This window comes from Hymenobacter koreensis (assembly GCF_039541855.1).
Lineage (GTDB): Bacteria > Bacteroidota > Bacteroidia > Cytophagales > Hymenobacteraceae > Solirubrum > Solirubrum koreensis.
This window is the reverse complement of sequence record NZ_BAABHA010000006.1, coordinates 1-115,343: the sequence shown is the minus strand read 5'-3', so window position 1 is coordinate 115,343 and position 115,343 is coordinate 1. Positions and strand designations below refer to the sequence as shown.

General features: G+C 59.1%; 78 protein-coding genes and 2 tRNA genes (1 of these 80 running past the window's edge). 50 read left to right on the top strand and 30 right to left on the bottom strand.

Going from position 1 to position 115,343, the window contains the following annotated elements; genetic code table 11:
• Positions 1–97, top strand: the 3' end of a protein-coding gene (locus tag ABD903_RS11505) for a S66 peptidase family protein (protein ID WP_345224333.1). It extends 827 nt beyond the left edge of the window; the window shows 97 of its 924 coding nt (coding positions 828–924); the start codon falls outside the window, past its left edge; the stop codon is at positions 95–97.
• A 42-nt stretch (positions 98–139) separates the two neighbouring features.
• On the opposite strand, the gene ABD903_RS11500 is transcribed toward ABD903_RS11505, so the two are convergent.
• Both ABD903_RS11500 and ABD903_RS11495 read right to left on the bottom strand, forming a co-directional pair.
• A complete protein-coding gene (locus ABD903_RS11500) occupies positions 140–1,795 on the bottom strand; it encodes a T9SS type A sorting domain-containing protein (RefSeq protein ID WP_345224331.1) in 1,656 nt (551 codons plus the stop codon).
• Positions 1,796–1,860: 65 nt separating this feature from the next.
• Positions 1,861–3,369: a carboxylesterase family protein gene (locus ABD903_RS11495; protein ID WP_345224330.1), complete on the bottom strand. Its 1,509-nt coding sequence runs from the start codon at positions 3,367–3,369 to the stop codon at positions 1,861–1,863.
• Between the two features lie 184 nt (positions 3,370–3,553).
• On the opposite strand from ABD903_RS11495, the gene ABD903_RS11490 reads away from it, so the two are divergent.
• Positions 3,554–4,078, top strand: coding sequence for a GNAT family N-acetyltransferase (locus ABD903_RS11490; protein WP_345224328.1), 525 nt, complete (start codon positions 3,554–3,556; stop codon positions 4,076–4,078).
• 114 nt (positions 4,079–4,192) lie between these two features.
• On the opposite strand, the gene ABD903_RS11485 is transcribed toward ABD903_RS11490, so the two are convergent.
• From ABD903_RS11485 to ABD903_RS11475, 3 genes are all read right to left on the bottom strand, one after another.
• Positions 4,193–5,227 (bottom strand): M28 family peptidase, encoded by a 1,035-nt coding sequence (locus ABD903_RS11485; protein ID WP_345224327.1) that lies wholly within the window; start codon positions 5,225–5,227, stop codon positions 4,193–4,195.
• Between the two features lie 50 nt (positions 5,228–5,277).
• Positions 5,278–6,777 (bottom strand): cysteine--tRNA ligase, encoded by a 1,500-nt coding sequence (cysS, locus tag ABD903_RS11480; RefSeq protein WP_345224325.1) that lies wholly within the window; start codon positions 6,775–6,777, stop codon positions 5,278–5,280.
• An 82-nt stretch (positions 6,778–6,859) separates the two neighbouring features.
• Positions 6,860–7,783 carry an endonuclease/exonuclease/phosphatase family protein gene (locus ABD903_RS11475; RefSeq protein WP_345224323.1) on the bottom strand — a complete coding sequence of 308 codons (924 nt, stop codon included), beginning with the start codon at positions 7,781–7,783 and terminating at the stop codon, positions 6,860–6,862.
• A 310-nt stretch (positions 7,784–8,093) separates the two neighbouring features.
• Here ABD903_RS11475 and ABD903_RS11470 point away from each other — a divergent pair, with 310 nt between their 5' ends.
• From ABD903_RS11470 to ABD903_RS11415, 12 genes are all read left to right on the top strand, one after another.
• Positions 8,094–11,588 carry a DUF7948 domain-containing protein gene (locus ABD903_RS11470; protein ID WP_345224321.1) on the top strand — a complete coding sequence of 1,165 codons (3,495 nt, stop codon included), beginning with the start codon at positions 8,094–8,096 and terminating at the stop codon, positions 11,586–11,588.
• An 82-nt stretch (positions 11,589–11,670) separates the two neighbouring features.
• Positions 11,671–12,912 (top strand): DUF7948 domain-containing protein, encoded by a 1,242-nt coding sequence (locus ABD903_RS11465; RefSeq protein ID WP_345224319.1) that lies wholly within the window; start codon positions 11,671–11,673, stop codon positions 12,910–12,912.
• Positions 12,870–14,720 carry an Ig-like domain-containing protein gene (locus tag ABD903_RS11460; protein ID WP_345224317.1) on the top strand — a complete coding sequence of 617 codons (1,851 nt, stop codon included), beginning with the start codon at positions 12,870–12,872 and terminating at the stop codon, positions 14,718–14,720. Before ABD903_RS11465 ends, ABD903_RS11460 begins: the two co-directional genes overlap by 43 nt.
• A 207-nt stretch (positions 14,721–14,927) precedes the next feature.
• Positions 14,928–15,587 (top strand): T9SS type B sorting domain-containing protein, encoded by a 660-nt coding sequence (locus tag ABD903_RS11455; protein ID WP_345224315.1) that lies wholly within the window; start codon positions 14,928–14,930, stop codon positions 15,585–15,587.
• Positions 15,588–15,692: 105 nt separating this feature from the next.
• On the top strand, positions 15,693–16,166 hold the full coding sequence (locus tag ABD903_RS11450) for a ribosome maturation factor RimP (RefSeq protein ID WP_345224313.1): 474 nt from the start codon (positions 15,693–15,695) through the stop codon (positions 16,164–16,166).
• A gap of 126 nt (positions 16,167–16,292) precedes the next feature.
• Entirely contained in the window at positions 16,293–17,600 is a 1,308-nt protein-coding gene (gene nusA / locus ABD903_RS11445; RefSeq protein WP_345224312.1) for a transcription termination factor NusA, read from the top strand.
• A 146-nt stretch (positions 17,601–17,746) separates the two neighbouring features.
• The gene (infB, locus tag ABD903_RS11440) at positions 17,747–20,911 is read left to right on the top strand and encodes a translation initiation factor IF-2 (protein ID WP_345224310.1); all 3,165 of its coding nucleotides are present in this window, start codon (positions 17,747–17,749) and stop codon (positions 20,909–20,911) included.
• 151 nt (positions 20,912–21,062) lie between these two features.
• Positions 21,063–24,092: a 7TM diverse intracellular signaling domain-containing protein gene (locus tag ABD903_RS11435; RefSeq protein WP_345224309.1), complete on the top strand. Its 3,030-nt coding sequence runs from the start codon at positions 21,063–21,065 to the stop codon at positions 24,090–24,092.
• Positions 24,093–24,388: 296 nt separating this feature from the next.
• Positions 24,389–24,844, top strand: a complete 456-nt coding sequence (locus ABD903_RS11430) for a hypothetical protein (RefSeq protein ID WP_345224307.1) — start codon at positions 24,389–24,391, stop codon at positions 24,842–24,844.
• Positions 24,845–25,169: 325 nt separating this feature from the next.
• Positions 25,170–25,961, top strand: a complete 792-nt coding sequence (locus ABD903_RS11425) for a hypothetical protein (protein ID WP_345224306.1) — start codon at positions 25,170–25,172, stop codon at positions 25,959–25,961.
• A 43-nt stretch (positions 25,962–26,004) separates the two neighbouring features.
• Positions 26,005–26,643 carry a hypothetical protein gene (locus ABD903_RS11420; RefSeq protein WP_345224304.1) on the top strand — a complete coding sequence of 213 codons (639 nt, stop codon included), beginning with the start codon at positions 26,005–26,007 and terminating at the stop codon, positions 26,641–26,643.
• A gap of 78 nt (positions 26,644–26,721) precedes the next feature.
• Entirely contained in the window at positions 26,722–27,240 is a 519-nt protein-coding gene (locus tag ABD903_RS11415; RefSeq protein ID WP_345224302.1) for an OmpA family protein, read from the top strand.
• A gap of 430 nt (positions 27,241–27,670) precedes the next feature.
• Here the strand turns inward: ABD903_RS11415 and ABD903_RS11410 are convergent, their stop codons facing one another.
• The 3 genes from ABD903_RS11410 to mscL form a co-directional block, all read right to left on the bottom strand.
• Positions 27,671–28,117 carry a hypothetical protein gene (locus ABD903_RS11410; protein WP_345224301.1) on the bottom strand — a complete coding sequence of 149 codons (447 nt, stop codon included), beginning with the start codon at positions 28,115–28,117 and terminating at the stop codon, positions 27,671–27,673.
• Positions 28,118–28,217: 100 nt separating this feature from the next.
• Positions 28,218–29,210: a DUF3078 domain-containing protein gene (locus ABD903_RS11405; RefSeq protein ID WP_345224299.1), complete on the bottom strand. Its 993-nt coding sequence runs from the start codon at positions 29,208–29,210 to the stop codon at positions 28,218–28,220.
• 99 nt (positions 29,211–29,309) lie between these two features.
• Positions 29,310–29,738 carry a large conductance mechanosensitive channel protein MscL gene (mscL, locus tag ABD903_RS11400; protein WP_345224297.1) on the bottom strand — a complete coding sequence of 143 codons (429 nt, stop codon included), beginning with the start codon at positions 29,736–29,738 and terminating at the stop codon, positions 29,310–29,312.
• Positions 29,739–29,992: 254 nt separating this feature from the next.
• Between mscL and ABD903_RS11395 the strand changes: the two genes are divergently transcribed.
• From ABD903_RS11395 to ABD903_RS11365, 7 genes are all read left to right on the top strand, one after another.
• Positions 29,993–30,781: an enoyl-CoA hydratase/isomerase family protein gene (locus ABD903_RS11395; RefSeq protein WP_345224295.1), complete on the top strand. Its 789-nt coding sequence runs from the start codon at positions 29,993–29,995 to the stop codon at positions 30,779–30,781.
• Between the two features lie 41 nt (positions 30,782–30,822).
• On the top strand, positions 30,823–32,331 hold the full coding sequence (locus tag ABD903_RS11390; protein ID WP_345224294.1) for a lipopolysaccharide biosynthesis protein: 1,509 nt from the start codon (positions 30,823–30,825) through the stop codon (positions 32,329–32,331).
• A gap of 34 nt (positions 32,332–32,365) precedes the next feature.
• Positions 32,366–32,803 (top strand): dUTP diphosphatase, encoded by a 438-nt coding sequence (gene dut / locus ABD903_RS11385; protein ID WP_425555465.1) that lies wholly within the window; start codon positions 32,366–32,368, stop codon positions 32,801–32,803.
• Positions 32,804–32,947: 144 nt separating this feature from the next.
• Positions 32,948–33,958, top strand: a complete 1,011-nt coding sequence (locus ABD903_RS11380; protein WP_345224292.1) for a sugar phosphate nucleotidyltransferase — start codon at positions 32,948–32,950, stop codon at positions 33,956–33,958.
• Between the two features lie 109 nt (positions 33,959–34,067).
• Positions 34,068–35,900 (top strand): tetratricopeptide repeat protein, encoded by a 1,833-nt coding sequence (locus tag ABD903_RS11375; protein WP_345224290.1) that lies wholly within the window; start codon positions 34,068–34,070, stop codon positions 35,898–35,900.
• Positions 35,893–36,675: a lipoprotein insertase outer membrane protein LolB1 gene (gene lolB1, locus ABD903_RS11370; protein ID WP_345224289.1), complete on the top strand. Its 783-nt coding sequence runs from the start codon at positions 35,893–35,895 to the stop codon at positions 36,673–36,675. The genes ABD903_RS11375 and lolB1 overlap by 8 nt, the downstream gene beginning before the upstream one ends.
• Complete coding sequence (locus ABD903_RS11365) at positions 36,653–38,065, top strand: murein hydrolase activator EnvC family protein (RefSeq protein ID WP_345224287.1); 1,413 nt, start codon at positions 36,653–36,655, stop codon at positions 38,063–38,065. Before lolB1 ends, ABD903_RS11365 begins: the two co-directional genes overlap by 23 nt.
• Positions 38,066–38,295: 230 nt before the next feature.
• On the opposite strand, the gene ABD903_RS11360 is transcribed toward ABD903_RS11365, so the two are convergent.
• Positions 38,296–39,249 (bottom strand): GAF domain-containing DNA-binding protein, encoded by a 954-nt coding sequence (locus tag ABD903_RS11360; RefSeq protein WP_345224285.1) that lies wholly within the window; start codon positions 39,247–39,249, stop codon positions 38,296–38,298.
• Positions 39,250–39,561: 312 nt separating this feature from the next.
• On the opposite strand from ABD903_RS11360, the gene ABD903_RS11355 reads away from it, so the two are divergent.
• The 4 genes from ABD903_RS11355 to ABD903_RS11340 are packed head-to-tail and all read left to right on the top strand — an operon-like array spanning position 39,562 to position 43,724.
• Entirely contained in the window at positions 39,562–39,768 is a 207-nt protein-coding gene (locus tag ABD903_RS11355; RefSeq protein ID WP_345224283.1) for a Sec-independent protein translocase subunit TatA/TatB, read from the top strand.
• Positions 39,769–39,780: 12 nt separating this feature from the next.
• Entirely contained in the window at positions 39,781–40,164 is a 384-nt protein-coding gene (locus tag ABD903_RS11350) for a Sec-independent protein translocase subunit TatA/TatB (RefSeq protein WP_345224281.1), read from the top strand.
• Between the two features lie 16 nt (positions 40,165–40,180).
• Positions 40,181–41,626 carry an Asp-tRNA(Asn)/Glu-tRNA(Gln) amidotransferase subunit GatA gene (gene gatA / locus ABD903_RS11345; protein ID WP_345224279.1) on the top strand — a complete coding sequence of 482 codons (1,446 nt, stop codon included), beginning with the start codon at positions 40,181–40,183 and terminating at the stop codon, positions 41,624–41,626.
• 7 nt (positions 41,627–41,633) lie between these two features.
• The gene (locus ABD903_RS11340) at positions 41,634–43,724 is read left to right on the top strand and encodes a LysM peptidoglycan-binding domain-containing protein (RefSeq protein ID WP_345224278.1); all 2,091 of its coding nucleotides are present in this window, start codon (positions 41,634–41,636) and stop codon (positions 43,722–43,724) included.
• Between the two features lie 103 nt (positions 43,725–43,827).
• Here the strand turns inward: ABD903_RS11340 and ABD903_RS11335 are convergent, their stop codons facing one another.
• Positions 43,828–45,630, bottom strand: a complete 1,803-nt coding sequence (locus ABD903_RS11335; protein WP_345224276.1) for a hypothetical protein — start codon at positions 45,628–45,630, stop codon at positions 43,828–43,830.
• Positions 45,631–45,983: 353 nt separating this feature from the next.
• Here ABD903_RS11335 and ABD903_RS11330 point away from each other — a divergent pair, with 353 nt between their 5' ends.
• Positions 45,984–47,309 (top strand): T9SS type A sorting domain-containing protein, encoded by a 1,326-nt coding sequence (locus ABD903_RS11330; RefSeq protein ID WP_345224273.1) that lies wholly within the window; start codon positions 45,984–45,986, stop codon positions 47,307–47,309.
• 77 nt (positions 47,310–47,386) lie between these two features.
• Here the strand turns inward: ABD903_RS11330 and ABD903_RS11325 are convergent, their stop codons facing one another.
• From ABD903_RS11325 to ABD903_RS11310, 4 genes are all read right to left on the bottom strand, one after another.
• Entirely contained in the window at positions 47,387–47,857 is a 471-nt protein-coding gene (locus tag ABD903_RS11325) for a hypothetical protein (RefSeq protein ID WP_345224271.1), read from the bottom strand.
• A 195-nt stretch (positions 47,858–48,052) separates the two neighbouring features.
• Complete coding sequence (locus ABD903_RS11320; RefSeq protein ID WP_345224269.1) at positions 48,053–48,700, bottom strand: response regulator; 648 nt, start codon at positions 48,698–48,700, stop codon at positions 48,053–48,055.
• A 57-nt stretch (positions 48,701–48,757) separates the two neighbouring features.
• A complete protein-coding gene (locus ABD903_RS11315; RefSeq protein WP_345224268.1) occupies positions 48,758–50,689 on the bottom strand; it encodes a sensor histidine kinase in 1,932 nt (643 codons plus the stop codon).
• 100 nt (positions 50,690–50,789) lie between these two features.
• Entirely contained in the window at positions 50,790–51,971 is a 1,182-nt protein-coding gene (locus ABD903_RS11310) for an extracellular catalytic domain type 1 short-chain-length polyhydroxyalkanoate depolymerase (protein WP_345224266.1), read from the bottom strand.
• A 426-nt stretch (positions 51,972–52,397) separates the two neighbouring features.
• On the opposite strand from ABD903_RS11310, the gene ABD903_RS11305 reads away from it, so the two are divergent.
• The 6 genes from ABD903_RS11305 (at position 52,398) to ABD903_RS11280 (ending at position 65,358) form a co-directional block, all read left to right on the top strand.
• On the top strand, positions 52,398–54,668 hold the full coding sequence (locus ABD903_RS11305; protein WP_345224264.1) for an NADP-dependent malic enzyme: 2,271 nt from the start codon (positions 52,398–52,400) through the stop codon (positions 54,666–54,668).
• 191 nt (positions 54,669–54,859) lie between these two features.
• The gene (gene ruvA, locus ABD903_RS11300) at positions 54,860–55,465 is read left to right on the top strand and encodes a Holliday junction branch migration protein RuvA (RefSeq protein ID WP_345224262.1); all 606 of its coding nucleotides are present in this window, start codon (positions 54,860–54,862) and stop codon (positions 55,463–55,465) included.
• Positions 55,466–55,504: 39 nt separating this feature from the next.
• Complete coding sequence (gene sov, locus ABD903_RS11295) at positions 55,505–63,064, top strand: T9SS outer membrane translocon Sov/SprA (RefSeq protein ID WP_345224260.1); 7,560 nt, start codon at positions 55,505–55,507, stop codon at positions 63,062–63,064.
• Positions 63,065–63,225: 161 nt separating this feature from the next.
• Positions 63,226–63,606: a glycine cleavage system protein GcvH gene (gcvH, locus tag ABD903_RS11290; protein WP_345224258.1), complete on the top strand. Its 381-nt coding sequence runs from the start codon at positions 63,226–63,228 to the stop codon at positions 63,604–63,606.
• 131 nt (positions 63,607–63,737) lie between these two features.
• Complete coding sequence (locus ABD903_RS11285; protein WP_345224256.1) at positions 63,738–64,031, top strand: VanZ family protein; 294 nt, start codon at positions 63,738–63,740, stop codon at positions 64,029–64,031.
• Positions 64,032–64,044: 13 nt separating this feature from the next.
• The gene (locus ABD903_RS11280) at positions 64,045–65,358 is read left to right on the top strand and encodes a M28 family metallopeptidase (protein WP_345224255.1); all 1,314 of its coding nucleotides are present in this window, start codon (positions 64,045–64,047) and stop codon (positions 65,356–65,358) included.
• Between the two features lie 201 nt (positions 65,359–65,559).
• On the opposite strand, the gene ABD903_RS11275 is transcribed toward ABD903_RS11280, so the two are convergent.
• Both ABD903_RS11275 and ABD903_RS11270 read right to left on the bottom strand, forming a co-directional pair.
• Complete coding sequence (locus ABD903_RS11275) at positions 65,560–66,105, bottom strand: hypothetical protein (protein ID WP_345224254.1); 546 nt, start codon at positions 66,103–66,105, stop codon at positions 65,560–65,562.
• Positions 66,106–66,434: 329 nt separating this feature from the next.
• Positions 66,435–67,331, bottom strand: coding sequence for a YicC/YloC family endoribonuclease (locus tag ABD903_RS11270; protein ID WP_345224253.1), 897 nt, complete (start codon positions 67,329–67,331; stop codon positions 66,435–66,437).
• A 154-nt stretch (positions 67,332–67,485) separates the two neighbouring features.
• On the opposite strand from ABD903_RS11270, the gene ABD903_RS11265 reads away from it, so the two are divergent.
• The 4 genes from ABD903_RS11265 (at position 67,486) to ABD903_RS11250 (ending at position 74,668) form a co-directional block, all read left to right on the top strand.
• A complete protein-coding gene (locus tag ABD903_RS11265; RefSeq protein ID WP_345224252.1) occupies positions 67,486–70,281 on the top strand; it encodes a TonB-dependent receptor in 2,796 nt (931 codons plus the stop codon).
• Positions 70,282–70,403: 122 nt separating this feature from the next.
• Positions 70,404–72,050, top strand: coding sequence for a T9SS type A sorting domain-containing protein (locus tag ABD903_RS11260; protein WP_345224251.1), 1,647 nt, complete (start codon positions 70,404–70,406; stop codon positions 72,048–72,050).
• Between the two features lie 158 nt (positions 72,051–72,208).
• Entirely contained in the window at positions 72,209–73,408 is a 1,200-nt protein-coding gene (locus ABD903_RS11255) for a glycosyltransferase (RefSeq protein ID WP_345224249.1), read from the top strand.
• Between the two features lie 3 nt (positions 73,409–73,411).
• Positions 73,412–74,668, top strand: a complete 1,257-nt coding sequence (locus ABD903_RS11250; RefSeq protein ID WP_345224247.1) for a lipopolysaccharide biosynthesis protein — start codon at positions 73,412–73,414, stop codon at positions 74,666–74,668.
• A 77-nt stretch (positions 74,669–74,745) separates the two neighbouring features.
• Here ABD903_RS11250 and ABD903_RS11245 read toward each other — a convergent pair whose 3' ends face one another.
• Entirely contained in the window at positions 74,746–75,564 is an 819-nt protein-coding gene (locus ABD903_RS11245) for a class I SAM-dependent methyltransferase (protein ID WP_345224246.1), read from the bottom strand.
• A 1,487-nt stretch (positions 75,565–77,051) separates the two neighbouring features.
• Here ABD903_RS11245 and ABD903_RS11240 point away from each other — a divergent pair.
• A complete protein-coding gene (locus ABD903_RS11240) occupies positions 77,052–77,561 on the top strand; it encodes a T9SS type B sorting domain-containing protein (RefSeq protein ID WP_345224244.1) in 510 nt (169 codons plus the stop codon).
• Between the two features lie 62 nt (positions 77,562–77,623).
• The gene (locus ABD903_RS11235) at positions 77,624–79,369 is read left to right on the top strand and encodes a T9SS type A sorting domain-containing protein (protein ID WP_345224242.1); all 1,746 of its coding nucleotides are present in this window, start codon (positions 77,624–77,626) and stop codon (positions 79,367–79,369) included.
• 88 nt (positions 79,370–79,457) lie between these two features.
• Here the strand turns inward: ABD903_RS11235 and ABD903_RS11230 are convergent, their stop codons facing one another.
• Positions 79,458–80,450: an AAA family ATPase gene (locus ABD903_RS11230; RefSeq protein WP_345224240.1), complete on the bottom strand. Its 993-nt coding sequence runs from the start codon at positions 80,448–80,450 to the stop codon at positions 79,458–79,460.
• Positions 80,451–80,613: 163 nt separating this feature from the next.
• The gene (locus ABD903_RS11225) at positions 80,614–87,963 is read right to left on the bottom strand and encodes a beta strand repeat-containing protein (RefSeq protein ID WP_345224238.1); all 7,350 of its coding nucleotides are present in this window, start codon (positions 87,961–87,963) and stop codon (positions 80,614–80,616) included.
• A gap of 425 nt (positions 87,964–88,388) precedes the next feature.
• Between ABD903_RS11225 and xrtX the strand changes: the two genes are divergently transcribed.
• From xrtX to ABD903_RS11205, 4 genes are all read left to right on the top strand, one after another.
• The gene (xrtX, locus tag ABD903_RS11220; protein WP_425555460.1) at positions 88,389–88,922 is read left to right on the top strand and encodes an exosortase X; all 534 of its coding nucleotides are present in this window, start codon (positions 88,389–88,391) and stop codon (positions 88,920–88,922) included.
• Between the two features lie 3 nt (positions 88,923–88,925).
• Positions 88,926–89,444, top strand: coding sequence for an XrtX-associated membrane protein (locus ABD903_RS11215; protein ID WP_345224234.1), 519 nt, complete (start codon positions 88,926–88,928; stop codon positions 89,442–89,444).
• 294 nt (positions 89,445–89,738) lie between these two features.
• Positions 89,739–91,361 carry an SBBP repeat-containing protein gene (locus ABD903_RS11210; RefSeq protein WP_345224233.1) on the top strand — a complete coding sequence of 541 codons (1,623 nt, stop codon included), beginning with the start codon at positions 89,739–89,741 and terminating at the stop codon, positions 91,359–91,361.
• A 1,025-nt stretch (positions 91,362–92,386) separates the two neighbouring features.
• Positions 92,387–94,189 carry a hypothetical protein gene (locus tag ABD903_RS11205; protein WP_345224231.1) on the top strand — a complete coding sequence of 601 codons (1,803 nt, stop codon included), beginning with the start codon at positions 92,387–92,389 and terminating at the stop codon, positions 94,187–94,189.
• Positions 94,190–94,646: 457 nt separating this feature from the next.
• Here ABD903_RS11205 and ABD903_RS11200 read toward each other — a convergent pair.
• From ABD903_RS11200 to mutS, 3 genes are all read right to left on the bottom strand, one after another.
• Positions 94,647–94,730: transfer RNA gene (locus ABD903_RS11200), tRNA-Leu, on the bottom strand.
• 60 nt (positions 94,731–94,790) lie between these two features.
• Positions 94,791–94,863, bottom strand: a tRNA-Gly gene (locus tag ABD903_RS11195).
• 143 nt (positions 94,864–95,006) lie between these two features.
• On the bottom strand, positions 95,007–97,745 hold the full coding sequence (gene mutS, locus ABD903_RS11190; RefSeq protein ID WP_425555459.1) for a DNA mismatch repair protein MutS: 2,739 nt from the start codon (positions 97,743–97,745) through the stop codon (positions 95,007–95,009).
• Between the two features lie 192 nt (positions 97,746–97,937).
• Here mutS and ABD903_RS11185 point away from each other — a divergent pair, with 192 nt between their 5' ends.
• From ABD903_RS11185 to ABD903_RS11170, 4 genes are all read left to right on the top strand, one after another.
• Positions 97,938–98,483, top strand: a complete 546-nt coding sequence (locus ABD903_RS11185) for an RNA methyltransferase (protein WP_345224230.1) — start codon at positions 97,938–97,940, stop codon at positions 98,481–98,483.
• A gap of 131 nt (positions 98,484–98,614) precedes the next feature.
• Positions 98,615–101,272 carry a M36 family metallopeptidase gene (locus ABD903_RS11180; protein WP_345224228.1) on the top strand — a complete coding sequence of 886 codons (2,658 nt, stop codon included), beginning with the start codon at positions 98,615–98,617 and terminating at the stop codon, positions 101,270–101,272.
• 94 nt (positions 101,273–101,366) lie between these two features.
• On the top strand, positions 101,367–101,780 hold the full coding sequence (locus ABD903_RS11175; RefSeq protein ID WP_345224227.1) for a hypothetical protein: 414 nt from the start codon (positions 101,367–101,369) through the stop codon (positions 101,778–101,780).
• Positions 101,777–102,742 carry a J domain-containing protein gene (locus ABD903_RS11170; RefSeq protein ID WP_345224225.1) on the top strand — a complete coding sequence of 322 codons (966 nt, stop codon included), beginning with the start codon at positions 101,777–101,779 and terminating at the stop codon, positions 102,740–102,742. Before ABD903_RS11175 ends, ABD903_RS11170 begins: the two co-directional genes overlap by 4 nt.
• Before the next feature lie 59 nt (positions 102,743–102,801).
• Here ABD903_RS11170 and ABD903_RS11165 read toward each other — a convergent pair whose 3' ends face one another.
• Complete coding sequence (locus tag ABD903_RS11165) at positions 102,802–103,569, bottom strand: TerC family protein (RefSeq protein WP_345224223.1); 768 nt, start codon at positions 103,567–103,569, stop codon at positions 102,802–102,804.
• A gap of 87 nt (positions 103,570–103,656) precedes the next feature.
• Positions 103,657–104,154, bottom strand: coding sequence for a YajQ family cyclic di-GMP-binding protein (locus ABD903_RS11160; protein WP_345224221.1), 498 nt, complete (start codon positions 104,152–104,154; stop codon positions 103,657–103,659).
• A 148-nt stretch (positions 104,155–104,302) separates the two neighbouring features.
• Between ABD903_RS11160 and ABD903_RS11155 the strand changes: the two genes are divergently transcribed.
• Positions 104,303–104,743 (top strand): GNAT family N-acetyltransferase, encoded by a 441-nt coding sequence (locus ABD903_RS11155; protein WP_345224219.1) that lies wholly within the window; start codon positions 104,303–104,305, stop codon positions 104,741–104,743.
• A gap of 42 nt (positions 104,744–104,785) precedes the next feature.
• The gene (locus ABD903_RS11150; RefSeq protein WP_345224218.1) at positions 104,786–105,280 is read left to right on the top strand and encodes a PaaI family thioesterase; all 495 of its coding nucleotides are present in this window, start codon (positions 104,786–104,788) and stop codon (positions 105,278–105,280) included.
• A gap of 93 nt (positions 105,281–105,373) precedes the next feature.
• Here the strand turns inward: ABD903_RS11150 and ABD903_RS11145 are convergent, their stop codons facing one another.
• A complete protein-coding gene (locus tag ABD903_RS11145; RefSeq protein WP_345224216.1) occupies positions 105,374–106,384 on the bottom strand; it encodes an NYN domain-containing protein in 1,011 nt (336 codons plus the stop codon).
• 468 nt (positions 106,385–106,852) lie between these two features.
• Positions 106,853–107,608 carry a metal-dependent hydrolase gene (locus ABD903_RS11140; protein WP_345224214.1) on the bottom strand — a complete coding sequence of 252 codons (756 nt, stop codon included), beginning with the start codon at positions 107,606–107,608 and terminating at the stop codon, positions 106,853–106,855.
• Between the two features lie 224 nt (positions 107,609–107,832).
• Here ABD903_RS11140 and mfd point away from each other — a divergent pair, with 224 nt between their 5' ends.
• Positions 107,833–111,297, top strand: coding sequence for a transcription-repair coupling factor (gene mfd, locus ABD903_RS11135; RefSeq protein ID WP_345224212.1), 3,465 nt, complete (start codon positions 107,833–107,835; stop codon positions 111,295–111,297).
• Positions 111,298–111,491: 194 nt separating this feature from the next.
• Here mfd and ABD903_RS11130 read toward each other — a convergent pair whose 3' ends face one another.
• Positions 111,492–112,952 carry an RNA-binding domain-containing protein gene (locus tag ABD903_RS11130; protein WP_345224210.1) on the bottom strand — a complete coding sequence of 487 codons (1,461 nt, stop codon included), beginning with the start codon at positions 112,950–112,952 and terminating at the stop codon, positions 111,492–111,494.
• A gap of 98 nt (positions 112,953–113,050) precedes the next feature.
• On the opposite strand from ABD903_RS11130, the gene ABD903_RS11125 reads away from it, so the two are divergent.
• Positions 113,051–113,188, top strand: coding sequence for a hypothetical protein (locus tag ABD903_RS11125; RefSeq protein ID WP_345224208.1), 138 nt, complete (start codon positions 113,051–113,053; stop codon positions 113,186–113,188).
• A gap of 181 nt (positions 113,189–113,369) precedes the next feature.
• Here ABD903_RS11125 and ABD903_RS11120 read toward each other — a convergent pair whose 3' ends face one another.
• The 3 genes from ABD903_RS11120 to ABD903_RS11110 are packed head-to-tail and all read right to left on the bottom strand — an operon-like array spanning position 113,370 to position 115,234.
• Positions 113,370–114,167, bottom strand: coding sequence for a hypothetical protein (locus tag ABD903_RS11120; RefSeq protein WP_345224206.1), 798 nt, complete (start codon positions 114,165–114,167; stop codon positions 113,370–113,372).
• Positions 114,157–114,309 carry a hypothetical protein gene (locus ABD903_RS11115; RefSeq protein ID WP_345224205.1) on the bottom strand — a complete coding sequence of 51 codons (153 nt, stop codon included), beginning with the start codon at positions 114,307–114,309 and terminating at the stop codon, positions 114,157–114,159. The genes ABD903_RS11120 and ABD903_RS11115 overlap by 11 nt, the downstream gene beginning before the upstream one ends.
• 4 nt (positions 114,310–114,313) lie before the next feature.
• A complete protein-coding gene (locus ABD903_RS11110; protein ID WP_345224203.1) occupies positions 114,314–115,234 on the bottom strand; it encodes a DGQHR domain-containing protein in 921 nt (306 codons plus the stop codon).
• Positions 115,235–115,343 lie beyond the last annotated feature (109 nt).

The following is a 115,343-nucleotide window of genomic DNA, read 5'->3' as shown; positions in this document are numbered from 1 at the left end:
GAACATGGCCCTGATTTGCGGCCGGCGCGCCCGGTTAACGGTGGACGAAGGCGAGGCGCGGTTGGAGTATATAATGCCAACGGCGGCCGGGCTGTAATGCTCGGCCGCCGTTGGTTCGGTTTGTCTTTCTGCAATCGGTTTACTCGATAACCAACCGGCCGGTAGCTACGGATTTAGTTGTTTGCAGGCGCAGGGTGTAAACGCCGCGCTTGAGGCTGTTGGTGGGTAGTACTGCTTCGGTACGGCCAGCCGGCATTGGCAAGGTTAGCACCTGGCGGCCGAGGGCATCGTGCACCTGCAATTCCGCAGATGCATCAGCCAAGCCCGACCAGCGCAGCTGAACGTTGGTTCCGCGGGCCGGATTGGGGTAAAGCTGCAGCGGCTCGGTAGCACGCAAGGATTTGGCCGCCGTAATGGCGCTGATCGAAGCTTTGGCCACAAACTGCTCTTCTGAAGTGCTGTTTTGGGGCAGTGCCAGCGGGCCCAGGGCAGCGTCGCCCTGTACAATGCCGGTTACATACACGTTATCGGTACGGTCGACGGCCAGTCCTAATGCGGCTTCCACGCCGGTTGCCGACCCGGTAGCAATAGCCCAGCGAGGCGCACCCTGAGCAGTAAACGACAGCAACGCCAGATCGGTATTGGCACTACCGGACGAGGCAACCGAAAGGCCTCCAATGCTCAGGCTGCCCGTTACGCCCCCCGACACATACACATTACCCGCGGCGTCGGTAGTTACCCCGAGCAGCCCGCTTTCCGAGGCTGCACCAGAAACGTAGTTCCAACTTACGCTGCCCTGCGGCATGTACTTCGTAACGAACCAATATACATCGGAGCCAGTAGCCGGCTCGGTGGAGCCTACCAAGTAGGTATTGCCGGCGGCATCGGTAGATAAGGCCCAGGCGTGCTCCCGACCTGGTGAACCCGCAATTGGCTGACGGAGGGCCCACTGCGGTATGCCGGCAGCATCGTATTTGGCCACGAATGCGTCTTCGTCGCTGGGGTTGCCCGGCAGGATAATGGGACCGAATGTGGCTGTGCCTTCAAAGTCGGCCGCTATGTAGGCATTGCCGGCGGCGTCAAGGTCTACGTGGCCTTCGTCGTTTGAGCTGCCTTCTATTTGGCGGGCCCACAAAGCGGTACCCTGCGCATCGTACTTCACCAAAAAACTGCTGCCAGTAGGGCCACTGGTGAGGGTAGTACCACCAAAAACGGCTGTTCCCTCAAAATGCCCAAAGGCTACCAGCTCGCCGGCCGAAGAACTGGCAACACCGCTGCAAATATCACCGGTCTCACGTACCCACAGCACGTTGCCCTGCGGGTCGTATTTCACCAGGAAACCACCGCCGCCCGTGAGCGTGGTAGTTCCGATGACGAGCGTACCATCGTAATAATAGCCTCCCACATAGCTGTTACCGCTAGCATCTACTTCCAGCGTGTACACCACCGTTTCCAAAGAGCTGCCATTTAAGTGGCGCACCCAGGCTACAGTGCCGGTGGGAGTATACTTGGCTACAAAGCTGTCGTAGTCGCCGGGAGATGCAAGGCTGGTGCCACCCAGTGTAACCGTGCCGTGAAATGACCCGGCGTTAAACACATTGCCGGCGCCGTCTACTTTAATAAGGCTGCCGTCGCTGTAGTCGTCGGCCGCCGACGTGCTGGTGGCTCGGTTGGCCCATTGCCAGTTGGCGGTAGCGGTTTGCGCAGCCACCCAACCGGGAGCCAGCAGCATAAAGCCCAACGCTGCTACCCGACCGATGCGAGCAAGCTGTTCAAACTTGGTAAACGTCTTCACAATAGCTAAAAGGCACAATTGAGCACCTTACGGCAAAGGTAAGTCGACGCTACGCGCCTTGGTGCTTACGGCCTGTCTTTCATCAGCTTGCTTGTCAATATCAGCCCCGCTCCCTTATAAGTAAGGGTGTAAATACCAGCGGGCAAAGCTGCCAGTTGTGGCAATGGCACGTGGGAGGCACCATTTGGCAACTGCAATTCCAGAACCTGGCGACCAAGCGCGTCGTGCACGTACACCTGGGCCGGTTCGGCCGGCAGCACACCACCAATGACTACTGTGGTTTCCTGACTGAACGGGTTGGGATACGCGGTTATGCTGGTGGCCGAAGCGCCAAAACCAACCGCACGCGGGCCGTACAGGGCATCGGTGCCATCGTTATCTACTTGCCGAAGACGGTAGTAGCGCGTGCCAGCTTTGCCGGTTTCGGAATCGAGAAACCGGTAGCGGCGCGGCGTACCTCCTCCTTCCTGACTGTTCACAAATCCCAATACCCGGTAGGTTATACCGTCGGCCGATACCTGCACTTCGAAACCCTGACTGTTGTGTTCCGAAGCAGTTTCCCAGTTCAGCAACGCGTTTTGGCCTTGCCGGGTGGCCGTAAAGCGGGTGAGGGTTACCGGCAACGGGGGCGTAACGGCTTGCCCCAGCAACGGCCGCAAAAAGTTGCGCACTACCCGAAACGTGGTATCCATGTAGGCCTGCTGGGTGACGCTGGTACCGTTATAAGGTACGTGGCCGGCTCCCCGAAACGTATACAGCGTGTTCGGCAGGTTTACTGCATCGGCGCGGGTTTTAATGGCGCCGCTGCCGTTTACCACGTCGCCGGTAAACGTGGGACCGGTACCGTAGGGCACCACCACATCGGCGGTGCCGTGCAGGCTTACCAAGGGCTCGTCGCCGGTTTGTAGCCAGCTCAGGTTCCCGATAGCGCCGCACAGGTTAATGGCCGCTCGAATGGAACTGCTGTAGCCGGGGTTGCCGCTGTTGCCTTCCAGCCCGGGGGCTACGCCGGGCGCATTTAGGCCCGCCAGTTCCGCCTCGGTATCCAGGTAGGCCACGTGTACGGCCGTAATGGCTCCGGCCGACGAACCGCCGACAAAAACGTAGCTCGGGTTAATGTTGTACTGGTTGGTAGTAGCCGCGTCCTGCCGGAAGAAGCGCACGGCCGCGCGCATGTCGTGCACGGCATTTACCACGGAGCGGGAGCCGGAAAACGTGAAGAACGACTCCAATCGGTAATCAATGGAAGCCGTAACGTAGCCCAGGCGGGCAAACCGCTGACACAACTCCGAGACGTCGTAATCGGAGCGGGAGCCGAACAGGAACGCGCCGCCGTGCGCCAAGATGATGAGAGGCCGCGGGGCCGCGGGGCCGCCCGTGGGCTGATAAACATCCAGCAGCAGGGTTTGCGGGCTGCCTTGGGAAGTAGGCGCCGCCCCAAAAGCCACGCTGCGGGTGATGGTTACGTTGGGATAGAGCGGCTGATAAAATTGCCCGCCGGTAGTATCTACCTGGCCTGAAACCGGACCGACCAGCAACCACCACAGCCCTACACAGAGAAGAAATGCTTTCATAGTTACCCCGTAGTTCTCATCAATTCTGCATGCGTACGGGCAAGCGTCCTCAGCCGTTATGCCGCTCCGTGCAGACTGGCTACGGCTCGGTTGCGCTGCAAAGTCAATGGCTTTCCACCAATATTGCCTGAAATTATTCCCCACATGGGCTTACACTCGGTTAACGCCCCATTCCGTTTGCTTCGTGACCATTAGTTCCCTTTCTGCCACCGCCGCTTTAGCCCGCATACCCGAGCTTAGCGAATTGCTTATTGACGCCATCGAAAATGGGGCGGCCGTGGGCTTTATGCCACCGCTAACGCCGGCGGCTGCCGAAGATTATTGGCAAGAAGTTATAGCAGCCGTGGAAGCCGAACAGCGCGTGTTGCTGGTAGCTGAAACCGAGGGCCGGCTGTGCGGTACCCTTCAGCTCGACCTCGTGAACAAGCCCAACGGCTTGCACCGGGCCGAGGTCATGAAGATGCTGGTACACTCCCGCCACCGCCGCCAGGGCATTGCCCGGCAATTGCTGGAAGCTTTGGAAGAGGCAGCCCAGCACCACCAGCGCACAACCTTGGTACTCGATACCCGCCGCGGCGACGTATCGGAGCTGCTTTACCAAAGCATGGGCTATGTACGAGCTGGCGAAATTCCGCAGTTTGCCCGCAGCGGCTCGGGCGAAATGCACGCCACAGTGCTTTACTATAAACTGCTCGGCGAAGTGCAGTAGCCAAATGGCAACCGACTTTTCACGCCGAATTAGATAATGCCTTATTATGAACCGAATAAAAAGAAGCCCACCCGAACGCAAGTCGGGTGGGCTTCTTTATTAATGTGGGGTAGCTTACTCTTGGTATAGAGTCTGTAACACGGTTTGGCCCACGGCTTTCAGCGTGGCTCGGTCCACCATGTTCATGTTATCCTGCGTGGTGTGGTGGTAAGCCGGGAAATAATCGTCGCCGTAGGGTACGTGGTCAATGATGTCGATGCACCGAATACCGGCTTGGTTCACGAACACGTGGTCGTCGGTGATGCTGGGAGCATCCTGGTACAGGAAGTAGTCGGAGTAGCCGAGGCGGTTGGCAGTATTCCACACCTTGGCCACTGCTTCCGGCGCAGCCTGCACCGACTGCTGCTCACGAGAGAACCGTCCGCCTTTGGCCCCCACCATGTCCAGCAGAATGCCGTAATCGGCTTTGTAATTGGCGGGCATCAGGTTTTTGGCCCAATACTGCGAGCCTAAGCACCAGCTTTCCACGCCCGAGCCGGCCAGTTTGTTCTCCAAGTTGGCCTGCGTAGAAGTGTCGTAACCGTAGTCCTCGGCGTCGAAAAGAATAAAATCGACCCCCACGTTAGGCGTGAGCGAATCGGGCTGGGTAGACAGCTGACGCGCCAGTTCCAGCAGCACGGCCACGCCGCTGGCACCGTCGATGGCGCCGTCGAACGGGGCGTTGGGCTTCTGCTTGTCTTTATCGGCGAAGGGGCGCGTATCCCAGTGCGCAAACAGGGCCACGCGGCGGGCGGCTTTCGGGGCGAAACGCGCCACCACGTTGCGGCCGCGCAGCATGTTGCCATCGAAAGCCATGGCCGTGAACGGCTGCTCCTGAACCGTGAGGCCGTATTTCTTGAACTCGCTAATCAGCCAGTCTCCGCACTGCACATGGGCCTTGGTGTTGGGCACGCGCGGCCCAAAGCTTACCTGCTTGGCCGTGTAGGCATAAGCCGAATCGGCGCTGAACACGGGGGCCTTGCGCAGCGGTTCTTCCACGGGGGCTTCCACTTCGGTGGTTTGCTTTTTGTCGGGGCAGGCCGTGAGCAGCACCGTGGCAGCCAACAACGCGGTGGGGCGCCACAGCAGGCGCAGGAAACGGTGGGTCATGAATTTATGTGTTTGTCGGCCCGAGCAAAGCCCAGAACGGCAGGAGAAAACTATTCCTCGTACGCCCAATCGACGCCGGCTTTGGTGTCTTTCACCAGAATGCCTTGTTCCTTAAGCGCCGCCCGAATCACATCGACTTTGGCGTAGTCCTTGGCCGATTTAGCTTCGGAGTAGAACTGCAAGGTTAAGCCCAACAGTTCCTCGGCGTTGGCGCGGGGTTCGTCGCGTAGGCCCAGAATATCTTCCACCAGCGTACGGTAAGCAGTAGCGGCTTCAGCTAAGGCGGCTTCGCTTACCTGCGCCAGCGTAGCAAGTTGGTTGTAGAAACCGTTGAACTTGCGCAGCAGATTAAATAGGCTGGCAATGGCACGAGCCGTGTTCAGGTCGTCGTTCAGGCCCACGTAGCAGTCGGCCACCAGCTTGCGCAGCTCGTCGTCGGCTTTCTGGGTATCAGCGGCGCGCTCGATGCCTTCGGGCAGAGCGAGGCGGGTAATCTGACGCAAACCGTTCATGAGTTTGCGGTAGCCCTTGGCGGCAGCCTGCAGGGCATCGTCGGTAATGTCGACGGTGGAGCGGTAGTGGGCTTGCAGCAGGAAGAAGCGCGCCGTCATGGGCGAATACGGCTGTGTGAGCAGCGGATGCTCGCCCGAAAACAGCTGGGATATGGTGATGAAGTTGCCGAAAGACTTGCTCATCTTCTGGCCGTTCACCGTAATCATGTTGTTGTGAAACCACACCCGTGCCTCGTCGGTGTGCGAGTGGCTGGCCTGGCTCTGGGCAATTTCGCACTCGTGGTGCGGGAACATCAAGTCCAGACCGCCGCCGTGAATGTCGTATTCGGCGCCCAGGTACTTGCGGCCCATGGCCGAGCACTCTAGGTGCCAGCCGGGAAACCCTTCGCCCCAGGGCGAAGGCCAGCGCATGAGGTGCCGCTCGTCGGCGCGCTTCCAGAGGGCAAAATCCGCCGGGGAGCGTTTTTCTTCCTGCCCGGCGAGGTTGTCGCGGGAGCCGGAAAGCAGTTCTTCCACCACGCGGCCCGAGAGCTTGCCGTAGTTGTGCTTCTCGTTATAAGTGGGCACGTCGAAGTACACCGAGCCGTTCACTTCGTAGGCAAATCCGTTGGCCAGGATTTCCTCAATTAGCTGAATCTGCTCGGTGATGTGGCCGCTGGCGCGGGGGGTAATATCAGGCGGCAAGCAGCCCAAGGCCTGCATGTGTACTTGGTAGCGGTTGGCGTACGATTCTGCTACCTGCATGGGCTCCAGCTTTTGGGCCCGGGCCATTTTGCTGATTTTGTCCTCGCCCTCGTCGGCGTCGCTTTCCAGGTGGCCTACATCGGTAATGTTGCGCACGTAGCGCACGGTGTAGCCGAGGTGGCGCAGGTAACGAGCCAGCACATCGAACACCACCGGGCCGCGGGCGTTGCCTACGTGCGCTTCGCTGTATACCGTCGGGCCACAGAGGTACATGCCCACGAAGGGCTCGTGCACGGGAACGAAGGATTCTTTACGACGCGTAAGCGTATTGTAGAGCGACAAGGGGTGTTGCATGGGGCAAAGTTAATGATTGACTGATTGGGTGGTTGAATGAATGGCTGTGCGGGAAAAACCACACACTCATCCGGTCATTCGCTCATTTAATCAGTGGTTTGAGGCGGTAAACGGCCTCTATCGGAAAGTGGTCGGAATACGGGATGTCGCGGCGCACGCGCACGTTTTCCACCTGCCAGTCGCGGCTGGCGAACTGGTTATCGATGCGCAGAAAAGGCAACTTGCCATTATACGTAGCCCCAAAACCGGTACCGGCCGTAGCCCAGGCGTTTTGCAGGCGGTCGGCGAGTTGGTCGTAACTGTAGCTGTAGGCGAAATCGTTCAGGTCGCCGCACAGCACCACGGGGTACGGACTGGCCTCAATGCGCCGCACCAGCGTATCGATTTGCGTGCTCCGGGCCACCATGCCGCGCTTAAAGCGCCGCAACAGACCGAGGCCTTTGGCTTTCAGCCCGGCTTTGCTGGAGTAGCTGTCCACAATGTCCTTCTCGTCCATGCTCATGCTCTGCAAGTGGGCGTTGAACACGCGCACGGTGTCGCGGGAAGGCAGGCACACATCGGCCCACATACCGTGGTTTTGGGTGAGTTTATTGAACACGATGGTGCCGCGCCGCGCAATGGGAAACCGGGAAAAGATGGCCATGCCGAATTCCCCGCCAATGCCGTTAGACAGCGTTTTCGACAGGAAAACCTCGCGTTTCTGCAGCTTACCAATTTGCCGCACGGCATTAAACACGGCGCCGTCGTTGGTCGGCCGAGGCTCGTTGTAAAACTCCTGCAGGCAAATAATATCCGCGGGGTGCTCGGCCACCCACTTAATCATGGCTTTCGATGATTGCAGCCCCTCGTTGCGCAGCTGCGGGTACACATTGAAAATGCGCACGTTGGCGCTGAGCACGTGCAGCGTCGGGCCTTCGCTTGTGGTCTGGTGTAGCGGGTGCAGCGCCAAGCCGCGCATCAGGTGGGGCCACGTGAGCAACGCTACTGCCAGCGGGACCAAAGCCACCGGCCAACGCCGTAACACCCAGTAAACCAACCAGAACAGATTTAGCACCAGCGCCACCGGCAAGGAAAGCGCAACAAAAGCGGCGGGCCAAAACAACCTTGGGGACACTTGCGTGCATCCTATGGCTAACAGGAGCCATGCAATGACCAGCAGCGTGAATTTGAATGCTAACGAACGACCCACTACAAAGCGAAAACAGCCTTACCAAGTACAAACCTACGCATTTTGGGGAGGGTCACATGAGTATGTGAACGGCGCAATAAGGCCGGGGTTTCGTCGTACCTTCAGGGTCTTATTTACCACACGCGTAATGTTAACTTCTACCTTCTGTCGCTACGGCGGCCTCTTTTGGACTTTATTGTTGCTGGTGGCTGCTCAATCGGCAGCTCGGGCCAGTGCCCCGACCAAAAGCCTGGAGTTTATCGAGAACAAAGGCCAGTGGGATGCGCGGGCCCGCTACGCGGCGCTCCTGCCCGGTGGTCGGCTGTTTGTGGAACCCGGCGGCTTCACGTACTCCATGTTCGACCCGGAAGCCCTGCGGCGCCTGAACAACCACGGCCATACCAGCGAAGCTCAGGCAAAACACGCCACGAGCGGCAAGCTGCGCGCCCATTCGTACCGCATGCGCTTCGTAGGGGCTCGGTCTGGGGTGCAGCTTCGGGCGGAGCAGCCTACGGGCGAAGTACGCAACTACCTGCTCGGCAACGATTCCCGGCAGTGGGCCAGTCAGGTGGCCGGCTACCGCCAAGTGGAGTACAACAACCTGTGGGACGGCATTGGCGCCCGCATCTACGAAAACGGCCAAGGCCAGCTTGAGTACGACTTTCTGCTGGCCGCCGGCGCTTCGCCCAGGCGCGTTCGGCTGCGTTACGAGCACGTGGCCGGCCTGCGGCTTACGTCCGAAGGCGCCTTGGAAATCAGCACCTCGGTAGGGCAGGTTACCGAACTGGCTCCGAAAGCCTGGCAGCTTGATGCCGCCGGCCGCCGCCAGCCCGTGGATTGCCGTTACGTGCTCCACGACCGGGAAGTAAGCTTTGAGTTGGGACGATACGACAGCTCGCGGCCCCTTACCATCGACCCCACGGTGGTGTTTTCGTCGTTTACCGGCTCTTCATCCGATAACTGGGGCTTTACCGCTACCTACGACTCCGACGGCAACATGTACTCGGGCGGCATTGCTTTCGGGCCGGGCTACCCCACCACCAGCGGCGCTTACGACGGCTCGTTTAACGGCAACATCGATATTGCCATCATTAAGTACAACACCGCCACCACCGGCAACGCGGCCCGCATGTGGGCTACGTACCTGGGCGGCGGGGAAATAGACGTGCCGCACAGCATGGTGGTGAACAGCCTCGGCGAGTTAATTATTCTGGGCACTACCTCCTCCACTAATTACCCGACCACTAACGGCGCATTCGACCGCACGTTCAACGGCGGCCAACAGACCGAGCCGCTTAGCAGCCTGCTGTACCGCAACGGTTCCGACCTTATTATTAGCCGGCTCAGCGCTAACGGCGCAGGTTTGGCCAGCTCCACTTATTTGGGCGGCGACAGCAACGACGGTATCCAAACGGAGGCTTCGCCGCTGGTGCGCAACTACGGCGACCAATTTCGTGGCGACATTACCGTGGACGAAAACGACAACGTGTATCTGGCGTCGAGCACCACCGGCAATTTTCCTACCACCAACGGCTTCGATACCAGCTACGGCGGCAGCGGCGACGGCCTGGTAGCCAAGCTTACGCCCACGCTCAACGCCATTACCTGGAGTAGCTACTTTGGCGGATCCGGCACCGATGCGGTCTATTCTATTCAGGTAAATAGCGCCCGCGAGGTATACATAGCCGGTGGTACCGGCAGTGCTGGTCTTTACAGCACCACGGGTGCCTACAAGCCCGCTTACCAAGGCGGTACCGACGGTTTCGTGGCCCGCATCAGCGCCAACGGCGGCAGCGTAACGCGCACGAGCTACATCGGCACCAACGCTTACGACCAGGCCTATTTTGTGCAGCTCGACGAACAGAACGGGGTATACCTGTTGGGCCAAACCCGCGGCAGCATGCCTATTACACCGGGCGCCTTTGGCAACCCCAACGCCAAACAGTTTATACAGAAGCTAAACCCGAGCTTAAGCACGCTGGAGCTAAGCACGGTAATCGGCACCGGCCGGCCGGGCGCTGATTTCTCGCCTACGGCCTTCCTGGTAGACCAGTGCGAGCGGGTGTACGTGTGCGGCTGGGGCGGCGGGCCCAATGTGGGCATGCCCTACAGCAACGAGTCGACCTTCGGCCTTGCCACAACTCCCAACGCCTTCCAGCGCACCACCGACGGCGGCGACTTTTACCTGGTGCAGTTTGCGCCCTACCTCACGTCCATTCAGTACGCCACCTTTTTCGGCAGCAGCAACTCCGGCGACGCCGGCGACCACGTGGACGGCGGTACCTCCCGCTTCGACCGTCGTGGCTACGTGTACCAGGCTGTTTGCGGCGGCTGCCGAGGCAGCAGCAATTTCCCCGTTCCGGCCAATACTTACACCAACCGCAACGGCAGCAGCAATTGTAACAACGCCTCCTTTAAAATAGACTTTGGCATTGATGCGGCCCTGGCAGGCCCCAACCAACGGGTGTGCGCCGATGCGGCTCCCATCCGGTTGGGTGGTTTGCCCAGCGGCGGTACGTGGGCGGGCCCCGGCGTTACGGGCAGCGTGGCCGCGGGCTTCACTTTTACCCCAACACCAGCGCTGGTGGGCGCCCAACGCCTTACCTATTCCGTTGCCAGCACCGGAACCTGCGTTACTACTAGTCCGCTTACCATGACGGTGCTGCCCATCACACCGGTGGTATTCACGCCTTTGCCTCTCGCTTGTACAAACGATGGCCCAGTGACGCTGAGCGCCACGCCCGCGGGCGGTACGTTTAGTGGCCCCGGCGTGCAGGGCAACACGTTTTCACCCAGCACAGCCGGCTTAGGAACCCACACCATTACTTACCGGCTGCCCGCTGACCAGTGCGGCGTTGCCACGCAGCAAGTGGTTGTGCGGGCGGCGCCCAGCGTGGAGGCCGGCCGCGACACCGCTCTATGCTCGTTTCAGCGGACACCTTACCAGCTCACGGGCTTCAGCCCCGCGAACGGCCGCTGGAGCGGTCCGGGCTGTACGCCTTCGGGCCTGTTTACGCCTCCCCCGAATGGGTCGGGCCGCATTACCCTTAGGTACACGTACACGGCCCCCAGCGGCTGTTCGGCTCTCGATTCCGTTCACGTGGTGCTGGTACCCGACAACCGCACCAATCAGCCCCTTACGCTGCCTGAGTGCCTGGTTCGTCCCCGTCCCCAAGATGGCATACCGAACTACACCGGTCTGGCCCCCTTCACGCACACCTTCCAGCACGACCTGTTGTTCGCTTCCCGCTACGAATGGGACTTCGGGGATGGGGGAAACAGCACCGAGCAGTTTCCTACCCATGTGTTCACCAAAAAGGGCACTTATCTGGTGCGTCTTACGGCTTACTACAACAGCACTTGCCAAGCCAACTCCGTTTTCCTGCCAGTATACGTGGGCGACCCGTTCATTCCCAACATCATTACCCCGAACGGCGACAACGTGAACGACGTGTTTGAGCAACGCCTGAGCTGTTTGCCTGTGGAGCTGAAAGTGTTTTCCAAGTGGGGCAACCAAGTGTTCGAGTCCAAGGATTACCGCAGCAACTGGGGTGGTTCCGGCTTGCCGGCGGGCGTGTATTATTATACCCTACGCGACACCGAAGGCCGGAAGGCTAAAGGCTGGGTTGAAATCATGCGCTAAGGCAAACAGGTTTCGGCTGTTCTTTCTTGGAAGGTAAAGTGAGGCGGGAGCATCTTTGTAAGATATTCTCGCCTCAACTTTTATGTATCGGAGAAAGAAATACTTACTCAGTAGCCTGCTGTGCTTCCTATTGATGCTGCCGCAGGCGTGGTGCCGCGCAGAAAAGCCCACCGCACCCAGCCTGGAATTTATTGAGAATAAAGGCCAGTGGGATGCCCGTGTGCGGTTTGCCGCGCCTTTACACCACGGCCGCCTGTTCGTGGAAAACACTAAGCTGACCTACGCCTTGCGTGAGCCCGTGGACCTGCACCCCCATGCCGAGCGCACCAACCACGGCCCCTTGCGGGCCCATGCCTATGCGGTGGAGTTTGTGGACGCCAGCCCTAACGTGAAGCTAAACAGTGCCACCGCTACTGGCGAAGTGCGCAATTATCTGCTTGGCAACGACGCCGCTCATTGGGCACGCGAGGTGGGCAGCTTTCGGCAGGTGCATTACACGGGCTTATGGGCAGGCGTAGATGCGAAGCTGTACGAAAACAACCAGCAGCAGCTCGAATACGACTTCCAGCTGGCACCCCAGGCCAACGCGCAACAAGTACAACTCCGTTACACCGGCGCCGACGCCGTAACGCTGCAGCCCGATGGTTCGCTACGGATCCAAACCAGTGTGGGGCATGTAACCGAGCTGGCCCCAAAAGCGTGGCAGCTGGATGCCCAGAACCGGCGGCAGGCCGTGGCGTGCCGCTACGTGGTAAACAAGAATGTGGTATCGTTTGCGCTAGGTCGCTACGACCACACCCGCGCGCTGGTAATCGACCCCACGGTGGTATTTTCCTCGTTTACAGGCTCCACGGTCGACAACTGGGGCTTTACCGCCACCTTCGACCAACAAGGCAACATGTACTCGGGTGGCATTGCTTTTGGGACGGGCTATCCGGTTACCACGGGCGCTTACAACACCAGCTTTTCGGGCAGCATCGACATAGCCATTATCAAGTACAACACGGCCGTTAGCGGCACTGGGGCTCGGGTGTGGGCCACTTACCTGGGCGGTAGCTCCGCCGATTATCCTCAAAGCCTGGTGGTAAACAGCCGGGGCGAATTGGTGGTGTTGGCTACCACGGGCTCTGCCAACTACCCCGTCACCACCACGGCCTTCGACCGCAGCTTCAACAGCGGCACCGTCATCAACCCTTACGGCTCCGACCCGCAGTACAATATAACTACCGGAACCGACCTGGCCATTAGCTCCCTGAACAGCAACGCAACGGCTCGGCGCTGGTGGGTTCTACGTACTTGGGCGGCAGCGGCAACGAGGGCCTGATGGCCCTTTCCACTTCTGTCGCTACCAACCCTCTGGTACGCAATTACGGCGACCAGTTCAGGGGCGACATTATGGTGGACGCGGCCGACAACGTGTACGTGGCATCCAATACCACTTCGGCTAACTTTCCCGTCCGCAATAGCTTCCAGAACACCTACGCCGGCGGCATCGATGGCGTGGTGAGCAAGCTGACTCCAGCCCTGACAGACGTGCTGTGGAGTAGCTTTTTGGGCGGCACCGGCCCCGACGCCGCGTACTCGCTGCAACTCGATGCCGTGGGCCGGCTGTTTGTGAGCGGTGGCACGGCCAGCCCGTCGTTTCCGGTGCGGCCCGGCGCCTTGGTGCCCACGTACGGCGGCAGCGCCGATGGTTTCGTGGTGCGCGTCAGCGCCAACGGCTCAACGCTGGAGAAATCCACGTTTCTGGGCACGCCGCAATACGATCAGGCATATTTTCTGCAGCTTGATGCCTCCGGCCAAGTGTATGTTCTGGGCCAGTCGGCCGGTACTTATCCCACCACACCCGGCCGGTATTCCAATCCCAACGGCCGTCAGTTCATTCACCAGCTGAATGCCGATTTGAGCGTCACGGGCTTTGCCACCGTCTTCGGCAGCGGCCGTACCACCCTCGACCTTTCGCCCACCGCGTTTTTGGTAGACCAATGCGAACGGATTTTTGTGAGTGGCTGGGGTGGCGGCAATAACGTTTCCTACGGCAACGGATCGGTAACGGGCTTGCCCACTACCTCAGCCGCCGTGCAACCCACTACCGACGGCGCCGATTTTTACCTGATGCAGCTTTCCAGCGGGGCTACTACCCTGGAATACGCTACTTTTTTTGGAGGAGCTGGCTACCAGGACCACGTAGATGGCGGCACTTCCCGCTTCGACCGCCGGGGAGTTATTTACCATGCGGTTTGTGCTGGCTGTGGCGGTAACAGCAACTTCCCCATTCCGGTGGGCGCCAACACGTATTCCACTATTAACCGCAGCACGAACTGCAACAATGCGGCTTTCAAATTCAATTTTGAGCCGGAACGCGCCATTGTGGGTCCGGCTCGCAACGCATGCTTAACGGCCGGCCCTCAAGCCTTAACGGGCACACCCGCCGGTGGTGTCTGGACGGGCGCCGGAGTAAGCGGTTCGGTGGCTACGGGTTTCGTATTCAATCCCGGCCAGTTTGCCGTGGGCGCCACCACAACGCTTACTTATACGGTTAGCACCGGCCTTTGCCAAAGCCAGGCTACGCAGCAGGTCACCATTGTGGCTCCCCCTACCGCGGCCTTTCTTCCGGCTACTTTACCGGCGGTATGCATTAGTAGCAGTCCATTTACGCTGAACGGCAGTCCGGCCGGCGGTACCTACAGCGGCCGGGGTATAAGTGCAGCGGGGCTTTTTTCCCCGGCTTTGGCCGGCGCCGGCACCCACACTATTACTTACACCATTGCGGATGGTGGCTGCAGTGCCAGCGCCACCGTTGCGGTGCAGGTGTTAAGTGCTACGGCGGGCGCCAGCTTTAGTGTGTGTGCTCCTGCTCCGCCCACCGCCCTAGCCGGTACCCCGGCCGGTGGCGTGTGGACCGGCCCCGGCGTTACGCAACTTGGCAACGGCACCTACATTTACACGCCTCCCACGGCTTTCACGGGCACCCATCAGCTTACTTATACCATTACCGGCGCGCAGGGCTGCACCAGCAGCAGCTCGCTCACGGTTTCTGTAACCCCAACCCCAACGGCGCCGGTGCTAAACCAAGCCCCGCTTTGCGTAGCCAGCACCACTCCCGTGGCGCTGCCCGGAAACGCCATTTGATCGGGGCCGGGCGTGCGGGGTCCTTCATCCACGGGATTCACTTTTACCCCTTCGCTAGCCGGCGTAGGGCAGCATCAGCTTTCCTTTATTACCGTTAACGGTTCTTGTCAGTTCAGAGGCACCGCCCCCATTACGGTACAGGCAATAGCAGCCCCCATTACCGCCCCCGATACCTTGCTGTGCCCTGGCAGTACGCAGCCTTTTTACGTGCGAGCCGCACCCATCGGGGGCACCTGGAGCGGCCAGTACGTTACCGCCACCGGGTTATTTACTCCTCCCGTAGGCTTCTTTGGCTCCGTTACGCTCACTTACACGGTAGGTACCGGCGCCTGCGCGGGCTCGGTTAGCCGCCGGATTGGCACCCCCACCAACCGCCTACTGCCTGCCTGGGCTGAAATCAGCTGCTCCGGTGACCGGGAAGCTCCCTTGCGGATACGTTTCTCCGATGCCGGCAGCAACGCCACCACTACCTGGGATTTTGGCGACAACACCCGCGCTACCGGTGCCGTAGTGGAGCATACGTATACGCAGCCGGGCACTTTCCGCCCCGTAGCTACCTTAACGTACGCTACGGGCACCCAATGCCAGGCTCGGGTAGAGGTGCCGCCCATAATAGTACGCGCCGCCGAGCTACCGCCCAACGTTATTACCCCCGACGACGGCGACCAGCTCAACCAGTTTTTTGTGGTAAAAAGAGGATGCACGCCACAGCTGCGCGTATTCTCGCGTTGGGGAGCCCAGGTATATGAATCGGCTGCTTACGCCAACGATTGGAGTGGCACCGGCCTGTCTGCCGGCCTGTACTATTACCTGTTGAGGTTTCCCGACGGAAACACCACCAAAGGATGGGTTGAAATCATCCGCTAACGCGGCCGGTTGCACCGCGGCGGGCAAAGTTGTATCTTTGTGCCCAACAAACAGGTATTGGCAGAGGGGACGGCAGCGTCCCCTCTTTCTTTTCCCACCCTTCCCATGCATTTCGACCGCACTCGTATTCAGCAGATGCTGGACCAAAGCTTGCCCGGCCCCGCTTATTTCGTGGTCGACCTGACGGTGAGCGACTCGGCCGTGCGCCCCAAAGTCACGGCCGTTATTGACGGCGACGAAGGCATTGGCATCGACGAGCTGGCCACTACCAGCCGCCGTTTGGCCCGCCAAATCGACGAGCTGTACGGCGAAGAAGCCACCTACCACCTGGAGGTAACCTCGCCCGGCGCCGACGTGCCCTTTGTGAGCCCGCGGCAGTACGCCCGCCACGTGGGCCGCACCTTGGCTATTAAAATGGCCGATGGCACCGAAAAAACCGGCACTCTGGAGGAATTTACCCCCGAGGGCATTATGGTTAGCGAGGAGGTCAAGGAGAAAAACAAAAAGAAGCTGCTGCCGCCGGCCTTTCTGCCTTTCACCGAAATTGGCGAGGCTAAAGTGGTCATCTCCTTCAAATAAAAGCTTTTAGCTGTTAGCCATTGGCTGATAGCTGTCGTATTTTGAATCTCATTCCCTCAACAGCTGCCGCTTCCCTCTAGGCCCGCAAAGCCAACAGCTAAAAGCCACCAGCCAATAGCATTAACCATGAACAGCAACGTTCTAATCGAGTCGTTCTCGGAATTTGCCAAGTTCAAGAACATCGACCGGCCCACCATGATGAGCATCCTCGAAGAGGTGTTCCGGACGATGATTCGCAAGAAGTACAACGATGACTCCAACTTCGACGTCATCATCAACCCCGATAACGGTGACTTGGAAATCTACCGCAACCGTGAGATTGTGGACGATGATTCCGAGGATATCTGGGACCACGACAAAATTCCGCTGTCAGAAGCGCAGAAGATTGAGCCCGATTTCGAGATTGGTGAAGAAGTATCGGAGCAGGTGAAGCTGGAAGACTTCGGCCGCCGCGCCGTGCTCATGGCTCGCCAGACGCTGATTCAGCGTGTGAAGGACCTGGAGCGCGACAACCTGTACCAGAAGTACAAGGACATGGTGGGCGAAATCATTGCCGGCGAAGTGTACCAGGTATGGGGCCGCGAAACCCTCGTGCTCGACCAGGAAGAAAACGAGTTGAGCCTGCCCAAGCAGGAGCAGATTCCCAAGGACCGCTACCGCAAAGGCGACAACATTCGCGCTGTGGTACACCGCGTGGACGTAATTAACGGCGCCCCGAAAATTGTTCTTTCCCGCGCGGCACCGGCTTTCCTGGAGCGTTTGATGGAGCAGGAAGTGCCCGAAATTTTCGACGGCCTCATCACCATCAAGAACATTGTACGCGAGCCGGGAGAACGGGCCAAAGTAGCCGTAGAAAGCTACGATGACCGTATCGACCCCGTAGGTGCTTGTGTAGGCATGAAAGGCTCACGCATTCACGCCGTGGTGCGCGAACTGGAAAACGAGAACATCGACATCATCAATTATACCGACAACTTGGAGCTGTACATTCAGCGTGCCTTGTCGCCGGCCAAGATTTCGTCGATGAAAATTAATGAACAAACCGGCCGGGTTTCGGTGTTCTTACGTCCCGACCAGGTTTCCCTGGCCATCGGCCGCGGCGGTGCTAACATTAAGTTGGCCTCGCGGTTGGTAGGCATGGAAATCGACGTATTCCGCGAAGCCGACTCGTACGAAGAGGACATTGCCCTCGACGAATTCTCGGACGAATTGGAATCGTGGATTATTGACGAGTTGAAAAAAATCGGCCTCGACACCGGCCGAGCCGTATTAGCCGTCAATAAGGAGGACCTCGTGCGCCGTACTGAACTCGAAGAAGAAAACGTAGAAGAGGTCTTCCGCGTAATTCAGGCCGAATTCGACGGTGAAAACGAGACCGAAGAGGCAGCCACCGAAGAGGGTGCAGAAACCCCTGCGGAAGCTCCAAAAGAGTAGTTGAGCGACGCCTACTGCGAGCCAGTTGGCCGGAACTCTCCCATACACAGGCGGAAAACGGGCCGTAGCAGGCCAGTTTTCCGCCGTTTGGCAATAATTAAATCGTACTTTTGCACCAAACTACGAGTATCGAGCGCGACCAAAGAATGGCGGAAGCAGCAAGCAAACGGCTAAAACAAGCAGCCACTGACCTTAACGTCGGGACCCACACCATCGTGGACTTCCTGTCGGGTAAGGGCATTTCTATTGAAAACAAACCCACCACCAAGCTTTCGCCCGACCAGGTTGCGCTGCTGAACAAGGAGTTTGCATCATCGGCTCAAGACAAGGCGGAGGCGGCGAAGCGTGGCCAGTCGCTGCGTCATACCGAGCTCGAGCAAGCTTCGCAGGCAAAGGAGGCCGAGCGTGCTAAAGTAGCCGCCGCGGCTGCCGCAGCAGCGAAACCAGCCGAGCCGGCCAAGCCCGCGCCGCAGCCCGTTGCGGCTGCAGCGGCCCCTGCGCCCGCTGCTCCGGCCCCACAACCTGCCGCGCCCGTCGACAACGGCCGCACGGTACCGGGCCTGAAAGTGTTGGGTAAAATTGAGTTGGACGCCAAAGGTCGCCCCGTGCCGCCGCGCCCAGCCCAACCGGCCCCTGCGCCCGCAGCTCCGGCTCCTGCAGCCGAAGTGCCAAAGCCGATGCCTGCTCCGGAACCCAAACCGGCGCCGGCTGCTCCCGTTGCAGCAACTCCGGCCGAGCCTAAACCGACTCCGACTCCGGCTGCAACTCCCACCCCTCGGCCCGAGCCTGCCCCTGCTCCCGTAGCGGAGACGAAGTCCGTCCCGGCTCCCGAAGCGCCTAAACCAGCTCCGGCCGCAACACCCGCCGCGGAAACGCGCCCGGCCGCTCCGGCTCCAAAGCCAGAACCGGCTCCTGAACCCGCCCAGCCCGCGGCAACAGCTGCTCCGGCAGCACCTGCTGCCGCACCCACAGCTGAAGCCAAGCCCGCCGACGGCGGTGCTGACGCCGGCACGGGTGAAGGTGGTACCATCGTAGCCCGTGGCGAGCAGCTGAAAGGCCTGACGGTACTTGGTAAAATTGAACTCCCCGTTGACGCCTCGCGGCGTGGCGGTGGTGGCGGCCGTGGTGCCCGCCCGGTTGCATCTTCGGATGTTCGCAAGGCAGGCATAGGCGACAAGAAAAAGCGTCAGCGCATTACCGTACCTGGCAGCGGTCCGCAAGGGCAAGGCGGCCAGGGTGGCGCACAGGGCAACCGTCCGCCGGCTGCCCCCGGCACTGGCAACGACCGTCCGATTCGGCCAGCTAACCAGAACCGCCCCGGCGGTGGTGGCGGTGGCGGCCAGGGTCGTCCCGGCGACAACCGTGGCCCGCGTCCCAATGCAACTCCCGGTACGCCCGAGCAGAACGACAAGCAGATTCAGGACCAGATCAAGGCTACGCTGGCTAAGCTTAGCGGTGGTCGTGGTAACCAGCAGAACCGTGCTAAATACCGCCGCGACAAGCGTGCCGGTGTTGCTGAGGCAACGGAGCTGCAGCGTCAGCAAAACGAGCTAGCCTCGAAAACACTGAAGCTGACCGAGTTTATCTCGGCCAACGACTTGGCTTCGCTGATGAACGCGTCGGTTAACGATGTTATCAAGGTTTGCTTGAACATGGGCATGTTCGTGTCCATCAACCAGCGCCTCGATGCGGAAGCCATTACGGTTATTGCCGACGAGTTCGGTTACGACGTGGAATTCCTCTCGGCAGAAGACGAGCAGGAAGTAGCCATTGATGCCGATGAGGATCCGGCCCTGTTGCAGGACCGCGCTCCTATCGTCACCATCATGGGTCACGTCGACCACGGTAAAACGTCGCTGCTTGACTACATCCGAAATGCCCAAGTGGCCAAAGGCGAAGCCGGCGGTATTACCCAGCACATCGGTGCCTACGAAGTAAAAACGGCGTCGGGCAAGCGCGTTACCTTCCTTGATACTCCTGGTCACGAAGCGTTTACCGCTATGCGTGCCCGTGGTGCCAAGGTGACGGACATTGCCATTATTGTGGTAGCGGCCGACGACTCGGTGATGCCGCAAACGAAGGAAGCCATCAACCACGCGCAAGCGGCTGGTGTGCCCATCGTTATTGCGCTGAACAAGATTGATAAGCCGGGCGCCAACCCCGACAAAGTCCGCGAGGAGCTGTCGGCCATTAACGTACTGGTAGAAGAATGGGGTGGTAAGTACCAGTCGCAGGAAGTATCGGCCAAAACGGGTATCGGCATTGACGACCTGTTGGAAAAGGTGCTGCTGGAAGCGGAAATTCTGGAACTGAAAGCCAACCCCGAACGCCGCGCCGTGGGTACGGTTATCGAAGCCTCGCTCGACAAGGGTCGTGGTTACGTAACCACCATTCTAGTTCAAACGGGTACGCTGGAAATCGGCGACATCGTACTGGCCGGTCAGCACTTCGGACGCGTGAAGGCCATGACGGACCACCGCGGCAAGAAGATGAAGTCGGCTGGCCCTTCCACGCCGGTTCAGCTGCTTGGCTTGCAAGGTGCTCCGCAAGCTGGTGACAAGATTCAGGTAATGGAAACGGAGCGTGAAGCCCGCGAAATTGCCACGCAGCGTCAGCAGTTGCAGCGCGAGCAGTCGATGCGCACCAAGAAGCACATCACACTCGACGAGATTGGCCGCCGTTTGGCAATCGGTTCGTTCAAAGAGCTCAACATCATTGTGAAGGGCGACGTGGACGGCTCGGTGGAAGCACTGTCGGACTCGCTGCTCAAGCTGAGCACGCCGGAAGTGGCCGTGAACATCCTCTCGAAGGGTGTGGGCGCCATTTCGGAATCGGATGTGTTGCTGGCTTCGGCTTCCGACGCCATCATCATCGGCTTCCAGGTTCGTCCGTCGTTGGGCGCCCGGAAGCTGGCCGAACAGGAGCAAATCGACGTGCGTCTGTACTCGATCATCTACAACGCCATCAACGAGGTGAAGGATGCCATGGAAGGCATGCTGGCCCCGACGGTACAGGAGGTGACCGTGGCTACCATCGAGGTACGTCAGGTGTTCAACATTACCAAAGTGGGCACCATTGCCGGCTGTATGGTAATGGATGGCAGCATCACCCGCAACACCAAGGTGCGAGTGGTTCGCGACGGTATCGTTCAGCACACCGGCAACGTGCAGGCGCTGAAGCGTTTCAAAGACGACGTATCGGAAGTGCGCCAAGGCTACGAGTGCGGTATTTCGATCAAGAACTTCGATGACCTGCGCGAAGGCGACATTATCGAAGGCTTCGAGGAGAAAGAAGTAAAGCGTACGCTGTAAAACAGCAACGCTTGGTTACTTGAAAGCCCCAACCCGCAACGGTTGGGGCTTTTTATTTATCTGGCAGGCAACCATGCGGAACAATTGGGCTTCTTCTTGCCGCGCCCAATTGGTATATTCGAGATGCGAACGGCTAATACCCTAGGCTTGGATGAAGTTTTTACTCTGTAGTATTATCTGTTGGCTGTTGGCTTTTTCGGCGGCAGCCACCCCCGCCGAGCCGCTGGTTTTGCGCGATACGGCGCAGCTATACCCGTTGCGCGCCTACTGGGAAGTACTGAAGGACGATCGGCCTTGGATAGACGATGAAGAGCGGCTGACGTTTGCCCAGGTACAGGCTCCGGAATTTGCAACTCGGTTCGAGCCCCGCGGCACCGACCCCAGAACCGGTAAACATGATGTGTGGCTACGCACCCAGGTACGGGCCGAAAGCCGGGCTGGAACTCAATGGCTACTGGTAGCCCCAACCGCTGCCTCTACCTGGCTGGATGTGTACGCGGTACTGCCTTCGGGCCAGGTGGTGCGCCACGAGCTAGATCCGGCCCGGCCGAACCGGCAAACACATGCGGTATCACACCGGCACTATAACGTGCGCATTCCATTGCCACCGGGCCAAATAGTTACGCTGTACCTGCACAGCTGGGCCAGCTCTATCAACTATTCATTTCAGGAACAAACGCACTTTTTGCAGCGCGCCCGGCAAGCCGATGTATTTGCCGGTCTGTATTTCGGCATTCTGCTGGCACTGCTGGCCTACAACCTGCTGCTTTACCTATCGGTGCGCGATAAAAGCTACCTTCTCTACGTGCTGTACGTAGCCAGCTTCACGGCGCTGCAAGCCGATATGATGGGTTACCTCAAGCTTCACTTGGGCGACGGGCTAAGCCTTTCTGCGTTGGCAACGGTGCACTCACTGCTGCTTAGCCTAACCATTTTCTTCGGAATTCTGACGGCACGGGCTTTTTTGGAAACACGCCAGTTGCTTCCACGCTTCGACGGATTGCTTCGGTGGTCGTTATTACTGGCCTGGATGCCGGTGCTTGATCGGTTCATACCCTTAGCCCTCCCCTTTCTGCCCGACTGGCCCGCCACGGCGGCGCTCTGGGCCAGCGTGGTTCTGTTATTGGCTGGCCTGTTAGTGCTGCGTACCGGCTACCGACCGGCGCGCTATTATATGCTGGGTTGGGGCTTGCTGCTGGCGGCCGTAATTAATTTCTATCTACACGGGCTGGGCATTACCCCCGATGGTTTTTGGGCCGAGCACGGTGTGCACTTGGCTTCGGCGCTAGAAACCATCTTGCTTTCGTTGGGCCTAGCCGATCGAATTAACCTTGTCAAGAAGCAAACCCAGCGCGCCCAAACCGAAACTTTGCAGGCGTTGCGGGAAAAAGAAGCGGCCCAGAGAGAAGTCCTGTCGGCCATGCACGACAAGCAAGTGGCGCAGGAGGAGGCGTTGCGCATTGCTCGCGAAAAGGACGAAGTGCAGCAAACCGCTAACCGTACCCTCGCCGAGCGGGCCAATGAACTGCAGCAGGCTTATCAGGAGTTGCAGGCCAGCATACAAACGTCGGATAAGCTGCAGGAGCTTGATGAGCTGAAGACGCGTTTCTTTACCAATATTTCGCACGAGCTGCGTACACCGCTCACGCTCATTATTAGTCCGCTGGAACAGCTGCTGAGCGAGGCCGGCCACGAACCGGGTGCCTCCGCGCGGCCCGAGTACTCCCTGATGCTGCGCAATGCGCGTCGGCTGCTCCAGCTCATCAACCAACTTCTCGATGTGGCCCGCTTGGAGAGCGGCCAGATGCGTCTGGCAGCAGCGCCTGCCGATTTAACCCAGCAGGTGCGTTACAGCGTAGCCGCATTTGGCTCATTGGCCGAAAGCCGCGACGTAACCTTAACCGTGGAGGTGCCGCCCGATCCGCTGGAGGTGTACTTGGATGTCGATCAGTTCGATAAAATCCTGTATAACCTGCTCGGTAATGCCCTGAAATTTACGCCGGCCGGTGGCAAAGTGCAGGTAAGCGTAGCGGCTTCCGGCAATGCCGCCCTGGTGCGGGTGCACGATACCGGGGTGGGCATTCCAGCCGAGCACCTACCGCTGGTGTTCGACCGTTTCCACCAGGTAGACAGCAACCTCACGCGCTTACACGACGGCACCGGCATTGGGCTGGCGTTGGTAAAGGAACTGGTAGCGTTGCACCACGGCACGGTACACGTTACGAGCACCGTGGGCGAAGGCACCACTTTCACTGTAGAAATACCGCTCGGGTGTAGCCACCTGCCGCCCGAAGAGTTGGCTACCGCTCCTATTAACAGCCTTGCGCCCAGCGTACCCGAACTCCGCGAGGCCCGTCAACACATAGTAAACGAAGCGGAGGCCGATACAATAGACGCCAGCCGGCCGCTGGTACTGGTGGTAGAAGACAATGCCGAGGTACGGGACTACCTGCGTAGCTGCCTGGCCGCCGATTTTCGGGTGCTTACCGCCGCCGACGGCGAGCAGGGCCTGCAACGCATTACTGCCGCCGTCCCCGATCTGGTCGTGTCGGATTTAATGATGCCGCAGCTCAACGGGCTGGACTTGTGCCAGCGCCTGCGCGCCGACGAGCGTACGAGCCACATTCCCGTCATATTGCTCACGGCCCGGTCGGAGCAGGAAACGCGCCTGGAAGGTTTCGAGATGGGCGCCGACGAATACCTTACCAAGCCCTTCCGCCCCGAAGAACTGCGGGCACGCATTCATCACCTGATCCGGCAGCGCGAATTGCTGCGCCAGCGTTTCAGCCGGGAGCTGAAGCTGGAGCTCAGCGAAATCAGTGTTACCTCAACTGACGAAGCCTTTCTTACCCGAGCCATTGGTGTGGTAGAGCAACACCTAGGCAATTCGGATTTTAGCGTGGAGGCCTTTGCCGAACACATGGCCATGAGCCGGGTGCAGCTGCACCGCAAGCTCAAAGCCCTAACCGATCAATCTACCTCGGAGTTTGTACGGACGCTGCGGTTGCGCCGGGCGGCGGTACTGCTACAAGGTCAGGCCGGGCATATAGCTGAGGTAGCCGAGTCCGTAGGCTTTGCAAACATCTCCTATTTCACCAAGTGCTTCCGAGAACTGTACCACCAAACCCCCTCCGAGTACGCAGCCAACCACCCCGTAGCAGACGCTGTATCTGTGGAATAGCTCGTGAAGTGCTTCACTTAATCATAGCATTCTAATTAAAAAGCGAAGCTATGATCTTAGTAAACCATTGACAAACAAACTCATACACACAAGGAAACATGTGTGATATTCTTTGAAACATTTGTATTAACCACCTCCACCTCCATTACAGCACCTTTGTTCCACCTCCGTTTGTCAGGCAGCTTATAATCAGTTGTTGCAAGCGAAGTCACTTGGAGCCTGGGGCAATACGCCAGCAATAATTGCCCAAGTGAAGTCTGATAATTCACCTCTTTTGACTTGGAATTATGCTTGCCTTGGGGAGACTTGTAGCGGATGACACACTGCTGCGCTGGAGCAGCCGGATTAGCGCCTGGATGGGTGACTTTGAACAGGTAGACATGAACGTTCGGTGGTCCTACGACCAGCGGCCGGCCGAAGCTCAGCAGTTCGACCGTAAGCTGGCTATCATGTGCTACCTCTCGGTTTTTGGTTGGTTATTGGCCTACCGCATGCCCAAGCAACACCGCTCGGAGCTGGTGAACTTTCACCTGCGCCAAATGACGCTGCTGCACCTTGTTACCCTGTTTTGCCTGGGCCTGCAAATAGTCTTGCTGCCCGTTTGGGGCTGGAGCAGCCTAGCTGTGTCGGGGGTGGGTATTGGTGCCATTATGCTGATGCGTATGCTCGGCGTGATGTCGGCTATGAACAGCCTGCAGGACCCACTGCCCCTGATCGGCCGCTTGGCCCAGCGCCTGTTGCGCAATATGTAATGCTTATCCAGGTCTGAGTGCTTCTCCAGCACACGACGGCTTTTTGCATTACTACCAGACATGATTGAGCAAATCACATGAGCATATTTTAGCTCCGCAGCATAAGTATAATGACCTCTCACGCCCCGCACTAAGCATTTTAGCTTGGTACGGGGCGCTTCGTTTCTGCCCGGTGTAACAGGTGAAAAGGCCAGAATAGTGGCTTCCAAGTCATTCTCACATCATCATGCGATTGACCCAGGCAAGGGGGTAAGGTAGTTTTGTAACAGCCAATTGGCACAAACCAGACACCTGTTGTTCCCTTTCTTCCTTTACCGTACCAGCCATGAAAACGCTTACCTTTTCCGCCCTGCTGTTGCTGCCTGCTTTGGCCGCAGCTCCCGCCGTTGCTCAAACCCGCACGGCTGCCAAGCCAGCTGCAGCGCCGGTAAAAACCACCACAGCCACCAAGCCGGCAACCACTACCAAGGCTACCACTGCTGCCGCCAAGCCTGCGGCACCTGCTAAGTCTGCCACACAAGCCGCTCCAGCCGAAGCAACACCAGCTGAGGCACCCGCGGCAGCTACTAAATCGGCCCCCAAAGCCGCCTCCCAAACCAGCAGCGCCACCAACAACTTCGTTAAGGGCAGCACAGCAATTAACTTGGGTGTGGGCCTGGGCTTAGGTTACGGGTACTACGGCGGCAGCCTCAAGGCGACGCCGGCCATGAGCTTGTCGGTTGAGCGCGGCTTTATTGAAGGCCTTGGCCCCGGTACCATCGGCATCGGTGCTTTGATAGGCTACAAAGGCTACAGCTACGACTATGGTGGCAGCCAGTACAAAGCCAAATGGACCAACCTGCTGGTTTCGGCCCGTGGCACTTACCACTACAACATCTTGGAAAACCCCAAGCTCGATACGTACGCGGGCATTAGCGTGGGTGTGCGCATGCAAACCTGGAAGGATACCTACTACGATAACACGCCCGGCCTAAAGGATTACTCCAGCAGCAGCGCATACGTTACGTCGGGTTTCTTCATCGGCGGCCGCTACTTCTTCACCGACAACATCGGCGCCTTCAGCGAAATAGGCTACGACATGAATTACCTGAAGCTGGGCCTGACGGCCAAGTTCTAGGCCCCGCCCCCGCTCTGCCACTCCACCCCTAGTTTTTCCGGTCATGTATTCCCGCGCACGCCTCCTTGTCGGCTGGGTACTGCTTTTGCCGCTGCTCATTGGCTGTAGCCAGGTGCGCGAAGCCAACGAAAGCCTCCAAACCGTGTCGGCGGCCACCCGTGCGGTTAATCAGGCTGAAGCTAGCTTAACCCGCACCGAGCAGTTGCGCCAGACCCGCGCCGCCAGCGGCGACACCATCTCCCTGCCTTATCAGGAGTTGCGCAACTACCTGCCCCACAAGCTGGCGGGCTTTGTTCGCGACGGAGCACCCCAGGGGGAATCAGTGAGCTTAGGCGGCGTAAACTACTCCACCTGCGAGCAGTACTATCGCAAAGGCAAGCAGCGTCTGAAGGTGCAGCTGGTTGATTACAACGGAGCTTCGGCCCTGTACGCCGGCGCTACGGCCATGATGGCGGCCGGTTTTACGCAGGAAGATGACGAGCAGCTGATGCGCGGCTGCGACCTGGGTATTCCAAACGTGTTGGGTTACGAAACCCTGCAAAAGAAGGAGGGCCGGGCATCGGTGGCACTGGGCGTAGGCGACCGGTTTTTCCTGTCGGTGGAGCTCGACCAGCAACAAACCACCCACACCGTGCGCAACGTGGCCAAGGCCATCGATTTGCAAACGCTGGCCCGGCTGTAGCCCAGCGCCTGACTAACGATTTCTTGCTGGGCTGCACTCCGCAGCCCGCGTCCAAGCACATTCCATTTACTACCACCGATGAAAGCCATTCTTCTCGCCTTGCTCTGCTGCCTGCCCTTGGTGTCGCACGGCCAGCTGTACCTCCTGAACCGCGCCGTGGAACGTGCTGCCAGCCGGGTAGCCGAGCGCAAAATTGAAGAAGCCGTTGACCGTAAAGTGGCCGAAAAGACAGCTGATTACTACTCCACGCTGCTGGAAGAAGGCCGCTTAACGTCGCACGCCATTCAGTTTGAGGAAGGTTCGGCTACGCTGGTGCCCGATTCCCAACCTTTCCTGAAAGGCATAGCCGATGCCATGCGCCGCGAGCCGGGCATGAAGCTGCGCATTGAAACGCATACTCTAACGGCCGGCGAGGCAGCGGCTAATCTTCGCCTGTCGCAGCGCCGGGCCGATGCCATTCGGGCCGCGCTGATTACGGCCGGTATCGAGGGCGCGCGCCTCACCGTGAAAGGCCAGGGCGAAGCACAGCCGTTGTACACCGACCCCGACGATGAATACGCGCCGCTTAACCAGCGCGTGGAGTTCGTGAAACTATAAAGCGCCACAGCTAGCGCCTTTCCCTGCCATGAAAACCACTGCCACTTACCCCCTGGTACTTCGCCGTACGGCGGGCGTTTTGTTGGCCGGTCTCCTTGCCTTGGCTCTGGCCAGTTGCGACGGAGTAACGTCCAAGCAGCTACCCGGTCATGCTTCTGAGCAGATTATAAAGTCGCCGCTAGCCGCAGCCTAAACGGGCCAATATTACCCGCAACAGTACACCATCACGCTTTACCAGCAGCCCAAAGTGCCCACGCTGGTACTCTACAACATGGGCTTACACTAACCTCAACCGTACTCGCCGCGGCCGCGCGGTACGCTAGTACTTTTTCCAGTAGCTGGGGGCGAACGGTGGCCCCGGTCCAACGAAAAAGCAAAAAGCCCTGAAGCTTTGCATCAGGGCTTTTTCCATGTCTTGTCTGTTACGCCGTTACCCTACCAAGTCGAAAAATCCTTTCGACTTTTTGTGCTTAAGTGGCTTGCCTTTGGGGTCAATGCCAGGGGCGGGGCGGGACTGGCCGCGCTTCTGCATGGCTGCGTTGCTTTTGTCGCGGAAGCGCTTTACTGTGAAACCGCCATTGCCTTTTTCGTAGTGGCGCGTACCGTCGCCGCCGGCCGAAGAGTAACTGGTTACGCCCGAACGAGCTTCCAGCACTTCAATTTGCTGGTCGCGTTTTACCTCGTCGGGGTTCATGCTCATGCGGCGCTGCATACGCGTTACGTCGCCGGCCGATGCTTTGCGTTTGCGCAGCCCTTCCTCGTTTGCCTTTTGGGCTTGGGCCTCGCGCGAGGCAGCGACAATAGTTTGCGCCTGCGTTGCGGGAATGGTTAGCAGGCCCGTACAGAACAAAGCCGCTGCGGCAAAGAGAACTTTCATGGGTGATGGTTAGGTGGAATGGGGGTAGGTAACGCGTGTTGGCAAACTGTGTGCCACTGGCGGCGAAAAAACGGGTGGAGAAGCAAGTTAGTTCCTATTTCTAGAACTTGTAACTCAGCCCGATACCCAGCGTTTCTTTGAATTGCACGCGTTTGCCACGGGCATCGGGCCGGCCGTCTTCATTCTGGTCGATGGGTACCAATATATCGTCGTCGTATACCAATACCGTAGCCACGTTGGCGCTTATATACTTATTGACTTTGAAGTCGATTAGGTTCTCCCAGTTCACATCGATGTTCTGGGGGTTATGAAAGTAATTGCTGAACAACTCCACCTTGGTTTGGTAGGTGATGTTAGTCAGCACGGCTTTGCGGTAGCGCCCGTTCAGATAGGCACCTACTTCTTCGCGCAACCGCTCGCCGGTATTGGGTACAGGTCGGTCCAGGGCATCGCGGCGGGCGGCCTTTACGCCAAACGCGCCAGCATCGGCCAAGCCCTGATCGGCTACAATGGTGAATTTGCCGGTAACCGGCGACAGAAACAGCGAGAAGTCATCGTTGGGCCGGTAGTCAACACCCAACGAGGCCAGCACGAAAGCCGGCGCGAAAAACCGCGAGAGCAGCGAATCCGGCTTGGTTATGTCCTTGGTGGGCGTAAGTTGGGTTTTGAGGTTGAGCTGCGCGGCCCAGGAAAGCTTGTTGGTCAGAAACCGGCCGTAGCGGGCGTTTAGCTCCAGCCGGTCGTCGTTTTTGCGCACCCGGGATTTACCGGGTTTCAGCAGGCCGTACACCACGTCGCCCGATAAATCGAAGGTGTGCTCGGGGCCCCGGTAATGGGCGAAGGTGTTCCCAATGGCCAGCAGCGAAAACGAGCTTTGTCCGCCCGGCGCCCAGTTCCGCAGACTTACCTGACTGACGTTTAATGTTCCCATACCGCCGCGGCGCCAGCCGCGGGCCGTGTCTATTTCGGCCGAAATCTTGTACGCGGCCGGCGGCAACGGGGCGCGGTTGGGAATGGGGTCCTGGGCGGTAGCTAGGTGGGGTAATACTGCCAGCAACAGCAGGCTAAAGGTGCGGGGTAGGGTTATTTTCATGCAAAAAGGGGAAGTAAGAAAACGATAAAGCCGATTTCCAGACCCCTCTAACGTGAGCGGCGGAAATCGGCTGTCGGGTTCTTGCGGAACGGGTGTGGGTTAAACGGGGCGCGTGCGCAAAGCGTCACGGATTTCCATCAGCAGAATTTCTTCTTTGGTGGGCGCGGGCGTTTCCACCACGGCCACCGGGGCGGGGCGCTTGAAGCGGTTGGCCAGCTTCACCACCCAAAAAATAACGAAGGCAATGACCAGGAAATAGATGATGGCGTTGATAAAGTTGCCGTAGTTCAGGGTTGCCGCTTTGGCATCTTGCGCCGCTTTCAACGACTCGTAGTGGTTGCCGTCGAGGGCAAAGAACTTCTCCTTGAAATCGATGCCGCGCGTAGCCAGGCTCAGGATGGGCATGATGATGTCGTCGGTTAACGAGGCGACAATTTTGCCGAACGACGCGCCGATGATGACGCCCACGGCCAGATCCAGCACGTTGCCTTTCGAAATAAACTCTTTGAATTCGGAAACAAAGCCCATGGACGCAGTGTGATGGTTGAGAGAAAGATAACTCGACAGCGACAATGTACGGATTATATGCAGACAGCCAAATTCTTTATTGCCCGTTGTTGAGGTAAAGTTGAGCTGCACTCCGCACAAAAGGCTGGCGTTTTGCTGAAACCAGGCGCAGGCTTGTCCAACAGCGGCTCTGGCGCTCCGAGGGGCCCCGGAGCCGCTGGCATTTGGTCCCTATCTTTACGCCCTACCCCTCTACTTCCGAACACCCCGAACGCATGACCACACCCCTCGAAAACCTGCTTCTCGACCGTTCCGACGATGGCATTCTGACCATCACCCTAAACCGTCCGTCCAAGTTGAACGCGCTAAACGCGGCCACCATTGCCGACATCAAGCAAGCCATTCAACTGGCCCTCGACGATAAGCAGGTGCGGGGCATTATCCTGACCGGCAGCGGGGAAAAAGCGTTTGTAGCGGGGGCCGACATTGCCGAACTGGCCGGCCTGAACGAGGTAAACGGCCGCCGCTTTGCCGAGCAGGGACAGGAAGTATTCTGCATGATTGAGGAAAGCACCAAGCCTGTTATAGCCGCCGTAAACGGGTTTGCCCTAGGCGGCGGCTGTGAGCTGGCCATGGCCTGCCACATGCGCGTAGCGGCCGAAAACGCCCGCTTTGGGCAGCCCGAGGTAAACCTGGGCGTGGTGCCCGGCTACGGCGGCACCCAGCGCCTCACCCAACTGGTGGGCAAAGGCAAAGCCCTGGAGCTACTCATGACCGGCGACCAGCTCAAAGCCGACGAAGCCCTGCGCCTGGGTCTGGTAAACCACGTGGTGCCCGCCGCCGAGCTGCTGGGCTTTTGCCGGGAACTGCTCCTGCGCATTCTGGGCAAGGGCCCCCTGGCCGTGGGCATGGTTATCGACTGTGTTAACGCCTACTTCGCCCCCGAGCGCAACGGCTACCAAACCGAAGCCAATTCCTTCGGCCGCTGCTGCGGCTCCGAGGACTTCCGCGAGGGCACGCGGGCTTTCCTGGAAAAGCGCCCCGCTCAGTTTCAAGGAGCTTAATTCTACGTCCCTATTTTCAAGCAAGTAATTTTTCAATTTAGGTGAGCGGACTGGCCAAAAAGCTAGCTGGCCAAACGGCCGTGTACGGAGTGAGCAGCATTGTGGGACGCATGCTCAACTTTCTGCTCGTGCCCCTGTACACCGGCCGATTTGCCGCCGCCGACTACGGCATTGTAACCGAGCTGTACGCCTACGTAGCCTTTTTGAACGTGCTGTTCACGTTTGGGATGGAAACAGCTTTTTTTCGGTTTGCCAACCAGCCCGGCGCCGACCGCCCCAAGCTCTTCAGCCAAGTACAAAGCCTGCTGCTGGTAACCAGTGTTATCGGCTGCGGGCTTATCCTGCTTACCACTCAACCGCTGGCCGAGGCCCTGCGCTACCCCGGCCAGGAAAAGTACCTGATCTGGCTGGCCTTCATTATTGCTATTGATGCAATAGTGAGCCTACCCTTTGCCCGGCTGCGGCTGGAGGGCAAAGCGCGGAAGTTCGCTACGGTGCGCTTTATCAACATTGTGGCAAATGTTGGGCTGACGTTGTTCTTTGTGGTGTTTTGCGCCGATGTGTGGCAAGGCAAGTATTTGCCGGAGCTAAAGCCCATCATCGCCCCTATTTACAGCCCCGACCTGGGCGTGGGCTATGTGTTCCTGGCGAACCTGCTGGCCAACGCCCTGTTCATTCCAATGCTCTGGCGCGAGCTGACGGATTTTCGCTTCCGGCTTGACTGGGCCGGCGTGCCACCGCTCTGGAAATACGGTTACCCCATTATGCTCATGGGCCTGGCCGGCATGGTCAACGAAATGTTGTCGCGCATTTTGCTCAAGTATTGGCTGCCACCGGGTTTCTATCCTGGGCAGAGCAACCAAGCCGCGCTGGGCATTTTTGGGGCCTGCTACAAGCTCAGCATCTTTATGCAGCTTGTTATCCAGGCCTTTAAATACGCCGCCGAGCCGTTCTTCTTTTCTCAGTCAGGCGACAAAAACTCCCCCACCACTTTTGCCCTCGTGCTCAAGTGGTTTACGCTTTGCTGCGCGCTCATTTTTGTGGGCGTAAGTTTGAATCTAGACTGGCTGGCGCCGCTACTGCTGCGCCGCGCCGAGTACCGCGAAGGCCTGGAAGTGGTGCCCATTCTGCTGCTGGCTAACCTGTTCCTGGGCGTGTATTACAACGTATCGGTGTGGTTTAAGCTAACCGACCGCACCTACTTTGGCACCTACCTGAGCGTGGCCGGCACCGTGCTAACCGTCACGCTTAACTTCCTGCTGATTCCAGTCCTCGGCTACGTAGGCAGTTCCCTGGCTACGCTGGCCTGCTACTTCACCATGGCCGCCGCCTGCTACTGGCTCGGCAATAAGTACATGCCCGTGCCCTACCCCATGGCCCGCCTGATGCTGTGGCTGGGTGCGGGGGTGCTGCTGATTGCAGGCTTTGGATTCGTGCCTGCCGGCATGTGGCGCTACGTGCTGGGCATGGCCCTTACGCTGGCTTACGCCGGCGCCGTGCTGCTGATCGAACGGCCCCCGGTGGCGGCGCGTGTAACCGTCAAACCGTAGCTTTGCCCGGCGCTTCATTCGCCCTACTGCCTGTATGCTGACCATTAACATCATTAACCGCTCCGGGCATCCGCTGCCCTCGTATCAAACGGCCCATGCCGCCGGAATGGATGTACACGCGCACCTGGCCGAGCCCATTACGCTTGGTCCGTTGCAGCGGGCCCTTATTCCCACCGGCCTGTTCATGGAAATTCCAGAAGGCTACGAAGCCCAGGTGCGCCCGCGCAGCGGCTTGGCCTACCGCCACGGCATTGGCTTGGTAAACAGCCCCGGCACTATTGATGCCGACTACCGCGGCGAGTTAAAGGTGCTGCTCGTTAACCTCTCCGACACGCCCTTTGTAGTGCAGAACGGCGAACGAATTGCGCAATTGGTGGTGGCCCGGCACGAGCGCGTGGGATGGCTGCCTACCGAAGAGCTAAGCGAAACCCAGCGCGGCGCCGGCGGCTACGGCAGCACCGGTACCAAATAGCGGGTTTTACCAAGCTCACTGCGTTACCTCAGCTGAAAATATTACTGATTCCCTAGATATTACTTTCTCAAGAGTGAATTTTGCGTGGCATTTTGCGCCGCGTTACGTACACGCCCCAAACACTCTTTTTCTCTCTGACTTTCTATGAAAATCATCGTTCCGATGGCCGGCATGGGCAAACGCATGCGCCCCCACACGCTTACCGTTCCCAAACCCCTGATTCCGATTGCTGGTAAACCCATTGTACAGCGCTTGGTAGAGGACATTGCCAAAGTGGTTGGGCAGCAGGTAGAGGAAGTGGCTTTTATCGTGGGCCGCTTCGGAGCAGAAGTGGAGCAAAGCCTTATCAAAATTGCCGAGTCGGTGGGTGCCAAGGGAACCATCGTGTACCAAGACGAGCCGCTGGGCACTGCCCACGCCATTCTGTGTGCCAAAGACTCGCTGAGCGGTCCGCTGGTGGTGGCCTTCGCCGATACCCTCTTCAAAGCCGATTTCACCCTCGACACCTCCGCCGACGGCACCATTTGGGTGCAGAGCGTGAAGGACCCCAGCGCTTTTGGCGTGGTGAAACTAAATGAACAGGGCCACATTACGGAGCTCATCGAAAAGCCCCAGGAGTTTGTGTCCGATCTGGCCATCATCGGCATTTACTACTTCAAAGACGGCGACTACCTGAAGCGGGAGCTACAATACCTGCTCGATAACGACATCAAGGAAAAAGGCGAGTACCAACTCACCAATGCCCTCGAGAACATGAAGAACCAGGGTGCGGTGTTCATTCCCGGTCCCGTAACCGAGTGGCTGGACTGCGGCAACAAAGACGCGACCGTATTTACCAACCAACGCTACCTGGAGTACCTGCGCGAAGCCGGTGAAGACACCGTAGCGAAATCCGCTACCCTCACCAACAGCGTAATCATTCCGCCAGTGTACATCGGCGAGAATGTGGTACTCGAACACAGCATCATCGGGCCGCACGTATCGGTGGGCGACGGTACGGTGGTGCGCCACTCGGTGGTGGTGAACAGTATTCTGCAGAAATCGGCGACGGTGCAGAACGCCAACATCACCAACTCGATGGTGGGCAGCCACGCCAGTCTCACCGGCACACCGGCCGATTTGAGCGTGGGTGATTACAACGCCTTGAAACTGTAGTAGCCCGCGGCGGGTTCTGAGGGGAATGCCGTATCTTTTGTCAGGTACGGCAATTCCCGTCCGCATCCTCCGTTACTCTCTTTTTGCGCTCCGTCGCCGCACTTTTTTCATGACTCGCGCTGCTCTTTTTTCGCTTTTACTCTCGGGTCTGTTGCTGACCGGGACGGGCTATGCCCAGCAACGGCCTGCTGCTGCTCCGGAAAAACCCGTTCAGGAGCCGGTTAAAAAGAAGAAAGAGAAGCCCAAAAAGCTGACGCGCAAAGAGAAGAAAGAAATGCAGCGGTTGGCGGCCCTGGAAGCAGCCAAACAAAACCACCAACTCACGGAGAAAGACCGGGAGCTTAGCGAGTCGTATTTCGTGGACGGCGTGAAGTTTCTCCTCCTCGAAGACTACAACAAAGCGCAGGAGCGGCTGCTGAAAGCGTACCAGCTCAATCCCAATAACGCGGCCATCAACTACAAGATTGCCGAAACCAACCTGCTGACTGGCAACCTCAAAGATGCCGTCAATTTCGCGCAGGCCGCGTTGCGTATTGATGCTAAAAACCCGTACTACTACCTGCTGCTGGCCCAGGTGTACAGCTCGCAAAAGCAGTACGACGAAGCCGCCAAAGTGTACGTGAGTCTGGTGCACGACGTGCCCGACTCCAAGGAGTACCTCTTTAACCTCGCCGATTTATACCTGGCCCAGGGCAAGCTCAACGAGGCCCTGACCACGTTTAATGAGGCCGAAAAAGAGTTTGGCCCCCTGGACGAAGTATCGTTTAAAAAGCAACAGATTTACCTCAAGCAGAACAACCTCGACAAGGCCCTGCTGGAAGGGGAAGCCCTGATTGCGGCCAATCCCGACGAGGTGCGCTACGTATTGGCCCAGGCCGAAATGTACGCGGCCAACAACCGCCTGCCCGACGCCATTCGGGTGGCCCAGAAAGCGCTGCGCCAAGACCCCGAGAATCCACAGGCCCACATGATTCTGGCCGACGCTTACCGGCAGCAGGGCAACCTAGCCGAGTCGGAAAGCCAGATCAAACAGGCCTTCCAGAGCCCGGGGCTGAACATCGACCAGAAGGTACGCATCCTGATTGATTACCTCAAGCAGCTGCCCAACCCGGCCATCGAGAAAACGGCGCTGGACTTGGCCGATATTACCACCCGCGTACACCCCAAGGAGCCCAAAGCGTATTCCGTAGCAGGCGACGTGCAGCTGCTGGCCAATAAAAAGCAGCTTGCTCGCGACAACTACCTGCGGGCCCTACGCTACGACAACTCGCACTTCAAGATTTGGCAGCAGGTCGTGAGCATCGATGCGGAACTCAGCCAGACCGATTCGCTGCTGCGCCACACCAGCCAGGCCTTGGAGCTGTTTCCGAACCAGGCCGTCTTTTGGTTTTACAACGGCGTAGGTTACACCTTCGCAAAGCAGCCTGCCAAAGCCGTACGCTCCCTGGAACAGGGCCGCAAGCTCACCACCGACAACCCCGAGCTTAGCGCCCAGTTCGACGTGCAGCTCGGCGACGTATACCACGAGCTGAAGGAGTACGATAAATCGGACGCGGCTTATCAGGCTGCGTTGGCTTTCGACGCTAACAATGCTCAGGCACTCAACAACTACAGCTACTACCTCTCGCTGCGCGGCAAAGACCTGCCCAAGGCGAAGGAAATGGCCGGCAAGCTGGTTAAGCAATTCCCCGACAACGACACCTACCTCGATACGTACGGGTGGGTACTGTACAAGCTCAAAGATTACTCCGGCGCCCGACAGCAGCTGGAAAAAGCCCTTAAAACGTCTAAGGACGGCACCGTGCTGGAACATTACGGCGACGTGCTCTTCCAACTAGGCGACGCGGCCCGCGCCGTGGAGCAGTGGCAGCTGGCCCGCAAGGCCGGTGGCGCCTCCACGCTGATCGACCGCAAAATCAAAGACCGAAAACTGTATGAATAGACGCTGGCCGCTGCTGCTCGCGCTAGTAGGAAGCCTGGGCCTGGGCGCCTGCCAACGCTCCATCTTCCCCAAAAAACCTTCCGCCGTTTCGTCCGAGCCGGTTGCTCCGGCAGTTAAAGCCCGCAACCTCGACTTCACCTACATGGCGGCCAAGGGCAAGGCGCAGATTGATGCCAACGGCGAGAAATACTCGGCTAACGTGAACCTGCGCATGCGCAAAGACAGCGTTATCTGGCTATCGGCGTCGCTGCTGGGCGTGGAGGGCGTGCGCGCCCTCATCACCCCCGATTCGGTGCAGGTAATTAACAAGCTGGAGAAGACCTATTACGCCGGCAACTTCGACTACCTCTCGCGGCAATTCAACGTGCCCGTAACCTTTGCCCAGATACAGGCGCTACTCCTCGGCGACTACTTGGCGGCGACATCCGCCAACACGGATTTGCGCGTAGCGACGGAAGGCACGGTTCAAAAAGTAAATTACCAGCAGGCCAGCGTACTGGTTGAGCAGCTGATTGACCTGACCAACTCCCGGGTGCAGAAACTGGTGGTGCAGGATAACCAAACCAGCAACAGCGTAACCGTTACCTACGCCGACTTTAAACCGGTGGAAGCCGGTGCGCAGCAGGTTGCGCACGCCACGTTGGTGCAGGCTCAGCAGCCGGGACGCCCCGCTGCCGTGGTGGCTGTAACTTACCGCAGCATAGAGCTCGACCAGAACAAGCTGGATTTCCCGTTTAGTGTACCAGCCGCGTATGGGCGTAAAAACCGCAAGTAGCCGCCGCTTTCGTCCGTGGTTACTGCTGGGCGCGTTGTTCTTGGTACTCACGGCGGCTCCTGGGCAGCAGCGAAGACCAGGCACCAAAACAACGGTTAAAACCAAGGCCCAACTGGAGCGGGAACGACGCAATACGTTGCGCCGCATCAAGGAGACGAGTCGCATTCTGGAGCAAACCCAGCAGAAAAAGCAAACCTCCTTGGGCCAGCTAAACGCGCTCAAGGAAAAGATTACCGTGCAGCAGGACGTTATCAAAAGCACGTCTACCGAGCTGCGCTTTATTGATACCGACGTACGCCAGACCGAAACCCAGGTTAAGGTGAAACAGTCGGATTTGGAGCGGCTGAAAGCAGAGTATGCCCAATTGGTGTACGCTTCTTCCAAAACGGCCAACTCCTATAACCGCATCATGTTCCTGTTCGCCGCCGATTCGTTTAACGAATGGCGGCGGCGGCTGGGCTATGTGCGCCAGTACTCCGAAGCCCGGCGCCAACAGGCCGCTGCCATCCAACGCACCCAGGAAGAACTGGGCCAGCAGTTGAACGGTCTGACCCAAAAGCGCCAGCAAAAAAGTGTGGTGCTGAGTACCCAGCTTACCGAAAAGCGCACCCTGCTCTCCATGCGCGAGCAGCAGGACCAAGTGGTGCAGCAATTAAGCAAGCAGGAAGAGCAGTTGCGCAAGGAGCTAGCGGCACGCCAGCAGTCCATCCGCCAGCTCGACAACCTGATTGCCCAGCGCGTACGCGAGGAAATAGCCCGCGCCGCCCGCGCTGCTGCGGCCCGTGCCGCCGCCAAAGCCGCCGCGGCCAAAGCTGCCGCCAAAGCCAGCGCCGAGCGTGCCGAAAGTCCCACCGCCACGGCCGCCGAACGCACCACCGCCCGCCGCGACGCCGTGGAAGCAGCCGAAGCCGCCGAAGCCGCCGAAGCCACCTCCCGCACCGACCGCGTAACCCTTACGCCCGAAACGGCCGAGCTGTCGTCGTCGTTTTCTGACAACCGGGGCCGCCTGTTGTGGCCGGTAGCCAGGGGCTTTATTTCGCAGCGGTTTGGCCGGCACCCCCACCCGGTTCTGAAAAACGTGACCGTAGAGAACCGCGGCGTGGATATTCAAACCAGTGCCGGGGAACCTGTGCGCGCTATTTTCGAAGGGAAGGTGTTAACCATAGCCAACATTGCAGGCATGAACAATGTGGTAATGGTGCAGCACGGCGAGTACTTCACCGTGTATGCCAAGCTGCGCTCGGTGAGCGTGAGCGAGGGTCAGCAGGTGAACATGCGTCAGCCCATTGGCACGGTATATACCAACGCCGAAGGCACCTCGGAGCTGCAGTTTCAGCTTTGGCGCAACAGCACCAACCTCAACCCCGAATCGTGGCTGGGCCGCAAATAATCGGGCAGTTAACCGTTGGCAAAAAAAAACACCGTACAGCGTACGGTGCCTTTCTGAGCTATGAAAACAAACTTAGCTATCAGTTAACCCGGCGTTGCTTGGCAACGCTTTGGGTAATCCCCCGATAACATCCGAAATATAGAGCTTCCGCCCCCTAAACCGTTTGTTAATTCGCTCAACGTACAATATTTCTCGCCGAAGGGAGTCTTCCTGTAGCTGACTTGAGGTACTTACACCAGATTCAGGTGGCTCATTAGCTCAGCTTTGTAAGAGTTGCCGATAGGCACTGCTATGGGCCGGCTCTCGGAGTTCTGCTTGGCCCCGTCAATTACCACGGATTCGCCTTCAATAGCCACGATGCGGTCGAGGCGCACGATGTACTTGCGGTGCACCCGCACGAAGTCCCGGGCCGGCAGGCGTGCTACCATGTCTTTCATGGTGGTGTACACCGTAAAGCGCTCCTGGGCCGCGTATATGTTCACGTAATCCCCCAGGGCTTCCACGTACCGAATGTCGGCGGTGTTCACACGCACCAGCTTGTGCTCCTGCTTCACAAAGATTTCCGAACGACCACCTGAGTACAGGGTTTGGGCAGCATCGTTGGCCATACGCAGCAAGCCTTCGAGCTTTTGCTGCTCCTGCTCCAGCTGCAGGCGGGCGCGGCGCAGCTCCAGGTGCGAAACCACCTCCCGGGCCAGGGTTTGCAGCGCATCCCGCTGGGCATCGGACAAATGGCGCGGCCGGGTATCGATGGCGCAGAGGGCACCCAACGGTTGCCCGGACGGGGTAACCAGCGGCGCGCCGGCATAAAACCGAATGTTAGGCGACCCGGTCACCAACGGGTTGGTGTTAAACATGGGGTCCGTCATAACGTCTTCCACCTCATACACGCCATCGGAAACCATGGCGTACTGACAGAAGGAATAGCTACGCGGGGTTTCGCTCACGCCTTCCAGGCCGAAGTTGGCTTTAAACCACTGCCGTGATACATCAATCAGCGAAACCAGGGAAATAGGCGTCCCGCAGATGTAGGCAGCCAACCGGGTTAGGGCATCAAAGTCTTCGTCGGGCGAAGTGTCGAGAATCTGGTACGCCCGAAGTGCTTCCATACGTTCTTCTTCATTGCTGAAGCGAGAATTGACAGGGAAAGCACCCGGCGTGGTGCTGGTGGTACGTGCTGGCATGGGGGGAGGAGTAGCAACGCGTGTAGCGGGGTGACGCGTAATAGGATCCGCAAAAAGCAGAACTTTCGGGGAGGCAAGATACTTACGGCTAAAGCTCTAGCGCCGGATGTAGGCGATGAAGTTAAAAAATTACCCGGCAAACGCGACTTTCTACGCGTTTAACTTTTTGCGTTTGGTCTCCCTGCTCACCCCCTACCAACGCCCAACAGGGTCTTGCACAGGCTTTCATTCAGAAAATATGGGGTATCTTTACAATCCCGACGGCCGGTGCATCCGTACGCCTTTCTTTGCCACCCTTCTTCCTTCGGCCTCATGTTTAATTCCCTTTTTCTGATCGGCAACTTCGGCACTACCGAGATTCTGCTGATTGTCCTCGCTGTCATCCTGCTATTCGGCGCTAAGCGCATTCCCGAGCTGTTCCGTGGCATGGGCCAGGGCATTCGGGAATTCAAGGACGCTTCTAAAGAGTCCAAACCCGAGTACCGCGACAACAACGACCCGCAGCAGCCGCGTCCTTAATCCTGTTCTGCCATGCATACGCCTCTCTTTTTGTTTTTGGAAGGCGTCGGTGGGGGTGAAATGGTGGTTATCCTCCTCTTCATCCTGATTTTCTTTGGCGCCAACAAAATCCCCGAACTCGCCCGTGGCCTTGGCAAGGGCATTCGGGAATTCAAGGACGCCTCGCGCGAGATTCGCAGCGAAATAGAAAGTGCCGGCAGCCCGAACGAATTTCAGCAGCAGCCCCCGCAGCAAGCGGCCGGCTACCAGCCCGCAGCGCCCACGCCGGTAGTGTACCAGCCCACGTCGCTGGACCAGCCGGAGGCCCCCGTTGCGGCCCCCGACCAGCCCACGGTGACACCCGCCGGGTTGCCCCACGTCCCCACAGCCGACGACCACAAGCATTCTACCACTTGATCTAACGCAAGCTCCCTTGAGACGCTTCAACTCCCTAACGGAAGTTCGTAACGAGCTGTCGGCCGGTAACCTCACCTGCCGACAGCTCGTGGAGTATTACCTGGATAACATCCAGCGCAAACAGCACCTAAACGCCTTCCTGGAAGTGTGGGCCGACGAGGCCCGCCAGCAAGCCGAAGCGGTGGACGCCAAGCTGGCGGCCGGCACCGCGGGCAAGCTCGCCGGTATGGTTATCGGGCTGAAAGACGTACTGGCTTACCAGGGCCACACGCTGCAATCGAGCAGCCACATTCTCGACGGCTTTAAGTCGCTGTTTACCGGCACGGCCGTACAGCGTTTGCTCGACGAAGATGCCATCCTGATTGGGCGGCAGAACTGCGACGAGTTTGCCATGGGGGCTTCCAACGAAACCTCTTACTTCGGTCCGGCCCGCAACGAAATCGACCCCGAGCGCGTGCCCGGTGGTTCGTCGGGCGGCTCGGCCGTGGCCGTACAGGCCGATATGTGCCTGGCCTCCATTGGCTCCGATACCGGCGGTTCGGTGCGCCAGCCCGCGGCGTTTTGCGGCATTGTGGGCCTGAAGCCGACGTACTCGCGCGTATCGCGCTACGGACTGGTAGCTTACGCTTCATCGTTCGACCAAATTGGCCCGCTCACACGCTCGGTAGACGATGCCGCGCTGCTGCTGGAAGTTATGGCCGGCCCCGATGAGTTTGACTCGACGGTAAGCCACGAGCCCGTGCCGGCGTACAGCCAGCAGCTGGAACCGCAGGCGCATTACCGCATCGGCTATATCCGCGACACGTTGGAGCGGGCGGGTCTGGCTTCGGATATTAAGCAGGCCGTAGAGAATGTAATTGAGCAGCTGCGCGGCCAGGGCCATGTGGTGGACGCGGTAGATTTTCCCTACCTCGATTACATGGTGCCCACGTACTATATTCTCACCACCGCCGAGGCCTCGTCCAACCTGGGCCGCTTCGATGGCGTGAAGTACGGGTTCCGTGCCGAAGATGCTACCGATCTGGAGTCGCTCTATAAAAAAAGCCGCAGCCAGGGTTTTGGCCAGGAAGTGCAACGGCGTATTCTGTTGGGCACGTTCGTGCTGTCGGCCGATTACTACGACGCGTACTACACCAAAGCCCAGCGTGTGCGGCGCCTGATTAAAGAGCAAACCGACGAGTTGCTGCGTCAGTACGATTTCCTGGTTCTGCCGACCTCTCCCACCACCGCGTTCCGCATTGGTGAGAATACCAAAGATGCACTGGCTATGTATCTGGCTGATATATTTACAGTTCAAGCCTCTTTGGCGGGCGTTCCGGCCATTTCGCTGCCCGTCAGCCACGATCAGCAGGGCTTGCCCATTGGGCTGCAGGTGATAGGCGGTGCTTTCCGCGAAGCCGAGCTGCTGGCCTTTGCCAAACACGTAACCGAAAACGTTGCTGCCTCTGTAACGACACCCTAACGCCGGCATGAAACGACCGATCCGCGCTTCCGCCCTGCTGCTGTTGGCCGCTGCTTTTGCCCGTCCCTCGGCGGCCCAAACGCAACCCACACTGCCCCCCACGGTGCAGCCGGAAATAAGCCCGGAGGTCGTAAACCCGGACGATACGGTGCGGGTACTGCTCCAGCTTCAGCCCGATTCGCTGGTGGCCGAACCGGTGGAAATTGACCCGGCTCGTTTGGCGTGGCTGCAAACCGCGCCCGACCTGCGGGATTTGGTGTGTGACCGAATTGGCTGCTTCGAAACGGACGTGCCGCACACGTTCAACGCCATGGTGATGAGCTACGTGACGTACTTCACGAGCCGCAACCGGACGTACACGCAACGGGTGCTGGAGCGTGAAAACCTGTACTTCCCAATCTTCGAGAAATACCTCGCTAAGTACGGTCTGCCGCAGGATTTGAAGTACCTGTCGGTGGTGGAATCGGCGCTCATACCAACGGCTAAGTCGCGGGTGGGTGCTACGGGCCTGTGGCAGTTTATGGGCCCTACCGCCGGCGACTTGCGCCTAAAGCGCGACGAGTGGGTGGACGAACGGATGGACCCGGAAAAATCGACCGAAGCCGCTTGCAAGCACCTGCGTTACCTCTACGGCATTTTCCACGATTGGGAGCTGGTGCTGGCGGCCTACAACTGGGGGGCCGGCAACATGCAGCGCGTTATGCGGCGCACCGGCAAAAAAGACTTCTGGGCGCTGTACCCCAACCTGCCCAAGGAAACCCGTAACTACGTGCCCACCTTCACGGCCATCATGTACGCCATGAAGTACGCCGAGCAGCACCAGCTGCACTCGCCCGAGCTGAAATACCAGCACGCGCAGGTAATGGACACGTTGCAGCTCAGCGGCCGCCCCTTCGATGTGCGTCGTCTCAGCCAGGCTATTGGGCTAGACTCGGCGGCTGTTCCGCGGTTAAACCCGGAGTTGATCAAGCATTACCTGCCGGCCGGTTACAGGCCCTACGCGGTAAAGTTTCCCGCGGCAAGCCGCCCGCTGCTGCAAGAAGTAGATCGGGCTACGTTGTTCGAGTTTTGCCGGCCGCAAAGTGAATTACCTCAGCCAATCCAGCCGCTGCCGCCGCGCCTGAATGGCGTTGAGCCGTTTCCGTCGGCTGCATTGGCTTCGGCGGCTGACCGGCCGCCGGAACCGGGAGCAGAAAGTACACTGGAAAGCAACCGCACGCGGCGCAAGCTTCATACGGTACGCCGGGGTCAGACCCTGGCAGAATTAGCCGACTGGTATGGGGTAAGCCAAACCCAACTGCGCCGCTGGAACGGCTTGGCCAAAGGCAAAGCGCTGAAGCCAAACCAGAAGCTGGTGGTATTTGTGCCGGCTAAAGAGCCCCGCTCCACCGAAACCATAGTGGTAGCAGCCAAAGCCACGGCGCCGGCTGTGGCGGCAGCACCACGTACGCCTGCAGAAATGGGGGTTAACGTAACCAAACAGCCCGTAGCGAGGCCGGCGAAAACAACCGTGGCTGCAACGCCCGAGCCCGCGGTGGAAGCGTCTGAAGAAACCGCAGTGGTCAAAAGTTCAGGCCGTACTGCCCAACCTACGCTGGCCAAAGCCGATAAACCAGTCGACAAAGAACCAGCCCCGACCAACGAACCTACGGTTAGCGAAACCGCAGCGGCTCAGGCGCAAAACCAGGCGGCTGCCGCAACGGAGTACGTGGTGCGCAAAGGCGACTACCTCACCAAGCTGGCGCGGGAGCAAGGCCTGTCGGTAGAGCAACTGATGGCGTGGAACAAGCTCAAAAACGCTGTGGTAACGCCCGGGCAGAAGCTGCGCCTGACCGCTCCTGCCGATGCGGAAAGTGAAGCAGTAGCCGTAACGCCTGTGGTAAGTCCAGCCGCTAAAGCAACTGCTGCTGGCAAAGCACCCCGGGAAAAGCAGCCGCTACCAGCGCTACCCAACCGGGTGCACATCGTGCAGCCCGGCGACACCCTCTATAACATCTCACGCCGCTACCAGGGCCTGACGGTGGAGCAGCTACGCAAGCTCAACGACCTGAAGTCGGATGAAGTGAAACCTGGTCAGAAACTGATTGTGGCAAGCTGATTTCTGCATTAGTTACCACCAACGCCAAAGCGCACCAACCACTCTGGCTGGTGCGCTTTGGCGTTGATGTAGCGTGAAAAGTTACACTGGCCCAGGTACCTGTTCAGTCGTCGAATGCCTCCAGGCGGGCGTTATCGAACACCACGTTTGCGGTGGTGCCTTTGTGGATGAAGCTGATGCAGATATTGTCGAACTCTTCGGTGGGCGGCCGCATATCGAAGTACAGCTCGCGGGGCCAACCGGCTTCCAGAACCCGTTGGAAACGGGCGGCACGGGTTTTCACTACCTCGTTGCCGCGCCGGAAACGCACCATGTATTCCGTCATGCGGAACATGTCCCATTCCTGGGCGTCGGTGCGGGCTTCGGCATAGGCCCGGAGCCACTTAAACTGCCCCGGGCGGGCTGGCAGTACCCATTCCTGGCTTTGCGGATGCTGGGAATTTAGGGCCAACGAGCACGCCCCTTGCAAAGCAGGTGTGCCGCAGAGGCCGGGCGCGGGCTGCTCGAAATCCTGCTGCCAGATTACTCGCCGGTTGCGGGCAGTGCCCGTAAACTCTGAGTTGCTATCAATCAGCAGCTTAGTTTCGGGCGGAACCTGGTACCGGAAAAGAATGCGCCGCAAGTAAGTGCGGTTCATGTCGCCGGCGACGAGCAGCCCCCCGGGTTGCGCCATTTGGGTGAGCCAGTAGCCGTAGGCGCAGCCTAAAACCGCCAGTGGGGCGTAAGCAAGTGCCCAGCGGGGCCGGGCACCCAACCACTTCAGCGCCCCGGCCATCGGCCAGGCCAGCACGGCATAACTCTGAATCATGGCCCGCTGGCCCAAAGCGCCGCCGTACGTCCACTCGTCCCAGGCGAAGGTGACGTAAATGAACAGCACCGTGTACACCAGCATGGCCCAGAACGCATCCGGCGCCTGTTGGCGTAGCGGCCCGAAGCCCACCAGCGCCGTGAGCAACAGCGGAGAATACATCAGCCACCCACTGCGGAAGCTAAAAATACCATCCCAAAGGTGGGGTTTCAACCAACTGAAGCCCTGATCCTGGTAGCTGTACACTATCCAGTCGCCGCTGGCGTAGTGCCAGTAAAAAAGCTGGATGCTCACCAGCACGCCGCCGGCCATTACAGCCCCGAGCAGCAAGGACCACCGCTGTTGCCAGAAGCCTATCCGTTCGCGCACGGCAGCCAGCGTGGGTTTCAGTCCCCAGAGCAGCGGTAGCAGCACCGCCAGAATTTCGGTGGGACGCGTTAACACCATTATTCCCACCACCGCTCCAATCCCCAAGGCCCGCGCCCAGGTGGGCCGGGCATAAAAAGCGGGTGTGAGCAGCAGCAATACGGCGTACCAGCCAAAAAGCCAGCAATGCGTCATGCCCGCCTGCCCCGCGCCGCTGTAAGCCAGGTAGTTGGTTCCGAGCACCAAAAATACCAGGGTAAGGGCCGTGGGCCATTCGCCAAACCGTGGCAGCAAAGCCCGGCGCACCAACCACAGGCTTAGCACCGATGCCAGCAAGCCCCCTAGCTTAATGGCCCATTGATAGGGCGGCGAAAAGCCGTCGGCGGGGTAATCCAGGGGTTTGGCCAACGCGTGGGCCGTCAGAAAAAACGGCAGCTCCTGCAACGCCAACCCAGCCGGGTATTTCATCACAAAGTTACCGCTGCCGGGGTGGCGAAAGGCTTGGTCGAACTGCGGCGTGGGGCCGTAATCGTTTATTAGCTGGTCGCGGAAGTTCAGCTCGCGCAGGTCGTGGTGAATGAATACGGCCGGCAGGTAGAGGTAGTAACCCGAAGCATCCCAGGCTAGCACGGGTGAGGTGCGCCCGCTCTGTTGCTGCGGATAGTACCACCAGGCCACCACCAGCAGCAGGGTCGTGCAAAACCACCAGGCTATGCGGGAAGGTGAAATCATGAGCGGGAAACGGAGCAGGCTTTAGCCAGGAGGCACGACAGATAGCCCGCAAGTTGCCGAAATCGGGGCTGCTGAGCAATTTGTGTGTTTCCGTAAGGATGAGTCGCCAAGCTCTAGCCTGTGTTAGCGGCTTTAAATGGAAGCTTCATGCATTAGGATGCGCGGTTAAATCATCCGGCCAAAGTTCAAGCAAGCAGGTAATCAGATAACTTTGCTTACCTCTCTAAAAAATGTATATGAAGCATTATTTTCTGTTACCTGTATTGCTTTGCAGTGCTTTAGCGGTGCAGGGTCAGACTATGCCCCCACTTAGCTTTCAGCCCATTCAGACACTGCAGTTACCAGCGGGCAGTATGCCCAGCGACGTAGCCATCGGTGATTTTGACCACGACGGCCGGCCGGATCTGGCTGTGGCCGAACGGGGGCTGAACCGGGTGGGCTTGTACCGCTCGGGCCCGACGGCGGGCTCCTTCCTATCCGCGCCCATGGCCACGGTAGCCACGGGCACAGCGCCAGTTTCCTTGGTAGCCGTGCCGCTCGACCGGCAGACCACCGCCAACGAGTCCGACGACTTGGTGGTGCTCAGCGCCGACCAGGCCCACCTGCAAACCTTCGTCAACGCCCATACCCCCGGACAAGCGGCCTTTGCCGCCGGCCGCTTCAGCTACCTGTCGGCCACGGGTTTGTTCACGCGCCCGCGCCTGCACGCCGCCTACATCGACACCGACCCGCACATCGACGTGGCCACCATCAAGGACTCGTTCCAGAACGCGGGCCTGTCCACCGTCACGCCCTTTGCCACCCGCACGCACGTCTCCATCGGCACGGTTACGACCACCGTGGGCCTGCCGACGGACATGGCCCTGGCCGACATCAGCGGCCAAGGCCGGCTCGACGCACTGCTAGTGCAGCCCCTGCAGGGCAACGTACTAGTCATGTTCAACCCCGGGCAGACGCCCCTCTACAGCACCGGCCGGTCTATCTCCATTCCGGCCCTGGGGCCAAGCCCCACGTGCGTGGCCGCCGGCGACGTGGACGGCGACGGCCGCGCGGACGTGGCCATCGGCAACGCCGCCAGCGAAGTGGTTCTGCAGCTCATTACGTACACCCTGCAGGGCGGTTTCCTCTTCAGCACCCCCTTGCGCGTGGCCACGGGCGCCGCGCCGCGGCAGGTGCTGCTGCAGGACCTGACCGGCGACGGCCGCCCCGAGCTGGTGGTACTCACCGCCGCCGGGCAACTGCGCGTCTACCGTCATAACGGCGGGGCGTACCCGGCCTGCTTCGAGGCGCCCCAGCTATTGCCCACCGGCCTAGACCCCACGTCGCTGCGCCTAGCCGACGTGGACGGCGACAACCGCCCTGACCTGCTGGTGGCCTGTGCCGGCGACCACACCGTGCGCGTCTACGGCAACACCACCCAACCTCTTGCCGCCAAAAGCGCGCACTTGGCGGCGCTGACCCTGTACCCCAACCCCGCCACCGACCGCCTGCGCGTGCAAGTACCCGCCGGCACCGAGCCGCTCACGGCCACCTTCACCGACGCACTGGGCCGGGTGCTCGGCACGCAAACGGTGCCGCCCTCCGGGGAACTGCACGCGGGTCAGCTGCCGCGCGGCTTGTGTTTCGTGCGCCTGCACAACGGCCTGGGCAGTATAACGCGCCGGGTGGTGCTGCGGTAGCCTATTTCGCTACCGCAGCACCACCCGGTAGGTAGCGACTTTACTTCGCATGTAGTCCGGTTTGCCCCAGTGTAACGCTAGGGTCGGGTCTGGGCATTTCTTCGTGCCACGGACTTGCCAGCATCCAGCTTCTCGTAGCGCGCACTCAGCGAACGGCCGCTGGACTTCAGGTACACAACAGCCGTGCGCAAAACGCCGCTAGCGGGCAAAGAAGCGGTGAAATGGTCTCCGGCGGGCGTAAGCGGTACCCGGGTGGTTGTGCCGTCGGCCGTTTGTAGCATGATCGAACCACTGGTACGGGCGTTTACGATGGGCGTGTTGCTGGCCGCCAGCAGGTAAACGTGTACCTCCGTGGGTTGCTGAACCATCTCGATATGATAGGGCCCTGCGGTGCGTACATGCCCCCCGTAATGAGCCTTATGGGCGTGGGTTTCTTTGGGCGCCTTATGGCCGTGCGGAGGCGTTCCTTTTTTATGCTTGTGCTGGGCCGCTAAAGAAAGCGGGGAAGCCAGCAGCGTGGCGGCCAGCAAGAAGTGAAAAAGCTTCATGGGTGGAAGTGCGAAAATGGAAGAAAAGCGCCCCAGCATCGAAGAAACCAGGAAATTCGTGACGGGGTGGTCGGTGACTAGCGCTTGGTATTCACATATCGGGCCATTTCCCTTGGAGCCCCCATTCGGTTTGACAAGGCATTTACTACAATCCTGTAAACCGAATCAGGGGTAAACTCCCTATCTGGGCGTAGTTTATAAGCCGTGGGCGCGGGCGAACTGGGTTAGCGCGGCTACATTGTGCAGCTCCAGCTTGTGGAGAATGTTGCGCCGGTGCGTACTCACCGTGAACTCCGAAAGAGAGAGCCGCTCGGCAATGTCGCGGGTGGTCAGGCCCTCGCAAATCAGACGGATAACCTCCCGCTCGCGGCCCGAAAGCCGGTGCAGCTTCACTATTTCGGCAGCTCCAGGCACGGGTGTTACCGGCGCAATGTGAGGCAGTTTCGGAAATGCCAACCGGCCCTGCGCCACGGCCCTGATGGCGGTCAAGAGCTCGGCGGCATCGGCCGACTTAGCTACAAAACCCGCTGCCCCGGCAGCAGCCACCCGCTCTACTATTTCCGCCGTGGCCAGGGTGCTGAACACCAATACGCGCAGATCAGGCCACTGCTTTCGGAGCTGGGGAAGCAGGGTAAGGCCATCGGGCGGAGGCAGGTGCAGGTCGAGCAGCAGCACATCGGCCGGGGCCACAGCGGGCGGGCGCGGCAGCCAGGCCAGCAGCGCCGCACCCGATGCCAACTGCCCAACCACCTGCAGGTCGGCCTCGCCCCCAATCAGGGCCGTCAGGCTTTGGGTTAGCATTTGGTGGTCGTCTACAATCAGCAAACGGCAGGGCACGGACATGGGCTATGGTGGTTAAAAACGAGAGCGGATAAACAACGGTATGCGGGGTTAAGGCGGTTACAGCGGAATTTGGGCAACAACACTGGTGCCGTGTTCGGAGCTGTCGAGGTGAAGGCGGCCGCGCAGGTACTCCGCCCGGGCCTGCACGCCGCGCAACCCAATGCCCGCAGCCGGAGTGTTCGTGGTAAAGCCCCGGCCGTTGTCTTCCACCAAAACTTCTAGGGTTGAGGCATGACGCAGCACCTGCACCATGATTTCGGTGGCGGCGGAATGGCGCACGGCGTTGTTAAGCAGCTCGGCAATAATGCGGTACACCGCCTGCTGTAGCGGCACCGGTAGTTGGTCGATGCCGGGGTCGTAATACGTGCGCACCGCTAAGTTGCCGTGCAGGTTAAACAAATCGGCCAGGGCTTGCACCGATTTGGATAGCATGTCTTCCCCAGCCTTGGCCGGTAGCAAGGCATGGCTAAACGTGCGCACGTCGTCGCGCAGGGCGCGTAGCAGCTGCTCGGCTTGGCGTCCGGCCGCATCGGCCGCCGGCGAGGTGGCCAGCGCCTCGCGTACGGCGGGGCCCTGCCAGGCAAAGTGCAGGGCCGTTAAATTGGGCCCGAGGGCGTCGTGCATTTCGCGGGCCAGCTGTTCCCGCTCTTTTTCAAGAGCCGCAATGAGGCGGGCGCTTTGCGCATTGCGCAGGTTCAGCTGCCGAATGCGCAACTGAGCGTTTTGCCGCAGCGTGTGCCGAAAGCGGCCGGTGAGCAATGCACTGAGCAGCAGCAGCTCCACAAAAAGCCCCCACGCCATGGGGTTGGGGTAAATGGGGTTAAAGCTGGTGGCACCCACGTGGTTCAGCCAAAAGAAGGCGTAACCCGTGAAAAAGAAAAAGTAAGTAACGAGGTAGAAAGCTGCCATTTGGCGGCGGCGCTGGGTTAGCAGCACCGCTATTAATGCCGCCCAGCAGTAGCCAAATATGCCCAGCAGAAGCAGCTCACGCGCATTGTTGAGGATTTGCACCAATGGCAGGCTGTGGCGCACGGCCCACGGGAACAGTCCCGCGTAGCCCAGCACGAAAACCACCGCCCCTGCCGCAAGCCAGTTACCGGCCCGGTTCAGCCGTGGCCAGCCACTGTGCAGGCGCAAAAACAGCTGCATGATACAAATGCCCGCCGCCCCGGCCAGAACAATAAAGTTGTACTGCCCTACCGACCAAACCAACCGGTACAGCCCGGCCGGCAGCAGCATGGCTTCGAGGCCGTCTTCCATCATCAGAAACAAGGTGACGCAGCCCACATAACCCACGTACCACAAGTGAATACGGTCGCGCAAAAACGCATAGAGTACCAGGTTAAACAGGGCGCTGCTCAGGTAAAAACCAAGCAGCCACACCCAGTGCCGCTCGAAGGGAAACCCCATTTCCCAGGCCAGAAAGTGCTCGGTGGTTTCTATGTACGTGGGCAGGTAAATGCCGCCCGTGTGCACATCGGCACGGAGGTAGAGCACCGCGGTTTCGTGGGCGGCCAGGGTAAAGGGCAGGCTTAGGGAACGGGCCGGAAACAGGCGGTCCTCTGCCGGAACCCAGGAGCTTGCCGCGCCCAACCGCGTAAAGCTGGTTTCGCCCTGCCGCTGCATGTATAGGGTAAGGCTGTCGGCGAAGTTGAACAGGCTCCACACAAAGCGTAGGCGTTCGGAGTCGGTGTTGCGCACCACCAGCCGGATCCATACCCGCTCGTGCCGTAGCCCCAGGTTAAGGGTTTTGTGCCAGGGCCCTGGCTGAAACCTGCCCGCCCGCCATTGCCGCTCCACCTGCTCCGGATCTACGGGCGTGCTAAACGGCTCGGTGTAGTAGCGGTAAGCTTCCGAAATGTGCGGGCCCTTGGGGTCTTTCAGCAACAACGTGTCACGCACTACTTGGGGCTCATCGGCTGCCCATGCAGCTGGCGAAGCCGATAACCAGCCTGCCAGCGTAAACACGACGAGAAGAAAAAGGCGCATAGGCACCGGCTGGAAATGAAAGGAACAAACCAGAATCAAGTATTCTTCAGCCCGATTTTGCCCGCTATTACATTCCCGCAGGACTAGCCGGGCACGGGCATCAGGGCTTAATAAACTTGAGCTGCTGTGCGGCCCGCGCCGTTTCTACCCGCACCATGTACGTGCCGGCGGGCAAGCCCGAAGTATTAAGTCGCAGACTACCGTCGGGCAAGGCCCGCACCGGAACGGAAAGTCGGCGGCCCAGGGAGTTGAATACGGCCACGCTGCTTTCGCGCAAGGACTGGCCACCGGCCCGAATGGTGAGCAGCGCGCCGCTGGGGTTGGGGTACAGCGCCACGGTTGTATTCACAGGGCCGGTCAACGCGGCAAGCGGGAGGCTGTTGAGCCGGAAGCCCCGCAGGAAGCGCCACACCTCGCGGCTGGCATTGATGTCGCGGTTGGTAACGCCGGTGGAAAAGACGGCCCCCGGCCAAGTGTGGCCGCCCCCAATGATGCGGTAGTGCTCGACCACGCTGCCGTTGCGGCCGCCGCTCCACACCTGCCGCTCGGCGGTGCTGCCGTCGGTGGTGTTGGTGTTGGGCACGGGCGTAACCACGGGCGTAGGATTGCAGCCGTTCACTTGCACCCAGTGCGCTAGCAAAGCCGGAATGGGCACGAAGTTCAGGGCCGTACCGCCGGAGTAGGGCACGGTGGCATCGGCCGTGCCGTGAATCTCGATTATGGGTACCGGCCGGGAAGGTGCACAGGTGTTCATTCGGCTGGCAATCATGCTGCCGGTAACGGAGCCCACGGCGGCAATACGCCCGCTAAGCTGGCAGGCCAACTCGTAACTCATGAAGCCCCCGTTGCTCATGCCGGTGCTGTAAACGCGGTTTGGGTCGATGCGGTAACGCGCGGATAGGGAATCGATTAGGGCCGAGATAAATGCCACGTCGTCGACACCCGAACCGCGTGGCCCGAAGGTGTTCCAGTGGCGGTTGCCGCTCGCATCCACGGTGCCGTTAGGGTGCACTACCAGAAAGTTGGCTGTGTCGGCAATGGCGCGAAAATCACCGTACACTTCCTGCTGCACATTATTAGAAGTATAGCCGTGCAGATTAAAAAGCAGGGGTACCGGCCGGCTGGTACTGTTGTAAATGGCCGGCACGTACAGGCGGTAGTCGCGCACTACACCGCCGTGACGAATGCTGCCCGTAACGGTGCTCTGAGCCCGAAGACCGGCTGATTGGCACAGCAACAGCGTACTGAGCAGCAGTGAAGTGAATAGGAGTCGTGAAAACATAGAGCGGAGTTACGATAAAGCGTTACATGCGCCGGTACCGGAAGACAGATACACGCGGGACAGGAGGTTCGGTTACAAGCGCTAACCGTATCGAGCAATAATACCACAAATAAATACCAGCGGATATTTGGCCCTGGCAGCATCAGTCCGGGTAATACCGCAATGTTTTGCAGGCAGCTATTTTCTGTCAGGTTTCAGTTCTTCTGATTCGTACGCGGAGGTAGTGGTCCACTTCACGAGCTGGCTTGCACTGGTGGCGCCCTGCTCTTTACGACACCAGCAGCCCAGCCATGCCTCCTCCCCTTCGGCCCAGCCTTGCGGGCACTCTAAACGCCCTCCGGTTTTCATTTCCCCCAAATTCGCCCCAACTTGCTTAACGGCCGCGCCCTGTCGCGGCCGTTTGTTTGATTGCACCCACCGCCGCCCATGCTCAAGATTAACAAGGAAGACGCCCTTAATTACCACTCGCAGAACCCGCCGGGCAAAATCGAGGTCGTGCCCACCAAGCCCGTCAGCACCCAACTCGACTTGGCGTTGGCGTACTCCCCCGGCGTGGCCGAGCCCTGCAAAGCCATTGCCGCCAACCCCGACGACGTCTATAAATACACCGCCAAGGGCAACCTCGTGGCCGTTATCAGCAACGGTACGGCTGTGCTGGGCCTTGGCAACATTGGGCCCGCTGCTTCCAAACCCGTGATGGAGGGCAAGGGCGTATTGTTCAAGAAATTTGCCGGTATCGACTGCTTCGACATCGAAATTGACGCCACCGACCCCGACGAGTTTATTCGGGTGGTGAAGGCGCTGGAGCCCACCTTCGGCGGCATCAACCTGGAGGACATCAAGGCCCCGGAATGCTTCCGCATAGAAACGGCGCTGCGCGAGCAGATGAACATTCCGCTGATGCACGACGACCAGCACGGCACGGCCATTATTTCGTCGGCCGCGCTGCTGAACGCGCTGGAAGTGGTGGGCAAGAAAATCGATGAGGTGCAGGTGGTGGTGAGCGGCGCCGGTGCCGCGGCCGTTTCCTGCCTGCGCCTGTACTTGGAGCTGGGTTTGAAGCGCGAAAACGTAGTGGTGTTCGACAAAGACGGCATCATTACGCCCGAACGCACCAACCTGGCCGACATGCAGATGCGCTTCGCCACCACGCGCAACATCAGCACCCTGGCCGAAGCCATGGACGGTGCCGACGTGTTCCTGGGGCTTTCGGCCGCCAACGTGCTGGCGCCGGAACTGCTGCTGAAGATGGCCGCCAACCCCATCGTTTTCGCGCTGGCCAACCCCGATCCGGAAATCGACTACGACCTGGCCATGGCCACCCGCGACGACCTGATTATGGCCACCGGGCGCTCCGACCACCCCAACCAGGTAAACAACGTACTCGGCTTCCCCTACATTTTCCGCGGCGCTCTGGATGTGCGCGCCACCGAGATTAACGAGGCCATGAAGCTGGCCGCCGTGCACGCCTTGGCTCAGCTGGCCAAGGAACCCGTGCCCGACATGGTGAACAAGGCCTACGGCGACAACACTCTGAGCTTCGGCCGCTTCTACCTCATTCCCAAGCCGCTCGACCCACGCCTGATTACCACCGTCAGCCCGGCCGTAGCCAAAGCGGCCATGGAGAGCGGCTCGGCCCGCCTGCCCATTACCGACTGGCACGCTTACGAAGATGAACTGCGGAGCCGCCTGGGCGTAAACCAGAAGCTCATGAACCGCATCACCTCGCGGGCCCGCTCGGCGCCCAAGCGCGTGGTGTACCCCGAGGCCGACAACTACAAGATTCTCAAGGCCGCCCAAATTGTGCACGACGAGGGCATTGCCGTGCCCATTCTGCTGGGTAACCGCGAGAAAATCGAGCAGATTGCGCGCCAGAACAGCCTCGACCTTGAAGGCTGCGAAATCATCGATATTCTGCAGGACGAAGCCAAGCGCAACGAATACGCCGAGGTACTGTTCCGCAAGCGGCAGCGCAAGGGCATTACGCTCTACGAAGGCAAGCGCCTGATGCGCGAGCGGAACTACTTCGGGGCCGTGATGCTGGACACCGGCGAGGCCGACTGCTACATTACCGGCCTCACCAAAGACTACGGCCGCAGCATACTGCCCGCCCTGCAAATCATTGGGGTGGAAGACGGCGTGCAGCGCGCCGCCGGTATGTACATCGTGCTCCATAAAAAGGGCCCGTTCTTCTTCTCCGACACCACCGTGAACATCGACCCCACGGCCGAGCAGTTGGTGGACATCATTGGCCTCACGGCCCGCGCCGTGCGCTTCTTCGATACCGAGCCGCGCATTGCCGTGCTCAGCTACTCAAACTTCGGCTCGAACGTGGGGGAATTGCCCGATAAAATGCGCCGGGCCACCGAGCTAGCCAAGCGCCGCTTCCCCGACCTCATTCTGGATGGCGAAATGCAAGCCAATACGGCTTTGAGTCCGCAACTCCTGCGCGAGCATTACCCCTTTTCGGTGCTAGCCGAAAAAGGCGCCAACACGCTCATTTTCCCCGGCCTCACCTCGGGCAACATTGCCTACAAGGTGCTGCAGGAAATTGGCGGGGCTGAGGTAATTGGACCAGTGCTGATGGGCATGCGCAAGCCGGTGCACATTTTGCAGCTCGGCGCCACCGTGCGCGACATCGTGAACATGACGGCCATTGCGGTGGTCGATGCGCAAACCTACAACCAGCCGCTGTAGTCTGATAATCAACGCTCTTTGAGAGTGACACAACGGCCGGGCTTTTTTAGGTAAAAAAGCCCGGCCGTTGTCGATTTTTTTAGCCGCAACTTGTGTTAGGAACCGCCTGCCATTGCCCCTTTCGTTGGCTCGGCGCCTAACTCTTTCCGATATTCACGAACCCGCAGGACCCTCAACCCGCGCTGCTGCCTATGATTGCCTACCTCGACGCAAAGCTTGCCTACAAAGACCACGCTCAGGCCATTCTGGACGTGAACGGCGTGGGTTACGAAGTAAAGATTTCGCTGGCCACGTATTCCAAGCTGCCGGCCGAAGGAGAGCGGGCCAAGCTCTACACCTACCACCACGTGAAGGAAGACGGGCAAACGCTCTACGGTTTCCTCGACCCCAACGAAAAAGCCCTGTTCATGCACCTGATTTCGGTATCGGGGATTGGGCCGGGCACGGGCATCGTGATTGTGTCGTCGATGTCGGTGGCGGAAATTCGCCATGCCATTATTCAGGAGGACGTGCGCTCCATTCAGGCCATTAAAGGCGTGGGGCCGAAAACGGCTCAGCGCATTGTACTGGACCTGCGCGACCGGCTCCGCAAAGACGAATTACTAGCCAAAGCCGGCGTGGAAGTGGTGCCTTTGGCCAAGCAACACAATACCAACCGCTCGGAAGCGTTAGCCGCCTTGGTGACGCTGGGCTTCGCGCGGTCGGCAGCCGAGAAAACGCTGGAACAGATCCAGCGCAAACACGGCAACGATTTGAGCGTGGAGGAATTAATTAAATTTGCTCTTAAGTCGAACTAGCTTTTTGCGGCGGCTGACTTCATTTTACGATTTGCTTTCTTGAACTCCGGTAAGAAGTCCTTCACCGCCCTCTCCGTCGTTGCTGCGTCGCTGCTGGCTTGGTGGTCACAGGCGGAACCGGTTGGTGGCCGCGGTTTTGCATTTTCTCAGCTCTGGAGCTGGCTCAGCCCGAGCTATGCCGGCCCGCTGCGTGTGGCCCCGCCCGATACCATCCGGCCCGTTGCAGGTGACACCTCGCGTTATCGATCCAGCCGCCGCCCCCGCGTTGCGCCCGAAGACCGCCCCGGCAACTTCCTGTCGGAACGGCGCCGCTCGCCCTTTATCCTGCCGCTGCCTTCGAACGTGAAGCGGCAGGTAACCGTGGGCGACTCGCTGGATTTCGTGGACGTGGAGGAAAACGTGGGCACCGACGTGGATTTCCGCGACCCCGCCCGCGTTTCGTACGCCGAGTTTCAGCGCATTCAACAGCAGCAAGCCATCCGCAACTACTTCCGCACCAAATCGGAAGGTTCGGTAGCGGGCGAAGCCGGCTCTACGGCCGCGCGCCGCCTTATTCCCAAGATTTACCTGGCGCCCGGCCTGGGCCGCATTTTCGGCGGCGACTTCATCGACATTCGCCCCAACGGCGCGGCCACAATCTCCTTGGGCTGGCGCGAAAACTTCAACGACAACCCCACCCTTACGCTGCGCCAGCGCCGCAACGGCGACTTCCAGTTTCAGCAAAACTTTAACCTGAACCTGTCGGGCCAGATTGGCGACAAGCTAAAGATTCTCTTCAACTACGACACGCGCGCGGCCTTCGACTTCGAAAACCAGATCAAGGCCGACTTCACCGGCTACGACACCGATATTATTCGGAAGGTGGAGATGGGCAACGTGAGCTTGCCGCTGAACAACTCGCTCATGCAGGGCGGGCAAAACCTGTTCGGGGCCAAGGTGCAGATGCAGTTTGGCAAGCTGGCCGTGACCAGCGTGGCCGCTACCCTGCGCGGCACCGCCGATGAAATTCGGGTGCAGAACGGGGCCCAGAGCCGTCTGTTTGAAATCAAGGCGTCGCAATACGAAGCCAACCGCCACTTCTTCCTCTCGCAGTTCTTCCGCGAGCGGTACGATGCCGTACTGCGCAACCTGCCCACGGTGCAAAGCGGCGTGGAAATTCGTCGCCTGGAGGTGTACGTGACCAACGACAACCGCACCACCGAAAGCCTGCGCAACGTGGTGGCGCTCCAGGACTTAGCCGAACCCACTCGCGTGTACCGCAGCCGCTTTTTGCGGGGAAATTCCAACCCTCGCACGCCGGCTTCCAACGAAAGCAACACCCTGTTTGAGCGGGTACTGCCCACGAGCCTGGGCCCCAACGCCCCCGTTCGCCAAGAACTGGAGGTCGATAATATTCTGCAAACCAACGCCGGACTACAGCTCCAGAAAACCATCGACTACGAACGCGTGCGGGCCCGCAAACTCGACCCGCGCGAGTACAAATTCAACCCGCAGCTCGGCTACCTGTCGCTAAACACGCCCCTGCTGCCCGAGCAGGTGCTGGCCATTTCGTGCGAATACATTTTCAACGGCCGGACGTATAAAATAGGCGAGCTGGTGGACGACTACGCCAACGTGGGCGAGAACGAGGTCATCTTCATGAAGCTGCTGCGGGCCACCAACCCCGGCGTGGGCCTCGCCGATACCACCCAAACCCAGCACAATCCCCGCTTGCGCAGCGGCAATCTGCCCGTCTTCGATCTGATGATGAAGAACGTGTACTCGCTGAACGCTTCGCAGCTGAGCCGCGACCAGTTTCAGCTGGACATTGTGTACAAGGAAGACGCTACGGGCATTGACCTGCTCTCGTTGAAGGAAGGCCCCGAAGGCGTAGCCAACGTGCCACTGACGCGGGTGCTGAACCTGGACAACGTTAACCCCAACAACGACAAGCCCGCCGACGGCAACTTCGACTTTATACCGGGCCTGACGGTGGACCCCGAGCTGGGCCGGGTGATATTCACGGTGGTGGAGCCCTATGGCAGCTACCTGCGCACCCGCCTGGGCAACGACCCGGACCTGACCAGAGAATACGTGTACCAGGAGCTTTACGACCTGGTGCAGTCGGACGCGGCGCAGATTCAGGAAAAGGACAAATTCTACCTGAAAGGCCGGTACTCGGCCACCGCCACCGACGAAATTACCCTGCCCGGCATTCGGGTGCCGGAAGGATCGGTGCGCGTATACTCGGGCTCCACGCTGCTTACCGAGGGCGTTGATTACCAGGTTTATTACGATCAGGCCAAGGTTAAAATACTTAACCAGAGCTACCTAGCCTCGGCCGCGGAGCTGCGCGTGCAGTTCGAGCGCGACGCCGTGGTGCAGGTGCTGCCGCGTAACCTGCTGGGCACCCGCCTGGATTACCGCCTGAACGAGGACGTAAACTTTGGGGCGACGCTGCTGCACCTGCGCGAAAACCAGGCACCGGGCATCAACCGCGTGAATCTGGGCGAAGAGCCCGGCAACAACACCATGTACGGCCTCGACGTGAGTATGCGCCGCGACTCGCGCGTGCTTACCAAGTACCTCGACATGCTGCCCTTCGTGAACACGAAGGCGCCGTCGTCGGTAGCCTTCAGCGGTGAGTTTGCGCAGCTCGTGCCGGGCCGCTCCCAGCTGGGCCGCGGCGAAAACGGCGTATCCTACCTCGACGACTTCGAAAACGCCCGTACGCCCTACTCGTTGGGCGGGCTGAACTCGGCCACGAGCTGGCGCCTGGCCAGCACGCCGCCGGTGGTACCGGGTGGCACCTTGTCTGGCCGGGCCGCAAACTTTAACCGCGCTAAGCTGGCTTGGTATTCCGTCGACCAGACCTATTACACCAACGGCCCGAGCAAGCCAGCCAACATTGGGGTGGGCGACGCGTCGCTTAAAAACCACTTCACCCGCGGCGTGCCGCGCAATGAGGTATTCCCCAACCGCGACAACGGCGCGCTGGGCAACAGCTACGAAAACACCTTCGACCTGGCCTATTTCCCCGAGGAGCGCGGCCAGTACAACTTCAATCCGCGCGTTTCGGCCGATGGCCGCAAGCTGGCCAACAACTCGCCGACGCAGCTGGAGCAGAACTACGGTGGTATTTCGCGCGAAATCACGTTCGATACGGACTTCGACAACGCCAACGTGGAGTACCTGGAGTTCTGGATGATGGACCCCTTCGTGCAGAGCCGTAACAACCAGAACGTTATCGACGACTCGCAGAACCCGCCTCGCCCCAACACCCGCGGCGGTGAGCTGTATTTCAACCTGGGCTCGGTATCGGAAGATGCGCTGAAGGACGGCGCCAACGCCTTCGAAAACGGCCTGCCCGAAACCGACGACCCCGCCACCAACCAGAACCTGACCACCACCACCGACTACGGCCGCGTAACGCGCCAGCAGTTCCTGACCGACGCCTTCAGCACCGCTCCCGGCGGCCGGGCCCGCCAGGACATTGGCATCGACGGCCTGACGTCGAGTGAGGAGCGGGACTTCTTCCAGAGCATTGCGGGCTACAACTCCTTCGACGACCCCTCGGCCGACAACTTCCGCCACCACCTCGACGAATCCTATAACGCCGAAGACGTTAAGATTCTGGGCCGCTACAAGGACTTCAATGGCATGGAGGGCAACTCCCGCGAAAGCGGCACCCAAAGCTCCACCGCCTTTCCCGACAAAGAAGACCTGAACCGCGACAACGTCATCAGCGACACGGAGCGTTACTACGAGTACCGCGTATCCATGCGACCCGGCGACCTGCAGGTGGGCGAAAACTACATCATCGACAAAGTCACGAACACCGTGAACGGCGACGAAGTATCGTGGTACCAGTTCCGCATTCCCATTCGTACCCCCAGCCGCGTGGTAGGCACGCCCGGCGGCGAGCAGTTCGGCTTTAAGTCGATTCGCTTTGTGCGCATGTACCTCACGGGCTGGAGCGAGCCGGTGGTGCTGCGGATGCTGCAGCTGCAATTCATTGCCAACCAGTGGCGCCGGTACCTGGGCGTTATTTCCGAACCCGGCATTCAGGGCATTAACGTACTTAACGACGCCAATTCCTTTGCCGTTTCCACGGTGAGCGTGGAGGAAAACGGCCGCACGGCTGGCTCCAGCGACGCCATTCCGTACGTGGTACCGCCCGGCATTCAGCGCGACCGGGAATTTGGTTCGAGCACCGTAAACCGCCAGCAGAACGAACAGGCTTTGCGCCTGTGCGTGGAAGGCCTCGTGGACGGTTACGCCAAGTCCGCCTACAAGAATGTGAACCTCGACCTGCTCCGCTACAAGCGCCTGAAGCTGTTTTTGCACGCCGAAAGCGAAACCAATACCCAGGACGGCGAGGTACGCGGCTTCGTACGCCTCGGCACCGACTACACCCGCAACTACTACGAATACTCGCTGCCGCTGAAAATCACGCGACCGGGCTCGGGCCTGACCGACCGCGACGTGTGGCCGCTGGAAAACGAAATTGACCTGTCGCTGCAGGACCTGATTGACGCCAAGGCCCGTCGCAACCAAACCGGCGCCAGCCTGCTGCTGCCCTTCGTGGTGGCGCACCCGGTAACCCTGCCCGATGGCACGGTGGTGCAAGCCACCATTACCATCCTGGGCAACCCCGACCTGAGCGCTGTGCAAGGCGCCATGATTGGGGTGCTGAACCCCGCCGACCGCCCCGGTGGCGGCGGCCCTAGCAAATCGGTTTGCCTGTGGGCCAACGAGTTGCGCGTGAAGGATTTCGACCAAACCGCCGGCTGGGCCGCCACGGCCCGCTTTAATACCAAGCTTGCCGACGTGGCCAACGTAACGGCCACTGGCTCGTTCACCTCCATCGGTTTTGGGTCCTTACAGGACAAACCCTCGCAGCGCTCTACTGAGGAAGTAATCCGCGGCGACGTGAATGCCGCCGTAGCGGCCGAGAAGTTCCTGCCCGAGAAGCTGAACCTGCGCGTGCCCGTGCTGCTGCAAGCCGGCCAGGAAAGCCGCGCCCCGCGCTACGACCCACTTGACCCTGACACCCGCCTTGATCAGTCGCTGCAGAAATTCAACTCCGAAACCGACCGCCGCGACTACCGGCGCGAGGTAACCACGCAGCTCAAGAGCCGGTCCATCAGTTTGCTTAACGTGCGTAAGGAACGCTCGCCCACGGCTAACCCCGACCGCAAGCCCAAGCCTTACGATGTAGAAAACCTGGCCCTGAGCTACTCGCTCACCGAGCGTCTGTTCACCGATATTCAGACCGACCGCGACTTCACCCGCACCTACACCGGGGCCTTCGCTTACACCTACCAGCCCACGCCCAAGAGCTACACGCCGCTGGGCAAGGTTCAGGCCCTGAACTCGCCGTACCTGAAGTTTTTGCAGGAGCTCAACTTCACGCCCCTGCCCTCGCGCTTTGCCTTCCGCGCCGACCTCGACCGCCGTTACAACGAGCGACTGCTGCAACGCACCCAACAGCCGGGCGAAGTACCCACCACGGCCGGTATTCCGGGCGTGTACCAGAAGAGCTTCTTCCTGAACCGCATTTACGACCTGAAGTGGGACCTGACGAAAAGCCTGATTCTTGACTACACCGCCACCAACCGGAGCAGCGTAGACGAAGGCCAGGGACCCACCATCGGCAACGATCCGCAGGCCCAGGCGAACCGCGAGGCGCTGAAGCGCAACCTGCAGCGCGGCGGCCGCACCACCAACTTCGACCAGACGGTGGCCCTTACCTACCGCCTGCCGCTCGACAAATTTCCCCTCACCGATTGGCTGAGCGCCGATGCCCGCTACGCGGCCAATTACACGTGGCAGGCCGCCTCTACGGCCATTCGCGCCCCTTCCCCGCTCGATCCGCAGGACCTGACCGACACCACCACCACGCGGGTGGACCTGGGCAATACCATTCAGAACAACCGCGACATCAGCGTGAACGGCCGGATTGACTTGGTGAAGCTGTACAACAAGGTGAAGTTCCTGAACATCATCAACAACGCTCCGCCGCCCGGCCAAAAGCCAGGAAACGACGGCAGCACGCTCGACAAGCTGCGCAAGGGCCGTTCCCTAACCGACCCGAGCGCCGTGCGTTCCGAAACGGCTGGAATTCCCGGCGCCAAGCCCGCCGCCGATTCCACCAATCAGCCGCAGATGAAGGTGTTGAAGGCGATACTTCGGTCGCTGATGACGGCTCGGTCGCTGAACTTCACGTACGCTCACACGGCGGGTACCCTGCTGCCGGGCTACCTGCCCCGCACCCGTTTCTTCGGTCTGAACGAGGCGTTTGATGCGCCGGGCGTGCCTTTTATTCTGGGGCAGCAATACAGCCTGAGCGAACTGTACAACCGCGCCAGTAGCAACGGCTGGTACACCGACCGCAGCGACCTGCTGAACACGCCGCTCAGTTCACTCGAAACCCAGAACATCAACTTACGCACCTCGCTCGAACCGTTCCGCAGCTTCAATATTCAGCTCGACGCCCGGCAGCAGATTGTGAATACCCGAGAAGCCTTCTACCGCTTGGCCATCGACTCCAGCACGCTGGCGCCGTTCCCCGACCGGCAGCTGGCCCCACAGCTCCCGTTGGGGTCGGGTTCGTTCAGCGCGTCGTTCTTCTCGCTGCAAACCCTGTTCGGCGACTGGAACAAAAACAAGGAGTCGGCCGCGTTTGATCAGTTCGTGCGCAACCGAGGCCTGGTGCGTGGCCGCCTACAGAGTGCCAACCCACTTTCTACGGATAACGGCGGCACCGGCGTATACGGCTACAACTCGCAGGACGTGCTAATTCCGGCTTTCCTCGACGCCTACCAGGGCCGCTCGTCGGAAAACCACAAAGCCAAACGCTTCAACCCCTTCAGCGTTATTCCGCTGCCGAACTGGCGCATCGATTACAACGGGCTAAGTGAGCTGCCGTTCGTGCAGCAGTACTTCCGCTCGGTGTCGCTCACGCACGCGTACACTTCCGATTACCGGATTTTGAGCTACACCACGGCCACCCAGTACGTTGACGCCCCCACGGCCCTAGCCACGGTGACCAACCGCCAAAACCAGTTTGTGCCGTATTACGTGGTAAACCAGGCCAGCATTACCGAGCGCTTGGCCCCGCTTATCGGCATCAACTTCCAAACCACCGAGAAGCTTAACGGCCGCGCCGACTACTCCATAGAGCGCAACGTGGTGCTGAACACCAACAACGCCCAAATCACGGAGCTTCGCTCGCAGAGCGTGACCATTGGCGTGGGGTACACCACCAACCGCTTCCGCATTCCGTTCCGCATTGGGGGCGAGCAGCGGGTGCTGCGCAACGAGTTGAACGTACGCCTCGATATGTCGCTGCGCAACAACTCCACCGTGCAGCGCAGCATTCTGGACGTGGAGAATCCCACGGCTACCGACCCGGGCTTTGAGGGCGTGGTGCAGCAACGCGAAACCAACGGCAACCGCCAGGTGCAGCTGCGCCCCACCGTCGACTACATGATAAACCAGCGCCTGAACCTGCAGTTCTTCTTCACCCGCAATGTGTCGGAGCCGCGCGTAAGCAACTCGTTCCGCAACGTTACCTCCGAGGGCGGCATTCAGTTGCGCTACAGCCTAAGCCAGTAACCATTAGTTACCCCAAAAGCCGAAGGGCCGGTTATTCTGAAATTCTTCGGATAATCGGCCCTTCGGCTTTTCAAGCTTTTACCCTTTCCCTGACTACCTTTGGTCCACGCTGCACCCTGCGGCGGTTGTCGTAGTTTTTACCTTGCCGTTTTGCGCTTTTTATGAACCTGCCAAGCGAACTGAAGTACACGAAAGAACACGAATGGGTACGCGTTGAAGGCGACGTGGCCTACGTCGGCATCACCGATTTTGCCCAGAGAGAACTTGGCGACATCGTGTACGTCGACATCGACTCGACCGACAAGGAGGTGGCAAAGGACGAAGTATTTGGCACCGTAGAAGCCGTAAAAACGGTATCCGACCTGTTCAGCCCGCTGTCGGGCACGGTACTGGAGGTTAACTCCAAACTGACCGACGCCCCCGAGTCCGTGAACTCCGACCCCTATGGCGACGGTTGGATGATTAAAATGTCGATCGGCAACACTGCCGAGCTGGCTGACTTGCTGACGGCTGAAGCCTACGGCGAGCTGATAGGCGCTTAATTTTCGGGGCAGCTATGGCGGGCCCGGCTTCGTCAGTTGCGGCGCATCGGCCGGCATGGGTTGTTCTGCCCGTGGCCTGGACGCTCGTTGTGCTGTGGCTTACCTTAAGCCCACTCGAAGGAATACCGCCCATGCCCCATTGGGAGCTGCTGGCTTTCGACACGGCCGCACATGCCGGCGTGTTCCTGCTGCTGGCTGCCCTCTACATCTTCTCGGCCCGGCGACAACAACGCTTCCCGCGTTTGCGTCGCCGGGCTTATTTGTGGGTATTCGTGTTCTGCACCGGCTTGGGCTTGCTTATCGAGTTCTTGCAAACCCAAATGGACCTCGGCCGCCAAGGCGACTGGGGCGACGGCATCAGCGACACCCTTGGTACTGTGGCCGGTCTGGGGCTGATGCGGCTTGGTCAGCGGTACTGGTCCTAATACAGCGAGGGTAATGACGGGCTCCGCTACTTTTCGCTTGGCCGCCCTGGGCCTGTTGCTCAGCTTGCCTTTAGCCGAGCCGCTAACAGCGTCTGCCCAAGACCTCGACCGAGTCCGGCGAACCATCAATCAACTAAGCAGCCCCGCTTTGCACGGCCGTGGCTACGTGCAGGGCGGTGCCAACAAAGCAGCCCGTCTACTTGCCCAGCGGTTCGCCCAAATCGGCCTCATCCCTTTGGCTCCCGATTTCCGGCAGCCTTTCCCGCTCACCGTAAACACCTTTCCCGGCAAGCTAAGCCTGCGGTTCGACGGCCAGCAATTGCGCCCCGGGCATGATTTCATTGCCGAGCCGGAGTCGGGCGGAGGCAAGGTGAGCGGCCCGGTTGCGCTCTTCGATACGCTGATTTTCAGCAACGAAGCCGCAGGCCGGCGTTTTTTGCAACAGCCCTTGCAAAATCACGTGCTGGTACTGCGGCAGCGGGATGCTGAGCGGCTTCGCACGCTGCCCGAGGTGTTTATGCGGCATGTAGCCACGGCACGTGCCCGCATTACGCTGGTGCCTAACAAGCTGACCGCCTCCCTTGCCGACTACCAGGCCACGCAGCCACAATTGCAGGTTCTGGCCGAGCGGTGGCCCCAAACCGCGCCGCGTCAGATTGCCATTACCGTAGAAGCGGTTCTAGCCGCTAACTACACCACGCAGAATGTAATAGGATATCTGCGCGGCACCGCGCAGCCCGATTCTTTTCTGGTAGTAACTGCCCATTACGACCACCTGGGCCGCATGGGCAAGCGTGCGTATTTCCCAGGTGCCAACGATAATGCCAGCGGTACAGCCATGCTGCTGGAGTTGGCCGAACATTTCGCAAAGCCTGAAAATCGTCCTGCCTACTCTATTGCTTTTCTGGCTTTTGGGGCCGAAGAAGCAGGTCTTATTGGCTCGCGCTATTTCGTGCAGCACCCACTTATTCCCCTTGCACAAATCCGCTTCCTGCTTAATCTCGACCTAGAAGGCACTGGCCAGGATGGCGCTACGGTTGTGAACGGCCGCATTCACGAGCGGGCTTATCAGCAATTGGTACAGCTTAATGAAACCGGTCGATACTTACCCGCATTAGCCGCCCGCGGACGCTCGGCCAACTCCGACCACGCTCCGTTTTCCGAAGCCGGAGTGCCCGCGTTCTTCCTTTACCTACGCGGCCAGCCCACCTTCTACCACGACGTACTCGACCGCAGCGAAACACTTCCGCTCACGGGTTTTCCAGGCATATACAAATTGCTGCTCGATTTCCTGAGGCTACAGGGAGCAAGTTCCCCGTCCAAGTAACACCAAAACAGAGTACCTGTATCTTTTAGTCTTCCCTGCAGAAGGCGGTTCTCAGGCAGCATTCGTGTATCCAAGGACCTAAGCTGGTAGCGAGGTTAACCGCCCCGATGAAATAGCTGTAAAACAATCATCCCGGAATCTTCTGAGGTGGATCAGAAAATTCCGGGATGAGGTAAAAACGACGAGTTGGCGACTCGTCGCTTAGCTGTTCGTACGGAAAGAGCCCATTACTTGTTTGGCTACCGTTTCCCACTCCGGCTTCTGACGGTCGGGGCACGAGAAGGTGCACATCAGCAGGCGGTCTTCTACGTCGGTAAAGAAAATCAGGGTGTACATCTGGTGGCCCAGTTCCGGCTTCATCATCTCAATGAAACCTACTTTGCGGCCGTTCACCTCTTTCACACCATCGGCGAAGAAAGTCGCGTCGGGGTATTGCTTCTTGTACGTCTTCACGAAGTTCTGAGCGTACATGGGTACCATGTCCTGATCGGCGGTATTGTCCGTGTACGTGAACGAAAGGCTGGCGTGCGACGCATTGGTGTAGATGACGCTGGGACGGCTCTGCGCTTTCGCGTACAGGAAATCCATCTGTTGCTCACTCATTACCTCAAAGCCCTTCGGAATCAAAATTTCGACCCGTTCGCTAAGCACACGCTTTTTGACCAGCTCCACTTCGGCGAAAGGCCGAGCTGCCATCAGCAACACCGCAACGAGGCAGTACACAGGGGCGAGTAGAACGTTTTTCATGGTCGTAACTGAAAGAGGTGAAGTTTAATCTTGTTATCGTACCCAAATGCGCAGAGGCATTCTGTTTGGATAACACAATTTAGAGACAATTTCTGAAACACCAACACTTTGCTTAAAAAATTGTTCGAACGCCCCAATGGAGATGGTCCGAACAGCTTACTAAGCTTCGTATCAGCGCTTTGTTGAGCTGTGAGAATTCAGAGTAAAAAGTAATTTCTATTATAAACATTGCCATAAAGCTATGCCAAAGTTTACAGAAAATGTACAATTACTAAATTCTCTCGACTCCTGTTTTAACCCTACGAGACCCAGCCGGCTTCGGTTTGTGCTTAGAGAATATTGTTGAGCTGCTCTTTGATCTTCTCAAGCTCTTCCTTCATGCTCACAACCAAATGCTGGACCACGGAGTCGTTGGCTTTCGACCCGATGGTATTGATTTCGCGGCCGATTTCCTGTGATATGAAAGCTAATTTCTTGCCAGTTGGCTCGGGCAGATGCACCGTTTCGGTGAAGTAGTGCAAATGGCTGACCAACCGCACTTTTTCCTCGGCAATGTCAAGTTTCTCGATATAATATAAGAGTTCTTGCTCAAAACGGTTGGCGTTGAATTGTTCGCTCTGGCTTAGCTCACTGAGATGCTCACGCAGGCGTTGGCGCACGTTATCCAAGCGGTTGGGGTCGTGGCGCTCCACATCGGCCAGCAAAATGCGAATGCGGTCGATATAAGTCAGAATTTCGGTGGTCAGGGTTTGGCCTTCGGTCCGGCGAAAATCGAGGGTGCGGTCCAGGGCCTCCTGCACAAGCGGCAATAATTCGTCCCAGGTAAGCGGGGCCTCTTCTTCGGAGGGCGCGGCGGCTTCGGAGGGCGACTGCACCACACCGGGCAGGCGCAGGGCCAGCTCCAGCAGATTGTCAGTATTCGCGCCTAGCTCCGTAGCGGCAGCTTGCAGCTCCTGGTAGGCGGCGGTTAGGGCTTCGCGGTTCAGCACGGCCCGGGCACCACGCTGCGCCAAGGCGCGGGTGAGGTCGACGTTAATATTAACCTTGCCGCGGACCAATTGCCGGGCTATGAGGTTACGCAGTTCCAGCTCGTGCGCGGCCATGGTGCGGGGAAGGCGCAGGGTAAGGTCGAGGCCTTTGGAATTCAGGGAACGGATTTCCACTGATAACGAATACGACTCGGTTTCGCGCTGGGCGACACCGTAGCCGGTCATGGACTGGAGCATAGGTAAGGGGGCAGGGCCGTAAAAGGCGGCGCAAAAGTAAGGGGTGAGGGCAAAAGTTCAGGTAGCTGAACAGCGCATAACATAAGCATAATCCGGGCTTCATGCTGACGTAACAGGGCCAAAATAGCTTTGCAGCGTCAATCAAAGTACGCGTATGACCCGCTCTTTTCTTCTGCTTGTAACTCTGTTAATCAGTACGTTGTGTTGGGGCCAACAGGGCTCCATTGTGGGCAAGGTACTGGACAAAAAAACCGGTGAAGCCGTGATTGGCGCCACCGTGGTGGTGGAAGGAACGACCCAGGCGGCCCCGGTAGAAGTGGATGGCAGCTACGAGCTGAAGCTCCCGGCGGGCACCTATAATATTCTGATGACCTACATCAGCTACAAGCCGGCCCGGTTTGCGGGCGTGGTGGTAACGGCCGGGCAGAAAACTACCCTGAACGGCACGATGGAGGAAAACACCACCGAACTGAAGGAGGTAACCGTAACCGGCCAGAAGCAAACCGGCACCGAGGTGGCCCTGATTCAGGATTTGCGCAAGAGCGAGGTGGTGGTTAGCGGCATGAGTAACGACCAGATTGTGAAAACCCTGGACCGCGACGCAGCCGAAGTGGTCAAGCGCATTCCGGGTGTGACCATCCAGAACAACAACTTTATCGTGATTCGCGGTTTGGCCGAGCGTTACAATACGGTAATGCTAAACGATGCCCTCACGCCCTCGGCAGAGGTGGATACCCGCTCGTTCTCGTTCGACATTCTGCCCTCGTCGGTTATCGACCGCGTGCTGATTTTCAAGTCCGGCTCACCGGAGCTGCCGGGCGAGTTTGGTGGCGGCGTGGTGAAGGTGTACACCAAGAACTCGGTGCTGGACAACAGCAGCAGCCTGACGGTATCGGGCTGGGCGCGCTCGGGCACCACTTTTAAAGGTGGCTACCAGGAAAGCAACCCCAGCAGAACCGACTGGCTGGGTTTCGACAGCGGCGACCGGCAGCTGCCCGGCAACGTGGGCGAAGCAACTGGCCCGTTGCGCAACCAGTGGACGCCCACCATCTCGAAAGCCAACCCCGACTTGCGCGTGTCATTGGGTTTGAACCGCCGGTTTGAGGTGGGCTCGGCCTACATCAGCAACGTCACGTCAGTTTCTTATTCCAACACCCGTGAGCAGTACCAGCAGCTGCGCCAGCGCGCCGGAGCCTACGATTCCCTCGAGAAGAAATACCCGCTGCAATACAGCTACAACGACACCCGTTCCCTGACGGCCGTACGCCTGGGAGTTATTCACAACTGGCAGGTACGCCTTAACGACCGGAACCGCATCGAGCTGCGCAATTTCTTGAACCAGTACGGTACCGATGAGGTAATTAACCGCTCGGGGGTGGACAAAATAGAGCAGCAGGAACGCAACGACCATGCCCTGCACTACCAGAGCCGCACCATTTACTCGGGGCAGTTGCAAGGCACACACGATTTGGGCGCTACCGGCCGCAGCACCGTAACCTGGATGGGCGGCTACAACCACGTGTACCGCGACGAGCCCGACTACAGCCGCTACCGCTCCATTCGGCCGGAAGAATCCACGCGGCCGTTCTACGTGGTGGTGCCCAACGGCGCCAACCCCTTCGATGCCAGCCGCTTTTTCTCCGAGCTGAAGGAAAACACCTACACCGGCAGCGGCCAGTGGGAGCAGCGCCTGCGGGGCCGCGACACCACCCAAGCCAACGAGTACAAGTTGCGGGCTGGTTTTTACGCCGAGCGCAAAGAACGCAGCTACGGCCAGCGGTACTTCTCCTATATGAAGAGCAACGAACGAGTGTTCGACGCCCGCCCCGACCGCGACGCCATTCTCACGCAGCCCATTGACCGAATTTTTGCGCCCGAAAACCTGGACCCGGTAAACGGTTTCCGCCTGGACGAAGGCCGCGGCAACGAGTCGTACAACGCCGAAAACACCTTGCTGGCCGGCTACGTGGGCATGGTGGCGCCCGTTTCCGACAAGCTTAACTTTTCAGGTGGCGTGCGCCTGGAGCACAACCGCCGCTTCTTGAGCAACGCCGACGAGCCCAACCTCTACAAGGAAATTCGGACCATTCCGCTGCCTTCGCTGAACGCTACTTACAATTTTAACCTGCGCTCCATGCTGCGCCTGGGCGGCAGCATTTCAGTGAACCGGCCGGAGTTCCGGGAAATCGCGCCCCGGTCTATTACTTACTTCGACTTCGCCAACAACGCCGTTATTACCGGTAACCCGGACCTGCGCACGGCCACTATTTACAACTCCGACTTGCGCTACGAGTTCTACCCCACCAAGGCGGAAATGCTGTCGGTAGGCGTGTTTTACAAGCAATTCCGCAACGCCATCGAGCAAACAACGCAGTCGGTAGGCACGTCGCAGCTTTACCTGACTTACCAGAACGCAGCCCGCGCCTATGACCTGGGCGTGGAAGTGGAAGCCCGCAAAACCTTCGCCGAAATCAGCGGCAACGCTTTCCTGCAACGCATGGGCGTGGTGCTGAACGCCTCGCTGATCCGGAGCCGCGTGAACTTAGCCGAAACCGCCGAAAACATGGGCTTCGCTCTTTTTGACCGGCCCCTGCAGGGCCAGGCACCCTACGTGGTGAACACCGGCCTATTTTACCAAGATGACGACCGAAAATGGCAGGTATCGGCTCAGTATAACGTGGTGGGCCAGCGCCTGAGCTTCGTGGGCGACCAGACCCAGAATTACTCGGTGATAGAAATGCCGCGCCACGTGGTGGACCTGGCCCTGACCAAAGGCTTTGGCAAGCACCTGCAGTTGCGGGCCGGCATGCAGGATGCCTTTAACCAACGCTTCCGCTACTACTACGACCTGAACCGCGACGGCAAGATTACCGACGAAGAGCCGCGCGTATCGTTCAACAACTACCTGCGCGGCCGCTATTCTACCCTGGGACTCACCTACAACTTTTAGGCAGTGAACAATAAGGTAACACCGCGCTAACGAAACCATAACGCCTACCCTGCCGGGGTAGGCGTTTTGCGTTCAGACCTTCGCAGCGTCGAATCCGAACATCTTTTCCATTCTCATACCCGATGAAAAAGCTTCTACTTCCTGCCCTGCTTGCCTGCACTGTTGCGGTGGCCACGCCGGCCACTTCGGCGCTGGCCCAAACCACTTGCCCGGTTGCTCCGGCGGCCATTACGGTTTCGGGTTCCATCACCAGCAACACCACCTGGACCAGCAACAACGTGTACCTGCTCAGCGGTTTTGTGTACGTGGAAAGCGGTGCGGTGCTTACCATTCAGCCGGGCACCATCATTAAGGGCGATAAGCAGAGCAAAGGCACGCTGATTGTGAAGCAGGGCGGCCGCATTGAGGCCAACGGCACAGCAACGCAGCCCATCGTGTTTACCTCGAACGAGCCGGCTGGGCAGCGCGCCCGCGGCGACTGGGGCGGCCTCATTCTCTGCGGCCGGGCGCCGGTTAACCAAGCCGGTACGCCCACCATTGAGGGCGGCGTGCAGGCTGTGTACGGCGGCACCGACCCCAACGACAATTCCGGAACCCTACGCTACGTGCGCATTGAGTTTCCGGGCATTGCTTTCCAGCCGAACTCCGAAATTAACGGCCTGACCATGGGCGGCGTGGGCGCGGGCACCACCATCGATTACGTGCAGGTAGCCTACTGCGGCGACGACTCCTTCGAGTGGTTTGGCGGCACTGTAAACGCCAAGCACCTGGTGGCCATTGCCGCCACCGACGACGACTTCGACACCGATTTTGGCTTCCAGGGCAAGATTCAGTACGGCCTCATCATCCGCGACCCCAACTCCGCCGACGTATCGGGCTCCACGGCTTTCGAATCGGATAACGACGCGCAAGGCTCCACGCTGAACCCGCGCACGGCCCCGGTTTTCTCCAACGTAACGGCTATCCTACCGAACCCAATCGGCGCCACGGCCAACTTCACCCGGGCCATGCACCTGCGCCGCAACACCCAGATTTCCATCTTCAACTCGGTGCTGTCGGGCTGGCCCCAAGGCCTTACGTTAGACGGTACGGCCGTACAGGCCAACGCCACCGCAGGCACGCTGGTGCTGAAGAACAACGTACTGGCCGGCATGACCACGCCGTACTCGCAGCAGTCAGGCGGCACGTACGATGTGGCGGGTTTCTGGACGAGCAACGCCAACACCACCTACGCCAGCACCAACGACCTGAACCTGGACGCCAATTACTTCCGCTTCCAACAGGACAACATCCCGACCCTTACCCTACCGGCCAACTCGCCGCTGGTAACCGGTGCCGCCTTCGCCGATGCCAAACTGGCCGGCGGGTTCTTTGATAACGTAGCGTACCGCGGCGCGTTCGGCCCGGCCGGCACCGCCAACTGGGCCGCGGGCTGGACCAACTTCAACCCGCAGATTACCTGCTACAACCGTCCGGGCCTGACGCTGACCAGCAAGCCCGCCAACGACCAGGTACAAGGCCTGAGCGTGTTCCCGAATCCCACGGCCGGCGCTGCCACCCTCTCGTTTGAGCTGCGCCGCGCCGGCACCGCCACCGTCCGTGTCATCGACGCCACGGGCCGCGAGGTTGCCGTGGTGAAAGCCGCCGCGAAACTGACCGCCGGCGCCCAGCAAATTATGCTGCCCGCTTCGCTGCAAGCCGGCTTGTACACGGCCACGGTGCAAACCGAAGAAACCACGCAGGCCGTGCGCTTTGTGGTTAGCCAATAACCTTACTGCTTATCGGCTAACCCCGCTATTATTACGTTAACGCATCGGCCCGCTCCCACTTAGGGACGGGCCGATGTATGTTTAAAGCACCAGTACGCGCCGGAATGCCGTAGTTTGCGGTTTCGCGGCGCCGTTCGCCGCGCCTGGTATTGCCCCCTATGACGCTGCCCCGCGTGCTGATGCTGCCCAAGTGGTACCCGAATCGTTACGACGACCAGGACGGCGACTTTGTGCAACGCCATGTGGCCGCCATTGCGCCGCACGCGCAGGTGGCGGTGCTGTTTGCCACCGTAGCGCGCGGCCCGCTGCCGCGCTTGGCCGTGTACGACGCCGACTGGCAAGCCGCCGTACCCACGCTGCGCTACTACTACCGCGCCCGCCCCACCGGAGTGGCTCCGCTCGATAAGCTGCTGAAGCTGCTGCTGTATTTCGGCTGCGTAGCCCACGGCTACACGCGCCTGCGCCGCCGCTGGGGCCGGCCACAGCTGGTGCATGTGCACGTGCTGTTGCGCACCGGGGTGGCGGCCTGGCTGCTGAAGCTGCTGCAAGGCATTCCGTACGTGGTTACCGAACACTGGACGCTATACCTACCCCCGAACGCGCACCGCATCGGCTGGTTACGGCACCGGCTGACGGCTTTCATAGTGCGCCAAGCCCACGCCCTGCACACTGTTTCCGCCGACTTAGCGGCGGCCCTGAACCGCTTAGGCGCCACCAATCCCACCACGGCCATCATTCCCAACGTGGTGGATACGGAGCTGTTTCGTCCGGCTTCAACTGTTCCGCAGCAAGGCTACCGACTACTGAACGTGGCGGCCTTTAACGAAGCAGCAAAAAACCTGAGTGGCTTGCTGCGCGTGGTGGCCCGCCTGCGGCTTCGCTTCCCCCAACTCACCCTGCGCGTGGCCGGCTACGGCCCCGACGAAGCTCGACTCCGGGAGTTGGCGCAGGAGCTGGGCGTGCTTAGCAACGGCACCATTCAGTTTCTGGGCAAGCTCAACCACGCTGCCGTAGCCGCCGAAATGCAGCAGGCCGATGCTTTCGTGCTCTTCAGCAATTACGAAAACCTACCCTGCGTGCTCATTGAAGCCCAAGCCAGCGGCCTGCCCGCCGTTGCCACCCGCGTGGGCGGCGTACCCGAGCTGCTGCCCGGCCACGACGGCCGCGGCCGCCTGGTTCCGCCCGGCAACGAAGCGGCCCTCGAACAGGCACTGGAAGAGTTGCTGAGCCAGCCGCGCCCCCTGCCCGCACAGCTGCGGGAACAGGCCGTAGCCCGGTTTGGCGTTGTCGCGGTGGGCCGGCAATTTGCGGCTATGTACACCGGGATACTCGGCGGTTCCGTTTCCGCTTTGCATTAAGCTATGCTGCGCCGCCTGGTTCACACATTTACCGCCCGCCTGGGCATTGCTTTGCTCAACTTTGTGGTGGTGCTGATAACGGCCCGCTTTCTGGGTGCCGCCGGGCGCGGGCAGGTTAGCTTGTTTGTGACCGACATAGCCTTGCTGCTGCTGTTTATTGGGCTGCTGGGCGGCTCTTCCCTGATTTACCTAGGGGCGCGGCGCAACTTGTGGCACCTGCTGGTACCGGCAGCGACTTGGGCTACCGTGGTATGCTTGCTGGGCTCGGCCGGGATATGGATATGGCGGCATCCTTCGCCTACTTATATGGCGCATTTATTGGCCATTGCGTGGCTGCAGGCAGGGTTTTCTATCACTACTGCGTTACTGCTGTCGCGGCGCAAAGAACAAACGTTTAACCTGCTGAACATCGCCCAGGCCGGCTTGCTGGCCGGGGGGCTGTGGCTGGTGCTAACCGTTTTGAACGAGCGCACCGTGGCCGCGTACTGGTGGGTGTGCTACCCGGCCTACGGCTTCCCGCTGCTGGTAAGCGCGGCCTTGCTGCTACAAACTCCCGACCGACTGGCCCGCGGCCTTGGCTGGCGGGCTGCCGCCCGCGAGTTGGCCCGGCACAGCCGCAGTGCCCACTTCTCGAACATTCTCTCCTTCCTGAACTACCGGGTCAGCTACTACTTTCTGGCAGCCTGGGCTGGGCCCGAAGCCGTAGGCGTGTTATCGGTGGGAACGGCGCTGGCCGAGGCCATTTGGCTGATTCCGCGCTCAGCGGCGCAAGTACAGTACCTGGACTTAGTGCACGCCACCGATAAACAAGCCGAAGCCCTTGCCACAACGCGCACGGCCCGCCTGGCCCTGCTGGCCACCGGCGCTGCGGTTCTGGTACTGGTGGCCTTACCAGCCAAAATATTGGCGGGCATTTTCGGCCCTGAGTTTGATGCTGCCCGGCCCATTATTCTTTTGTTGGCGCCTGGTACCCTGGCCATCAGCCTAACCATGCTGGTGAGCAGCTACTTTGCCGGCTTGGCCCGGTACCGCATTAACAACCTGGCCCAAACCGTGGGCCTGGCGGTTACGCTGGCAGCCTGCGGACTGTTGATTCCGCGCTACGGCGCCCCGGGGGCTGCTTTGGCCACTACGCTCTCGTACCTCGCCTCCACGGGGTATTTGCTGTGGCAGTTTCGGCGCGCCTCGGGTTTGGGGTTGAGACAGTTTGTTCCGCGCTGGCGAGAGGCAATAAACTGGCGGCAACTCCTGGGTAAGTAGCGGACCTCTGAATTAGGCGGCCTTTAGCATATTTCGTTAACCGGGAAAGCGCTTAAGCACCAAGTTTAATGGGCTGCTCACCGCAAGGGCTGCACGTGTACCGCAAAAGCCGGCTCCGGAGCGGCATTGGGCTGATGCGCCGCTGAAGGAAGCGCAACCGGGCTATACAAAGCGCATAACGTATTGCGTACGGCGTACAAATGGCCTTTTGCGGTGCTTGGCAAGCCGTCGAGCAGGCCGGCCAGCACCTCCCAGCGCGGCTCTCCCGGCTGCCGCGAGGCATCATGCCACACCACCACCGACTGCGGGTGCAGCAGCTCGGCAAATACGCGCTCGGTGTCGCGGCGCACAGCTTCGTAGCGGTGGTCCCCGTCGATAAAAACCACATCGAAAGGGCCGAGGCCGGCGAAGTCGAACGCGGCAGAGTTGCCGTGCAGGTGCGTTACGTTGGGCAAAGGCCGCGAGAAATGTCCGTGCAAATCAATGTACCCCTCAGACATGCCCAACTGCCGCAACTCCTGAGCCGAAAGGTTAAGCGTGTGCACACTGGTGGCTACTTCGGCTACTGCGGCAGCGCTTTCCCCACGCCACGTGCCTATCTCGAAGTACCGGCAATTGGGTTTTTGCCGAGCCAAAGCGCGCAGCAGCAGCAAATCGGTGGGCAGGGAGCCGCCGCCGCCAAAGGCAAAGGGCCGCACGGTGTCGCCGGTGGGCGGCAGCAGGTGCGTTAGCGGAGTTTCGGGCAGGCCGTACTCGCCTACTTGCCAGCGGGCGGTGTGGCGCTGCGCTTGCTGCTGCCAACTGCTGGTATCGGCGGCCAGCACGTGGTTTAGCAACCAAGGGTTGCGGGCTATGCTGCCGAGGGCGCGCAGGGTTTTGGCAATGGGGTTAGGCATAGCTTGCAACTTGAGACGCCAAGGGCGGCTCCTGCCTGCAAAGTACCAGCACAAAAATGTAATAAACCCATCTTGTCACATATGTAAGTTTTTCACCCATTCATTTACCATATCAATATTCTTTCATACAGCCTATTAACCTGATACTTACCGAATCTATTCATTTCACCCGTATGAGAAATTTTCTACTGGTTTTACTAATCTTGTTCGCCTGCCTTGCGCACCCCGCAATAGCGCAGAAGGAATTCAATGTGTGGACCTTTGGCAATGGCGCCTCTTTCGATTTCAACACGGTACCGCCTAATACAACACTGACGTGTAACCGTAACATCAACAGTATTCCGCCAGCCAGCATTGCCGATAAAAATGGCCAGTTGCTTTTTTATACCAATGGGCACTTGGTTTACAACCGGCTGCACCGGGCAATGAGTCAGGGCTGGATCGGAGCTACCACTTCACCGGTTGATACTTCCTCCAATTGGCCTGCCTTGATCGTGCCCGCTCCGGGCAAGCTATTTCAGTATTACATATTCAATGTGTACCGCCCTGGCCCACCTGGTCAGGGTGTTGAAGGGTACTTTGGTATGAGGCTCCATTACGCCATGGTGGATATGCAGCTAAATGGTGGCTTGGGCGGCGTAGTCGAACGGCACGTCAAGTTAGCTCAAACCGACAACCCGGCCATGGTAGCAGTACGGCACACCAACGGTCGGGACTTCTGGCTGATTTGCCGGGAACGAACTACTCGATCGTTTCTGGCCTACCTAATCACGCCGAATGGGCCGCAGCCCCAGCCCGTTCAGTCAGCGCAGGTACAATCCGGGTATGCTGCCGGTGGCCTCAGCGGTTCCCCCGACGGAAAATGGCTTGTGAGCGGCGGAATTTTGCCTACTTCGACAACTCCCCCACTCGCTCGTCACGGGATGTTTCTGTATCGGTTCGATGCAGCGACCGGCCATGTTTCTTCCGAGCAAACGCTTCATTTATCGAATCCTAAAGGTTTTTTTGTTCCTTCTACCACCCGTCCCGACGTACCTTTCTACGATCCAAGAACGAAAAATTCTTGCTTCTCGCCGAACAGCCAAATAGTTTACACAACGGAGGACGACATTGAGAAACCAAACACCGATTTTTACAGCCGTTACGATATCTTTCAGTATAATCTGGCTCTGCCCACTCCCGCTCTGATTGCCGCTTCGCGGCGGCGCCTTACCTCCTTCCATCACGCTGGCCAAGACCCGTATCTACGCGACTCCGTCGTGTATTTCACGGGCCTGCAACTTACTCCACAGGGCACGATTGTGGTAGCCGATGGGCAGAACTGGCAGCCAAACTCTGATTCCACAGCCCCGTTTATTCACGAGGCAGCGCTTATAGCTCAGCCAAACGTATACGGTCCTAATTGCCAGTTCCGGCGCCGGGCTTACCCTTATGCGCCCGGACGGGTTTCCATATCTTTTGACTTTCCCAACGTCATTCCTAGCCTTATGTACGCTCAGCCTGCGTTTGGCTACGAGCAGAACACCTGCCCCGGCGACACGGTACGCTTTTGGGCCAGCGGCGCGGGGGGCGGGCCGTTGCGCTGGGATTTTGATGACCCGGCGTCGGGCGCGGCCAATAATGCTACCGGCCCTTATCCGGTTCACACTTACGTCAACGGCGGCCGCTATACCGTGCGCCTGACCCTCGCCGATGGCCGCCTGCTAACCCAGGCTGTTGATGTAGCCGCTCCGCTACTGCGCCTGACCAACACCAATATCTTTACCCCCAACGACGACGGCCTGAACGACACTTTTGAGCCCGTACGCCACCCCTTACCGGGCCTGCGCCTACGCGTGTTCAACGCCTGGGGCCGCTTGATGCACGACGGCTACGACCCCACCGGCCGCTGGAACGGCGCCGGCCAGCCCGCCGGCGTGTACTACTACCAACTGGATTACCCCGACTGCCGGGGCCAGTTGCGCCACCACAAAAGCACTGTTACGCTCGTGCGGTAGGCTTTCCTTGGTTACAAGGCCCAGCCGGGCGCTGGTCTTCTCCTGTTACTTTCTCCCCATTTATGATCCGATTCTTTACCCTCTGCCTCCTGCTGCCGGCGCTACTTGGCTTCCGCTCTCTTCAGGCCCAAGGCTCCTACGCGCTGCTACCGACCCAAGGGCCGCCCAACTTCTCCACCTCCAGCCGGGGCCCCGACGTGTCCAAGAACTTTCACCGCGCCGTGGTCATTTACCCGGCGGCCGATATTCAGGGCGTGGCGCCAGGCACTAGCTTCGTTTCGCTGAGTTTTCAGCTGCGCGCACCCGCGCCCACGGCTGCCACGGGGCAACTGCGCGTGTGGATGCGCCGCACTACCGACCCCGATTACAGCTTAGCCCCAGACTGGGCCTACCTACTGCAGCTGCCAGCCGCATTCACCTTGGTGTACGACGGCCCGCTAACGGTGCCGGCTGTGGCAGGTTGGTTCGACATTCAACTGCAAACTCCGTTTGGCTACACCGCAGGCGAAGGGCTGTACCTGGCCTACGAATGGGTAGCCAATACCACCGCCCCCGCGCCGGCGGCCTACGAGTGCAATGCGCTTCGGACCCAAAGCCTGCGGGCCGAAACCGGCACCACGGCCGCTCCCCCGCAACTAAACCAGGCTAGCAACTTTCGCCCGGTTATTCGACTGGGCTACAGCACGCCCGCCCGCGACGCGGCCGTGGTACGGGTGTTCAGCCCCGGCACTATGCCGCTGCAAGGCTGCGTGAGCCCCTACCCGGTGCAGGCGCTGGTGCGTAACGTGGGCACACTGCCGCTGCAAAACCTCCCCGTTACGCTCACGGCTACCGGCAGCGCCACGGGTAGCCTTACGGTAACGGTGCCGCTGCTGGCGCCGGGTGCCAGCACCACTGTATACCTGCCGGGTTTGGCGCCCACCCGGTTGGGCCGGGCTTATTTAAAAGTGGACCTGCCCGCCGACGACAACGCCGCCAACAACCAGGCCCAGGACTCTACGCTGGTCACGCCGCGCGCACTTACCTTTGCCACCGGCACGCCCACGCTTGCCACGCCCTTTTCCACCGGCAGCGCGGGCTTCGACCGCACGGCCGGCACCTTGTTATGCCGCTTCCCGCTTACGGCTCCGGCCCTGGTGAGCAGCGTACGGCTACACGTAGAGCGGGGCCCCGGCCGGACCAGTGAGGGGAACACCGTGTTTGCCGTGTTGCTCGACGAGCGAGGCTGCCTGCTGGCCCGTTCCGCCGACCTTCTTATCCCCGTCGGCGCCTCCAGCGGCTGGCGCGACTTCCCGCTGCCCGCCCCCACGCTGGTGCGCGGCCGGGCCTTTTTTGCGGGACTCGCCCAAACCGTGCCCGTCAACAACGGCCCGCGCTACTACCCCCTGGGCTTGCAGGACGAGGCCCCGCTGCGCGACAGCACCTACTACTCCGTGGTCGGCGACTCAGCCCTGACTGGCCTAAAGGCGCCTACGGAACTGCGCACGTTGGGCCGCTTCTTAATAGAAGTCCTACTCGAAAGCGCTCCGCTGGCTACGCAGGGCCCGCGGGCTCTGGCCGGTTTCGAACTGTACCCCAACCCCGCCCGCAACCGGGTTACGCTGCGCTGGCCGGCAGCCGGCACCGTGCCTTCCCACGCGGAATTGCTGGACCTGACGGGGCGCCGGGTAGCACGCCTGCCGCTGCCTCGCGGCCACGCTAGCGGCACCGCGCTGGACTTGCCAGCGTCGCTGCCGGCGGGCACTTATCTGATGCGCCTGGTTTCGCCGGCCAATACCTTTCGCACCCAGCGGCTGGTGGTAGAGTGATTCAATGATCGGATGAGCGAATGAATGACTGATCGGATAGCCGAAACGACATTAGCTCATCCGATCATTCATTCATTCCGTCATTGATTCAGCTGATCGGCACCTTGCGCAGAATGGCCTCAATCAGGTCCTGCGTGCGCACGCCGTCGGCTTCGGCTTCGTAGGTGAGCATAATGCGGTGGTTGAGCACGTCGGCGGCCACTTCCTTGATGTCTTCGGGCAGCACGTAGTCGCGCTCGTCGAGGAAAGCCACGGCGCGGGCGGCCCGGTGAATGGCAATGCTGGCACGGGGGCTCACGCCGTACTGCACGTAGGGGGCGTAATCGGCCAGGTCGTACTCGCCGGGCTTGCGGGTAGCGAAGACCAACTCGATGATGTATTTCTCCAGCGTATCGGAAATTTGCACCTGATTGATCAGGCCCCGAATACCGAATATGTCTTCCTTGCTGAGTACGGCTTGCACGTCGCTGGCGTAGCTGAGGTTGGCCATGCGGCGCATTACCTCCAGCTCCTCGGCCTTCTTGAGGTAGTCGACGTACACTTTCATCATGAAACGGTCTACCTGGGCTTCGGGCAAGGGGTAGGTGCCCTCCTGCTCCACGGGATTTTGGGTGGCCAGCACCAAAAAAGGAAGGTCGAGCGGGTATGTGGTGTCGCCGATGGTGACCTGCTTTTCCTGCATGGCCTCGAGCAAGGCGCTCTGAACCTTAGCCGGCGAACGGTTCACCTCGTCGGCCAGTACCAGGTTGGCGAAAATGGGGCCTTTTTTTACCTCGAAATCCGACTGCGACTGGTTGTAAATCATGGTGCCTACCAGATCGGAAGGCAACAGGTCGGGGGTGAACTGCACGCGCTGAAAGTGCAGCCGCAGCACCTGTGCCAAGGTGCTAATGGTAAGTGTTTTGGCCAGACCCGGCACGCCTTCGAGCAGGATATGGCCACCGGTAAACAGGCCGATGAGCAGACGGTTGAGCATGTACTGCTGTCCGACTACCACCTTCCCGACTTCGGCCGAAACCTGCCGAATTTTCTGTTGGTAGTGCTGAACGAGGTCGGCAGAGGAAGCAGTAGAAGGGAGCATAACAGCAAGAAACAACGGCAAGCTAAAGGTACAAGACTTCATTTGCTTATTGCGGCTCATGCATTCGGCCCTGCTCTCTTTGTCGGCGGCGGTGCTTCTGCCCCTAACAAAAAAGCCCCGCCGGCAACTGCCAGCGGGGCTTTTTGAACTACGTATTGCCGCGTTACTGGCGCACGAGGCGGCGGGTGTCGGAGCCGCCCTCGGTGGTGAGGCGCAGCAGGTACACGCCCGTGGGCTGGGCCGAGAGGTCCAGGGCCAGGCGCGTGGTGCCGGCCGCCAGCACCTGGCGGTAGACCACGCGGCCCGTGGCGTCGAGCACCGTCAACTCGGCCGGCTTCCGGTAGCCGCTCAGCTCGAGCGTGGCCTTGCCGTCGGTCGTGGGCGTGGGGTATACCTGCAGGCTGGTGCCCGCCAACGGCTTAGCCGTAGCAGTTACCGTGAGCGGCAGCGAAGCTTGCGAAGCGCAGCCGGTGGCGTTGGTCACCACCACGGTGTAGGCGCCGGGCTGGGTGCCGCCCTGGGCCGTGTAGGTCGGGGCCGTGGCGCCGGCAATGGGGGCGCCGTTCAGGAGCCACTGGTTGCCCGTGGCGCTGCTGCTGGTCAACACCGCCGTGCCCGGCGTGGTGTATTGCACGCTCACCGTGGGACGAACCGGCGTCGGGTTCACCGTCACCGCTACCGTGGCCGTGGCCGAGCAGCCGCCGGCGTTGGTTACGGTCAGGGTGTAGGTTTGGGTGGTGGGCGCGGTGCCGGTGTTGGTCAGCGTTACCGTGGGCTGGGCCGCGGTGGCGCTGCTCAGGCCGGTGGCCGGGCTCCATTGGTAGGTGGCGCCGGTCACGGCCGCCGTGCCCAGTTGGGCCGAAGCACCCGAACAGAACGCTACAGCAGCACCCGCGTTAGCCACCGCTGCGGGGCTGATGGTTACGGTGGCCGTGCTCGTGGCCGCCGCGCAGCCGCCGCTGGCGGCAATGGTGTTGGTCACGGTGTAGGTGCCGGCCGTGGACGTGGCCAGGTTAATGGCACCCGTGGTGGCATTGAGCGTCAAACCGGTCGTCGAGGAGAACGTGCCGGCCGAGGCGCCCGTCCCGAAGGCGGGCGCAACGCTGCCGGTAGCCCCGGCGCAATACGTGCCCGTAGCGTAGCTGAACGCCGCCAGCGGAGCCGTAGTCACGGTTACCGTAGCCGTAGCCGTAGCCGGACAGGTTGTGCCAGCGGTGTAGGTCACGGTGTACGTGCCGGGCGTGGAGGAACTCAGGTTGATGGCACCCGTGGTGGCGTTCAGGCTCAGGCCGGTGGTGGAGCTGAAGCTGCCGCCCGTCGTGCCCGTCACCATCGGTGTGGGGTTCGTGCCGCTGACGCAGTACGTGCCCGCTGCATAGCTAAAGGCCGCCGAAGCCGCCGGTGCAACAGTGACGGTAGTAGTGGAAGTAACCGGAGCACAACCGCCGGCCGTAACCGTATTGGTTACGGTGTAAGTACCCGCTACCGACGTAGCCAGGTCGATTACGCCCGTGGTGGCATTCAGCGTCAGGCCGGTCGTCGAGGAGAACGTGCCGGCTGTGGCGCCCGTGCCCAGCGTGGGGGTTACGGTGTTGGCCGAACCAGCACAGTACGTACCCGTGCTCGGGTAGCTGAAGCTGGCCAGCGGAGCCGCCGTAATTGTTAGTACCACCTGCGCTGTTGCGGCCGTGCAAACTGCTGGGCCGGAAGAAGTCAGCGTGAGGGTTACCGAGCCCGCGGCTATGTCAGCAGCCGAAGGTGTGTACGTGGCGTTCAGCGTGGTGGCGTTGGGCGAGAAGGTGCCCGTGCCGCTGCTGGTGTACGTTCCGCCGGTAGCCGAGCCACCTACCGTACCCGCCAACTGGAAGGGTGAGTTGCTGCAGGTGGTTGCCGTGGCGGCAGGCAGGCTGGCGGTAGGCGTGGCCGACACGTTCACCTGAATTGGGGTGCGCGTGCCCACGCACATCGTTGATACCTGCCAGTTGTAGAAGTAGTAGTAAGTGGTGGAAGTGGGGTTGGTGAGGTAGCCCCCGGTGATGCTTATGTTGCCGCTGGGTGAGTTGTACGGGAACCCGCCAACCGCCGATTCGCGCACCATGGCGGGGCTGCTGATGGCCATCAGGCGCAGGCCGGTGCCAGCCGGAATATTAAATTTCAGCGGAATACGGAAGGCCGTGGTACCCGTACCTGCCGGAATAGCTACGCTGGTGGTGAGGCCGGGAATCAGCGTGCCGGTGTTATCCTGCACCTGCACCACCAGAGTGCCGGCAGCACCTGCGGGGTACACATCCACCGAGTCAAGCATGAACGACGAATTGGCGTTAAACACCAAACCGTAACCTGCGGCCGTGGTGTTGCTGGTTCCCACCGGAGCCGGACGGCCCACGGTTTCGGAGCCGCCGCTGGTGGCTTCCACGAAGTACTGCCGCGAAGCCGTGAGGGCCGGCGTGGTAAACGTAGCACCCGTAGCCGTGGCGGTAGAAGCCAAGGCCGTACCGCCTGTGGCGGTTTCAAAGAAGCGCAACGTGGTACCGGCCGAAGCAGTGGCGGTGAGCGTAGCCGTGCCGCCTTCGCAAATGGCTACCGGGGTGTTGGTGCCGGTTACCTGCGGGTTGTTCACGGTTACGGTTACCACGTTCGACGTCGCCACGTTCGTGTTGCAGCTCGTGCGGGCCCGGAAATACGTGGTTTGCGTCAGGACCGGAGTAGTAAACGTAGCACTGGTAGCGCCGCTGATGTCCGTGAAGGTCACGTTATCGGTGCTTTGCTGCAGCTGGATGCTGCCGTTAGCCGAACCGGTAAGGGTCAGATTGGCTGTACCGCTCACGCAGATAGAGCCCGTGCTTACGGCCAGTGTACCGGCTACCGGGGCCACCACAGTGCGTGTGGGAGCCGGAGTCAGCACGTCGTTGGCGTTATTCACGTCGCCTTGCACCGTGGCCGTAATGGCAAAGGAATACGTTCCCACGGCCGTCATGTCCAGGGTGCCGGGCAGGGTTACGTTTTGCGTAGCGCCGCTGGCCAGCGTGCCCGTATTCACCGTGGTGGTGAAGGTTTGGGCAGTGCCGCTGGGCGGCGTAACCACCACCGTTACCGTAGCGGGAGTGGCGGCCAGGTCGAGGGCAGCGCCCCCAATCGTGCGAATGGTTACAGTTACAGGTTCGGCCGGACCGTAGCAGGCGCTGGTTACCGCAGGGCTAACCAAGGCCACCGGGGCCAGATCGGCCGTTTGTGGCAGGGCAAACTCATCGGATCCGATATCGGGCGTAGTGGCCGAGCGGGTTTCGCCGTCGTAATCGATAGTAACACCGGCCAGTGGCGTGGCGGTGTTGTTCAGGTCCACAACGGAGGTAACGTGCAGATCGGTAGCCGAGGTGAACTGCGGATTAACCGATACCGAGTTGGCATCCTGCGTAGTGGCGGTGCGCACATCGGCCAACGTGGCCCGGTCGCTTACAATGTAGGCCAGCACGCCGTTGGCGCCGCTCACGAAATAGTCGTTGTGGTTCACGGTGCCAAAGCTGGCGGCCGTGGTAGCATACAGCGCGTAGCTCTTGGTGCCCGTGCCGCCGGTCAGCGTGTTCACCAGAATGTTGTTGCGCAAGTCCAGACCCGTTACCGAGTTGGTGGTAACAATCAGGGCCGCGCTCAGGTCGCTGGTGGTGGTATTCGTGAAAGCGCCCGTCAGGTTTACCGAGTTGTAGTACACCTTAGTGCCCGTGCCGCCCGCCAGCCGAATGCCGAAGGGGTTAAACGAGGTGGAAGTACCGTCGCCGTCGGTGATGATATCCGAAATCATGTTGTTGCTGATTTCGGTACCGGTCAGGGCTGTGGTGCTCGAGAGGTTAATGCCGTACGCACCGTAGCCGCTGGTGCTGGTGGAACGCAGGTTGCTGATGTAGTTGCGGCTGATAACGGCGTTCGACACGTTCGCGCCCAAATCAATGGCCGCAATGTTAATCGAACTGGTGGTTTGCATGCCTACCACGCGGTTTCGGCTGAGTTGCGGGGCCGTAGCGGCCACCACGTCAATGCCGCGGAAGGTAACAGTGGTAGCGGCCGTAGCGCCCCCGATTTCGTTACCCGTTACCTGCAAGCCATCAAGCAGCCCAGCAGTAGTACCCCGAGCGTGGATGCCCGAGTAAGCCGTGCTCACGACGTTGTTTTGAATAACCAGGTTATCGTTGTCGGCGCCGGTACCGCTGGTGCTCAGGGTGGTGCCCGCCGCATAAATACCGAAGGCAGTGCTGCTGCTTACGCTGCCGCCCACCACGTTCAGGTTTTTGATAGTGATGTTGGTGGCACCGGCCGCGTCGCCGAGGCTGCCCACCCATACCACCGCCGAAGCACCGGTATTGGTGCTGGTCAGCGTCAGGTCGCGGGTAGTGGTACCGGCCGCCGAGCCGTCGAGCGTGATGTAGTCGGCGCCGTTGAGCTGAATAACGGCGCTGGCCGCGCTGCTGCCCGTAATGCTGGCCGTTACGCCCGTATTGGGCTTAATGGTGAGCGTGTTGGTGGCGCTGGCACCGGCGTTGGCGTTAAACACTACCGGGAATGTTTCGCCCGTGGTAGCCGAGTAGGCCGCATCCAGCAGCGCGAAGGTTACCGCGCCGCCCAGGTTATTGTTGTTGTAAGCAGCTGCCGCTTCCGTGAGGGTGACGTATGTACGAGCCGGAACGGGCGAGGTGCCCGTGCCCACGTAGTACGTGCCGCTGAGGGCACCCTGTATAAAGAACTGATTGGGCGTACCGCTGAACGTGGTGCCGGGAGGGTTGTTGCCCGAGGCGCCCACCGGGCTGCTGCTGGTGGTTTGGGCTCCTGCGTTGTCCTGAGCCGCTACGTAATACTGAATTACATCGAAGCTCGAAATGCCGCCGATGGCCGCGAAATCGAAGGTGAAGGTGTACACGTTGCCGCTCACGCTCGTGGCATTCACGAAAGCGTAAGCTCCGCTGTTGCCTTTGCGGAAGTACAAGCGGGGGGCGTTAGCGCCCGTGGCCACGCCGCTGGCGTCGGTAATGGTTACGTCCAGCGTGCGGTTGGCCGTGCTGTTGGTGTTGCCGATCGCCGTGTAGGTAATGGTCGGACCGCTCAAATCCTGGGGCGTGAAGGTGCCCTCGTCGGCCCCGATATCTGGAGTCGTGGCGTTGCGCGTGTCGTTATCGAAATCGGTGGTGATGCCGCTGATGGCCTGCCCACCCGATTCTACCTGCGTGGCCGTGGCCGGGTTAATGTGCAGGAACGTGGCGTCGGCCCCGTTGGTGCTCAGCAGCGCCACGTCTTCCGTTACCGAAGCCGATTCGCGTGAGGCCACAAAGCTTTTGTAAGCAGCAATGGTCTGCTGGGCGTTGGTGGCAGTGCTGGTTCCCTCCACGTAAATCAGGTTCGTGGCGGAGGGCGTACCGGCGTAGTACAGGTTGTTATTGGTGGTGGCCGCCAGGTTGGCCGGAACCGTGCCGGCCGTGCCTGAGCTGCGGCGCAGGGCTGCCGTGTAGCCGCCCGTGCCCACAGCCGTCGACTTGTTCACCACAATATTGTTGCGGGCGTCCAGCGTGGTGGTAGTCGAGTTCAGGTACAGGCCCGAGGTACCAAACGTGGCGCCTGTGCTCTGCGCATTCAGATAGATGGTGTTGAAATACGCGTTTACGGCCGTGCTGCCCGCTACCTGTACGCCGTTAATGGACAGCAAACCCGTGGCTGCCGGCGTACGCAGGTCCCCAATCAGGTTGTTGGCCACCGTGTAGGTGCCGCCGGCCGAAATCAGAAGGCCGGTTACGGAAGCTCCCGCGCCCGATGCGCTCAGGTCGTAGATTTTGTTGCGCGCAATCAGGGTGTTGGGCCCGCCGCCGCTTGGTACGCTGATGCCTAATACGGTGCCGCTGCCGGCGCTGATGCTCAGGCCGCCAATGACGTTGCCCGTGAGCGTCTGCACGTTGGCGCTGCCGTTGTTGCTGGTCAGAATGCCACGGATAACGCTGCTGGTGGAAGTGCTCGTTCCGCTGATGCTCAGCCCCGTAATGGTGTTGTTGGTCAGGGTTTCGAGCACAGTGGAAGAGGCCGTGCTGTTCAGGCCCACCAGCGTACCCGTCGACGTGGAAGTACCCGAGGTGACGATGGTATTGTTGGTAATGGTATTGCCCGTCATGGTGGTGCTGGCCGTGCCCGTGGTGATGCACAGCAGCGAGGTGCCGGCCGTGGTGCCACTGGGGGTTTTGCCGTTGCCGCTGATGACGTTGTTGTTGATATTAACCACCACCGAAGGGGTCGTGGCGGTGTGGGCTATCAGCGTCATGGTACCGGTACCCGGCATCACGTTGTTGGTAATGGTGTTGTTACTCAGGTTTACCGTGGCGGCCGTGGCCGAGTTGGTAATGCCCGTGAAGGCGCCCGTGGTGGCCGTGGCGTAGGTGCAGCCCGTCACCGTGTTGCCCGTAATGTTCACCGTGTTGCCGGCCGCCGTGTTGCCCGCGCCGTTGTCGATGCCCACCATGAGGCTGGTGGTGGCGCCGCTGGCCAGCGTGATGGTGTTGTTGGTGATGTCGATGTTGGCCGAAGTACCCGAGGGGGTGTTGATGCCGCGCAGCGTGCTGGTTACCGTGGAAGCGGCCGCCGGCGTAGAGGCCGTGGCCGAGGTGTAGTTCAGCGTGCTGTTAATGGTGTTGCCGCTGATCTTGAACCCAACCTGGTTCGAGCCGCCCACACCCCAGTTCGTGGAGGAGCTGCCGAAGTTGCCCACGGTGTTGCCGGCCGTTACGCCAATCTCGTTGCCGCTATCGGCAAAGCCCGTCGCCGAGCTTCCCGTCAGCTGAATGCCCGTGGCGGCGTTGGTCACCACGTTGCCGAAAAACTTGTTGTTGGAGTTGGTGCCGGTGGCATTGGTCACGGTCAGCGCCGTGGTGGCCGTTACCAGCGAGTTAGCCCCGAAAATCCCGATGCTGTTGGCGTTGGTCTTGTTCAGCGTCACCACGCAGTTCTTCACCACGTTGTTCTGGCAGCCATCCGTAGCCGAGGCTTTGAACAAGGCATAGCCGAATTCCATTTGCGCGGCCGCAGCCGTATTGGCCGCGTTTTCCGCCAGATCAATGCCATCGAAGGTCACGTAATCCGAGCCTACCAGCTTAATGATGCCGTCCAGCGTGGTGCTGGTGCTGCCCGTGGCCGCCGTTACCAGCGGGTTGGCCCCGCTGCCGGTTTTCTGAAATACGATGGGGTTTGCAGCCGTGCCCGTAGCAGTAATCTGCAGGTTGGCGGCCGTTTCGGTGTAGCCCGCCGCAATGTTGAACGTAACGCCTCCGGCGCCCACACCAGCGGTGTTCAGGTCGGTTATGGCGGCGCTCAGCGAGGTGTAGTCGCCGGGAATGGTTTTGGTGCCCGTTAGCTGCGCCCAGGCCGACGAGCTGCTCAGCAGCACCAACAGCACAGCCGTTAGTAGCCGCAGGGGCCCGTTACCTGTTCGAGGTGGAGCGAACTGAACGGACCCGATGGGCCCTGCAGTACGTAAAAGTGTGTGCATGAAATAGGGGTATGGGTGGAAAAGAGAACTTGGCGCAAACAGCCCGCTTACGGTCAAAGGCAATGGGCACCATGCTTTCGGCTGTTCCTAACAGCCGTTCCGCAAACCACACATTCACAAAAGACAAGAAGGCGCCGGGCAAACAAGCCGGTCGGGCAATCAGCTCAGAAAAATAGGGAATGAATCTGGATAAATGACTACTTACCCGGCCAAGGATAAGTCTTTATGGACCAACGCATCGGCGCCGTTCCAGGGCAGTGCCTGCAGCAGATTATATCTGACCAGGACTTGTGCGCCGAAACCGGATATCTGCTACCCTTACTTCGAATAATAATGCGGCCTCGCATCATCGTGTGAGGCACCGCAGTAGCGCGGTAAGGCGGCAGCGTCGTACCTTACCGACTCTAATTCTGCTTACTCCGCTTATGAACGCTGTGGCCCTGCCCGCCCCCGCCCTGCGCCGCTTTTTGGTAGTGGCCGGCGCGCTGTATCTCGTGTGGTTTTTCGGCTACGAGCAGTGGCTGGCTCCCGACGGCCGCCTCGACGCGGCCCTCTGCAACCACATTGCTAGCACTTCGGGCTCCGCACTCCGCGCTATGGGTTTTGATGCCTCCCTGCCGCAACCCACCTGGCTGGCGGTAGAAGGCCGTCCGGCGGTTATCGTGGGTGCGCCCTGCAACGGGCTGGTGCTGTATGCCCTGTTTACCGGCTTTATTATAGCTTTTCCCGGTCCCTGGCGCCACAAGCTGGTCTACATTCCGTTGGGCATCGGGCTTATTTTCCTGCTGAACATCGGGCGGGTAGTAGCCCTGGCGCTCAACCAGCATTACGCGCACCAAAGCGTCGATTTCAATCATCACTACACGTTCTCATTTGTGGTGTACGGGTTTATCTTCTACCTCTGGATGCGTTGGGTTCGGCGCTACACTCCCTCGGACGCCCCCACGGCCGCCGCTTAGCACATGTCCGCCATTTTTTCTTCAGACCGCCTGCGCTGGCTTTTGATAGCGAGCATCGTGTTGTTGCTTTTCCTGATGGGCCAGTACGATGAGCGGGTATTTGCTCTGCTCACCCGTGGCTGGCTGGCCGTTTTTCAAGCCCTGGGCCTCGATGGCGTACTGCAGCGCGTGCAGCAGGGCATTAGCGGCCAGGTAACGGGACGCAGTTTGCCAGCTGTGGTCAGTTACAGCTTGGTGTACACCAGCGCCTGCCTGCTGCTGCTCTGGTTGGTGCTGCGCACGCCCGCTCGCCTGCGCATGGCCCTGCTGCTTTACGGCCTGGTGTTTTGTGCCTGCCTGGTGCTGCTGCTGGGCGGCAAGCTGGCCGGCGACGTGCAGTGGAGCTACCGCCTGGGTCGCCGGCTAATCGATTTCATTGTCTCGCCGCTGCCGGTGCTGGTACTTGGGCCATTGCTTTGGAGCTACGGTCCCCCAGATGCTCCCCCAACCCTACCCCTGCCTCCCAACGAGCCCGCGCTGTAAGCGCGGGCTTTGTTCTTTAATACGCTTTGTTCAGCCCTATTTTGTAATTAATTCACTTTTATGCTGGATTTAAAAGCGACTTTGAATACCTTGAGGTATTGGTTCCCCCTAACCATCCTGAAGTGACCTATTAAATAGGCTAGTGGTGGTCGGCTCCCGGTGCAGCAATGTTCCGGCTGTGGTGTGTTGAAGGCGTTTACCCGAGTTTCCCGCGGACGATAAGCAGGTATTCCGAGCTACGGAGTAGCAGCATCGTGCGCATTCCAAGCCCACTATTCCATCCTCGTAGCAGCTATGAAGGCTCATTTCCTCTCCTTTATCCTGATTTTTCTAGGCCACCTGTGTCTGGCACAGACCAGCTGGCAAAACGCTCACCAAACGCCCTTTTTCCCAAATGCCGTAGCTGTTGACGCCACTGGGCACAGTTATGTGCTGAGCTCGTTCAGCGGCAGTCTGGCCCTGGGAGCCACTACCCTCGTCAGCCAGGGCCAGAGCGACTTAGTTCTGGCCAAATACACCTCTACCGGTGCCCTGCTCTGGGCCACGAACATCGGCGGAGCCGGCGCCAATGCCTATGGGAAGGGCCTGGCCGTGGACGCGCAAGGCAACTGCTACCTCACCGGCGGATTTTCGGGCACGCTCAACTACCACACCGGCGGCGCCACGCTCACCACGCTGTACCCCGGCCATACCGGAACCTTCGATCAAATCATCGTGGCGAAATGCGCCCCTAACGGCACCGTGCTGTGGGCCCGCCAGGGCGGCTCGGCCGACTACGCCAGTTGGGGTAATGCCGTGGCCATCGATGCGGTCGGCAACTGCTTTGTCACGGGCCGGCTTAGCGGCTCCACCGTTGTTTTCGGTCACCTCACCCTACGCGGGCCGGGTTCCCGGCAAATCTTCGCGGCCGCCTACGATGCCAACGGCACCGTGCAATGGGTGCTACCGATGAGTTCTTTCCTGAACAACGCCGGCACCGGTATTGCGGCCGATGGCATAGGTAATTGTTACGTAACCGGCAGCTTTCATGGGCAGCTAATTCTCAGCACCACCGGCGCTATGCTGCTGCAGGCCCCGCCCGGCAACGCCATTTTCCTGCTCAAGATCAAAGCCAAGCACGGCAAACTGCAGTGGGCCCAGCAGGCCAGCAGCTCACTCGGTGAAGCCGAGCCAGCCGGCCTCACCGCCGACCGACACGGCAACTGCTACCTCACGGGTACCTTTCGGGGTACGGCCAGCTTCGGCAGCGTTACCACCACCGACAGCCCCAATCTGCGCGCCTTTCTGGCTCATTACACCAGCAACGGCCGGCCGCAGTGGGCCCGCGCCATCGGCACCGATTCCCGGGGTATGGCCGTCGTTAGCAATACAACCGGCATTTATGCCCTCGTTAATCACGAGGCGCCTTCCAGTTACTTGAGCATCGCCGCTTTTGATGACGAAGGCACCTTGGAGCGCGAGTACACCAACGGCGGCACTGGCAGCGCGTTTGGCACCTCATTGGGTGTGGGCGCTCAGCGGAACCTCGCCGTAGCAGGTATTTTCAGCGGATCAGTCGCGTTCGGTTCACATGCTTTGGCTGGGCCGGCTAACAGCAACTTTGTGGCGCGCTTAAACGCTAATGTCGCCAGCAAAACCCTGCCCATTACCGGCAGCGCCAGCCCCGAAACACTACAGCTCTACCCAAACCCAGCTAAAGACAACCTAACGCTGATTATTCCCACCGGCTGGCGGCAAGACGCGGTACAGGCCGCTCTTTATAACCGTTTCGGCCAAACTGTACTACAGCACACAGTAAGCAGCCCCGATGCCAACCCTACCCTCCGGCTCGACCTTGGGCAGTTGCCATCCGGTCTTTACACGCTTCGCCTCACCGGTAGCGGCAAAACCTTGAGTCAACAGGTAGCAGTGGAATAGCCCACCATTTGCTAGTCGAAATACCGCTTGAACGGAGCAATAGCCTGCACCTTCTCCAAGACTTGCCGGAGCAATTTTGCTTAGTATCCCACATAACAAAAAGCCCTTTCTACCGGCTGTAGAAAGGGCTTTTTGTACCAGAGATGGTGATTCTGAACTTGATGTATACCGGATCGAAAGTGGCCTTCCTAATGGTTACCATGAAAGCAAAGTTTACCAGCCGGTTCAGTGCCTCGCCGCAAGTACCGCCAGATTCTCCTCGTTACAGTTCGTGATTTTCATGCAGTAAATGGTGTGTACTCAGGCCGCCTTTTATCAGGCGACGTCGGAGTAGAGGCGAAACCTAGCAGTGATAATCCGACGGACGTGACTGATGGCGTTAGTAATAAAAACCGATGCCTAGAAAAGTGTTATGAAAAACCGCCAAGTAGCAGTACGTTCCAATATCCTTTTGGCATGTGAGCCTAGTGTCTATAAACGGTATTCTTATGAACATCTTCCCATACATCAACCGTATATTATTTTTCATCAGGTACCTTAATTGTCCTCCTATTTGCATTGGTTTCAAAAGGCATGCTACAACCACGGCCGAGCGCACCCAGCTCAAGCAACTTTTCACCAACGCCCACTAGCGCCGGTTCGACGTAGTGGTGTTCTAGGCACTGGACCGCTTCAACCGCGAGGGCGTGATCTGAACGCTTAATCATCTTCAAAAATTGACGGCCGCCAGCGTGCAGTTAAAAAGCTATACCGAGCAGTACTTAGACAGCACCAGTATTTTAAAAGATGGCATCATTGTCATCCTCGCGGCCCTTGCCAAACAGGAACAGGTACGCCTCGGTGAGAGAACTAAGGTGGGCTTGACAAAGCATAAGGAGTCAAGTTGAGCCGACCAACAATAGTGAATACTTCCATGGTGTAACACATCCAACGGCTTAGAGGCCGACCCCTCATACCGTGTAATTGGCAAAGCTCTGGAAGTGGTATCCAGCACTGTTAGTAAATACTTAAAATCATAGGATCTAATGCCAAATGATATAATAAAAAGTCCTACAAAAGAATTTCAAGCGGTAGTAGCTTTTGTCTTCTGGTTTCTCGCGACTTGTTGCATTTATACAGCAATTGTCCTGTATACAGCTAACGAACAAGACTTATTTGATCTAGCGGCGCTATCCCAAAGATGGACCGGCGACAACCTGATAACCAGGTTTGAGCAATTGTCTTTAGTGCTTGGTGCAATGGCTGCCGCCTTTTCTTTTTTAGGCGGATTAGTGCTATTTGCGTTTAGCAAACCTTTTAGTGAAAGTCATTCCGACTGGCCCTCAGAATTAAAAGAAATAGGCAGCAGCTTAACCGTTGCTTGGTTTTTGCTCCCACGCAGGGAGAGGCAAATAGCGTTGGGAGCATTGCTGATGCTAACAGCCATCCGGTTTGTTATAAGCCTACTGCTGCATACGTTCGACGATATTGCCTCCTATAGTTCCTTTGTGCAGGAAAAGCTGATTGTTGTGGCCAGCTACTACCCGGTGCCCAACAACCATATCCTGAGCAATACCATCAGTTGGCTGTTTTATCAGCTCTATCCTGGGTATTGGTGGAGTATGCGGGTGCCAATACTGCTTGTAAGCACCATTGGTACTATCGGTTGGTTTTTAGGCCTCCTGCGCCTGACCAATTTTCGTATTGCGGCCATTGCCACCGGCCTGTTTAGCTTCCTGGAATTAAGCCTGTTTTACGCGGCGGAAGGCCGGGGTTATGCGCTGATTTTCGTCTGTTGCAGCCTCGGTTTCTTCTGCTCTTTTTCCCTGGCTAAGTCACAGGCCAAGCACACGGTGTGCTGGTTGGGCTTGTTGGTGGTCGGTATATTGGGCCTGTACGCTGTACCCACCTTCGCTTACTTCCTGGTAGCGGCCTACAGCTGGTTGGGGTGGCAATTGTGCCGCAAGGGCGAAAGCAGCCGCCTGATTAGCTTCGCCTTGGTGGGAGCAGCCACGGTGTTGGGCGCGGTGCTGCTGTACACGCCCGTGCTGTTGGTTTCAGGGCCGCGGGCGTTGGTGCACAACAAGTTTGTTCAGCCCCTGGCAATGGCACGCTTCTTCAAAGAATTACCGACGTATCTGTTCCGCGTGGAAGGGGCGCTGTTAGGCGAGTCACACAATGGGGTGTTGGCCTCGTTTCACGTAGGCTCCTTTGCGGCAGGCCTCGTTGTCATCGGCTTTTTGCTGCTGGTATATGCCGCGCGCACGGGCCGATTGGCGGAGTACCAAACGAAGCGCGTGCTTTCTGTGGGCATGGCCAGCCTGTGGTTTCTGCTGGTGCCCTACCTACTCATGATTGCCCAACGTGTTCAGGCGCCAGACCGGGCCTTTTTGTTCAAAGCAGCTTTTATGTTCGTGCTAGTGGGCATCGAGTTGGACTGGCTGCTGCACCAGTACCGTGCCATGGGTCGCCGCTTGCCCATCGTGTTGGGCTGTGGCGCAGGGCTGTGGGCCAGCGTACAGCTAGGGCAATTGTATAAGTCGAATCAGCTGCGATTTTCTTATGCGAGCAACGCGCATGCGGCGGCGCAATGGCTGCTCGATCAGCAGCCCGGCCCAATACTGTCGCATAGCCCAGGATACATTACCTCGACCACACAGTTCTTTATCGTCAAGCAGCGGCCCGCTTCCGCCCTACGAATTGACGAAACGCCCAGGCAGGGAGTACGCTACCGATATCTAATCAACCCGACTTCTGCCGGGCTCCATGCGGAGCAAACGCATTTACCAAGTCTGCATCTACCTAAGACTGAAAACGCAGAAGCCGTTACCATTGTCTCGCTCTGGTGACGTACGTTAATCGTATTGCAGATGAAGTGCAAGAGATTCTTCTGTCCTTAGATTAAACCAGCCGTGAAGTTTGGGTAATGATTTACAGTTCCTTTCATCATTACCACTTATGTGCCTTCGCTCCACACTCCTTTCCCTCACTGTTACCTTGATCGGTAGTACTCCACCACCCGCTTCCGCCAATCAATCTGGTTAGATAACAGCAAGCCTTAGCACTACTGGCAAACTTGCCAAAGGCTAGCAACCCACAGTATCGCCATGCCAGCCCTCCTCCCGCTAGGTCATTGCGCCCGTAGATTCCACAAGCGTGCGCAGCATAACGGTTGTCTAGTAGCTCCCGTAGTGAAAGGTTGATAGGCGGGAAATGCCAAAAAGCCGAATAGCCCCTGGGTTTCTGCATTGAAAACCTAGGGCCTATTCGGCTTTTTGCGGCCATTACGGCCATTACGGCCAATTGTACCAGAGACGGGAATCGAACCCGTACTTCCTTGCGGAAAAGGGATTTTAAGTCCCTCGTGTCTACCAGTTCCACCACTCCGGCCGGTGCAGCGGACCTGCACTAAAGTAAAAAAGGACGCTGCCTGGGCAACGTCCTTTTTTGAGCGGGAGACGAGGTTCGAACTCGCGACCTCGACCTTGGCAAGGTCGCGCTCTACCAACTGAGCTACTCTCGCTTGAGTCAACCACCGTAGTGGCTAATGGTGCGACAAAGGTACAGCGAAAATTTATTTTGTCAAGAGGCAGGGGCAAAAAATTTCTACAGAAACTGCTTCTACTTCATTTTCAGGCACATTTTTTCACAGCTCGACTATACCCGTTAGCTTTTCTTGGTTAGCGCCAGCTTCAGTTCGTTGAGCTTTAGGAGGGCTTCAATCGGACTCATCGTGTTGATGTCCAAGTGTTGAAGCTGCTCACGCAGGCGTTCCAAAACGGGGTCGGCGGGCTCGAACATACTGAGTTGCAATGTGGGACGCGGCGCCGAAGCGACGGGAGCGGCTGGGCGGGCCTGGGGGCCCTGCTTGGTGCGGCCGTTGCTGCTCACGGCCGGCTCAGCTTCTACTAACTCTAGTTCGGGTGCATCGGCTACCTGGGCCCGCTCCTCTTCCAGGTGGTGCATGATTTCGTTGGCGCGCAACACCACGGCAGGCGGCATGCCGGCCATGCGGGCCACGTGAATGCCGAAACTGTGCTCGGAGCCGCCCTCCTGCAGCTTGCGCAGGAACAGAATGCGGCCGTCGGCTTCCTTCACGGCCACGTTGTAGTTGCGCACCCGCGGGCATTGTTCCGAAAGCTGATTGAGCTCGTGGTAGTGCGTGGCGAACAGCGTTTTGGCGCGGGCCTTGGGGTTGTTGTGCAGGTGCTCCACAATGGCCCAGGCAATGCTGATGCCGTCGTAGGTGCTGGTGCCACGGCCGATTTCGTCCATCAGCACGAGGCTGCGGTCGGAAAGGTTGTTCAGGATGGAGGCCGTTTCGGTCATCTCCACCATGAACGTGCTTTCGCCCTTAGATAGGTTGTCGGAAGCGCCGACGCGGGTAAACACCTTGTCGATTACGCCCACGTGGGCGGCTTCCGCAGGCACGAAGGAACCAATTTGGGCCAGCAGCACAATGAGGGCCGTTTGGCGCAGCAGGGCCGATTTACCGGCCATGTTCGGGCCGGTAATGACGATGATCTGCTGCTCGTCGCGGTCGAGGCGGATGTCGTTGGGGATGTACTGTTCGCCGGGCGGAAGCTGCCGCTCAATTACCGGGTGGCGGCCCTGTTTAATGTCGAGCAGCGTACCGTCGTCCACCGTTGGGCGTACGTAGCGGTGCTGGCGGGCGGTGGCGGCGAAGGAGCCCAGGCAGTCGAGCACGGCCACGGTGCGGGCGTTCTGCTGCACCTGCGCCAGGTACTCGTTGGCGGTTAGTACCAGCTCGTCGTAGAGGCGCTGCTCAATTACAAACAGGCGCTCCTCGGCGTGCAGGATTTTCTCCTCGTACACCTTCAGCTCCTCGGTTATGTAGCGCTCGGCGTTTACCAAGGTCTGCTTCCGAATCCACTCCGTAGGTACTTTATCCTTGTGCGCGTTCGTGACTTCGAGGTAGTAGCCAAACACCTTGTTGTAGGCCACTTTCAGCGACGAAATACCGGTGCTGCGCTGCTCGCGCTGCTGCAGCTGCAACAAGTAGTCCTTGCCCGAATACGCAATGGCGCGCAGCTCGTCCAGCTCTTTGTCCACGCCATCGGTAATGACGTTACCCTGGTTGGTGAGCACACCGGCATCGGGCCGGATTTTGGCCTGAATTTCCAGCCGCAGCGCGTCGCAGGGGTTGATTTGGTCGGCTAGTTTTTGCAGCGCACGTACGCCGCTGGCCTGCAAAAGCTCGCGCACCGGCCCCAGAGCCTCGAGGGCGCGGCTGAGCTGCAGCAGCTCCCGCGGGTTTACGCGGCGCACGGCTACTTTGGAAATCAGGCGCTCCAGGTCGTTGATCTGCCGCAGCTGGTCGCGCATGGCCTCTAGCAGTTCCGGCTGCTCGTGCAGGGCCTGCACGGTATCGAGGCGGCGCTGAATCTGGGCGGCTTCTTTCAGGGGCAGCACCACCCACTTGCGCAGCAGCCTCGCTCCCATCGGCGTGAGGGTTTGGTCGAGCACTTCAATAAGCGGCACCCCACCGGCGTGCTGGGCCTGTAGCAGCTCCAGGTTGCGCACCGTGAAACGGTCCAACCACACATACTTGTCTTCCTCCAAGCGGGCGATGCTGCCGATGTGGTTGATGTCGTCGTGCTTGGTTTCGGCCAGGTAGTGCATAATGCAGCCGGCGGCCACAATGCCCTCGTTTAGCGTCTCAATGCCGAAGCCCTTGAGCGAAGTCGTCTTGAAGTGCCGGGTGAGCGACTCGTGGGCGTAATCGAACCCGAACACCCACTCGTCCAGCGCGTAGGTACAGAAGTCGGGGCCGAAGTGGCTTTCGAAGTCGCGGCGGCTGGTTTTGCAGTGCAGCACCTCGGCGGGGGCGAAGTTCTGCAGCAGCTTGCCCAGGTAGCCCGCGTCGCCCTGGGCCACCAGGAATTCGCCGGTGCTGATGTCGAGGAAGGCAATGCCGGCCTGTTGCTTGCCGAAGTGCACGGCGGCCAGGTAGTTGTTCGAGCGGCGCTCCAGCACGTTGTCGTGCAGGCTCACGCCGGGAGTTACCAGCTCCGTGATGCCGCGCTTCACCAGGCCCTTGGCCTGCTTGGGGTCTTCGAGCTGGTCGCAGATGGCTACCCGCTGCCCGGCGCGCACCAGCTTGGGCAGGTAGGTATCGAGAGAGTGGTGCGGGAAGCCGGCCAGGGCCACTTCCGAAGCCGTGCCCGCGCCGCGCTTGGTTTCCACGATGCCCAGAATGCGGGCGGCCGTGACGGCGTCCTCCCCGAAGGTTTCGTAGAAGTCGCCCACCCGGAACAGGAGCAGCGCGCCGGGGTGCTGCTGCTTGAGCTGGTAGTACTGCTTCATCAGCGGCGTATCGGCCACGGGGGCGGGGCCGAGGGTGCCGTGGGTGCGGACGGGTTTCTTAGCGGTAGTAGGTTTCACCTGCGGAGGATCGTGCGATTAGCGGCGGCAAAGCAGCCTCGTGTGGGGTGCGAGGAAGTGGTTTTGCCGGTTAAAAGTGTGGCGTAAGCTGAACTTCGTTTCCCTTCGGTTTAGCTTGCGGCTTCGTCTGAACAGTGGGTTCGGGCGGTATCGTTCTGTTGCTTGCCCGAGCGGCGGCTTGGGCTTACGAAAATGCGGAAACTAACCATCCAGGAACTGAACCGTCACTCGGTTGAGGACTTCAAAAATACAGAGAAATTCCCCTTGTGCGTGGTGCTCGATAACGTGCGCAGCCTGCACAACGTGGGGGCCGCGTTTCGCACCTGCGACGCCTTTGCCGTGCAAAAGCTGTGGCTGGGTGGCATAACCGGCCGCCCGCCGCACCGCGACATCACCAAAACGGCGTTGGGCTCCACCGAATCGGTGCCATGGGAACATGCTCCCAACGTACCGGCCCTGGTGCAGCAGCTCAAGCAGGAAGGCTGGCAGGTGGTAGCCGTGGAGCAAACCAACCAAAGCATATTGCTCCCCGAGTTTCGGCCGGTAGCGGGCAAGCCCCTGGCGCTGGTGTTCGGGAACGAAGTTTTCGGCGTCGACGACGAAGTGCTAGCGGTGTGCGACGCGGCGGTTGAAATTCCACAGTTCGGCACCAAACACTCGCTCAATGTCTCGGTAACCGTGGGCGTGGTACTGTGGGATGCCGTTAGCAAGTTGACAACGTTTTCGCATTCGGCTTAACGTATTTGCAATTGAATTGGCATTTTAACGCCATACCCACCAAACGCTTGTTCGGATATATCGCCTGTCGTGCTTATCTTTAAGTCCCCGCCATGGCGGTGGGGAATTGGTGCTATCCTCAAATTCTCTCAATGACTTACAGCTTTACTCAGTACGGCCGTTCGCTGGTGGTTGCCGCTGCCCTCACCGTACCCACGCTTGGTCTGGCCCAAAGCCCGGCTCCGCTCACCCAAGCCATCAGTCACCTTTCGGCTCAGCGCGCCAAGTTTGGCCTGACCGAAGCGGACTTGGCCAATCCGGCCGTTACCTCCCAGTATACCGACTCCCACAACGGCGTTACCCACGTATACCTGCGCCAGCGCGTGTTGGGCATTGAGGTATATGGCGCAGTAGCCGATGTTCACCTTGACCGCAACGGCCGGGTAACCCTGGCTCACAGCTCTTTTGTGGGGCAGGCCGCCCAGGCGGCTCGCACCGTGGCGCCCACCCTCACGCCCGAACAGGCCGTATCCGCAGCCGCCCGTGCCCTGAACATGCCGCCGCCTATGGGCCTGCAGCGCCAGGGCGAAGGCAGCATTACGGCTGGCTTGCGCTTTAACGACGCCGGTATTTCGTTGGAACCCATTCGGGTGAAGCTGATGTACCTGCCCCGCCCTGACGGCACGCTGGCCCTGGTATGGGACGTAGAACTGTACACCAAAACGGCTGACCATTACTGGAGCGCCCGCGTAGACGCGCAGAACGGCACCCTGCTCGATAAAGTCGACCTCGTGGACCACGAGCTCGTGAGCTTTGCCCAACGCGGACAGCGCATGGCCGACCTGCTGGGAGCTACGGCGGCTCTCACCGTGGGCGACGAGCAGCGCCCGAACGTGCCCAACACCTACAACTCTTTTGCACTGGGCGTAGAAAGCCCGCTGCACGGCGTACAGTCGTTTGTGAGCAACCCCGCCGATGCCGTGGCCTCGCCCTTTGGCTGGCATGATATAAACGGTACTGCCGGCGCTGAATACACCTACACCCGCGGCAACAACGTGCATGCCTACGAGGATGCCAACGCGGATAACCTGCCCACTACCCCCAGCAACAGCCCCGACGGCGGCGCTACCCTGGAGTTCAACGACGCGTACCTGCCCACCGGTACCCCTCTGCAAAACCGCCGCGCCGCCACCACCAACCTCTTTGTGTGGAACAACCTGATGCACGACGTGATGGCCCGCCACGGCTTCACGGAACAGGCCGGAGCCTTCCGTACCACCAACTACTCGGGCTTGGGCTTGGGTAACGATGAGGTGCAGGCCGAAGCCCAGGACGGCGGCGGCTTCGACAACGCCAACTTCGGTACTCCCGTCGACGGCCAGCGGCCGCGCATGCAGATGTACCGCTGGCAGCAGCCCGGCGTGCGGCCCATTACCGTTACGGCCCCCTCGCCGGCTACTTACAACGCTACCGATGTACTGGGCGTTTTCGGCCCCGACCTGCTGGCCTCGGGTCCCGTTAGCGGCAACCTGGTGGTAGTAAACGACGGCTCGGCCAACGGTGCCCGGGGCTGTGGCACGCTGCTGAATGCCGCGGCCATAAGCAACAACATTGCCCTCATTAGCCGGAGCCGCAAGTGCGCCTACATCGATCAGGTGCTGAACGCCCAAGCGGCTGGTGCCCGCGCGGTTATCATTGCCGATTCGGTTACTTCTACCGCTTTTCCGCAAATTTTCAGCAGCTCCCCGCTGGTTTCGCAGGTTACCATTCCTATTCTGGGCGTTACCAAGGCTACCGGCGACGTGCTGCGGGCCAGCGTAGCGGCCAACCCCGTCACGCTGCGCCTGGCACGTAATTCCCAGCGTGACGGCGACTTCGACAACGGTATTATTGCCCACGAATACGGCCACGGCATTTCCAACCGCCTCACCGGCGGCCCCGGCCAGGCGGGTTGCGTACCAGGCTCCATTAACGGTTTGGCTACCGAAGGCATGGGCGAAGGCTGGAGCGACTTCTTTGGCCTGTGGATGACCACCCCTACCCGCAGCGACGGCACAACGGCCCGCGGCATTGGCAACTACGCCACCTACCAGCCCACCACGGGCGCTGGTATCCGCTTCCAGCCTTACTCCACTAACTTCTCCATTAACAACCACACCTACGCCAAAGTCGGCATCGCCCCCCACACTGCAACCCACGCCATCGGCGAAATTTGGGCGGCTACACTTTGGGATTTGAACTGGGCACTGATTGACCGCTACGGCTACAACGCCAACCTGTACGCGGCTACGGGCGGCAACAACATCTGCCTGCAGCTGGTGCTCGATGGCTGCAAGCTGCAGCCCTGCGTACCCGGCTTCCTCGACGGCCGTAACGCCATTCTGAAAGCCGATTCGCTCAACAACAACGCCGCCAACTCGGCCCTGATCTGGCAGGTTTTTGCCCGCCGTGGCATGGGCTTTAGCGCCGTGCAAGGTTCCAGCCGTGTTATCAACGACCAGGTAGCGGCCTTCGACCTGCCCACCGTACTGTCAACCAAAGCCCGCCTCTCGGCCGAGTCGCTGGCCTTGTTCCCGAACCCTGCCGAAGACCGCGTAACCGTGCGCATGGCGGCTGGCAGCCAAACGCCCGTGCTCGTGGAGCTGGTGAACCTGCTGGGCCAGGTGGTACAAAGCACCACGGCTTCGGCTGCCCTGCTGCAGCGCGACGGCGTGGAGCTGAACACCGCTAACGTGGCCGCTGGCGCTTACGTGGTACGCCTCACGGGCTCCACCGGCACGGCTTCGCAAAAGCTGATGGTACAGCACTAAGCGGATCTGCTTTCCAATAAAAAACGCAACGCCCGGCCCCTTTGGCCGGGCGTTGTTGTTTACCCGGTATATCCGGCCTTACCTACTTTCCGACATGATTTCTGCCGATGAAGCCCTGCTGGCCCTGCGCCCGGTTGTGGACACCGAGCCCACCCAGGCTGATACGCCCGATCAGCTCCACCACCACACGCTGCGGCCGGTACTCAAGCTGCTGAACCCTCGGCTGCTGCTACTCATGGCCGATTTCAGTCGCGACTACCGCCTGCCGCTGGCCACGGCCGCCGCACCCGACCAGCAGCGGCTGGTGGTGGAGCTGCTCCAGCGCAACGCCCGCCTGCAGCATACTGTAATAGGCATGGTGTGCGGTCTGTTTACAACCGCTGAATACACGCTGTACCGGCGTCAGCGGTCTGAAATAAACCGCCGGATTCTGGAATTAGCCCGGCAGCGGGTAGCCACGCAACTGCCCGAAATCGTTAGGTTAGCAGCCCTGCCCGATGCCGTGTGAAAACCTATTACCAAGTACTGGAGCTTAGCGAGCAAGCCACCGCCGCCGAAATCCGCCAGGCTTATTTACGCTGGGTGCGCCTCACCCACCCCGACCGCACCCCCGACCCGGCTGCGCACGCCCGCTATTTACTGGTAAACGAAGCCTACGACACGCTCAGCAAACCCGAAAGCCGGGCCCGTTACGACGCGCGCCTGCGCGGCGGCAACGCCATGCCCGCCACGCAGCCGGCTGCGGTACCCACTGTCCCTTTCCCTGGCAATGCCTATCAGGTATTGCGCGTGCCTTATTCGGCCACGGCGCCCCAAATAGAGCAGGCGTACCGGCGCATCAGGCAGGCGTTGTTAGCGGTGCCAGCCGATCCGGCACTGCGGGCACATTTAGCGCAGGTAGAGCACGCGTACGCCACGCTGGTTATTCCCTGGTTACGGCAGCTGCACGATGCCCGCGTACGGGGCCGCAAACCCGACAGGCCGCCCTCCCTTTACGCCGAACTATACCAGCGCTACTCCGGCATTGGTAGAGCTACCTGCTGGACGCTACTTGTTTTTTTCGGGCTGATTCTGGTTGACCGCAGCTGGACGCTTACTTTTTCCAGCGAGCAGCCCCTGAGTGTGCGCGAGTACCGCGGCCGCGGCGACTACCACTGGGTAACTACGCCGCACGCCGCTTTCCGGGTAGTGGGCACCTTCCCGGCGGGTACCTATTTCGCCATTGAGCGAAGCGCGGTGCTGCAGCAGGTACGCCGGTACCAGTACTGGCGGGGCGCTAAACCGGCCTCGGGCGTTATCAATTACGATTCCGGTAGCGTGTACGGAGCGCTGTTCTTCTTTCCGGTGGCCATGGCAGGATGCGCCGCTTTCGGTTTATGGCGGCGCAGGTCGCCTAAACGAACCGTGGATTCCGCCGTTTCCGGCGTGCTGCTGGCCGTTGTGGTAGTGTACTTGTTTATGGCGCTGTAAACGCAAAGCGCCCGCCCCGGCAAAACCGGAACGGGCGCCCAACAGACCACGAAAGCTGGTTAGTCGAAGGTAGAATCGCGCAGGTGCACGGGCTCTACTTTCTTGCGCAAACGCATGTTCAGCAGCTCTACCAGCAGGGAGAAGAACATGGCGAAGTAGATGTAGCCTTTCTCGATTTCCTTGTGGAAGGCTTCCATTACCAGCATCACCCCAATCATGATCAGGAACGACAGGGCCAGCATTTTAATGGTGGGGTTACGGTTCACGAACGTGCTAACCAGGCCCGAGAAGGCCAGCATCACGGCCATGGACAGAATAACGGCCAGAATCATGATCAGCACGCTGTCTACCAGGCCCACGGCCGTCAGGATGGAGTCGAAGCTGAACACAATGTCGATAACAATGATTTGCAGGATGATGCGCGTCATGGTGCTGTACACCGGGGCGCCGCCCTCGTGCTCTTCTTCGCCCTGGAGCTTGGTGTGAATTTCGGTGGTGCTCTTGCCAATCAGGAACAAGCCCCCGAAGAACAGGATGATGTCGCGGCCGGTCACACCGAAGTTGCTTTCAGTCCAGGGCAGATCGATGTGGAAAAGCGGCTCTTTCAGGCCTACTATCCAGGAAATGCTCAGCAGCAGCCCAATGCGGAACAGCAACGCCAGCACCAGCCCAATGGTGCGGCCGCGCTGTTGCTGCTCGGGCGGCAGCCGGTTGACGACAATGGAAATGAAAATGATGTTGTCGATGCCCAACACGATTTCCATGAACGTGAGGGTGAGCAAGCTTATCCACGCCTGGGCGTCGGAGAAGATGGAAAAGTCGAACACGGCTGTTTGAAATGAAGGGCTTTGGGAGGTAGATCCTGAGGGCGGAATGTTGAGCTAAAGGCCGACCTCACATGTGCCTAACGGCAATTAGCTTTTCATGTTTACAAACTGCAGCGGCTGGCCCAGCGTGGCGGCATTGGCGCGCAGCAAGGCAATAACGGCTTGCAGCTCGTCAATCTTTTTGGCCGTTACCCGCAGCTGGTCGCCCTGAATCTGAGCTTCCACTTTCAGTTTGCTGTCTTTGATAATCTTCTGAATCTGGCGGCTGAGGTCTTTCTCGATGCCGGCGCGCACCTTCAGGGTTTTCTTCACCAAAGCGCCCGAAGGCTTTTCGTCGGCAGAGTAGTCGAGGCAGGTGGCATCGAGGCCCTGCTTGATGACGCGGCCCATCAGAATATCTTCCATGGCCTTGATTTTCATGGAGTTTTCCGACGACAGCTCGATGCTGTTGTCGCTCTTGTTCAGCTCGAAGCCGCCTTTGGTGTCGCGGAAGTCGTAGCGCGTTTGCAGCTCTTTTTTGGCGGTATTAACGGCGTTTTCCAGCGTTTGCGGGTCTACTTTGCTGACGATATCAAACGAAGCCATGCACAGGGGCAGTAAGGTGAAACCATGGCCGCCCGGCTTGTACAGACCGGGCGGGACGCCAAAGGTTGGCTAATTTGGCAAACTATCCAACGCAGCCGGCCCGCAAACGGTCGAACGCTCCGCCTGCTTTTTTACGTTTTGCCCGCTCATGCCCGTAGAAACCCCGCACACTGCCGCCGACTGGACCGCTTATTACCGCCTGCGCTTTGCGGTGCTGCGCCAGCCCTGGCAGCAGCCCGCAGGCTCGGAGCGAGCCCCCGACGACGACCAGCCCACCACCACCCACGCCCTCTGGCGTGCCCCCGACGGTAGCGTGGCCGGCGTGGCTCGGCTCAGCCCCGGCTCTACTCCCGGCCAAGGGCAAGTGCGGTACATGGCCGTGGCTCCGGCCTGGCAAGGCCACGGCGTAGGCCGGCAGCTCATGGCCCATATAGAAGGTACCGCCCGCCAGCAGGGCCTCACAGAGTTGGTGCTGCACTCCCGCGAATCGGCCGTGGACTTTTACCAGCGCCTGGGCTACGCAGTGGTAGAACCTTCGCACACCCTGTTTGGCGTAATTCCGCACTTCCTGATGCGCAAGCAATTGTAGCAGCAGCTCATCCAGTAATTACCTTTTCGCTTTCCTCGCACCATGACCGAGCAGCCCGATGTAGCCGCCCTGGTGGCTTTTTACAACCAGATTAACCACTACGGCCGCACCAACGGCCTGCAGCTTTCGGTGCAGGCGCCCGGCCGCGTTACCTATACCATGACGGTGCGCGAAGACCACCTCTCCTCGCCCGGTATCTGCCACGGCGGCGTGGTGGCGGGCCTCATGGATGCCGTGCTGGGAGCCGCCGCGCTTACGCAGGCTTTCGTGGAGCAGGAGTTGGTTTCCACAGTAGAGTTCAAGATGAACTTCCTGCACCCCGTGCGCCTGCACGACGAACTGGTGGCCCACGCCCGCGTAGAGCACCACGGCAAGAGCCTGGTGGTGGTGGATGGCACCATTGAGTGCCCGGCCCGGCAAGTAACCGTAGCCCGTGGTCTGGGCACGTTTAACCGTTACCCCGCCTCCAAGCGCGATTTTATTCAGGCCCTGACGGGGCAACTGAGCGCCGAACCCGATGCGCCGCAAACGGCCTGAACGCAGCGCGGCCGGACGCAGCGGCTCCCCACGTGGGTAAGCAACTGGTCCGGCCGCGATGCAAAACCGGGCAACTAATTCGGGTAATTACTTCTAGAGCTGGCTCGTTTCAGCCGACTCGGGCTCGTGCTCGTTGTCGTACTCCTCGTCCTCCTCTTCGGTTTCGGCGGGGGCATCCACTTTGCGCACGTTGCGGGCACAGTCTTCGTTGCGGTGGTTGCGGCCTACGGTGAATTCCACCCAGTCGCCTTCGTGCAGCTCGTTGAAGTCCTGGCCTTCCGACATGTCGGCGTAGGAGAAGAACAGGTTGTTCGGCGGCATTACCACGAAACCGTAACCGTTCTTCAGGTTCTTAATGGTGCTAATGCCAATGGAGCCTTCGGGGCCGGCGGCGGTGGGCACGTAGGCCGGGCGCGGGGTGGCTACGTTCGGGTACGCCGAGGGCTCCGGCGTGTTCACGAACAGCTCGTCCACGAGGGGCTCGTACTTGCTCACGGGGTTGTCGATTACCTCGTTCATGGCTACGGCGTAGTTCACCGTTTCCAGCAGCAGCTGCGAAGGGCGGGTTACGCGGTTTTCGCCTTTGAAGTCGGTGTACTTAAAGTCCCAGCTCAGCAGCATTACGCGGGTACCCACGGTGTTCAGCTTCTTGATCAGGGGCACGTAGTCGGAGTCGCCGGCAATGAGGACCACCACGTCGAGGTGCTTGGTCATCGAGAGTTCGAGGGCTTCGAGGGCCAGCCATACGTCCACGCCTTTTTCCTGCAGGCGGCCGTCGCGCGTCTTCAGGGGCATGTAGTGGGTCTGGATCGACATGTTCATCAGGATGTCGTCCAAAAGGCGGTCGTGAAACAACCGGTCTTTTTCGCGGGCCTCCGTAGCCGAGAGGCGGCCGCGGAAGAAGTGGGGTTCGGTTATCTGGCACAGGCGCACATCGGCGTCCTCGTCTTCGGCCACTTGATGGCAGATAAACTCGTGCAGACCCTCCAGGCTAATGCGCGCTTTCCGCTCGTGCTGGAAGTAGTAGTAATCACTGATCTTCAGGAAATAATTGCCGTCATAGAAGACGCCGATCCGGATCAGCGGGCTATTCATCGTGTTCATGCAACAGGGTGTGTGTAAGATGTAGAAAAAAGGGGCGCAAACTCCGGGCCCGGTAGCCGAAAGTGTTCAAAGGTACAAACTGTATAGTGAAGTAAGAATGTATTTCATATCGCAGATGATCAGGGAGTAGCGATAATTCATTGTTAAATAAATCCAATAACAGAGGATTGGTGTTAACCCAGCAGAATTGATGCAAACTCCTCGAAGCTCCAGCGCACTATGCCAGGGTGGTGGCGACAATTAAGAGATAGGCACTAATAACTCCGACAGGATGCATCGGCTAGGCAGTACAATGTTACAAATTCTTTGAAATCAAAACCTAAAAGAACCTATCTAAAGACTTGAATTTAATGTAAAATACCTATCCAGAGCACATTAGCCATGTTTATGCTCGAAAAAATGTAGATGCTTTAATTTCAAAACTTTATGCAAATATAAATTATCCAAGTTCAATATATTCAATTTCTCTTATATAGGCAATAATGTTGTACCGAACCGTTGCCACAGGAGCAACGCCACTACCAAGCCGTACCCCACGCAAATGGCTACTTCCAACATGTTGCCCGTGGCCGAGCCGGTGCTGATGAGCGGTAGCTTGATGGCCTTGTCGGAAAGCGGCAGGAAATACCGGATGCCCGACTTGGTGAGCGTATCGGCCAGCAAATGCGACATATAGCCCGCGCCGGCGTACGCGGCCACGCCGTGCCAGCCCAGGTCCTTGTTGGCCAGGTAGCCGATGTAGGTCCAGAGCGCGGCCGCCCAGATGGTGTGCGTCCAGGAGCGGTGCGTGGTGAACGGCGCCGTGGCCACAAACGCGCCGAGCAAACTCAGCCACAACATTTCCCAGTACAAGCCGCCCAGCACGGCACCCACGCCGGTAAACAGCAGCGCCAGCTTGCGCGCCGACTGGTTTTGCATGGCCATGCCGATGAGAAACATCGAGAGGGCCGCCGTTAGCGCCACGCGCTTATTAGGGCCCGCCGGCAGGTTAAAGTGGGCGTACAGGGCCAGCAGCACGGCGGCGCCGGCAAAAGCCCAGCGCACGAAGTTCTGGGCAAAGCCCAGCCGCTTGCTCAGGCGCGAGCCGGGGTGGTCGAGGTCGGGGGCGAGGGAGGAAAAGCCGGCCAGCGCAATGCCGGGCAGCGAGAGTTTCAGGTCGGGCACCACGGCGGCTATGCCGGCGCCGGTAATCAGGCCAATAGCTAAGTGGGAGGAACCGCGCACGTAAAGAGTCGCTATAGAGGTAAAAGAGGATGGCGAAAGTACGGCTCTAATTTTTCAGAAAAGCGCACGTACTGTCTGAACACCTGCTCTTACGAGTTGAACGACACGATGTGGTGGCCGAAAGGAAACTTTCGCCCCCCGGCGGCGGTATTGCTTTCCGTGTGCCCGACCGGAATTCTGTCCCGGCCGGGCTTCTACCTTTGCCGCTCCCTAGCCCGCTCTACGTGCAAGCTTCCGAATTCCTCCGCCTCTATTCGCTCGATACCGATATCCAGACCCTGGCGCTGCGCCTGCAGCCCGCCACGGCCGACAAGGCCCTGCGCCTGCACCTGCGCGGCCTGGTGGGCAGCCAGGACGCTTCGGTGGCCGCCGCCATTCACCTGGACCGCCCCGACGAGCACCTGCTGTTTGTGCTGCACGACAAGGACGAGGCCAGCTACTTCGCCTCCGACTTGCAGCACCTGGTGGGCGACCGGGAGGAAGTGCTGACGTTCCCCAGCTCCTACAAGCGCGCCTACTCCTTCGACGAGACGGAAAACGCCAACGTGCTCATGCGCGCCGAGGTGTTGAACCGGCTGAGCGGCCGCTCGGGTGAGAAGGGCAAAACCAAGGACGAAAACGCCAAGGCCAACGCCAAGAAAGACGGCGAAAAAGCCCCGAAAGGCGCCTTAATTGTTACTTACCCCGAGGCCCTAAGCGAGAAGGTGATTAACCGCCAGAGCCTGGTGCAAAACACCTTCAGTTGCAAGGTGGGCGACCGGCTCGACGTGAATTTTCTGGGCGAGCTGCTGGCCGAATACGACTTCGAGCGTACCGATTTTGTGTACGAGGCCGGCCAGTACGCCATTCGCGGCGGCATTGTGGACGTGTTCAGCTACGCCAACGAGCTGCCCTACCGCATCGAGCTGTTCGGCGACGAGATTGAGAGCATGCGCACGTTTCTGCCCGACAACCAGCTGTCGGTGGAGAAGAAGGACCAGATCAGCATTGTACCGAACGTGCAAACCAAGCTGCTGCAGGAAAAGCGCGAGTCGTTTCTGGAATTCGTGCCCGCCAATACGGCCATCTGGATCAAGGACGTGCGCCAGCTGCTCGACATTGTGGGCGAGCAGTTCGACAAGGCCGAGCAGGGCTTCCAGTCCATGCTGCAGGAGTCGAGCGGGCAGCAGATTGTGTCGTCGCCGGAGGATTTGTTTGAGACGACCAAGGCGCTGAAAAAGCACCTGGAACGGTTTCCGGTGCTGGAGTTCGGCAAGCGGTTTTACTACAAAGAGGCCGAGCAGGTACCCTTCGCCTCCAAGCCGCAACCCAGCTTCAACAAGGACTTTTCGCGCTTGGTGAAGGACATGCACCAGAACCAGGAGCGCGGCCTGACCACCATTATTGCCGCCGACTCCATGCGCCAGATGGATCGGCTGCGCACCATTTTCGACGAGCTGGACCACGAGGTGCGGTTTCAGCACCTGGCCGTGTCGTTGCGCGAAGGCTTCATCGACGAGGACCGGAAGCTGCTCGTCTACACCGACCACCAGATTTTTGAGCGCTACTACCGCGCCCAGGAGAAGCGCAAATTCTCCAAGAAAAAGGCCCTCACGCTGAAGGAGCTGCGTACCCTACAGCCCGGCGACTTTGTGGTGCACCAGGACTACGGCATCGGGCGGTTTGCGGGCCTCACGCAGGTGGACATCAACGGGCACTTGCAGGAGGCCATCCGGCTGGTGTACCGCGACGACGACGTGCTGACCGTGAGCATTCACGCCCTGCACAAAATTGCCAAGTACAGCGGGGCCGAGGGCACGCCGCCGAGCATGAGCAAGCTGGGCTCACCCGAGTGGGAAAACAAGAAAAAGGCCGTGAAGCGCAAGGTCAAGGACATTGCCGCCGACCTCATTCGGCTCTACGCCAAGCGCAAAACCGCGCCGGGCTACGCCTTTGCCCGCGACTCGTTTATGCAGGCCGAGCTGGAATCGAGCTTCATTTACGAGGACACGCCCGACCAGGCCAAGGCCACCGAGGACGTGAAAAACGACATGGAGCAGCCCCACCCCATGGACCGCCTGGTATGCGGCGACGTGGGCTTCGGCAAAACCGAAGTGGCCATTCGGGCCGCCTTCAAGGCCGTGGCCGACGGCAAGCAGGTGGCCATGCTGGTGCCCACCACCATTCTGGCCATGCAGCACTTCAAAACCTTCCGCGACCGGCTGGGCGAGCTGCCGGTAACGGTGGATTACATCAACCGCTTTAAAACCACCAAGCAGGCCAAGGACACCCTTACCAAAGTGGCCGAGGGCAAAACTGATATCCTCATTGGCACGCACCGGCTCACCAACAAAGACATCAAGTTCAAGGACCTGGGCTTGCTCATCATCGACGAAGAGCAGAAGTTCGGCGTGAAAACCAAGGACAAGCTCAAGGAGCTGAAGGTGAACATCGACACGCTCACCCTCTCGGCCACGCCCATACCGCGCACGCTGCACTTCTCCCTCATGGGCGCCCGCGACCTGAGCGTAATTGCCACGCCGCCGCCCAACCGCCAGCCCGTACAAACCGAGCTGGCCGTGTTCGACGAGCTGCTGGTGCGCGACGCCATTGCCCGCGAGCTGAAGCGCGGCGGGCAGGTGTTTTATGTGCACAACCGCGTGAAGGACATCGAGGAGCAGGCCGCCATGATTCTGCGCCTGGTGCCCGATGCCCGCATTACCTACATCCACGGGCAGCTGGAGGGCGAAGTGCTGGAAAAGCGCATGATGAAGTTTGTGGAGGGCGAGTACGACGTGCTGGTGTCCACGAACCTGATTGAGAGCGGCCTGGACATTCCCAACGCCAACACCATTATCATCAACCGCGCCCACCTGCACGGCCTTTCCGACCTCCACCAGATGCGCGGCCGCGTGGGCCGCTCCAACAAGAAAGCCTACTGCTACCTGCTCACGCCGCCCGTGGCCGGCCTGCCCGCCGACGCCCGCAAGCGCCTGAGCACCCTGGAGGAATTCTCCGACCTGGGCGCCGGCTTCAACGTGGCCATGCGCGACCTAGACATTCGCGGCGCCGGCAACCTGCTGGGCGGCGAGCAGTCGGGCTTTATCAACGACCTGGGCTACGAAACCTACCACCAGATTCTCGACGAAGCCGTGCAGGAGCTCAAGGAAACCGAGTTCCGTGACCTGTTCCTAGGCGACACGACCGGCCGCCTGAAAGACGCCGCCGGCCTGGGCCGCCCCAAGGAGTGCAACATCGAAACCGACCTGCAGATTCTGATTCCCGAGAGCTACGTGAGCAGCGTATCGGAGCGCCTGCAGCTGTACTCCAAGCTCGACCGCGCCAAAAACCCCGAGGAGCTGCGCAAGCTGGTCACCAGCATCGTGGACCGCTTCGGCCCCCTGCCCGCCGAGGTGGAGCAGCTGGCCGAAATTGTGCGCCTGCGCTGGGCCGCCTGCCAGGTGGGCTTCGAGAAGCTCACCCTCAAGCGCAACCTGATGAAGGGCTACATTCCGGCCACCAACAACGAGCCCTACTTCCAGGGCGAGCAGTTCGGCACGGTGCTCAACTACGTGCAAACCCACCAGCGCACGGCCAGCATGAAGGAGCGCAAGGAGCAGCTCATCGTCAGCTTCGAGGACGTGCCCAACGTGCAGCACGCCAAACGCATCCTGCACGAACTGACGGACGCGGAAGCGGTGGGGGTTTGAGGTTGTAATACAATTGTACCAAGCCAGCGGACTGACAACTAATCTAGCCCTAGAATGCATACCGCCCGTGGTAGCCAAGGCTGCGGTGTCGGATGATGACCGGGGTAAGCGAAGTATTGTCTCCGGCCCAGCATAAGCGGACACGAGCGGACACGATGTCCCTGTTGGCGGACCTGATGTCCGCTCGTGTCCGCTTATGTCCCCTCATCCAGTTGATTCCAAGCTTCGTGTAACTCGTAAGCGTTACCATTCAACACAACTAGCTCATGTTCGCGCAGTATTGCCATGTCCCGCCGGATGGTGCGGCCCGTCACATTTAACTGCGCAGCTAGTTGGGACGAGGTTTGTCCCCCTGATTTTCCGAGGATTTCCAGCGCATAAATCATACGAGTGCGCATTGCGCGTGGCAAATCCAAATCAGACAGTACTATACCGGCCTCTTGCACCAATGCCAGATCCGTTGACCTGTTATTGCTCAAGTTCGGTATGGGAATAACTGTTTTGAAGACATCCTCTTCTATGAAGTGAGCCTGCTGTCCTGGTGCGTACTCTCGCAGACCGATGGTTACATTACGGATACCAGAACCCAACTCATCTACACGCCCTAATTGACCGAAGAAGTTTGCAATTGTTGGATTCTTTGGAAACGGCGCGAATTGTTCGGGATTGATCGGCCCGTAGTGTGTGGGTTTGTTGGCGTTACGCACCTCCACCCGATCAGAGTAGACGATGAAGCTGGCCGGAGTCGGATTAATGTATTCGCGGTGCACTATGAGGTTGCCAACCACCTCACGAAAGATAAATTCCCGCAGGCTACGCCGCTGTCCTTGCTGCAGGAAGAATTTATCCGGCAGATGACGCTCCGCAAAGTTCATCAACTGGCTATATCCGTCAATCAGGTTGGTCCGGATATCGATTCGATCATCGTACCTATCTAAGTCAACCCGACGCACCAATGCATCTATCCGGTAGTGCGGCAACACGTTGTGAATTACTTCGTCCCGGCCCAGCAGCAAGGTGGCAGCAAGGGTAAAACCTGTTTGCCCCGTTTGATAATCCCTTTTCCAAAGTCCTGACTGACGCATCAGTTCCATGTCGTCCAGCGCCAGCCACGGATGGTTAGGTCGATTGTTGCGGATGAGGGTCCGGACGCGGGGTAACAACTCCGGCTTGAAGTCTTCCATTTGCAGGAACGGATAAATTCGTCCCTCGGTATAAAAGCTGCTTTTACGGACATACAGTTGGCTGATGTCCGCGTCGCTCAGGACGCGAAAGTCGCCTTCGTGTCCCCGGTCATACACGATGTTGTCGCACCGATGCACCTGTGAGCTTTGCGGCACATACACATACAGGAGCAGTTGCTCATCCAGTCGAAGCTCGGTCAACTCCAGCAGCATCGGCGGGTGTAGCTTGTTAGGATTGTTGCTCAGCGTAGCAAAATCCCGCTTCAGTTGATCAACCAACTCCGGCACTACGCCTTGCAGGTGTCCGTCGTCACGTACGCCGAGGATCAAGTAGCCGCCTTGTCGATTCAGAAAAGCACAAACCGTTTCGAACGCGTCTCGAGGAAGACCCCGAAGCGCTTGTTTGAATTCTACTGAAATACCTTCACCCTGGGCAATTATATGCCGCAGTTCCTGAGCAACTAAAGCCATACCGACACCAACTTAATGATAAAGCGAAGGTAAGCACCCCGGCCACCAACAACGAGCCCTACTTCCAGGGCGAGCAGTTTGGTACGGTGCTCAACTACGTGCAAACCCACCAGCGCACGGCCAGCATGAAGGAGCGCAAGGAGCAGCTCATCGTTAGCTTCGAGGACGTGCCGAATGTGCAGCACGCCAAGCGCATTCTGCACGAGCTAACGGACGCGGAAACGGTGGGGGTGTGAGATTGTGACTCAGCATGTCTACCAGATCCTGAGTTGAGCGCAGAATCGACGTCACCGGTGGTAGTCATGGCGTGGCTACTGTACCGGATAGGGACTATATAAGCTAAGCGGCACTAAAAGCTACAATAAAAGAACGCCCCGACGGGCGGCGTTCTTTTATTGTAGCTAAACAACCATCTAATCAAATAAATATCTTTGAGCACGCCACGTCATTTTCGTAATCTAAAATCAATCTCTCGTTTTTTATCACTTCCAAACCAATGTTACTATTACTAATATCGTTTTTTGCGAGCAAATACCGTTTCAAAGGAACAGCCAAACAAGAATACTCTTCTTGAAACAAGAACACACCTTCATTGTCAGACAATAACAAGTCAAGAAGCTCAGAAAATGAATTGTTTTTGATATAATCATCTATATCCTCCCAAAAATATGGAGCATCAGGCTCTGAAAAAGTTTTAAATTTATAGTTAATTTCCTCACGCTTTTGCATCATCCACTCATACGCATTCATACCGTTTATTGTATTGGATTGAATAAAATCATACGCAGTTAAAATATTGGAAACCACATACATAGTAACTCTATGATCCGTTTTATACATTGCTGGTAGTTGAGTCAATGAATTACTTGTATTCAAATTACAGTACATTAACTCTCTCATGTGTCTTAAAAAAAACACTCCTTTTAAAGCCAAGGAACACCTTAGCAAATAAAATATAGAATAATAAAGTTTTACTGTCGCCCAAGAATACAATCTGTTTCTAACCCCCACCAAGCCTTCTTTCAAAGACAAACTTCCTTTATAGTAAAAGGCAAGAGCATCGTCGTGTAATTTCTCTTTTAATACATGCTGATGAACAGAAGATAATGAAAGTTGTTTCAGCTCGGAATCTTTGACCACTTCCCAAGAACTACCAAGATCAACTATGACCGTATTTTCAAAATAATTTTGAGACTCTATTTTACTAAAACTCATATTGATCCTGCTCTGGAATTTCCGAGGACATATACGCCCCTAAATAATCCTTTATTTTTTTGCGGGCAGTTTTACCATCAAGACCTTTTATATCATCCTGAGTCAATAATGGAGCATCGTCCAATTTTAAAAGCGCCTTCATTGTATCAACAGTGAATGATTCTTTTTTCAGCACATTTTGGCAGCATTTGCTCTATAAAAAACTCTATAGAGGCAACAACGCCAGCATTCTTCGTGAAAGGATTTTTTCCTTTAGAAGACCATAAGTCCTTTTCCAGGTAATAAGATCTTATTGAATTGAAGTAGTTAATAAACAATACCTTCTGCCTGTTTAAATCAGTTATGTTGTAATTAGAAAAAATACCTGCTGGCTCTAGATGCTTTTTCAATGAAGTAACTATAGTAGAAAGATCAATATGCCCAACACCCCAAGGGGAACCCGGGAATTTAATCATCTTATAATATGCCGAATCAATATTTTCGTTCAAATCAGACGCAATATCCTTTGCTCTATTTATAGCATGCTCTTTATCGTTTTCAACAATTCCAAATAAATTAAAAATCAAACTCTTTGGCACTGGCTTCTGTTCAGTATTTATATTCAAGAATATATCAGCTGCTTGAGCAGTACTGAGGCCATTAGACAAAATTACAACTATGTCCTTTTCTCCGATAGCAGGATCTACTTCCATCGCGGATTGCAAACCAGCCAAGCGGTGTTGCCCATCTATAACTTGAGCAGAATATGGAATAATAGGAATTGTAATTATCCCATCAACGTGTTCCGGTTTAACATTTTTCTCAGTCCAATTCAACAAGAACGCGTTAAAGAAAATTTTCCCTGTCAATAAATAATCTCTAATAGATTTTATTCTTGCCTTATTTAACACCCTCTGGACTGCCCCTTCTTCATTATCCTTGCCTCTTACGGCAACATAATGTATGAACACGACATCTTTAACTTTCATCGATTGAATCGTAACGTCAATATCATTAAATTTTGATTTTAATGAGTTAACGGAAACAACTTTATGACTTAACTGAGTTACTTTCGGAAGTGTTGGCATGATTCAGTGAATTTGTAAGTCAAAGGTTATAACTTTTTTTCTCACTTAGAGCGTGTTTGGGAATTGGTTGGGGGCTAAAGAAAAACGAGCCAGTAAGTTGCAGGCGGAG

Excerpts from the sequence above, each read along its gene's own strand:
- ABD903_RS11395 (WP_345224295.1), top strand. The coding sequence starts at position 29,993 with ATGACCACACCCCTCGAAAACCTGCTTCTCGACCGTTCCGACGATGGC.
- ABD903_RS11130 (WP_345224210.1), bottom strand. The coding sequence starts at position 112,952 with ATGGCTTTAGTTGCTCAGGAACTGCGGCATATAATTGCCCAGGGTGAA.
- ABD903_RS11235 (WP_345224242.1), top strand. The coding sequence starts at position 77,624 with ATGATCCGATTCTTTACCCTCTGCCTCCTGCTGCCGGCGCTACTTGGC.
- ABD903_RS11320 (WP_345224269.1), bottom strand. The coding sequence starts at position 48,700 with ATGTCCGTGCCCTGCCGTTTGCTGATTGTAGACGACCACCAAATGCTA.
- ABD903_RS11275 (WP_345224254.1), bottom strand. The coding sequence starts at position 66,105 with ATGAAAAACGTTCTACTCGCCCCTGTGTACTGCCTCGTTGCGGTGTTG.
- ABD903_RS11425 (WP_345224306.1), top strand. The coding sequence starts at position 25,170 with ATGAAAACGCTTACCTTTTCCGCCCTGCTGTTGCTGCCTGCTTTGGCC.
- xrtX (WP_425555460.1), top strand. The coding sequence starts at position 88,389 with ATGAACGCTGTGGCCCTGCCCGCCCCCGCCCTGCGCCGCTTTTTGGTA.
- ABD903_RS11315 (WP_345224268.1), bottom strand. The coding sequence starts at position 50,689 with ATGCGCCTTTTTCTTCTCGTCGTGTTTACGCTGGCAGGCTGGTTATCG.
- ABD903_RS11110 (WP_345224203.1), bottom strand. The coding sequence starts at position 115,234 with ATGCCAACACTTCCGAAAGTAACTCAGTTAAGTCATAAAGTTGTTTCC.
- ABD903_RS11435 (WP_345224309.1), top strand. The coding sequence starts at position 21,063 with ATGAAGTTTTTACTCTGTAGTATTATCTGTTGGCTGTTGGCTTTTTCG.
- ABD903_RS11465 (WP_345224319.1), top strand. The coding sequence starts at position 11,671 with ATGTATCGGAGAAAGAAATACTTACTCAGTAGCCTGCTGTGCTTCCTA.
- lolB1 (WP_345224289.1), top strand. The coding sequence starts at position 35,893 with ATGAATAGACGCTGGCCGCTGCTGCTCGCGCTAGTAGGAAGCCTGGGC.
- ABD903_RS11240 (WP_345224244.1), top strand. The coding sequence starts at position 77,052 with ATGTACGCTCAGCCTGCGTTTGGCTACGAGCAGAACACCTGCCCCGGC.
- ABD903_RS11120 (WP_345224206.1), bottom strand. The coding sequence starts at position 114,167 with ATGAGTTTTAGTAAAATAGAGTCTCAAAATTATTTTGAAAATACGGTC.
- ABD903_RS11470 (WP_345224321.1), top strand. The coding sequence starts at position 8,094 with ATGTTAACTTCTACCTTCTGTCGCTACGGCGGCCTCTTTTGGACTTTA.
- nusA (WP_345224312.1), top strand. The coding sequence starts at position 16,293 with ATGAACAGCAACGTTCTAATCGAGTCGTTCTCGGAATTTGCCAAGTTC.
- ABD903_RS11160 (WP_345224221.1), bottom strand. The coding sequence starts at position 104,154 with ATGGCTTCGTTTGATATCGTCAGCAAAGTAGACCCGCAAACGCTGGAA.
- ABD903_RS11305 (WP_345224264.1), top strand. The coding sequence starts at position 52,398 with ATGCTCAAGATTAACAAGGAAGACGCCCTTAATTACCACTCGCAGAAC.
- ABD903_RS11415 (WP_345224302.1), top strand. The coding sequence starts at position 26,722 with ATGAAAGCCATTCTTCTCGCCTTGCTCTGCTGCCTGCCCTTGGTGTCG.
- cysS (WP_345224325.1), bottom strand. The coding sequence starts at position 6,777 with ATGCAACACCCCTTGTCGCTCTACAATACGCTTACGCGTCGTAAAGAA.
- ABD903_RS11115 (WP_345224205.1), bottom strand. The coding sequence starts at position 114,309 with ATGAAGGCGCTTTTAAAATTGGACGATGCTCCATTATTGACTCAGGAT.
- ABD903_RS11175 (WP_345224227.1), top strand. The coding sequence starts at position 101,367 with ATGATTTCTGCCGATGAAGCCCTGCTGGCCCTGCGCCCGGTTGTGGAC.
- ABD903_RS11495 (WP_345224330.1), bottom strand. The coding sequence starts at position 3,369 with ATGAAAGCATTTCTTCTCTGTGTAGGGCTGTGGTGGTTGCTGGTCGGT.
- ABD903_RS11280 (WP_345224255.1), top strand. The coding sequence starts at position 64,045 with ATGACGGGCTCCGCTACTTTTCGCTTGGCCGCCCTGGGCCTGTTGCTC.
- ABD903_RS11450 (WP_345224313.1), top strand. The coding sequence starts at position 15,693 with ATGCATTTCGACCGCACTCGTATTCAGCAGATGCTGGACCAAAGCTTG.
- ABD903_RS11360 (WP_345224285.1), bottom strand. The coding sequence starts at position 39,249 with ATGCCAGCACGTACCACCAGCACCACGCCGGGTGCTTTCCCTGTCAAT.
- ABD903_RS11285 (WP_345224256.1), top strand. The coding sequence starts at position 63,738 with ATGCCCCATTGGGAGCTGCTGGCTTTCGACACGGCCGCACATGCCGGC.
- ABD903_RS11180 (WP_345224228.1), top strand. The coding sequence starts at position 98,615 with ATGACTTACAGCTTTACTCAGTACGGCCGTTCGCTGGTGGTTGCCGCT.
- ABD903_RS11375 (WP_345224290.1), top strand. The coding sequence starts at position 34,068 with ATGACTCGCGCTGCTCTTTTTTCGCTTTTACTCTCGGGTCTGTTGCTG.
- ABD903_RS11215 (WP_345224234.1), top strand. The coding sequence starts at position 88,926 with ATGTCCGCCATTTTTTCTTCAGACCGCCTGCGCTGGCTTTTGATAGCG.
- ABD903_RS11185 (WP_345224230.1), top strand. The coding sequence starts at position 97,938 with ATGCGGAAACTAACCATCCAGGAACTGAACCGTCACTCGGTTGAGGAC.
- mscL (WP_345224297.1), bottom strand. The coding sequence starts at position 29,738 with ATGGGCTTTGTTTCCGAATTCAAAGAGTTTATTTCGAAAGGCAACGTG.
- infB (WP_345224310.1), top strand. The coding sequence starts at position 17,747 with ATGGCGGAAGCAGCAAGCAAACGGCTAAAACAAGCAGCCACTGACCTT.
- ABD903_RS11420 (WP_345224304.1), top strand. The coding sequence starts at position 26,005 with ATGTATTCCCGCGCACGCCTCCTTGTCGGCTGGGTACTGCTTTTGCCG.
- ABD903_RS11150 (WP_345224218.1), top strand. The coding sequence starts at position 104,786 with ATGACCGAGCAGCCCGATGTAGCCGCCCTGGTGGCTTTTTACAACCAG.
- ABD903_RS11155 (WP_345224219.1), top strand. The coding sequence starts at position 104,303 with ATGCCCGTAGAAACCCCGCACACTGCCGCCGACTGGACCGCTTATTAC.
- ABD903_RS11205 (WP_345224231.1), top strand. The coding sequence starts at position 92,387 with ATGCCAAATGATATAATAAAAAGTCCTACAAAAGAATTTCAAGCGGTA.
- dut (WP_425555465.1), top strand. The coding sequence starts at position 32,366 with ATGCTGACCATTAACATCATTAACCGCTCCGGGCATCCGCTGCCCTCG.
- ABD903_RS11230 (WP_345224240.1), bottom strand. The coding sequence starts at position 80,450 with ATGCTCCCTTCTACTGCTTCCTCTGCCGACCTCGTTCAGCACTACCAA.
- ABD903_RS11225 (WP_345224238.1), bottom strand. The coding sequence starts at position 87,963 with ATGCACACACTTTTACGTACTGCAGGGCCCATCGGGTCCGTTCAGTTC.
- ruvA (WP_345224262.1), top strand. The coding sequence starts at position 54,860 with ATGATTGCCTACCTCGACGCAAAGCTTGCCTACAAAGACCACGCTCAG.
- ABD903_RS11355 (WP_345224283.1), top strand. The coding sequence starts at position 39,562 with ATGTTTAATTCCCTTTTTCTGATCGGCAACTTCGGCACTACCGAGATT.
- ABD903_RS11265 (WP_345224252.1), top strand. The coding sequence starts at position 67,486 with ATGACCCGCTCTTTTCTTCTGCTTGTAACTCTGTTAATCAGTACGTTG.
- ABD903_RS11380 (WP_345224292.1), top strand. The coding sequence starts at position 32,948 with ATGAAAATCATCGTTCCGATGGCCGGCATGGGCAAACGCATGCGCCCC.
- ABD903_RS11145 (WP_345224216.1), bottom strand. The coding sequence starts at position 106,384 with ATGAACACGATGAATAGCCCGCTGATCCGGATCGGCGTCTTCTATGAC.
- ABD903_RS11335 (WP_345224276.1), bottom strand. The coding sequence starts at position 45,630 with ATGATTTCACCTTCCCGCATAGCCTGGTGGTTTTGCACGACCCTGCTG.
- ABD903_RS11340 (WP_345224278.1), top strand. The coding sequence starts at position 41,634 with ATGAAACGACCGATCCGCGCTTCCGCCCTGCTGCTGTTGGCCGCTGCT.
- gcvH (WP_345224258.1), top strand. The coding sequence starts at position 63,226 with ATGAACCTGCCAAGCGAACTGAAGTACACGAAAGAACACGAATGGGTA.
- ABD903_RS11210 (WP_345224233.1), top strand. The coding sequence starts at position 89,739 with ATGAAGGCTCATTTCCTCTCCTTTATCCTGATTTTTCTAGGCCACCTG.
- ABD903_RS11260 (WP_345224251.1), top strand. The coding sequence starts at position 70,404 with ATGAAAAAGCTTCTACTTCCTGCCCTGCTTGCCTGCACTGTTGCGGTG.
- ABD903_RS11270 (WP_345224253.1), bottom strand. The coding sequence starts at position 67,331 with ATGCTCCAGTCCATGACCGGCTACGGTGTCGCCCAGCGCGAAACCGAG.
- ABD903_RS11325 (WP_345224271.1), bottom strand. The coding sequence starts at position 47,857 with ATGAAGCTTTTTCACTTCTTGCTGGCCGCCACGCTGCTGGCTTCCCCG.
- ABD903_RS11410 (WP_345224301.1), bottom strand. The coding sequence starts at position 28,117 with ATGAAAGTTCTCTTTGCCGCAGCGGCTTTGTTCTGTACGGGCCTGCTA.
- ABD903_RS11245 (WP_345224246.1), bottom strand. The coding sequence starts at position 75,564 with ATGCCTAACCCCATTGCCAAAACCCTGCGCGCCCTCGGCAGCATAGCC.
- ABD903_RS11330 (WP_345224273.1), top strand. The coding sequence starts at position 45,984 with ATGCCCAGCGACGTAGCCATCGGTGATTTTGACCACGACGGCCGGCCG.
- ABD903_RS11405 (WP_345224299.1), bottom strand. The coding sequence starts at position 29,210 with ATGAAAATAACCCTACCCCGCACCTTTAGCCTGCTGTTGCTGGCAGTA.
- ABD903_RS11255 (WP_345224249.1), top strand. The coding sequence starts at position 72,209 with ATGACGCTGCCCCGCGTGCTGATGCTGCCCAAGTGGTACCCGAATCGT.
- ABD903_RS11485 (WP_345224327.1), bottom strand. The coding sequence starts at position 5,227 with ATGACCCACCGTTTCCTGCGCCTGCTGTGGCGCCCCACCGCGTTGTTG.
- ABD903_RS11250 (WP_345224247.1), top strand. The coding sequence starts at position 73,412 with ATGCTGCGCCGCCTGGTTCACACATTTACCGCCCGCCTGGGCATTGCT.
- ABD903_RS11365 (WP_345224287.1), top strand. The coding sequence starts at position 36,653 with ATGGGCGTAAAAACCGCAAGTAGCCGCCGCTTTCGTCCGTGGTTACTG.
- ABD903_RS11350 (WP_345224281.1), top strand. The coding sequence starts at position 39,781 with ATGCATACGCCTCTCTTTTTGTTTTTGGAAGGCGTCGGTGGGGGTGAA.
- ABD903_RS11310 (WP_345224266.1), bottom strand. The coding sequence starts at position 51,971 with ATGTTTTCACGACTCCTATTCACTTCACTGCTGCTCAGTACGCTGTTG.